General features: G+C 45.1%; 107 protein-coding genes, 2 tRNA genes and 3 other annotated features (2 of these 112 cut by a window edge). Of the genes, 9 read left to right on the top strand and 100 right to left on the bottom strand.

The genetic code is table 11. The features are described from left to right. From spoVID to ilvD, 21 genes are all read right to left on the bottom strand, one after another. Nucleotides 1-527, bottom strand: the beginning of a protein-coding gene (spoVID, locus tag N6H06_RS17035) for a stage VI sporulation protein D (RefSeq protein WP_263707576.1). The gene continues 598 nt to the left of window position 1, outside the view; the window shows 527 of its 1,125 coding nt (coding positions 1-527); its start codon is at nucleotides 525-527; its stop codon lies beyond the left edge, outside the window. Between the two features lie 218 nt (nucleotides 528-745). Continuing rightward, a complete protein-coding gene (gene hemL, locus N6H06_RS17040) occupies nucleotides 746-2,038 on the bottom strand; it encodes a glutamate-1-semialdehyde 2,1-aminomutase (RefSeq protein ID WP_212954008.1) in 1,293 nt (430 codons plus the stop codon). A gap of 4 nt (nucleotides 2,039-2,042) precedes the next feature. Further along, nucleotides 2,043-3,020, bottom strand: a complete 978-nt coding sequence (gene hemB, locus N6H06_RS17045; protein WP_062749610.1) for a porphobilinogen synthase — start codon at nucleotides 3,018-3,020, stop codon at nucleotides 2,043-2,045. Beyond that, nucleotides 3,017-3,775, bottom strand: coding sequence for a uroporphyrinogen-III synthase (locus N6H06_RS17050; RefSeq protein WP_062749612.1), 759 nt, complete (start codon nucleotides 3,773-3,775; stop codon nucleotides 3,017-3,019). The genes hemB and N6H06_RS17050 overlap by 4 nt, the downstream gene beginning before the upstream one ends. Further along, on the bottom strand, nucleotides 3,772-4,707 hold the full coding sequence (gene hemC, locus N6H06_RS17055) for a hydroxymethylbilane synthase (RefSeq protein ID WP_263707577.1): 936 nt from the start codon (nucleotides 4,705-4,707) through the stop codon (nucleotides 3,772-3,774). Before hemC ends, N6H06_RS17050 begins: the two co-directional genes overlap by 4 nt. A gap of 11 nt (nucleotides 4,708-4,718) precedes the next feature. Continuing rightward, entirely contained in the window at nucleotides 4,719-5,534 is an 816-nt protein-coding gene (locus N6H06_RS17060; RefSeq protein ID WP_062749616.1) for a cytochrome C assembly family protein, read from the bottom strand. 14 nt (nucleotides 5,535-5,548) lie between these two features. Then, the gene (gene hemA, locus N6H06_RS17065; protein WP_062749618.1) at nucleotides 5,549-6,913 is read right to left on the bottom strand and encodes a glutamyl-tRNA reductase; all 1,365 of its coding nucleotides are present in this window, start codon (nucleotides 6,911-6,913) and stop codon (nucleotides 5,549-5,551) included. Between the two features lie 204 nt (nucleotides 6,914-7,117). After that, on the bottom strand, nucleotides 7,118-7,711 hold the full coding sequence (yihA, locus tag N6H06_RS17070; RefSeq protein WP_062749620.1) for a ribosome biogenesis GTP-binding protein YihA/YsxC: 594 nt from the start codon (nucleotides 7,709-7,711) through the stop codon (nucleotides 7,118-7,120). Next, complete coding sequence (gene lon, locus N6H06_RS17075; RefSeq protein ID WP_062749622.1) at nucleotides 7,708-10,035, bottom strand: endopeptidase La; 2,328 nt, start codon at nucleotides 10,033-10,035, stop codon at nucleotides 7,708-7,710. Before lon ends, yihA begins: the two co-directional genes overlap by 4 nt. A 208-nt stretch (nucleotides 10,036-10,243) precedes the next feature. Further along, nucleotides 10,244-11,911: an ATP-dependent protease LonB gene (gene lonB, locus N6H06_RS17080; RefSeq protein ID WP_263707578.1), complete on the bottom strand. Its 1,668-nt coding sequence runs from the start codon at nucleotides 11,909-11,911 to the stop codon at nucleotides 10,244-10,246. Nucleotides 11,912-12,068: 157 nt separating this feature from the next. After that, nucleotides 12,069-13,340: an ATP-dependent protease ATP-binding subunit ClpX gene (clpX, locus tag N6H06_RS17085; protein WP_011247479.1), complete on the bottom strand. Its 1,272-nt coding sequence runs from the start codon at nucleotides 13,338-13,340 to the stop codon at nucleotides 12,069-12,071. A 345-nt stretch (nucleotides 13,341-13,685) separates the two neighbouring features. Beyond that, nucleotides 13,686-14,990 (bottom strand): trigger factor, encoded by a 1,305-nt coding sequence (tig, locus tag N6H06_RS17090; protein ID WP_062749626.1) that lies wholly within the window; start codon nucleotides 14,988-14,990, stop codon nucleotides 13,686-13,688. A 111-nt stretch (nucleotides 14,991-15,101) separates the two neighbouring features. Continuing rightward, entirely contained in the window at nucleotides 15,102-16,229 is a 1,128-nt protein-coding gene (locus N6H06_RS17095) for a hypothetical protein (protein ID WP_062749628.1), read from the bottom strand. A 222-nt stretch (nucleotides 16,230-16,451) separates the two neighbouring features. After that, entirely contained in the window at nucleotides 16,452-17,045 is a 594-nt protein-coding gene (leuD, locus tag N6H06_RS17100) for a 3-isopropylmalate dehydratase small subunit (protein ID WP_062749630.1), read from the bottom strand. Then, complete coding sequence (gene leuC / locus N6H06_RS17105) at nucleotides 17,045-18,457, bottom strand: 3-isopropylmalate dehydratase large subunit (RefSeq protein WP_062749632.1); 1,413 nt, start codon at nucleotides 18,455-18,457, stop codon at nucleotides 17,045-17,047. Before leuC ends, leuD begins: the two co-directional genes overlap by 1 nt. A gap of 16 nt (nucleotides 18,458-18,473) precedes the next feature. Continuing rightward, on the bottom strand, nucleotides 18,474-19,568 hold the full coding sequence (leuB, locus tag N6H06_RS17110) for a 3-isopropylmalate dehydrogenase (protein ID WP_263707579.1): 1,095 nt from the start codon (nucleotides 19,566-19,568) through the stop codon (nucleotides 18,474-18,476). Between the two features lie 10 nt (nucleotides 19,569-19,578). Further along, nucleotides 19,579-21,123 carry a 2-isopropylmalate synthase gene (locus N6H06_RS17115; RefSeq protein ID WP_062749636.1) on the bottom strand — a complete coding sequence of 515 codons (1,545 nt, stop codon included), beginning with the start codon at nucleotides 21,121-21,123 and terminating at the stop codon, nucleotides 19,579-19,581. Continuing rightward, a complete protein-coding gene (gene ilvC / locus N6H06_RS17120) occupies nucleotides 21,110-22,135 on the bottom strand; it encodes a ketol-acid reductoisomerase (RefSeq protein WP_263707580.1) in 1,026 nt (341 codons plus the stop codon). The genes N6H06_RS17115 and ilvC overlap by 14 nt, the downstream gene beginning before the upstream one ends. Nucleotides 22,136-22,173: 38 nt before the next feature. Then, on the bottom strand, nucleotides 22,174-22,692 hold the full coding sequence (gene ilvN / locus N6H06_RS17125; protein WP_062749640.1) for an acetolactate synthase small subunit: 519 nt from the start codon (nucleotides 22,690-22,692) through the stop codon (nucleotides 22,174-22,176). Beyond that, a complete protein-coding gene (gene ilvB / locus N6H06_RS17130; RefSeq protein ID WP_062749642.1) occupies nucleotides 22,689-24,419 on the bottom strand; it encodes a biosynthetic-type acetolactate synthase large subunit in 1,731 nt (576 codons plus the stop codon). Before ilvB ends, ilvN begins: the two co-directional genes overlap by 4 nt. Nucleotides 24,420-24,506: 87 nt before the next feature. Then, nucleotides 24,507-24,749, bottom strand: a binding site (T-box leader). A 4-nt stretch (nucleotides 24,750-24,753) separates the two neighbouring features. After that, the gene (gene ilvD / locus N6H06_RS17135; protein WP_062749644.1) at nucleotides 24,754-26,418 is read right to left on the bottom strand and encodes a dihydroxy-acid dehydratase; all 1,665 of its coding nucleotides are present in this window, start codon (nucleotides 26,416-26,418) and stop codon (nucleotides 24,754-24,756) included. Nucleotides 26,419-26,712: 294 nt separating this feature from the next. On the opposite strand from ilvD, the gene N6H06_RS17140 reads away from it, so the two are divergent. After that, nucleotides 26,713-27,123: a hypothetical protein gene (locus N6H06_RS17140; protein WP_062749646.1), complete on the top strand. Its 411-nt coding sequence runs from the start codon at nucleotides 26,713-26,715 to the stop codon at nucleotides 27,121-27,123. A 187-nt stretch (nucleotides 27,124-27,310) separates the two neighbouring features. Beyond that, the gene (locus N6H06_RS17145) at nucleotides 27,311-28,840 is read left to right on the top strand and encodes a multicopper oxidase family protein (RefSeq protein ID WP_212954015.1); all 1,530 of its coding nucleotides are present in this window, start codon (nucleotides 27,311-27,313) and stop codon (nucleotides 28,838-28,840) included. 744 nt (nucleotides 28,841-29,584) lie between these two features. Here the strand turns inward: N6H06_RS17145 and N6H06_RS17150 are convergent. From N6H06_RS17150 to N6H06_RS17185, 8 genes are all read right to left on the bottom strand, one after another. Further along, nucleotides 29,585-30,445, bottom strand: coding sequence for a phosphogluconate dehydrogenase C-terminal domain-containing protein (locus tag N6H06_RS17150; RefSeq protein ID WP_212954016.1), 861 nt, complete (start codon nucleotides 30,443-30,445; stop codon nucleotides 29,585-29,587). Further along, nucleotides 30,438-31,241 (bottom strand): sugar phosphate isomerase/epimerase family protein, encoded by an 804-nt coding sequence (locus N6H06_RS17155; protein ID WP_062749652.1) that lies wholly within the window; start codon nucleotides 31,239-31,241, stop codon nucleotides 30,438-30,440. The genes N6H06_RS17150 and N6H06_RS17155 overlap by 8 nt, the downstream gene beginning before the upstream one ends. A gap of 266 nt (nucleotides 31,242-31,507) precedes the next feature. Continuing rightward, entirely contained in the window at nucleotides 31,508-32,872 is a 1,365-nt protein-coding gene (locus tag N6H06_RS17160) for a GntP family permease (protein WP_062749654.1), read from the bottom strand. 124 nt (nucleotides 32,873-32,996) lie between these two features. Beyond that, nucleotides 32,997-33,938 (bottom strand): class II fructose-bisphosphatase, encoded by a 942-nt coding sequence (glpX, locus tag N6H06_RS17165; RefSeq protein ID WP_263707581.1) that lies wholly within the window; start codon nucleotides 33,936-33,938, stop codon nucleotides 32,997-32,999. A gap of 34 nt (nucleotides 33,939-33,972) precedes the next feature. Beyond that, nucleotides 33,973-34,431, bottom strand: a complete 459-nt coding sequence (rpiB, locus tag N6H06_RS17170; RefSeq protein ID WP_062749658.1) for a ribose 5-phosphate isomerase B — start codon at nucleotides 34,429-34,431, stop codon at nucleotides 33,973-33,975. A 94-nt stretch (nucleotides 34,432-34,525) separates the two neighbouring features. Continuing rightward, nucleotides 34,526-35,284 (bottom strand): triose-phosphate isomerase, encoded by a 759-nt coding sequence (locus tag N6H06_RS17175; protein WP_062749660.1) that lies wholly within the window; start codon nucleotides 35,282-35,284, stop codon nucleotides 34,526-34,528. A gap of 1 nt (nucleotide 35,285) precedes the next feature. After that, the gene (gene dhaL / locus N6H06_RS17180) at nucleotides 35,286-35,942 is read right to left on the bottom strand and encodes a dihydroxyacetone kinase subunit DhaL (RefSeq protein ID WP_404830360.1); all 657 of its coding nucleotides are present in this window, start codon (nucleotides 35,940-35,942) and stop codon (nucleotides 35,286-35,288) included. A gap of 7 nt (nucleotides 35,943-35,949) precedes the next feature. After that, complete coding sequence (locus N6H06_RS17185; RefSeq protein WP_062749661.1) at nucleotides 35,950-36,951, bottom strand: dihydroxyacetone kinase subunit DhaK; 1,002 nt, start codon at nucleotides 36,949-36,951, stop codon at nucleotides 35,950-35,952. A 238-nt stretch (nucleotides 36,952-37,189) separates the two neighbouring features. Here N6H06_RS17185 and N6H06_RS17190 point away from each other — a divergent pair, with 238 nt between their 5' ends. After that, the gene (locus tag N6H06_RS17190) at nucleotides 37,190-37,975 is read left to right on the top strand and encodes a DeoR/GlpR family DNA-binding transcription regulator (RefSeq protein WP_062749663.1); all 786 of its coding nucleotides are present in this window, start codon (nucleotides 37,190-37,192) and stop codon (nucleotides 37,973-37,975) included. Between the two features lie 149 nt (nucleotides 37,976-38,124). Then, the gene (gene tkt / locus N6H06_RS17195; protein WP_263707582.1) at nucleotides 38,125-40,131 is read left to right on the top strand and encodes a transketolase; all 2,007 of its coding nucleotides are present in this window, start codon (nucleotides 38,125-38,127) and stop codon (nucleotides 40,129-40,131) included. Between the two features lie 377 nt (nucleotides 40,132-40,508). Here the strand turns inward: tkt and N6H06_RS17200 are convergent. From N6H06_RS17200 to N6H06_RS17255, 12 genes are all read right to left on the bottom strand, one after another. Beyond that, nucleotides 40,509-40,585 (bottom strand) — tRNA-Arg (locus N6H06_RS17200). Between the two features lie 5 nt (nucleotides 40,586-40,590). Then, nucleotides 40,591-40,664, bottom strand: a tRNA-Gly gene (locus N6H06_RS17205). 289 nt (nucleotides 40,665-40,953) lie between these two features. Beyond that, entirely contained in the window at nucleotides 40,954-41,463 is a 510-nt protein-coding gene (locus N6H06_RS17210; protein WP_062749667.1) for a metallophosphoesterase family protein, read from the bottom strand. Beyond that, on the bottom strand, nucleotides 41,460-42,056 hold the full coding sequence (locus tag N6H06_RS17215; protein WP_263707583.1) for an XTP/dITP diphosphatase: 597 nt from the start codon (nucleotides 42,054-42,056) through the stop codon (nucleotides 41,460-41,462). The genes N6H06_RS17210 and N6H06_RS17215 overlap by 4 nt, the downstream gene beginning before the upstream one ends. A gap of 3 nt (nucleotides 42,057-42,059) precedes the next feature. After that, on the bottom strand, nucleotides 42,060-42,812 hold the full coding sequence (gene rph / locus N6H06_RS17220) for a ribonuclease PH (RefSeq protein ID WP_263707584.1): 753 nt from the start codon (nucleotides 42,810-42,812) through the stop codon (nucleotides 42,060-42,062). A gap of 101 nt (nucleotides 42,813-42,913) precedes the next feature. Next, complete coding sequence (locus tag N6H06_RS17225) at nucleotides 42,914-44,032, bottom strand: GerMN domain-containing protein (RefSeq protein WP_062749672.1); 1,119 nt, start codon at nucleotides 44,030-44,032, stop codon at nucleotides 42,914-42,916. 295 nt (nucleotides 44,033-44,327) lie between these two features. Next, nucleotides 44,328-45,296 (bottom strand): oxygen-dependent tRNA uridine(34) hydroxylase TrhO, encoded by a 969-nt coding sequence (gene trhO, locus N6H06_RS17230; RefSeq protein ID WP_062749674.1) that lies wholly within the window; start codon nucleotides 45,294-45,296, stop codon nucleotides 44,328-44,330. Nucleotides 45,297-45,540: 244 nt separating this feature from the next. After that, nucleotides 45,541-45,780 carry a DUF362 domain-containing protein gene (locus tag N6H06_RS17235; RefSeq protein ID WP_011247498.1) on the bottom strand — a complete coding sequence of 80 codons (240 nt, stop codon included), beginning with the start codon at nucleotides 45,778-45,780 and terminating at the stop codon, nucleotides 45,541-45,543. 133 nt (nucleotides 45,781-45,913) lie between these two features. Then, nucleotides 45,914-46,744, bottom strand: coding sequence for a glutamate racemase (racE, locus tag N6H06_RS17240; RefSeq protein WP_062749676.1), 831 nt, complete (start codon nucleotides 46,742-46,744; stop codon nucleotides 45,914-45,916). Between the two features lie 17 nt (nucleotides 46,745-46,761). Continuing rightward, nucleotides 46,762-47,241 carry a MarR family winged helix-turn-helix transcriptional regulator gene (locus tag N6H06_RS17245; RefSeq protein WP_062749927.1) on the bottom strand — a complete coding sequence of 160 codons (480 nt, stop codon included), beginning with the start codon at nucleotides 47,239-47,241 and terminating at the stop codon, nucleotides 46,762-46,764. A 129-nt stretch (nucleotides 47,242-47,370) separates the two neighbouring features. Continuing rightward, nucleotides 47,371-49,092 carry a phosphoenolpyruvate--protein phosphotransferase gene (gene ptsP, locus N6H06_RS17250; protein ID WP_263707585.1) on the bottom strand — a complete coding sequence of 574 codons (1,722 nt, stop codon included), beginning with the start codon at nucleotides 49,090-49,092 and terminating at the stop codon, nucleotides 47,371-47,373. Further along, nucleotides 49,092-49,355, bottom strand: coding sequence for a phosphocarrier protein HPr (locus N6H06_RS17255; protein ID WP_011247502.1), 264 nt, complete (start codon nucleotides 49,353-49,355; stop codon nucleotides 49,092-49,094). Before N6H06_RS17255 ends, ptsP begins: the two co-directional genes overlap by 1 nt. Nucleotides 49,356-49,757: 402 nt before the next feature. On the opposite strand from N6H06_RS17255, the gene N6H06_RS17260 reads away from it, so the two are divergent. Beyond that, nucleotides 49,758-49,982, top strand: a complete 225-nt coding sequence (locus tag N6H06_RS17260; protein ID WP_011247503.1) for a helix-turn-helix domain-containing protein — start codon at nucleotides 49,758-49,760, stop codon at nucleotides 49,980-49,982. Between the two features lie 27 nt (nucleotides 49,983-50,009). Here the strand turns inward: N6H06_RS17260 and N6H06_RS17265 are convergent, their stop codons facing one another. The 5 genes from N6H06_RS17265 to N6H06_RS17285 form a co-directional block, all read right to left on the bottom strand. Next, nucleotides 50,010-50,468, bottom strand: a complete 459-nt coding sequence (locus N6H06_RS17265) for an acyl-CoA thioesterase (protein WP_062749680.1) — start codon at nucleotides 50,466-50,468, stop codon at nucleotides 50,010-50,012. A gap of 151 nt (nucleotides 50,469-50,619) precedes the next feature. Further along, complete coding sequence (gene sdhB, locus N6H06_RS17270) at nucleotides 50,620-51,372, bottom strand: succinate dehydrogenase iron-sulfur subunit (RefSeq protein WP_062749682.1); 753 nt, start codon at nucleotides 51,370-51,372, stop codon at nucleotides 50,620-50,622. Continuing rightward, entirely contained in the window at nucleotides 51,369-53,138 is a 1,770-nt protein-coding gene (gene sdhA, locus N6H06_RS17275) for a succinate dehydrogenase flavoprotein subunit (protein ID WP_062749684.1), read from the bottom strand. The genes sdhB and sdhA overlap by 4 nt, the downstream gene beginning before the upstream one ends. A gap of 38 nt (nucleotides 53,139-53,176) precedes the next feature. Continuing rightward, complete coding sequence (locus tag N6H06_RS17280; protein ID WP_062749686.1) at nucleotides 53,177-53,785, bottom strand: succinate dehydrogenase cytochrome b558 subunit; 609 nt, start codon at nucleotides 53,783-53,785, stop codon at nucleotides 53,177-53,179. Nucleotides 53,786-54,041: 256 nt separating this feature from the next. Then, complete coding sequence (locus N6H06_RS17285; RefSeq protein ID WP_062749688.1) at nucleotides 54,042-55,397, bottom strand: TrkH family potassium uptake protein; 1,356 nt, start codon at nucleotides 55,395-55,397, stop codon at nucleotides 54,042-54,044. A 170-nt stretch (nucleotides 55,398-55,567) separates the two neighbouring features. Between N6H06_RS17285 and N6H06_RS17290 the strand changes: the two genes are divergently transcribed. Further along, nucleotides 55,568-55,990 (top strand): YslB family protein, encoded by a 423-nt coding sequence (locus N6H06_RS17290; protein ID WP_263707586.1) that lies wholly within the window; start codon nucleotides 55,568-55,570, stop codon nucleotides 55,988-55,990. A 26-nt stretch (nucleotides 55,991-56,016) separates the two neighbouring features. On the opposite strand, the gene uvrC is transcribed toward N6H06_RS17290, so the two are convergent. The 15 genes from uvrC to N6H06_RS17365 all read right to left on the bottom strand — a co-directional run bounded on the left by uvrC (nucleotide 56,017) and on the right by N6H06_RS17365 (nucleotide 73,925). After that, entirely contained in the window at nucleotides 56,017-57,801 is a 1,785-nt protein-coding gene (gene uvrC / locus N6H06_RS17295; RefSeq protein ID WP_062749691.1) for an excinuclease ABC subunit UvrC, read from the bottom strand. 55 nt (nucleotides 57,802-57,856) lie between these two features. After that, a complete protein-coding gene (gene trxA, locus N6H06_RS17300) occupies nucleotides 57,857-58,171 on the bottom strand; it encodes a thioredoxin (RefSeq protein WP_062749692.1) in 315 nt (104 codons plus the stop codon). A gap of 228 nt (nucleotides 58,172-58,399) precedes the next feature. After that, on the bottom strand, nucleotides 58,400-59,377 hold the full coding sequence (locus N6H06_RS17305; RefSeq protein WP_263707587.1) for an electron transfer flavoprotein subunit alpha/FixB family protein: 978 nt from the start codon (nucleotides 59,375-59,377) through the stop codon (nucleotides 58,400-58,402). A gap of 13 nt (nucleotides 59,378-59,390) precedes the next feature. Beyond that, the gene (locus N6H06_RS17310; RefSeq protein WP_263707588.1) at nucleotides 59,391-60,161 is read right to left on the bottom strand and encodes an electron transfer flavoprotein subunit beta/FixA family protein; all 771 of its coding nucleotides are present in this window, start codon (nucleotides 60,159-60,161) and stop codon (nucleotides 59,391-59,393) included. 27 nt (nucleotides 60,162-60,188) lie between these two features. Further along, a complete protein-coding gene (locus tag N6H06_RS17315; protein ID WP_263707589.1) occupies nucleotides 60,189-60,959 on the bottom strand; it encodes an enoyl-CoA hydratase in 771 nt (256 codons plus the stop codon). 113 nt (nucleotides 60,960-61,072) lie between these two features. After that, nucleotides 61,073-61,660 (bottom strand): TetR/AcrR family transcriptional regulator, encoded by a 588-nt coding sequence (locus N6H06_RS17320; protein ID WP_263707590.1) that lies wholly within the window; start codon nucleotides 61,658-61,660, stop codon nucleotides 61,073-61,075. 141 nt (nucleotides 61,661-61,801) lie between these two features. After that, nucleotides 61,802-63,502, bottom strand: coding sequence for a long-chain-fatty-acid--CoA ligase (locus tag N6H06_RS17325; protein WP_263707591.1), 1,701 nt, complete (start codon nucleotides 63,500-63,502; stop codon nucleotides 61,802-61,804). A gap of 277 nt (nucleotides 63,503-63,779) precedes the next feature. After that, a complete protein-coding gene (locus N6H06_RS17330; RefSeq protein WP_062749698.1) occupies nucleotides 63,780-64,190 on the bottom strand; it encodes a DUF350 domain-containing protein in 411 nt (136 codons plus the stop codon). 13 nt (nucleotides 64,191-64,203) lie between these two features. Then, nucleotides 64,204-66,567, bottom strand: coding sequence for an endonuclease MutS2 (locus N6H06_RS17335; RefSeq protein WP_212954025.1), 2,364 nt, complete (start codon nucleotides 66,565-66,567; stop codon nucleotides 64,204-64,206). A 23-nt stretch (nucleotides 66,568-66,590) separates the two neighbouring features. Then, nucleotides 66,591-68,306 (bottom strand): DNA polymerase/3'-5' exonuclease PolX, encoded by a 1,716-nt coding sequence (polX, locus tag N6H06_RS17340; RefSeq protein ID WP_263707592.1) that lies wholly within the window; start codon nucleotides 68,304-68,306, stop codon nucleotides 66,591-66,593. A 151-nt stretch (nucleotides 68,307-68,457) separates the two neighbouring features. Continuing rightward, on the bottom strand, nucleotides 68,458-68,997 hold the full coding sequence (locus tag N6H06_RS17345) for a CvpA family protein (protein WP_011247520.1): 540 nt from the start codon (nucleotides 68,995-68,997) through the stop codon (nucleotides 68,458-68,460). A gap of 1 nt (nucleotide 68,998) precedes the next feature. Next, nucleotides 68,999-69,235: a cell division protein ZapA gene (gene zapA / locus N6H06_RS17350; RefSeq protein WP_062749701.1), complete on the bottom strand. Its 237-nt coding sequence runs from the start codon at nucleotides 69,233-69,235 to the stop codon at nucleotides 68,999-69,001. 141 nt (nucleotides 69,236-69,376) lie between these two features. After that, a complete protein-coding gene (pheT, locus tag N6H06_RS17355) occupies nucleotides 69,377-71,803 on the bottom strand; it encodes a phenylalanine--tRNA ligase subunit beta (protein ID WP_212954027.1) in 2,427 nt (808 codons plus the stop codon). 13 nt (nucleotides 71,804-71,816) lie between these two features. Continuing rightward, the gene (pheS, locus tag N6H06_RS17360; RefSeq protein WP_212954028.1) at nucleotides 71,817-72,851 is read right to left on the bottom strand and encodes a phenylalanine--tRNA ligase subunit alpha; all 1,035 of its coding nucleotides are present in this window, start codon (nucleotides 72,849-72,851) and stop codon (nucleotides 71,817-71,819) included. A gap of 62 nt (nucleotides 72,852-72,913) precedes the next feature. Beyond that, nucleotides 72,914-73,128 (bottom strand) — a binding site (T-box leader). A gap of 56 nt (nucleotides 73,129-73,184) precedes the next feature. After that, the gene (locus tag N6H06_RS17365; RefSeq protein ID WP_062749704.1) at nucleotides 73,185-73,925 is read right to left on the bottom strand and encodes a TrmH family RNA methyltransferase; all 741 of its coding nucleotides are present in this window, start codon (nucleotides 73,923-73,925) and stop codon (nucleotides 73,185-73,187) included. A gap of 125 nt (nucleotides 73,926-74,050) precedes the next feature. Between N6H06_RS17365 and sspI the strand changes: the two genes are divergently transcribed. Both sspI and N6H06_RS17375 read left to right on the top strand, forming a co-directional pair. After that, nucleotides 74,051-74,260 carry a small acid-soluble spore protein SspI gene (sspI, locus tag N6H06_RS17370; protein WP_011247525.1) on the top strand — a complete coding sequence of 70 codons (210 nt, stop codon included), beginning with the start codon at nucleotides 74,051-74,053 and terminating at the stop codon, nucleotides 74,258-74,260. Nucleotides 74,261-74,378: 118 nt separating this feature from the next. Then, the gene (locus tag N6H06_RS17375) at nucleotides 74,379-74,567 is read left to right on the top strand and encodes a hypothetical protein (protein ID WP_062749705.1); all 189 of its coding nucleotides are present in this window, start codon (nucleotides 74,379-74,381) and stop codon (nucleotides 74,565-74,567) included. 20 nt (nucleotides 74,568-74,587) lie between these two features. On the opposite strand, the gene N6H06_RS17380 is transcribed toward N6H06_RS17375, so the two are convergent. Together N6H06_RS17380 and N6H06_RS17385 are read right to left on the bottom strand one after the other, a co-directional pair. Then, nucleotides 74,588-74,875 (bottom strand): hypothetical protein, encoded by a 288-nt coding sequence (locus N6H06_RS17380; RefSeq protein ID WP_263707593.1) that lies wholly within the window; start codon nucleotides 74,873-74,875, stop codon nucleotides 74,588-74,590. 16 nt (nucleotides 74,876-74,891) lie between these two features. Then, complete coding sequence (locus N6H06_RS17385) at nucleotides 74,892-75,941, bottom strand: M42 family metallopeptidase (RefSeq protein ID WP_062749928.1); 1,050 nt, start codon at nucleotides 75,939-75,941, stop codon at nucleotides 74,892-74,894. A 182-nt stretch (nucleotides 75,942-76,123) separates the two neighbouring features. Between N6H06_RS17385 and N6H06_RS17390 the strand changes: the two genes are divergently transcribed. Next, nucleotides 76,124-76,525: a hypothetical protein gene (locus tag N6H06_RS17390; protein WP_062749707.1), complete on the top strand. Its 402-nt coding sequence runs from the start codon at nucleotides 76,124-76,126 to the stop codon at nucleotides 76,523-76,525. 183 nt (nucleotides 76,526-76,708) lie between these two features. On the opposite strand, the gene N6H06_RS17395 is transcribed toward N6H06_RS17390, so the two are convergent. The 37 genes from N6H06_RS17395 to accD form a co-directional block, all read right to left on the bottom strand. After that, the gene (locus tag N6H06_RS17395; protein WP_062749708.1) at nucleotides 76,709-78,235 is read right to left on the bottom strand and encodes a solute symporter family protein; all 1,527 of its coding nucleotides are present in this window, start codon (nucleotides 78,233-78,235) and stop codon (nucleotides 76,709-76,711) included. Continuing rightward, nucleotides 78,232-78,567: a DUF485 domain-containing protein gene (locus N6H06_RS17400; RefSeq protein ID WP_062749709.1), complete on the bottom strand. Its 336-nt coding sequence runs from the start codon at nucleotides 78,565-78,567 to the stop codon at nucleotides 78,232-78,234. The genes N6H06_RS17395 and N6H06_RS17400 overlap by 4 nt, the downstream gene beginning before the upstream one ends. Nucleotides 78,568-78,759: 192 nt before the next feature. Beyond that, nucleotides 78,760-79,119, bottom strand: a complete 360-nt coding sequence (gene rplT / locus N6H06_RS17405) for a 50S ribosomal protein L20 (protein ID WP_011247530.1) — start codon at nucleotides 79,117-79,119, stop codon at nucleotides 78,760-78,762. Nucleotides 79,120-79,149: 30 nt separating this feature from the next. After that, entirely contained in the window at nucleotides 79,150-79,353 is a 204-nt protein-coding gene (gene rpmI, locus N6H06_RS17410; RefSeq protein WP_062749710.1) for a 50S ribosomal protein L35, read from the bottom strand. A gap of 31 nt (nucleotides 79,354-79,384) precedes the next feature. Continuing rightward, nucleotides 79,385-79,888 (bottom strand): translation initiation factor IF-3, encoded by a 504-nt coding sequence (gene infC / locus N6H06_RS17415; protein ID WP_062749711.1) that lies wholly within the window; start codon nucleotides 79,886-79,888, stop codon nucleotides 79,385-79,387. A 66-nt stretch (nucleotides 79,889-79,954) separates the two neighbouring features. Beyond that, nucleotides 79,955-80,074 (bottom strand) — a sequence feature (ribosomal protein L20 leader region). 73 nt (nucleotides 80,075-80,147) lie between these two features. After that, the gene (locus tag N6H06_RS17420; protein WP_062749712.1) at nucleotides 80,148-81,341 is read right to left on the bottom strand and encodes an ABC transporter permease; all 1,194 of its coding nucleotides are present in this window, start codon (nucleotides 81,339-81,341) and stop codon (nucleotides 80,148-80,150) included. A gap of 34 nt (nucleotides 81,342-81,375) precedes the next feature. Continuing rightward, a complete protein-coding gene (locus tag N6H06_RS17425) occupies nucleotides 81,376-82,050 on the bottom strand; it encodes an ABC transporter ATP-binding protein (protein WP_062749713.1) in 675 nt (224 codons plus the stop codon). Beyond that, nucleotides 82,047-83,378 carry an efflux RND transporter periplasmic adaptor subunit gene (locus N6H06_RS17430; protein ID WP_062749714.1) on the bottom strand — a complete coding sequence of 444 codons (1,332 nt, stop codon included), beginning with the start codon at nucleotides 83,376-83,378 and terminating at the stop codon, nucleotides 82,047-82,049. Before N6H06_RS17430 ends, N6H06_RS17425 begins: the two co-directional genes overlap by 4 nt. A gap of 2 nt (nucleotides 83,379-83,380) precedes the next feature. Beyond that, a complete protein-coding gene (locus N6H06_RS17435; RefSeq protein ID WP_212954032.1) occupies nucleotides 83,381-84,133 on the bottom strand; it encodes a YIP1 family protein in 753 nt (250 codons plus the stop codon). 230 nt (nucleotides 84,134-84,363) lie between these two features. Continuing rightward, nucleotides 84,364-85,833, bottom strand: a complete 1,470-nt coding sequence (dacB, locus tag N6H06_RS17440) for a D-alanyl-D-alanine carboxypeptidase/D-alanyl-D-alanine endopeptidase (RefSeq protein ID WP_212954033.1) — start codon at nucleotides 85,831-85,833, stop codon at nucleotides 84,364-84,366. 110 nt (nucleotides 85,834-85,943) lie between these two features. After that, nucleotides 85,944-86,870, bottom strand: a complete 927-nt coding sequence (locus N6H06_RS17445; protein ID WP_263707594.1) for an aldo/keto reductase — start codon at nucleotides 86,868-86,870, stop codon at nucleotides 85,944-85,946. A gap of 2 nt (nucleotides 86,871-86,872) precedes the next feature. Beyond that, on the bottom strand, nucleotides 86,873-87,871 hold the full coding sequence (locus N6H06_RS17450; protein ID WP_212954035.1) for a Gfo/Idh/MocA family protein: 999 nt from the start codon (nucleotides 87,869-87,871) through the stop codon (nucleotides 86,873-86,875). Nucleotides 87,872-88,020: 149 nt separating this feature from the next. Further along, entirely contained in the window at nucleotides 88,021-89,952 is a 1,932-nt protein-coding gene (thrS, locus tag N6H06_RS17455; RefSeq protein WP_263707595.1) for a threonine--tRNA ligase, read from the bottom strand. Between the two features lie 308 nt (nucleotides 89,953-90,260). After that, nucleotides 90,261-91,109 (bottom strand): putative sporulation protein YtxC, encoded by an 849-nt coding sequence (ytxC, locus tag N6H06_RS17460; RefSeq protein WP_263707596.1) that lies wholly within the window; start codon nucleotides 91,107-91,109, stop codon nucleotides 90,261-90,263. Nucleotides 91,110-91,249: 140 nt separating this feature from the next. After that, a complete protein-coding gene (gene mqnC, locus N6H06_RS17465) occupies nucleotides 91,250-92,362 on the bottom strand; it encodes a cyclic dehypoxanthinyl futalosine synthase (RefSeq protein ID WP_062749721.1) in 1,113 nt (370 codons plus the stop codon). A 217-nt stretch (nucleotides 92,363-92,579) separates the two neighbouring features. Beyond that, a complete protein-coding gene (gene dnaI, locus N6H06_RS17470) occupies nucleotides 92,580-93,509 on the bottom strand; it encodes a primosomal protein DnaI (protein WP_263707597.1) in 930 nt (309 codons plus the stop codon). After that, nucleotides 93,497-94,939, bottom strand: coding sequence for a replication initiation and membrane attachment family protein (locus N6H06_RS17475; protein ID WP_263707598.1), 1,443 nt, complete (start codon nucleotides 94,937-94,939; stop codon nucleotides 93,497-93,499). Before N6H06_RS17475 ends, dnaI begins: the two co-directional genes overlap by 13 nt. A 59-nt stretch (nucleotides 94,940-94,998) precedes the next feature. Further along, complete coding sequence (gene nrdR, locus N6H06_RS17480; protein WP_062749724.1) at nucleotides 94,999-95,454, bottom strand: transcriptional regulator NrdR; 456 nt, start codon at nucleotides 95,452-95,454, stop codon at nucleotides 94,999-95,001. A gap of 94 nt (nucleotides 95,455-95,548) precedes the next feature. Next, nucleotides 95,549-95,950 carry a hypothetical protein gene (locus N6H06_RS17485; RefSeq protein WP_062749725.1) on the bottom strand — a complete coding sequence of 134 codons (402 nt, stop codon included), beginning with the start codon at nucleotides 95,948-95,950 and terminating at the stop codon, nucleotides 95,549-95,551. 112 nt (nucleotides 95,951-96,062) lie between these two features. Next, nucleotides 96,063-96,452: an adenosylmethionine decarboxylase gene (gene speD / locus N6H06_RS17490; protein ID WP_062749726.1), complete on the bottom strand. Its 390-nt coding sequence runs from the start codon at nucleotides 96,450-96,452 to the stop codon at nucleotides 96,063-96,065. Between the two features lie 206 nt (nucleotides 96,453-96,658). After that, nucleotides 96,659-97,693: a glyceraldehyde-3-phosphate dehydrogenase gene (locus N6H06_RS17495; RefSeq protein ID WP_212954037.1), complete on the bottom strand. Its 1,035-nt coding sequence runs from the start codon at nucleotides 97,691-97,693 to the stop codon at nucleotides 96,659-96,661. Nucleotides 97,694-97,985: 292 nt separating this feature from the next. Next, entirely contained in the window at nucleotides 97,986-98,579 is a 594-nt protein-coding gene (gene coaE / locus N6H06_RS17500) for a dephospho-CoA kinase (protein WP_062749728.1), read from the bottom strand. A 15-nt stretch (nucleotides 98,580-98,594) separates the two neighbouring features. Next, complete coding sequence (ytaF, locus tag N6H06_RS17505; protein WP_082808390.1) at nucleotides 98,595-99,218, bottom strand: sporulation membrane protein YtaF; 624 nt, start codon at nucleotides 99,216-99,218, stop codon at nucleotides 98,595-98,597. 61 nt (nucleotides 99,219-99,279) lie between these two features. Continuing rightward, entirely contained in the window at nucleotides 99,280-100,110 is an 831-nt protein-coding gene (gene mutM / locus N6H06_RS17510) for a DNA-formamidopyrimidine glycosylase (protein WP_062749730.1), read from the bottom strand. An 11-nt stretch (nucleotides 100,111-100,121) separates the two neighbouring features. Beyond that, complete coding sequence (polA, locus tag N6H06_RS17515; protein ID WP_263707599.1) at nucleotides 100,122-102,785, bottom strand: DNA polymerase I; 2,664 nt, start codon at nucleotides 102,783-102,785, stop codon at nucleotides 100,122-100,124. A gap of 271 nt (nucleotides 102,786-103,056) precedes the next feature. After that, the gene (gene pnpS, locus N6H06_RS17520; RefSeq protein WP_062749732.1) at nucleotides 103,057-104,829 is read right to left on the bottom strand and encodes a two-component system histidine kinase PnpS; all 1,773 of its coding nucleotides are present in this window, start codon (nucleotides 104,827-104,829) and stop codon (nucleotides 103,057-103,059) included. Next, nucleotides 104,822-105,544: a response regulator transcription factor gene (locus N6H06_RS17525; RefSeq protein WP_062749733.1), complete on the bottom strand. Its 723-nt coding sequence runs from the start codon at nucleotides 105,542-105,544 to the stop codon at nucleotides 104,822-104,824. Before N6H06_RS17525 ends, pnpS begins: the two co-directional genes overlap by 8 nt. A gap of 72 nt (nucleotides 105,545-105,616) precedes the next feature. Continuing rightward, a complete protein-coding gene (locus tag N6H06_RS17530) occupies nucleotides 105,617-106,066 on the bottom strand; it encodes an Lrp/AsnC family transcriptional regulator (protein ID WP_062749734.1) in 450 nt (149 codons plus the stop codon). 540 nt (nucleotides 106,067-106,606) lie between these two features. Then, on the bottom strand, nucleotides 106,607-107,551 hold the full coding sequence (mdh, locus tag N6H06_RS17535; RefSeq protein WP_062749735.1) for a malate dehydrogenase: 945 nt from the start codon (nucleotides 107,549-107,551) through the stop codon (nucleotides 106,607-106,609). A 50-nt stretch (nucleotides 107,552-107,601) separates the two neighbouring features. Continuing rightward, nucleotides 107,602-108,867 carry an NADP-dependent isocitrate dehydrogenase gene (gene icd / locus N6H06_RS17540; protein ID WP_094426637.1) on the bottom strand — a complete coding sequence of 422 codons (1,266 nt, stop codon included), beginning with the start codon at nucleotides 108,865-108,867 and terminating at the stop codon, nucleotides 107,602-107,604. A 52-nt stretch (nucleotides 108,868-108,919) separates the two neighbouring features. Next, nucleotides 108,920-110,035 (bottom strand): citrate synthase, encoded by a 1,116-nt coding sequence (citZ, locus tag N6H06_RS17545; protein WP_263707600.1) that lies wholly within the window; start codon nucleotides 110,033-110,035, stop codon nucleotides 108,920-108,922. A gap of 97 nt (nucleotides 110,036-110,132) precedes the next feature. Continuing rightward, nucleotides 110,133-110,606, bottom strand: coding sequence for a DUF441 domain-containing protein (locus N6H06_RS17550; RefSeq protein ID WP_011247559.1), 474 nt, complete (start codon nucleotides 110,604-110,606; stop codon nucleotides 110,133-110,135). Nucleotides 110,607-110,691: 85 nt separating this feature from the next. Beyond that, nucleotides 110,692-111,087: an FxsA family protein gene (locus N6H06_RS17555; protein WP_062749738.1), complete on the bottom strand. Its 396-nt coding sequence runs from the start codon at nucleotides 111,085-111,087 to the stop codon at nucleotides 110,692-110,694. A gap of 125 nt (nucleotides 111,088-111,212) precedes the next feature. Continuing rightward, nucleotides 111,213-112,967: a pyruvate kinase gene (gene pyk, locus N6H06_RS17560; RefSeq protein WP_062749739.1), complete on the bottom strand. Its 1,755-nt coding sequence runs from the start codon at nucleotides 112,965-112,967 to the stop codon at nucleotides 111,213-111,215. Between the two features lie 27 nt (nucleotides 112,968-112,994). Further along, nucleotides 112,995-113,954 carry a 6-phosphofructokinase gene (gene pfkA, locus N6H06_RS17565; protein ID WP_062749929.1) on the bottom strand — a complete coding sequence of 320 codons (960 nt, stop codon included), beginning with the start codon at nucleotides 113,952-113,954 and terminating at the stop codon, nucleotides 112,995-112,997. A gap of 148 nt (nucleotides 113,955-114,102) precedes the next feature. Continuing rightward, entirely contained in the window at nucleotides 114,103-115,077 is a 975-nt protein-coding gene (accA, locus tag N6H06_RS17570) for an acetyl-CoA carboxylase carboxyl transferase subunit alpha (protein ID WP_062749740.1), read from the bottom strand. Between the two features lie 19 nt (nucleotides 115,078-115,096). Continuing rightward, nucleotides 115,097-115,343, bottom strand: partial view of an acetyl-CoA carboxylase, carboxyltransferase subunit beta gene (gene accD, locus N6H06_RS17575; RefSeq protein WP_062749741.1) — the 3' portion only. The gene runs 596 nt beyond the window's last position; only the last 247 of its 843 coding nucleotides appear in the window; the start codon falls outside the window, past its right edge — the gene reads right to left on this strand; its stop codon occupies nucleotides 115,097-115,099.

Raw genomic sequence — 115,343 nt, forward strand, 5'->3', positions numbered from 1 at the left:
GCCGTTTCCTCCGCTTCTTCAGCTTCTTCTTCCTGTTCCAGCTCACGGTCATCTGTATCGACTTCCAGCTCCTGCTTTTCCGATTTCATGCCGCTAATGCTGACGTCAGCAGTCAATTGGATGCATCCTTTTTCTGGCAGGTCATAGTCAAAGCTGGCAATTTCCACGAAAATATCATCAATATGTTGAATTCTAGCCATCGGGATTGTGATATCAATTGGAAACAAATGTTCAATTTCGCCAATTTCCCCTTCATGCTCAACCAATTGCCCAGATTGGCGGAAATCGCTCAAGTCAGCAAACGATTCTCCATCATCAATGCGCTTTTCTTCTTCTACACCACGGTCAATTTTGTACTCACCAACAAAACGTAGTCCACCCTTAATTGTTACATGTTCGCCGTCTTGATCGACAAAGATCTCTGGCGTTAATGTCATGCCGAGAATTTCGTCAATTTGTTGCCCTTGGTTCAGCCATACGGAATCTTCTATGGAAAAGGTTAACGTCGATGATTGCTCCTGCGCCACTCTAATTCCCCCTTCTCAAATGTCCTAAAAAACGTTGTACACTATAACGTTTATGACATAGTTTACGTGAATATGCGTGGCCTCGGTCTAATTTAAATCGTTAATGGAGCACTAGCGTCAGCTCCCCATCGCCCAAGCTTGACGAAGCAACGGTTGGCGCCCATACAAAAAACCAGTTGGCATGTATGCTCAACTGGTTTTTGCAAATGAACGCTAGTTTATTTCGTGGCGATTGTTTGAAAGACTCGCTCTGCTGCTGCAATGGTCGCCTCAATATCTTCGCTTGAGTGGGCCGTCGATAAAAACAACCCTTCAAACTGCGATGGGGCTAGGGATATGCCTTCTGCCAACATTCCACGGAAATAAGCAGCAAACAAATCCAAGTCGGACGTCTGCGCTTTTTCAAAGTTATACACGCGCTCGTCTGTAAAGAATAAGCCAATCATCGAGCCAGCACGGTTAATCGAGTGGGGAATGCCGTGCTGTTTCGCTGCCGCTGAAAGGCCAGCTTCCAAACGCTCTGCTTTACGAGCAAACTCATTGTAATCTGCTCTTGTAAGCTGTGAAAGTGTGTAGTAACCTGCCGTCATTGCAAGGGGATTTCCAGAAAGTGTTCCTGCTTGGTAAATCGGCCCGCTTGGTGCGATTTGCTCCATAATTTCCCGTTTGCCGCCAAAGGCGCCGACAGGGAGACCCCCACCGATTACTTTCCCAAGGCATGTTAGGTCAGGCGTTACGCCAAATTCCCCTTGTGCACACGTATAGCCAACGCGGAAGCCAGTCATGACTTCATCAAAAATAAGGAGCGTACCGTTTTCTTCCGTCCACGTTCGCAAAGTTTCTAAGAAGCCTGTTTCTGGAGGGACAACCCCCATATTCCCTGCGACTGGCTCGACAATGACGGCTGCCAAGTCATCTCCAAACGTCTCAAATACATAGCGAACGCTCTCCAAATCATTGTAATGAACCGTCAATGTATTTTGGGCTACACTTTCTGGAACACCTGGACTATCAGGGAGGCCGAGTGTCGCCACACCAGAACCTGCTTTAATCAACAGCGAGTCGCCATGTCCATGGTAACAGCCAACAAATTTTAAAATTTTGTTTCGCCCCGTATAGCCCCGTGCTAGGCGCAATGCGCTCATTGTCGCCTCTGTCCCTGAATTGACCATCCGGACAACATCAATTGAGGGCACACGCTCGATGACAAGTTTGGCAAGCCTCGTTTCATATTCATGGGGAGCGCCAAAACTTGTCCCCAGTTCCGTTGCTTTTTTTAACTCTTCGACGACAACGTCATTGGCATGTCCTAAAATGAGCGGTCCCCAAGACAGGACATAATCAATGTACTCATTCCCGTCAATGTCTTTTATCTTTGCGCCTTTCCCCTCTTTCATGTAAACCGGGTTCATGCCTACTGATTTAAATGCCCGCACCGGGCTGTTCACTCCGCCTGGCATGAGCGGCTGTGCTTCTTTAAACGCTTCAATCGACTTGGTCCAATTTTCCATGCTTTCAGCTCCCTTTTAGCCAGTTGGCTACATCTTTGGCATGATAAGTCAAAATCAAGTCCGCCCCTGCCCGCTTCATGCTGATTAATGTTTCCATTACCATTGCTTTTTCATCAATCCAGCCATTTTGGGCGGCCGCTTTTACCATTGCATATTCGCCGCTAACGTTATAAGCGACAAGCGGCATGCCTGTTTCATTTTTGACTTCGCGGACAATATCCAAGTAGGAGAGTGCAGGCTTAACAATTAAAAAGTCGGCTCCTTGCTCTACATCTGAACGGGCTTCTCGCAAAGCTTCTTCACGGTTGGCAGCATCCATTTGGTACGTTTTGCGGTCGCCAAAAGCAGGAGCGCTATTAGCAGCATCACGGAACGGCCCGTAAAAAGCAGAAGCATATTTTACGGCATAGGACATAATCGGAATATCAGCAAAACCTGACTCATCCAATCCGTTGCGGATCGCATAAACAAAGCCGTCCATCATGTTGGATGGCGCGATGATATCAGCCCCTGCTTCCGCTTGGGAAATAGCCGTTTTCGTAAGCAATGCTAAACTTTCATCGTTTAGGACATCGCCCTCTTTCACCAGTCCACAATGGCCGTGGTCCGTAAACTCGCATAAACATGTATCGGCAATCACGACCATATTTGGAAACGCACGCTTTACTTGCCGGATCGCGCGCTGGATGATGCCTTCTTCCGCATACGCTTGTGAACCGCAAGCATCTTTTTCTGACGGAATGCCAAATAGAATAATAGCCGGGATGCCTAGGCTTTCCACTTCGCCAACCTCTTCATTTAAGCAATCAAGTGAAAACTGATAGACCCCTGGCATGGACGGTACTTCCGTCTTCTTGTTTTTTTCTTCTGTCACAAAAAGGGGGTAAATCAAATCATCTGCTTGTAGTGTCGTTTCTCGAACCATGCGGCGAATCGCGTCACTTTGGCGTAAACGGCGGTGGCGTGTAAATGGTTGGTTCATCGTTTCATTCCCCCGATATCGTTTAAAATCGTATCAATTAGGCCTTTAACAGTATATTCGCTAGCAGTTACTAGAGGAGATAGTCCGCATTGCTTTGCTGCTCGGGCTGTGACTGGGCCAATGCAGGCAAACGTTTGGGCGAGAATCCCAGCTGCCGGTGCGACGTTGGCATAATGCACTGCCGCTGAAGTGCTTGTCAGCGTAACGTAATCAAATGTCTTTTGTTCTAAACGTTTCGCCTGTTCCCCAGCACCAGCAGGGCATATTGTATCGTATACGATCATTTCTGTAACAGTGGCCTGTCTGTCTGATGATGAAAGGATGTCGCAGACCGTTCTTTTAGCCAGTTGTCCCTTTACAACCAATACATCCGAATGTGGAGCAAGCAATGGGACCAACTCTTTTGCGAGCGCTTCACCTGTATATTCACTCGGAATAAAATCACAGTGTAGCCCCTGGTCTTCAAGAAGTTGTGCTGTTTTCGGGCCAACCGCCGCTACTTTTGCCGTAAATGGCTGCCCTTTATACAGTTCCAAAAAAGCACGCACGCCATTTGCGCTCGTAAAGACAACCCAAGCAAACTGGTGTAAATGAGCAAATGTTTCCCTAAGTGCCGGTGTCAAATTCCTTGTCACGCATTGAATGAGCGGCAAAGAATGAGGTATAGCGCCTAAAGCAGCTAGCTCGGCTGCCCACCTTTCGTTTTGCCGCTCTTCTCTCGTCATGAGAATATGTTTCCCCTTTAGCGGTTTCATGACCCTTCCAGTTCGCTCCTGACCTTTTCAAGAATTGCTCCAGCCCCTTGTGCAGTCAACAGGCTTGACACCTTTTTCCCTAGCTCTTCCGCAACCATTCCACTTTTTGCTTCTTTTAGTATCGTTTTGCCGTCAGGAGAACCGACAAGCCCTGTCAGGAATACTGTGCCATCCTCAAGCACCGTTGCATATCCGCCAATCGGCACTTGGCAACCGCCGTTCATTTCCTTTAAAAAAGCACGTTCTGCCAAAACGGCTTTTCCTGTTTCATCATGGTGCAGCTTTGCTAACAGTTCCGTTGTTTCCACGTCGTCCACACGGCATTCAAGCCCTAGCGCCCCTTGGCCAATCGCAGGTAAGCATACGTCTTTGCTCAAGTATTCGGTAATGATCTCCTCGTCATAGCCAAGCCGCTTTAACCCAGCTGCAGCCAAGACGATCGCCGAAAAATCTTCCTCTTTTAATTTGCGCAAACGGGTCTCCACATTGCCCCGTATCCATTTTACTTGCACATCTGGGCGCCTATGTAAAATTTGCGCAGAACGCCGTAAGCTGCTCGTGCCGACAATTGCACCTGCTGGGAGCTCGTCCAGCGTTTGTCCTCCTTCGCTCACAAGCACATCCCGTGGATCCTCTCGCTCTGTAATTGCAGCAAGGGTGAACTCTTCCAACAGTTCGGACGGCACGTCTTTCATCGAGTGGACAGCGACGTCAATTTCTCCAGAGCGGAGCGCCGCTTCAATTTCTTTAACAAACAACCCTTTCCCGCCTACTTTTGATAACGTCACATCGAGAATGCGGTCGCCCTTCGTCACAATTTCTTTCACTTCAAACTCATAGGGAACGCCAAGCTGTTTAAGCTGCTCAATGACCCAATGCGTTTGCGTTAACGCCAATTTGCTTCGGCGTGTGCCAATCACAATCTTTCGCATGTGCTCCTCCTTTATAACCACGTGTGAAAATCAGTATAACGACCGCTAACAATATAATTAACGAGCAAAACGGCGAAGGCGCCTATATTAAGCCAAATCGACCGATAGCCTTTTCCGACAATTGCAAGCCGCAAATAAAAATATAGCCCGTAAGCGGCAAGAACGCACAACGACAAAATCGTTTTTGCATCCGTCCACCAAACATGGTCATATTGGCTAATCGACCAAACCACGCCCCAGATGACGCCGACTAAGTAAAACGGAAAACTTGCCACAGATGCGAAGTACGAGAATTTTTCAGTTTGTGGCAGCGAACCAAGGCGAATGAGCCGCTTACCCCATAGCCGTCGCTTCAAAAGCTGGTGCGCTAGCAAATAGAGTACGGCAGCAGCGGCCGCAACGGTAAAGCCTGTATAGGAAAGCAAGATAAAAACAACATGCATGACAAGCAGCTCTGAAGCAAGCAAATCCATCGTTGCTTGTGTCACGTCACCAGAAGGGACAAATAGGCTGCCTGACATAACGGCGAAACCGAGGACATTAAGGACGAAGACTAAAAAGGCCATTTTCACTTTCCAATTAATGAAGAGCGAAACGGTCACAATCGACCATGCATAAAAAAACAGCCCTTCAAACGGAGTGATTAAAGGGAGCCGATCCAATTCAAACATCCGCATAACAAAGTAAACAGTTTGTAGCCCCCAAACAAACAAAAGCAACCAAAAGGCAATTCGATTGGCTTTTTGGTTGTTAGTCAAAAAGTCGATAAAATATCCAATTAAGCTCAAACTATAGAGCAAGACGGTGATTGGATAAACGAAATCCATTGGCACTCCACGTCCTATGTCCGCAGCGCTATGCCTTGATTTAAGGAAGGGCGCTGCCCTTCTTTCCAAGATTGTTCCGCATAATCAGCTTCTGCCTTTTCGGCAAGTTCTATTTGTGCTTCGAGGGCGAAAATCGTCTTAAACAACTCAAGGGAATGCTTGGCATCCGGTTCAGCTGCAAGCTCTTTCACTCTCGTCAACGGATCGCGGAGCAATTGATTGACAATGCTTTTCGTATGTTTGTTCAACACTTTTATGTCACGTTCTGATAAGTGAGGAAGCTTCCGTTCAATGCTTTCCATTGTATCGCCTTGGATTTGCAATGCTTTCTCACGCAAGGCTGTAATAAGGGGCACAACGCCTAGTGTATTTAGCCATGCTTTAAAGTCATCGATCTCTTCCTCAATCATAACACCGATTTTTTCAGCTTCTTTTTTGCGCTCTTTTTTATTGGCTTCAACAATGTTCTGTAAGTCATCAATGTCGTATAAGTAAACGTCGCTAATCGTTGCAATTTCCGGGTCGATATCCCGTGGCACCGCTATATCAATCGCAAACAGCGGCCTGCCCTTCCGTTTTTTAAGAGCGTCTGTGGCATTTTCCTTTGTGACAACAAAGTTGCGGGCCCCCGTGGAGCTAATCACGACATCTGCTTCTTTTAAAGCATCATTCAATTCAGCAAAAGAGCGTGCCGTTCCTGAAAACTGGCTTGCCAGTTCTACCGCTTTTTCTTTTGTCCGGTTCATGACGCTAATGGAAGCTGCACCATTCGCATAAAGATGTTTGGCCGTCAATTCGCTCATTTTTCCAGCGCCTAAAATAAGCACATGTTTTCCTGAAAACGTGCCGAAAATTTTCTTTCCAAGTTCTACGCCTGCATAGCTAACGGAAACGGCTTGTGAAGAAATTTCGGTTGACGAGTGCACACGTTTGCCGAGCGTAACCGCTTGTTTAAATAGCTGGTTAAACACAGTGCCTGTGACTTTCTCTTCTTGGGCAAGCAAAAATGCCTGCTTCACTTGTCCAAGAATTTGCGTTTCGCCGATCACCATTGAGTCTAAACCACAAGCAACGCGGAAAAGGTGTTCAATGGCATGGTCATTTTCACGGATAACCAAATACGGCGTTACGTCTTCCATATCGACAGAAAACCACTCTGCCAAAAATGCTTTTGCAAAATAGCGCCCAGTATGAAGCTGATCTGCGACTACATACAGTTCAGTCCGGTTGCAAGTAGAAAGGATAACGCATTCCATCATGCTTTTTGATGAGCGAAGCTTCTTGAGTGCTTCTGGAAGCTGGTGTTCGCTAAATACTAGTTTTTCCCGTATTTCTACTGGGGCTGTTTTATAATTTAATCCTATTGCGATCGTATGCATGTCATAGCCCCCTAAAGGTCGATCCAATTCTAGTTTCTCTACTTTACTTTGCCCAAAATCGATTATAACATGTCTTAATTATAACATGTCTAAATAAGGACTCAAAAACATTTTGTGAACAAACAAAGAAAACGCTCTTATTTTGAATGAATGTAATCTAGCTCGATCACTTGCAAAAAAAGCAGTGGAAGTTTACTCCACCGCTCATTCTGTTACTTTTAAATGGTTCAAAATCGTTCGCCAAGCCTCATCCTTGCCGAGTCCAGTGGCAGAAGAAAAGATTAGCAACGGGTCACTTGCCTCTTTGTCCAACGTTTTGGCAATGGCCGTTAACTGCTTCTGCCATTTTCCTTTCGGGATTTTATCAGCCTTTGTGGCAACCAAAATGACAGGAATGCCGTAATGCTTCATCCAGTTGTACATGAGTTGGTCGTCTTCAGATGGGCGATGCCGAATATCAACTAGCTGCAACACAGCTTTTAGTTCTTCTCGTTCGGACAAATACGTTTCAATCATTTTACCCCATACGGCTCGTTCCGTTTTTGAGACTTTGGCGTATCCATAGCCTGGAACATCAACAAAGTAAAGGCGTTCGTTAATTTCATAGAAATTAAGCGTTTGTGTTTTTCCCGGTTGGCCTGATGTACGGGCAAGCCCTTTCCGATTTAGCATTTTGTTGATGAAAGAAGACTTGCCGACGTTGGAACGGCCGGCAAGGGCAAGTTCAGGAAGCTGGTTTTTCGGGTATTGCTCTGCTTTCACAGCGACATGCGCTAATTCTGCCTTTGTCACTTTCATTGGGTTTCCTCTTTCAACGCAACTTTCAATACTTCATCCAAATGGGAGACAGAAACAATGTTTAATTCCTTTCTGACGCTTTCTGGAATATCATCGACATCCCGTTCATTGTCTTTCGGAATAATGATCGTCCTAATGCCAGCCCGATGAGCACTCATTGCTTTTTCTTTTAAGCCGCCAATCGGCAACACTCGGCCACGCAACGTAATTTCGCCAGTCATGCCGACTTCGCGGTCGACCTTTCTTCCAGTCAGTGCAGATATAAGTGCTGTCGCCATTGTAATCCCCGCTGACGGGCCATCTTTCGGAGTCGCCCCTTCAGGTACGTGGATGTGTATGTCTGTTTTTTCATTAAACCCAGGATCAATCTCAAGCTCTTCAGACCGGGAACGGATATAGCTGAAGGCTGCCTGGGCTGATTCCTTCATGACATCACCAAGTTTGCCCGTTAGTGTCAGCTTGCCTTTTCCAGGAACTGCGGAAACCTCAATTGCTAGCGTTGTCCCTCCAGCAGATGTATAAGCAAGGCCAGTCGCCGCGCCAACTTGGTCTTCCACTTCCGCCATCCCATAGCGAAAACGTGGTTTGCCTAGCATCGTTTCCACCATTTTTTCTGTAAGGACGACCCGCTTTCTCTCATTCATCACAATCATTTTCGCCGCTTTACGGCATAGCGTTGCCAGCTGCCGTTCAAGACCGCGCACGCCTGCTTCTCGAGTGTAATAGCGGATTACCTTTTTAAGGGCTTCAGGTCTTGCTTGAAACGTGCTCTTTTTTAACCCATGCTCGCTCACTTGTTTCGGCAGCAAGTAGCTTTGGGCAATCTCTAACTTTTCCAGCTCGGTATAGCCTGGGATTGAGATGATTTCCATTCGGTCAAGCAGGGGTCCAGGAATTGTGCCGATATTATTTGCCGTTGTCACAAACATCACCTTCGAAAGGTCATAAGCTTCTTCAAGGTAATGGTCGCTAAATGTACTGTTTTGTTCAGGGTCTAACACTTCAAGCAAAGCAGATGCTGGATCACCCCTAAAATCTTGGGCCATCTTATCAATTTCATCGAGGAGAAATACTGGATTGATGGTCCCCGCTCGTTTCATTCCTTGAATGAGACGGCCTGGCATCGCCCCAACGTATGTGCGGCGATGACCGCGAATTTCTGCTTCGTCACGTACGCCGCCTAGTGACATACGTACAAACTTCCGGTTTAATGAGCGAGCAATGGAACGGGCCAATGACGTTTTACCGACTCCAGGCGGTCCAGCTAAGCACAGAATCGGTCCTTTCATGCTTTTTGTCAGTTGGCGCACGGCCAAATACTCAAGGACGCGCTCTTTCACTTTATCAAGTCCGTAATGGTCTTCATTCAAAATGGTTTCAGCACGACCGACATTAAGCTCATCTTCTGTTTCGGTTTTCCATGGAAGTTGGATAAGCCAATCCAAATACGTTCTTAAAATCGAGCTTTCTCCCGCATTGGCTGGCATTTTTTCATATCGACCTAGTTCTTTGATCGCTTTTTCATACACATGTTCAGGCATACCAGCTGCATCAATTTTTTCACGGAGCTCGGCAATCTCGCCCGTTCGCCCTTCACGGTCGCCTAATTCCTTCTGAATCGCCTTCATTTGCTCACGCAAGTAATATTCTTTTTGCGTTTTCTCCATAGCCTTTTTGACGCGCTGGCCAATTTTCCGTTCAAGCCCAAGCACTTCTTGTTCATTGCCTAATCGTTCAATCAGTTTATGGAGCCTTTTGTTGACATCAATCAACTCAAGCAATTCTTGCTTTTGCGTTAGTTTTAACGTTAAGTTCGCAGCCACGATATCAGAAAACAATTCAGGATCTGTTGTTTCTCTAAGGGAATTAACCGTTTCTTGTGAAGCTCGTTTCGATTGTTTGGCAAATTGTTCATACATTGATAAAAGCGTGCGCATCAATGCTTCTGATTCAATATCGCCTTCCCGTTTTACTTCAAATAAGGACACATCGACAACTAAGACATCGCCATAATCTTTAAAAGAAGTGATTTCTCCTCGTTGGATGCCTTCCACTTGTATTCTGACAGTGCCGTTTGACAATTTTGACGCTTGGTTTATTTTTGCAAATGTCCCTATTTTATACAAATCCTCCTGTTGAGGATCATCTAACGTCGTTTCTTTTTGGGTGGCCAAAAATAAGTGATGGCCATTGCTTTTCGCTTCCTCTAACGCTTTGACAGATTTTTCGCGTCCAACGTCTAAGTGCATGATCGTGCCTGGAAAAATAAGCACACCACGCAAAGGAAGGAGCGGAACACGTCGTTCCGAACGAATTTCACCCATCCGTCATACACCTCCGCACATTCTTCTCTAGAAGCCTTAATCCTTTTTGTTTTACCAGTGTATCCGAATGCAAGGAAAGATAATACTCTTTTCTTGCTTTCAAGCACACAACGCTTAGAGCGCCACTCAAATGATTGACGCTCTGTCATTTACATCATTCTACTCATTCAACTTATTTTAGCTTACTTACGCGCCCTTTGTCTAATACTTAGATTGGAGAGGGATCGTATCCTATCGCAGACGCTGGAATCGCCTCTGTTTCAATTTTTTCTTCTACGAGCGCAAGCTCAAGGACTTCATCAAATGTTTTCACAGGATGAATGGTAATGCCCTCTATTGTGTTCAAGAGCGCTTGTTCATTTTCTTTCGGGATAATGATCCGTTTGGCTCCAGCTTGCTTAGCCGCTTTCACTTTTGCGATAACGCCGCCAATCGGTCGAACTTTGCCATGAACACTTAATTCTCCTGTCATCGCTACTTCGTTTGAAACGGCAGTTTGTTTAATACCCGAATAAATACCAGTAGCAATGGCAATCCCTGCAGACGGGCCATCAACAGGCGTACCCCCTGGAAAATTGACATGAATATCGTAATCGCCAGTTGGCAGCCCTTTCCGCTTCAGAACAGTAATGACATTTTCAACGGATGACCGGGCCATGCTTTTTCTTTTAATTGAACGCATTTGCGAACCCGACTGTTCTTCTTCGGCAATTCCTGTAATCGTCAGCGTGCCATTCCCTGCTCGTTCTTGTACAAGCACTTCAATTTCTAGAAGCGCGCCGCTATTTGGCCCTGTTACAGCCAAGCCATTGACAAGGCCAACAGCAGGCTGTTCGTGAATGCGCCGTTCTGGCCGTGGCGACATTTGGCTCGAATGGAGCACCCATTCAATATCGTGTTTTTCGATGGAAGTGCGTTTATCTGCCCGGGCTGCTCCAACGGCAATTTGGACGACATTGACCGTTTCCCGTCCATTGGTAGCATAGTCAGCAATCTTTTTGGCTGCATCATCTGTTAAAGCCATGCCCGCTTTATCAGCGGCTCTTTTCGCAATTTCCACAATCTCATCAGGATCAAGAGCCCGGAAAAATACTTCCAGACAGCGAGAACGAATGGCAGGAGGCATTTCTTCTGGCTGTCGCGTCGTCGCAGCGACTAGGCGAAAATCAGCAGGGAGCCCCCTTTTAAAAATATCGTGGATGTGAGAAGGGATTTGCTCGTTTTCCGAGCTGTAATAAGCGCTCTCTAAAAACACTTTTCGATCCTCAAGCACCTTTAACAGCTTATTCTGCTGGATTGTATGAAGTTCTCCAATTTCATCAATAAATAAAATGCCGCCGTGTGCTTTTGTAACTGCCCCTGGCTTTGGTTGGGGGATGCCAGCTTGTCCCATCGACCCCGCGCCTTGGTAAATCGGATCGTGTACAGAACCAATAAGGGGATCAGCAATGCCCCGTTCATCGAAACGGGACGTCGCACCATCCAACTCGACAAAAGCAGCAGTTGAGCGAAACGGCGAATCTGCTTGGCGTTTTGCCTCGTCAAGAACTAAACGCGCTGCGGCTGTTTTCCCGACCCCTGGCGGACCGTAAATGATCACATGTTGAGGATTTGGCCCACATAGCGCCATACGCAACGTTTTTAACCCATCTTCCTGACCAACAACTTCCGACAAATGCTTAGGTCTCACTTTTTCAGCGAGGGGCTCTGATAAGCGAATATCACGGAGCCTTTTCATTTTCTCCAATTCCACTTTCGATTCTTTATCAAGATATGTTTTTTGGCTACGCTGGCTTTTTAACAAATTCCAAAAGTAAACACCAATGATGATTCCAAAAAACAGTTGTACAAACAAGGCAATGGTTGCAAAGCCCATAATTTCCTTCCTCCCTAATAGATGAATGATGCTGTTAGTATTTCCTAGAGCGTTTTCGTTAATCGAAAAACAACACGCTCATTTTTTCCAATTTCGATTGCACCTTTGGAGGAAGGAAGCGTAAAAACCCTCCGGCAAACTGCCGGAGGGGGGCTTGCTATGCGCTTTCTTTCGGTTTATCCAACGTTAGTTCAGTACCGTCTGCTGATTTTAAAATCGGCGGTGCGTCATCCGTCACACATGCACCATGAATGATGCATTTGACCGCATCCTCTCGTGACGGCAAATCAAACATGACGTCGAGCATGATGCCTTCAATAATGGAGCGAAGCCCGCGAGCGCCTGTTTTACGTTCAATTGCTTTATTGGCAATTTCTCGCAACGCGTCTTCGGTAAATTCAAGCTCCACGTCATCAAGCTCTAGAAGTTTTTGATACTGTTTGACAAGCGCATTTTTTGGCTTTGTCAAAATTTCAACGAGCGCATCTGTGTCAAGCGGCGACAAACTTGAAATGATTGGCAAACGACCGATAAACTCTGGGATTAAGCCAAAGCGCAGCAAATCTTCTGGAAGCACTTTTGATAAATATTCACCTGGCTTCAGATCATCTTGTTTTGCATCGTCGGTACCAAAACCAATCACTTTCTTTCCAAGGCGCCGTTTAATGATTTGTTCGATCCCATCAAACGCCCCTCCACAAATAAAGAGGACATTGGTTGTATCGATTTGGATAAATTCTTGATGCGGATGCTTGCGGCCCCCTTGAGGAGGGACGCTTGCTGTTGTTCCCTCTAGAATTTTAAGCAATGCTTGTTGGACCCCTTCACCAGAAACATCCCGTGTAATCGATGGGTTTTCTGACTTGCGTGCAACTTTGTCAATTTCGTCAATGTAAATAATGCCTTTTTCAGCCTTTTCCACATCATAATCGGCCGCTTGTATCAGCTTTAGCAAAATGTTCTCTACGTCTTCCCCGACATAACCAGCCTCGGTAAGCGAGGTGGCGTCCGCAATCGCGAACGGAACATTCAAAATGCGCGCTAGCGTTTGTGCGAGCAACGTTTTCCCGCTTCCTGTTGGCCCGATTAAAGTGATATTGCTTTTTGAAAGCTCTACGTCTTCAGACCTAGACATGGAATTAATCCGTTTGTAATGGTTATAGACCGCTACAGAAAGGGATTTTTTTGCCTCTCTTTGTCCAATGACATAGTCATCCAAAATAGAGCAAATTTCATTAGGCTTAGGGATTTCTTCAATTTCTACTTCTTCATCCGTGCCTAATTCCTCTTCTACAATCTCTGTGCACAGTTCAATGCACTCATCACATATATACACACCAGGGCCAGCTACGAGCTTTCGAACTTGATCCTGAGTTTTTCCACAAAACGAACATTTTAATTGGCCTTTTTCTTCGTTAAATTTAAACATGCCCTCACCCCTTACAGGATATTGTTTTCTGTTGCTTGAGAAGCTCAAACAAAGAAAATCATTAACGTCAAATCATTGTAGCATATCCGCCGTTAACACTCTAGAAAAATGCTTTTTATGTACGTATTTTGCCATTTGCCTTAATTGTGGACTTAAAAAAGGAATTGGTCCCTCCCTTTGCCACATTATAATACTATTCAAGCAAACGATGCAAAAACCCTTTAAAATTTGCCTAGTTCCAGCATGTTCAATATCGGAACAGAACATACTAAAAATATGGAGAAAGGCATGGAACAATTCCATGCCAAGTTCACATACAAAGGCAGTATGAGGCTCGTGCCGCCCTTATGATTCTGTTGTTACTTCTTTGCTGTTATCGACAAGCACGTCAATCGCTTTGCGCAGTTTCAGATCGCCTTTTACATTGTCTGTGCCGCCTTGGGCAGCGAGCAATGCTTTGATTTCCTCCACTGAACGCTGGTACATATCAGCCATTTTTTGGAATTCTTCTTCAATCTCTTCTTCGCTTACTTCGACATTTTCCGCTTCTGCAATTGCTTCGAGTGTCAAGTTTACACGAACGCGCTTTTCAGCATCCTCTTTAAATTGATTGCGCATGTCTTCTTCAGTTTGCCCAGAGAACTGGAAGTACATATCCAAGTTCATTCCTTGCGCTTGCAGGCGCTGACCAAATTCTTGCAACATACGGTCTGTTTCCGTTTCGATCATCGCTTCTGGCACATTGATGTCTGCTTGTTCTGCTGCTTTTTCAAGCAGTGAATCACGGACGGCATTTTCAGAAGCCGTTTTCTTTTGCTCTTCCAATGTAGAACGCAATTCGTTCTTCAGTTCGTCCAATGTTTCTACTTTCTCATTCACATCTTTTGCAAACTCATCATCAAGTTCAGGCAACTCTTTGCGCTTAATGTCATGCACTTTCACTTTGAATGTCGCAGGCTTCCCTGCAAGTTCTTCCGCGTGGTATTCTTCTGGGAATGTGACTTCGACATCTTTTTCTTCCCCTGATTTCAAGCCAACAAGCTGTTCTTCAAATCCAGGGATAAACGAATTTGAGCCGATTTCCAATGAATAATTCTCAGCCGTGCCGCCTTCAAACGCTTCTCCATCTACATAGCCAGCGAAATCAATAACAGCTGTATCGCCATTGGCGATTTCACCATCTTCAAGAACAATGAGTTCTGCATGTTGTTCTTGTAGCTTTTTAAGCTCAGCTTCTACATCCTCATCGGTTACATCTGTGCTCGGCACTTCCACTTCAAGGCCTTTGTAATCACCAAGCTTGACTTCAGGCTTTACTGTAACGGTAGCTTTAACGATAAGCGGTTCGTTTTTGCCAATGCTTTCTACATCGATTTCAGGACGATCTACAGGATAGATGCCTGTTTCTTCGACAGCGTTTGCGTAAGCTTCTGGCAACAGAATGTCAATCGCGTCTTGGTAAAGCGATTCAACGCCAAACTGTTTTTCAAATAGGCCACGAGGCACTTTTCCTTTACGAAAACCAGGGACATTCACTTTCTTTACCACTTTTTTAAACGCTTTATCTAAAGCATCATTGACTTTATCTGCTTCGACTTCAATCGTTAAGACGCCTGTGTTATCTTCTGTTTTTTCCCATTTTGCAGACATGTTCTTATTCCCTCCAGCACTAAAATAGCAAAATCATTTCTCACGTTTTTGACAACCATTCCATTATAACATAAAGGCGCCATCTTTCAATCAGTTGCTTACTAAAATCTCTTATGTATGGAACCATTGGTTTTGATCTTGCGACTCAAGAAGAATATCCTTTTCCAACGCTTCGATTTCATTTGAAGCACATAGCACATCAAACCGTTTGCAGCCATAGCAATCAACCATGTCCTCTTCATCTGTTTCTAAGCCAAGCTGTTCAGCAGCAACTAAATGGAAAGCACATGCCCATGCTTTTGGATTCGGCGGATCTGGTAAGAAAGGATACGTGATTAATAAGTATGTATGGTGCAGTTGTCTTGCCATTTGCAAGAGCACCGGGTCTTCCTGTTCAAGTTGTTCTTCCAAAGCTTGACGAATCGCTTTGTCTATGTCCCGTTCTCCTGGTATCGGCAATTCCGCTGGTTGTACTTCCATGCTCCGCTGTTCCTTTTTAATGATGATCGGTAGCCGATCATTCCAATCATGCAAGAGTACAAGGGCATACGTGCGCATAAGTGCCTTGGCGTTTTCATCGGCTGCCAACTCGCGCACGTCTTTGAGTAATGCCTTCACATTGAGCTGCTTAACCGTTTGCAATGCTTTCCATTTTGCAGGCTCATTAGCGGCATGAAGGCCAGCACGCAACTCCAGCACTGTTTCTTTTTTATGTTCTTCATCCAAGAGAGAAGCGTCATATGCTTGTGAGCTCGACATTTGCCTACTGAAATGGAGAAGCTCATAAAAGGTTTCTGCATGTTCAGATGGCAGCCGGTTTTCGCTGAGAACCGTTTCCAACAAGTGGACGACTTCCTCATAACGCGACAGCTGTACAAGCAAAGACACATGGACTTGCAGCGTTTCGTAGTAATCGCCAATGCCTTCGTTTAATAGCGCTTTTGTTTTTTCAGCCGCTTCCTCTTGACGGTTTAGCTCAATCAAACTTAGGACTACGCCAAAACGTGCTTGGGCGCTCGTCGGCTCATACGTTTCCGCTTGTGAGAAAAGCTGAAGCGCTTTTTGGCCATTTTTTCTTTTTAATTCATCCATGCCTTCCTCTACAAGCCGTTTCACGACTCCTGGAAACAGGATGATGTTTTGTTCTTCATGGTGATGTTCATTCGTCAATGCAATCGCCCGCTTTCTGCCCGATTCCTTTAATGTATCACGGCTCCTCTGTCTTATACAAATCCCCATGTACTCCTATTCGCTATTCCTTCCCCATTCCCTTTTAAATCAAACTTAATCAAAGAAAGCCCCCAAAAGGGGACTTTCACAGACTGTAGACAAACGCTCGCATTGAAGTAACGATCAAAACTGATGAGAAGGACCTAGAGAATGCACTCTGTATGGAAAACATCTCCGTTCTCCGAGCTTCTCTCGACTTTACTCCTCGTTTAACAAACGTTTTGTTTGCTCTTATTTATTGACTGCTGACTGGCGTTGCTCGTATTTAGCAATTGCTTCTTCATATTGGAGGGTAAGGCTAATTTCATCCCATCCGTTGTAGAGCATTTGCTTCCAATACGGATCCATGTCAAACTTTGTTTCTAGCCCATTTTGCTTAATGAGCTGTTCACCTAAATCGACTATAATCTCTTCTTGGCTTTCTTTCGCCCGTTCCATCCACAAATCAGTTTCCTCAGGCGAAAGACGGATCGGCAACAAGCCGTTTTTTACGCAATTATTATAGAAGATATCGGCAAAACTTGGGGCTATAATGACGCGGAAACCGTAATCATACAAAGCCCACGGTGCATGTTCTCGCGAAGAGCCACAGCCAAAATTATGGCCAGTAATCAAAATGCTTGCCCCTTGTGCTTCTGGTTGATTAAGCTCAAATGCCGGGTTATCTACACCATCTGCTTGAAAGCGCCAATCGTAAAACAAATATTGACCGAAGCCCGTGCGCTCTACACGCTTTAAAAATTGTTTCGGAATAATTTGGTCTGTATCAATATTGACGCGGTCTAAAACGACTGCTTTGCCTTTATGAACTTGAATCGGTTCCATTAATACTCACCTGCTTTTACCATTTTGCGGACGTCTACAAACCGACCAGTGATCGCTGCTGCTGCTGCCATTGCCGGGCTAACCAAATGGGTGCGCGCTCCCTTTCCTTGCCTGCCTTCAAAGTTTCGGTTGGAAGTCGATGCGCAACGTTCCCCTTCAGGAACCACATCTGGATTCATACTCAAACACATGCTGCAACCTGAATCACGCCATTCAAATCCAGCTTCTTTAAACACTTGATCCAATCCTTCTTCCTCAGCACGTTTTTTGACACGCTGGGAGCCAGGGACAATAAGGGCGCGGACTCCAGGCGCTACTTTGCGACCCTTAATAACGGCTGCCGCTGCCCTTAAATCGCTCAAGCGTGAATTGGTGCATGACCCAATAAACACATGTTGGATTTCAATCTCGCTCAAAGGCGTGCCTGGTTCGATATCCATATAGTCAAGCGCTTGGCTGATTGCGCGCCGTTCTACTTCCGTTTTCGCATCCTCTAGCCGTGGCACAGCTTTTGATATGCCCGCCCCTTGGCCTGGATTGGTTCCCCATGTCACCATCGGTTCAATTTCTGCTGCATCAATCGTCACTGAGCGATCATAGGTTGCTCCTGGATCGGTTGCCAATCGGGCCCACTTCTCGACGATCTCATCGTACTCCTTGCCTTTTGGAACGTTTGCTCTGCCTTGCAAATAATCAAACGTTACTTGGTCAGGGGAAATCAAACCTGCTTTCGCCCCTGCCTCAATCGACATGTTGCAAATCGTCATCCGTTCTTCCATTGTCATACCGCGAATGGCTTCTCCAGTAAATTCAATGATGCTGCCTGTGCCAATATCGACGCCGAACTTTGCAATGATGGCCAAAATCACATCTTTGGCAGTTATGCCTTCGTTAAGACGCCCAGAAATATGGACCTCGAGCGTTTTCGGCTTTGATTGCCAAATCGTTTGTGTGGCCAATACATGCTCGACCTCGCTTGTGCCGATTCCAAACGCAATAGCGCCAAATGCCCCATGGGTCGATGTATGGCTGTCGCCACAGACAATCACATGCCCTGGCTGAGTCAAGCCTAGTTCTGGGCCAATGACATGGACAATTCCGTTTTCTGGGTGGTCTAAATCAGCCATCTCAATGCCAAATTGCTTACAGTTAGCAGCAAGTGTCTCCATTTGCGTGCGCGCGATTTGATCACGGATGTCATAGCGGTTCACTGTCGGGACATTGTGGTCCATTGTTGCAAATGTTTTATCTGGCCGCCTCACTGTTCTTCCTGCAAGTCGCAACCCTTCAAATGCTTGGGGGGATGTGACTTCATGCACCATATGCAAATCAACATAAAGCAAATTCGGTTTACCTACTTCTTCCACAACCGTATGCGATTCCCATATTTTTTCGATAATTGTTTTTGCCATAACGCTCCCTCTTTTTTTAACGGCTTGAGGCACTTTTAAGAGCAAGCGCCTCAATCACCGCATTTGTTATTGCCGTTGTCGAAACAGCGTTTTCGCTTGCTTTTGCGATGTCTTTTGTCCGTACTCCTTGAGCTAGCACACGATCAACGGCGACTTCGATTGCTTTTGCCTCGTCCGCTAACCCAAAACTATATTGCAGCATCATTGCTGCTGATAAAATGGTCGCTAGCGGATTGGCCGCCCCTGTCCCTGCTATGTCAGGAGCAGAGCCGTGCACAGGTTCAAATAAGCCGACTTTTGACGTATTCATGCTCGCCGATGGCAATAAGCCGAGGGATCCGGTAATCATCGAAGCTTCATCACTCAAAATGTCGCCAAACAAATTTTCCGTTACGATGACGTCAAACTGCCTTGGATCACGAATAAGCTGCATCGCCGCATTATCGACAAGCATGTGCGAAAGCGTGACGTCTGGATACTCGCTGGCTACGTCATCAGCAATTTCCCGCCATAACCTGCTCGACTCCAAGACATTCGCCTTGTCAACAGAGACCACATGTTTCTTGCGCGTTCTAGCAAATTGAAACGCTTGGTGCAAAATCCGCTCGATTTCCCCCCTTGTATAAAGGAGCGTATCCACTGCCCCGTCTTCTCCATTGATTTGTCGCCGTTCACGTGGCTCGCCAAAATAAAGCCCGCCTGTTAACTCCCGTACAATCAACAAATCAACGTCGGCCAACACTTCCTCCTTTAAGGTGGATGCATCCATTAACGGTTCCAGTACACGGACAGGGCGAAGGTTGGCGTAAAGGCCCAGTGCTTTGCGGATTTGCAGCAGCCCTTTTTCTGGCCGTTTTTCAGGGGCATTGCCGTCCCACTTTGGTCCGCCGACTGCGCCAAGCAAAATCGCGTCGCTATCTTTGGCGAGATCCAGCGTCTCCTCAGGAAGGGGGCTGCCAGTTGCGTCAATGGCATCCCCGCCAATCCGCCCTTCAATAAACCGAAATGTATGGCGATACATCCGGGCAATTTCTTCTAACACCCGTTTCGTTTCGGCAATAATTTCGGGGCCAATGCCGTCCCCAGGTAAAAGCAATATTTGTTTTTCCATTGTCTCCTCCTTAGCTTTCCACCTTCGCCATTTCCCGTTTTGCATAATGCTTCCGAGCTATCACGCGGTTCACAGCGTGCAAATACGCTTTTGCCGATGCCTCTAACACATCATGTGCCACACCCCGTCCGCTTTGTTCAAAATCGTCTGCTTTGATGCGCACATGAACTTCCGCTAACGCATCTTCTCCACCATTTACGGACTGGATTCGGTAATCAGCTAGGCTGTAATTGCCACCAGTCATTTTTGCCAATGTATTGTAGATTGCTTCGACGCTTCCAGAACCAGTCCCTGCTTCTTCGATTTCGCTGTCATCCTGTTTCTTAAGGCGAATCGTGGCAGTTGGTACGTGGTTCATTCCATACGTGACTTGCAGCGCAGTCAGTTCATAGGCTGTGCTGTCTCGATCATCGGTCGCATCGGCAATCAATGCATACAAATCGTCTTCAGTCACTTCTTTTTTCTTGTCGCAAAGTTGCTTAAACGCGCTGAAAATCGTTTGTAGCTTTTCGTCCGAGCCAGAAAAACCTAATTCATTCAACTTTGTTTTAAATGCATGGCGGCCAGAATGTTTCCCTAAAGGCAATGTAGAAGTGGCGCCGACAAGTTCAGGCGTAATGATTTCATAGGTTTCTTTATTTTTAAGCATCCCGTCTTGGTGGATCCCTGACTCATGAGCAAACGCGTTCGCTCCTACAACCGCTTTATTTCCAGGAACATTCATCGACGTGAGCCTGCTGACAAGGGCGCTTGTGCGCTTTAGTTCTGATAGTTTTAGCCCTGTTTTCGCCTGGTAATAATCAGAACGAATTTGCAAAGCAACGGCGATTTCTTCTAGCGCTGCGTTTCCAGCACGTTCGCCAATGCCATTGATTGTACACTCTACTTGGCCCGCCCCCGCAGAAATAGCGGCAAGTGAATTGGCTACACCCATGCCTAGATCGTCATGGTTATGAGTTGATAAAATCGCACGGTCGACGTTTTTAACATTTTCGGTTACAAATTCAAACAATTTCGATATTTCTTCTGGGGTTCTATACCCAACTGTATCAGGAAGATTAATGACAGAAGCACCTGCATCAATCACCGCTTCAATAATCCGTTTTAAGAACGGCCATTCTGAACGGTTTGCGTCCTCTGCCGAAAACTGGACGTGGGGAAACTTTTTCGCTGCGTAACGAACGCTTTCTACTGCCCGCTCCACTACTTGATCTGGAGTCAGTTTAAGTTTATGCTCCATATGAATCGGCGATGTCGCCAGAAAGACGTGGACTCTTGGCTCAGCGCTTGATTTTAACGCCTCCCAAGCAGAGTCAATATCGCTTTTCTTGGCCCGAGCAAGACCGGTAATCGATGATCCTTTTACCGTTTCAGCAATTTCCTTTACTGCTTGAAAATCGCCAGGTGAGGAGGCTGGAAAACCAGCCTCAATAATGTCCACACCTAGACGTTCCAATTGCCGGGCAATTTCTAACTTCTCTTTCACGGTCAAAGCGATGCCAGGCATTTGTTCTCCATCGCGCAGCGACGTATCAAACACGTTAATTTTTCGCATTCGCAACCACTCCCTTGGATTTGGATGCTTTCACAAATGGCATCATTTCCCGTAATTCGCGGCCAACTACTTCAAGAGGGTGATTTTTCTCCGCTTTGTTAATGGCGTTATACTCAGGACGGTTCAGTTTGTTTTCCAAAATCCAACCTTTCGCAAACTTGCCTTTTTGGATGTCGCTTAAAATCTCTTTCATTGCTGCTTTTGTTTCCTCTGTCACGATGCGCGGTCCAGCTTGGAAATCGCCCCACTGCGCTGTATCAGAAATCGAATAACGCATGTATTCAAGGCCGCCTTCATACATAAGGTCAACGATCAGCTTTAGTTCATGCAAACATTCAAAATAAGCGATTTCCGGCTGATAACCTGCTTCAACAAGCGTCTCAAACCCTGCTTTGACCAATGCGGAAGTTCCGCCACATAGTACCGCTTGCTCACCAAACAAGTCTGTTTCTGTTTCTTCTTTAAACGTTGTTTCAAGCACCCCTGCACGGGCAGCGCCAATTTGTTTTGCATAAGCAAGTGCAATGTCCTTCGCTTGCCCTGTCGCGTCTTGGTAGACAGCAATTAGTGCTGGAACACCAGCGCCTTCTGTATACGTACGGCGGACAAGGTGACCAGGCCCTTTTGGCGCCGCTAGAAAGACGTCAACATGTTCAGGCGGTACGATTTGGTTAAAGTGAATATTAAAGCCGTGTGCGAATACAAGCGCTTTGCCAGCCGTCAATTCTGGTTCAATCGATTCTTTGTAGATCGCTGGCTGATGTTCGTCTGGTGAAAGAATCATGATGATGTCTGCTTTCGCAGAAGCCTCGCGGACAGAGTAGACAGAAAACCCATCTTCCGTTGCTTTATCCCATGATTTTCCTGGACGCAATCCGATAATGACGTCCACTCCTGATTCGCGCAAATTTTGTGCGTGTGCATGGCCTTGGGAGCCATAACCAACAATGGCAACCGTTTTTCCTTCTAGTACTTGTTCATTTACATCTCCGTTATAATATACTTTTGCCATGATTCAATCTCCCCTTCAATTGTTTTTATATGGACTCGCTAATTAATCAGCGTTAGTCTTGACGTATCGGTGCTAATTTTAGAGCTGCGATTGACAGCTGTCACGCCAGTACGGGCCAGTTCTTGGATGCCATATGGTTTGACTAATTCAATAAATGCTTCAATTTTTTCGTTATTCCCAGTAATTTGCAATGTCATCGACTCTTTGCCGATATCGACTGCTTGCGCCCGGAATGTTTCAGCAAGGGAGGCGATTTCGCCCCGTTGTTGGGGCGTGGCTCCTATGCGGACAAGGGCAAGTTCACGCTCGACAATCGCTTCATCGGTAATGTCTTTAATCTTTAACACATCAACTTGTTTATGAAGTTGCTTTATCATTTGCTCGACGTTTTCCATCGAGTCGACAATAACCACAAATGTCATTCGCGAAATCGTTGGATTTTCTGTTACACCGACTGTGATGCTGTCAATGTTGTACTGCCTTCTTGCAAACAAGCCTGTCATGCGGTTTAGCACGCCTGATTTGTTGTTAACTAGAACGGTGATCGTCCGTTTCATGATGGCTCTACTCCTTCCATACAGTGGTGACCTGTGCCTGGGCAAACCATCGGGTAGACGTTTTCTTCTTTTGCGACACACACTTCCAACAATACAGGGCCTGGATGAGCCAATGTTTCAGCGATCGCTTCGTCCAGCATTGACAGTTTGTCGACCTTTACCGCTTTAATGTTATAAGCTTCAGCGAGCTTAGCAAAGTTAGGCTGGATTGGGAAAAGCGAATGGGAATAGCGCTCGCCATGAAAACGTTGTTGCCATTGCCGTACCATTCCAAGGGAAGCATTGTTGACAATCACAATTTTGACTGGCAAATCTAGTTCCTGCAAAATCGACATTTCTTGAAGCGTCATCTGAAAGCCTGCGTCACCAGTAATCGCCAATACCGGCAATTCCGGTTCAGCAATTTGTGCTCCGATTGCCGCCGGAAATCCAAATCCCATTGTGCCAAGGCCACCTGATGTAATCCACCGATTTGGTTTGTTAAACTTAAAGTGTTGCGCCGTCCACATTTGATGCTGGCCGACGTCCGTCGTAACAATGGCCTCACCCTTTGTATGTTCATACAGTTTTTGGATCAGCTCCTGTGGCTTAATGACCTCCCCGTCGCGATGAAACCACAGCGGATAATCTCGTTTCCAGTCGCTAACTTGCTTGCGCCACTCGTCGTGCTCGGCTATAGCCCCGCTTCCTTTCAATAGCATCGCTAACGCCTCTTTCGCATCCCCTACTACCGGAATTTCGACATGAACATTTTTGCCAATTTCAGCTGGATCAATGTCGATATGGGCAATGCATGCCTCTGGAGCAAAATGTTCAAGGGCGCCAGTTAATCTGTCATCAAAACGAGAGCCAATGTTGATCAAAAAGTCTGATTTGTGGAGCGCCATGTTTGCAGCATATGTTCCATGCATGCCAGCCATCCCGAGATGCAATTCCTCTTCGCCAGGAAAAGCGCCTAGTCCAAGCAATGTCTGAGCGACAGGAATTTGGAACTTCCGCGCAAATGCGGTTAATTCCTCACTTGCTTGTGCGTGAAGGACACCGGCGCCGACAAGCAGTACTGGCCGCTTCGCTTCTTTAAACTTATCCAGAAGCTTGCGAATTTGCTGCTTATTCGGTTTAACGGTTGGTTGGTAGCCAGGCAAGTGGACAGGTTCCTCATAATCAAAGATTCCCAGTTTTTCTGAAATATCTTTCGGCAAATCAATCAATACTGGCCCCGGCCGCCCGCTAACCGCAATATGAAACGCTTCTTTTACTTTTTGTGCTAGTTCTTCTATGGAACGGATTTGAAAATTGTGTTTCGTGATCGGCATTGTAATACCAAGCATATCGGCTTCCTGAAAAGCATCGGTACCAATCACCTTTGTAGCCACTTGGCCGGTGATGACGACCATCGGCAGCGAATCCATCATCGCATCCGCAATGCCTGTAACGACATTTGTCGCTCCTGGCCCCGAAGTGACGATGCAGACACCTGGCTTTTGGGTAATGCGCGCATACCCTTCAGCCGCATGAATCGCGCCTTGCTCGTGGCGAGCTAGAATATGGTTCATTCCTAATTTATAAATCTCATCGTATGTTGGTAAAATCGCTCCGCCTGGATAGCCAAAAATGACTTCGACTCCTTCGCTGGCAAGTGCTTTTAATAAAATCTCAGAACCTGTGCAAACAGCCTGCTTGTTTTCAGCGGCTTGTGGCGTTGCCGCTTCATTGGAATGGATCATGTCTCTCGCGCCTCCCTTAGTTTTCATTTTCTATTTATTGTTTTCCGCCAACAAAAAAGACTTTCTGCGCGCCCATGCTGGGATCCAGCAAGGGGCGAGAAAGTCTTCACGCGGTACCACCCTTTTTCGCTAACAATCGTTAGCCTCAAGCAAGCCGTAATCTGGCTCGCAGTTTTTATAACGAATGCTTTAACAGCATCCGGCGCTCTTACTACAATGTTCAGAGACGCACTCAGAGGTGAGTTTCATTTAAGCTTTAACACCGTTTTCCAGCAACCAACGGCTCTCTGTAGATAAAGCAAAAATTACTTTCCTCTTCATCGTGTTATCGTTATTAGATTTTCATAACGCCGCCTGTATTGGCTGAAGTAACAAGTTTTGAGTAACGGGCCAAATAGCCTTTTTTGACTTTTGGTTCCGGCTCCGTCCATCCTTCACGGCGTTTTGCTAACTCTTCATCGCTTATTTCCCATTCAATGGTGCGTTCGATTAAATCGATTTTGATGATGTCGCCATTTTCCACGAAGGCGATTGGTCCGCCTTCTGCTGCTTCCGGCGATATATGGCCGATTGAAATGCCTCGTGAAGCGCCGGAAAAACGCCCGTCCGTAATGAGTGCGACTTTGGTGCCAAGCCCTCTGCCTTGAATGGCTGAAGTCGGTGCCAGCATTTCTGGCATTCCAGGACCGCCTTTAGGACCTTCATAGCGGATAACAACAACTTGCCCTTCTTTCACAGCACCGTTATTGATTTGCTCTTGCGCCTCTTCTTGGGAATTAAACACGATCGCTTCCCCAGTAAATGTTTTAATCGAAGGGTCAACTGCACCTACTTTGATGACAGCGCCGTTCGGGGCCAAGTTTCCGTAAAGGATTGATAGACCGCCGACTGGACTATACGCAGTCTCTTTTGTGCGAATGACATCCGTATTTGTTATTTGTGCATGGGCGACATTTTCATAGAGTGATTTTCCTGTAATGGTGATCCGGTCACCTTTGACCGCCCCCATTTCAATTAGCTCTTTCATAATCGCGGCTACACCGCCTGCCTTATGGACGTCGTCCATCGAGTAATCAGAAGCAGGACTGATTTTGCAAAGGTAAGGCACCCGCTCAGCCACTTTGTTGATACGTGTCAAATCGTAGTCAATTTCGGCTTCATTGGCAATAGCCAATGTATGGAGAACGGTATTGGTAGATCCACCCATTGCCATATCAAGAGCAAAGGCGTCATCAATCGTTTCTTCGGTAATGATGTCGCGTGGGCGAATATCTTTTTCAATCAAATTGATTAAATGCTTCGCTGCATCTTTAATCAAGTTATGACGTTCCGTAGATGTAGCGACAAGCGTTCCGTTTCCTGGAAGAGCTAGACCAAGCATTTCCATAAGCGAATTCATTGAATTGGCTGTAAACATTCCAGAACAAGATCCGCAAGTTGGGCAAGCTAACTGTTCAATCTCAAGCAGCTCTTCCCTTGTCATTTTTCCTGACGAAAATGCACCTACTCCTTCAAATACGGATACGAGTGAAAGGCTTTTTCCATCTTTTGTACGGCCTGCTTCCATTGGACCACCGGAGACAAATACCGCAGGCACGTTCGTGCGTACAGCCGCCATCAGCATTCCTGGCGTAATTTTGTCGCAATTCGGTATATAGAAAACACCGTCAAACCAGTGGGCATTGATGACCGTTTCCGCTGCGTCACAAATAATTTCTCTGCTTGGCAACGAGTAGCGCATGCCGATGTGGCCCATCGCAATCCCGTCATCTACGCCGATTGTATTGAATTCGAAAGGAATGCCTCCGGCTTCAATAATGGCTTGTTTCGCCACTTCTGCAAATTTATTTAAATGCATATGCCCTGGGATGATGTCAATATAGGAGTTGCAGACGCCGATAAACGGCTTATCCATATCCTCTTCTTTTACGCCGGCAGCCCGCAAAAGGCTTCGGTGAGGCGCTCGATCGATCCCTTTTTTAATCATGTTGCTTCTCATCGAATCGCTCCCCAGTTCACTCAGTCTCTCTACTCTTGTAAATTCCCGTTTTCTCTCACTTCTCAAAAGAGGTTCCTTTCGAGAAGGACATCTGTTTTTATTAAACTATTATTGCAATTTACTATACGCTTCTTCTGTTTTTCGGTCAACCGTTTTTTATGATAAAAAGATCGAAAATTTCGGTGAATGCGCTTCCAATGTGAACAGGACGCGATTTTTGTTTTTTTATTTTTTTTGCTGAAAAAGGCTATAAAAATCGGAAAACCGGGGATAGTAAAAAAAGGGGGTGTTTACATGAATTTCTTTTATAAGCGAGTAAAGAAAACGCTTGTCAAACTGCCATTCCTGGCAAAATTTTTAACAGACCGGCACAGACCATCCCTTGTGCTTGTCACGAACCATTGGGAGCAATGCCCAAATGAGCCGGAACGCCAACTTTGTAGAGCCCTTCAGCAGAGAGGATATTATGCTTCCCCAGAATACACAATCGATCATCTGTCGATTGATGTTGCCCTCGTTCCTTACCGCGTAGCGCTGATGCGCAACACCACTCTCACACAAGAGCGGAAAATCGCTAAGTACCTTGAAAGAAAAGGCTGGACGCTCATTTTTTATGATGATAATCAGATTGATGGAAATATCGATCGGCTCTTATATCAAGTGGACACGCTTGTTCACCCGCCAAAAAACGCCTCATTTACATAAGGCGTTTTTTTCGTTCATTATCATGAGTCAACCTTAATAATGATTATACGTCAGCCATTGGCATACCGCTTATTTTTTGCCAAAAATGATGGCAAAAAACGCTTTTCCTATTTAGTGAAAGCGCCCAAGCAAAACCGTCAATTTGAACATTCCATATACCACTACCTACTGACAGGAGCGGATTTTTATGGAATTAGAAAAATTTGTCGACCCTATGCCTATTATGAAAACAGCAATCCCTAAAAAAGCAAGCAGGGATGGAGATTATTACGAAATTGAAATGAAGGAGTTTTCACAAAAACTGCATCGGGATTTAAACCCGACTCGCTTATGGGGGTATGATGGCCAATTCCCTGGCCCCACGATTGAAGTGATGCGGGGAAAACCAGCTCGGATCAAATGGATGAACAACCTCCCTGATACCCACTTTCTTCCGATTGACCGATCGATTCACCACGTTGCCCATGAACCAGAAGTTCGCACCGTCGTCCATTTGCATGGGAGCGAAACGACACCAGCAAGCGATGGCTACCCTGAAGCTTGGTTTACAAAGGATTTTGCAGAAGTTGGGTCTTTTTTTGAACAAGAAACTTATGAGTACCCAAACGACCAAAGAGCTGCCACCCTCTGGTACCATGACCATGCAATGGGAATTACGCGCCTTAATGTGTATGCAGGGTTGAGCGGTCTATACATTATTCGTGACCCACGAGAAGAACGATTAAATTTGCCAAAGGGAGAATTTGACATTCCATTGCTGATTCAAGATCGATCTTTTAACGACGATGGCTCGCTCTTCTACCCAGCCCAGCCAGCCAATCCCGCGCCGAACTTGCCGAATCCGTCGGTTTTGCCGTTTTTTGTCGGCAATACGATTTTAGTAAACGGAAAAGTTTGGCCTTACTTGCAAGTTGAACCACGCAAGTACCGATTTCGCATTTTAAATGGATCCAATTCACGTTCCTACCAGCTAGCCCTTGATTCAGAAGCACCCTTTTATCAAATCGCTTCAGACGGCGGTTTGTTAAGAAGGACCGTTTCTTTGCAGGCATTCGATATCCGTCCAGCCGAACGGATTGAAGTCATCATTGATTTTAGCAAATTCGAAGGTCAAACGATTACACTGAAAAACAATGCAAGCACTGACGCCACAGCGGATGTGATGCAGTTTCAAGTCGTTCTTCCCTTATCTGGAGAAGACACAAGTATCATTCCTCAAAACCTATCCTATATCCCGTCGCTCCAGCAAAACGAAGTCAAACGGATACGAAACTTAAAGCTTTCTGGGACTACGGACGAGTACGGCAGGCCTCTCCTTTTGCTCAATAACAAACTGTGGAGTGACCCTGTTGAGGAAAAACCTTGTTTAGGAACGACGGAAATATGGTCATTCGTTAATGTCACCAACGTCCCCCATCCCATGCATATCCACTTAGTCCAATTTCAACTCTTGGACCACCGGGCGTTTAACGTTGAGCTGTACAATGAAAATGGCCAAATCGAGTTGGTTGGGCCGACCATTCCGCCTAAAATCAATGAGCGAGGCTGGAAAGACACAATCACTGCGCCTGCAGGGCAAATCACTCGCGTTATTGCCCGATTTGCTCCTTTTTCCGGGCACTATGTATGGCACTGCCACATTCTCGAGCACGAAGACTATGATATGATGCGCCCTTTCGTTGTTATTGACTCGAAAACGGAGAAGGAAGGACGATGAGGGGGTGGAAATGAGGTTGCCCCTGGCAATCGGAAGGGCGCCAGGGGTTACGCTTGTTAAAACTTCCAGCCAGTGGCTTAGAACGCTGAGCTCTATTCTGCTTTAAGCCTTATTGTATCATTATTTACTGTATGGAAAAGAGATGAGAAAGGTTTACCTTCTCATCTTCCATGTAAATATAGTTTAAAGTTTTTCTTGGAGTACTTCTTTTAATAACTTGATTGAACTTTCTTCTATTGGGGAAGTAGACTTTCTTTTAATGTATTTACATAAAAAGCAGTTGAAGCAACCAAATCTTCATTATTATTTTGTACCTATGCGATATTTTTTAGGTATGGTCTAACTAGTGATACAATAACATCCAACAGATCTTTTGGCCCTACTAGGTGCTTCACTTTTATTTGCTTTTCATCAATTTATTAGGAGGAATATATGCTTCAAGTTCAGCCTTTTGACAAGCAATTCATTAATGGACTGTGGGTAAACGGAACAGGAGAAAAATAATACTCATTAAAACCTATAGCTGGACAGAAGGGCAATCCGTACTTTCGTTTTTCCCAAATAACAACTTACGTGCAATTCAATAGTAATAAAAGCCAATCTAGGGGTTCCTAGCTTGGCTTCTTAAGTAAGTCCTATCCAATCCAGTTTGGCAATGTATTCAGGTTCACGCCGGTGCTCACCACAAAACGAGTAGGATAAAGTATTTAACTTCACCTTACTCGTTTCCATTTCTTTATTCTATTACCTATTAACCGGTTGCTCAAGTTTCAACATTTTGCCGACCACTTTATCTAATTCTTCGTCATTAAATACGCGTTTCCAATCTGATTTTATGATCGCTTCTTTTCCATAATCAATAGCGATCATTGCAGCATCAGAGAATGGATTGGTTCCTTTTAAAGCAACGGATAGTGCGATTTGAATATGTCCGTAAAGCATTGCTTTTGCAGCCTTCTCAGGTACACCTTTTTTCACTGTTTCTTCCAAACTTTCCTTGAATACTGTACCAATCATACAAGTAATAACCTCTGCTAAAGTAGGTTCTAGAATGGCCATATCTTTCACGGTTATGCGATGAATCTCACCTACTGGCGCATACATGTTTCTTACTACTTCTTGGCCGACATTAAATTTATCCTCGTCGCCTGAGTATTTTGCGATCACTACATCCTGTTCTGCTGCTATTCCGCCAAAGAAGTCTGCATGCTCTTCCTCTGTTAAATATTTTCCAAATACAGATGGATGACAAGGATGCGCTACAATGGAAGTAATATCTTCACGCGTATGCAAAAGTCCGGCATAGGCTGCTGCTGGATCTAAAGTTAATAGAACAGCCCCAGCTTTCATATTTGGAACAATTTGTTTCGAAACATTCCCAATTGCCGTATCAGGTACAGCTAAAATAACAACATCACTGCTTTTGACTGTTTCGTTCATCTCTGAAATTTGCAGTCCTTTAGCTTCAATCTCCTCTATCTTGCGTGGTGACGTTTCACATAGTTTTAACTCATACTCGTTACACTTTACAAGGTTATTCGTGATTCTTGTGCCCATTTTACCGCCAGCACCTATTACCGCAACGATAGCATTTTTATCACTCATTTAAATTCCCCCTTAAATAGTCAAAACTTTTTCTCATCCACTCTTTTTCCAACCTTATAGTCTCTTCCATACTATTTGTAAAAGGTAACCATAGTTCAATGATTGCGTTCACATCTCTGTTTTCTCTTTTCAAAGCCTTTAACATCGTATCTAAATCAAGCAAACCTTCTCCCAAAGGACAACCTACTAAGGAAAATCCAACCCAACCACTTTTTCTTGTAAAAACAAAGTCTTTCACATGTAAATTTGTAACGTACGGCGCTGACAGTTCCACAACATCCTTTGGGAGCTCTAAAGCAGCGATCGTATTTCCCGGGTCTAAACAAATGCCAACATAGGGACTGTCGATTCGCTCAACAACACTTATGATATCTTTTGTTTTCACCTGCTCATACGTCTCAATAGCTAGTTTTACTTCCGCTTTTTCGTATTTCGGGAGAACTGCGAGTAATCGTTCATAAGCTTGCTCAGTAGTAGGAGTATCCCCTACCGTGTTAAACATCGTTCTTATTAATTTCACTCCGAGAAGGTTAGCGATTCTCAAATAGTTCAATAAATGATCGGGCTTAACGCCTCGTGTGCCTAACTCTAGCTCAATGTTTAGTTCACTTGCTTTTTTGGCAATGGAGAACAGCTCACCCTCCTGCATCTTTTCTATTAAAGGATAATCACATATTTGAAAAACTTCCCCACCTAATTCTTTGGTAACCTCAAGCATTTCATCTACCGTTATTGGGGAATCATTCTTTTCATTCAGCTGCCAAAAAAATGCATACGTACTGATTCCAACTTTCATTATGGGCCTCCATTACTAGAAGTTTATAGTCATATCTAGCCACTAAGGTTGGCTGTCACTTGTTCTTCAAAAAGTTGGAGATTTATTGATAAAATCCATTGTCTTTCGGGCAATCTTATCCATGTTTCATTCCTTTTATAGTGATGCCCACCTGTCTTGTCCATTATAAAGGACTATTTCTTTGCACCGAACAAAAAATGAACATTTTTAGTTTTTCTAATAGTGAGTTTATATTTCATGCAATTCTAGTGGTATCTAGCAACTTACTAAAATATCATATTGGCAATGAGAAGCATTACTAATGAAACGCCCCAAATTAATGTCATCGGGATTGACCAAACCATGATTTGCTCTTTTACATTCCTAACCCCCATTAATCTGGTTATGACATGAAAACCACTATCATTAAAGTAAGAAAAGACCAAGGCACCTAAAGTAGCTGCTTGAGCTGCAAGAAGCATATTCACATCCATATTAGCTAATATGGGTGCTGTAATTGAAGCTGAAGTTATCATCGCTACAGTCCCGCTACCTTGAATCAAGCGAACTATACTAGCGACAAAGAACGGTATGAGAATGGCTGGGAGCGGCAAGGAGGCAACAAGTTCTGCAAGATAGTCACCTGTCCCACTATTTCTGAGAATCGTCCCTAACGCTCCACCCGCACCTGTCACTAATAAGATAATACCAGCTGAACTGATCCCTTCTTCCATACGATCTAGCGCATCAGATCGCTTCAGATGATTAAATAGCGTGTAAATAGCAACTACAAGCCCAATTCCCACCGCTATTACAGGTGAGCCAATAAACTGCAAGTACTCATAAACACCATCATTTAATCCCCCAGCACTTAATCCAGTATTCATAAAAATTAATACAATCGGTAACAGAATAGGTGTTATAGACTTAAACAGAGACGGAAGATCTTTACTTTCTTCCATGTTTACATACTCTGCAAAACTCTCTGGCTTTTCTGGACGTTTCCAGCCTAGACCCGTTTCATCTGGTAGCTGATATATTTTTTTTCCAATCCATTTAGCGTAATAAACACCGACGATAATCAATGGAATACCAAAAATTAAACCAGATAAAATCATTTGCCCGATGTCAACACCAAAGATTCCGGCTACACCTAAAGGACCAGGGGTAGGTGGCACGGCATGGTGAGTAACAATTAATCCCACCCCTAAAGCAACACCTAGACTAACGATTGATTTACCAGTCTTAGTCGATAATGCCTTAATAAGTGGTGCAAGAATAACAAATGCCGAATCTACAAAGATAGGAATAGACACGATGTACCCTGTGATGGCCATTGCCCACTCTTCTTTTCGCTTCCCTAACCACTTTAACAAGGTAAAGGCTAAGCGCTCAGCTGCCCCAGAAACCTCCAAAACCCTTCCGAGCATCACTCCAAAGCCAATAACTATACCAATGGAACCAATCGTTGATCCAAACCCCGACGTGATAGAATCAACAACATCAATTGCAGGCATTCCGCCAATTATACCTGTTAGTGCCGATGCTATAATTAATGCAGGAAATACGTGAACTTTAGTTTTTAAAACTAAAAGAATTAGGGCAAAGATCCCAACTACTAACCCTAATATCATTTGGCCTTCGGTTGTCATAATTTCCCCTCCTGATTTAGCCCTTAGTAATATATCACTTAATGTTTAAACTTCACCGTATCCAAATATCTCCAGATGCGATATTCTATGAAGAAACCAACATACCAATTTAAGACTAAACCACTTAAACCAGCGGATGACAACTCTCAACCACCTGCATTTTCTGTGTTTCTCCATTTAACAGGAGCGAATGAGTGGTTAAAGCTCCCTGTATGTCACTCTTAATTCCATCAATCAAGTGAGTATTCGTAACTGCCGTTGCAGAAAAGAGACAGTTAGAGGATGCAACAATATCTTGGAGCAGCAGTGGGGTTTCTGGATTTTTCAGCCCCATCGCTTCACACCTCGCCCGCTCCTGCGTTGTTTGTGGAACAAGTTTGGCTTGAAAATCCCCTCCAAGACATTTTAGGGCTACGGCAGAGATTACACCTTCCGGGGCGCCCCCTGTACCTAAAAATAAATCAATAGGGTCGCTTGCAATGGCGGTCGCAAGAGAATAGCAGATATCTCCGTCGCCGAATAGCAGAACCTTTGCACCGAGCTCTCGCAATTCTCGGATCGTCTCTGAGTGTCTAGACCTATCTTGAATGGCAACCGTTACGTCCTCTATTCTTTTATCCTTTGCACGGGAAATTATTTCAAGATTCTTACTAATCGGATAATCAATATGCACTTCGCCAGCTGCTTCTCTACCGACAGCTAGCTTTTGCATATACATATCCGGGGCGTGCAAAAGCGTCCCTTTCGGCGAAGCAGCAATAACAGTCATTGCATCTCTCGTCCCCTTCGCTGTCATGCTCGTTCCGTCTAGTGGGTCTACAGCGATATCAATTTCGATGCCTTCCCCTAGCCCAAGTTCTTCACCAATATACAACATGGGCGCTTCATCCATCTCGCCCTCGCCTATCACCACATTTGCTTTCATGCTCATCTGATTTAAATGCATTCTCATCGCCTTTGTTGCGACCGCATCTGCATTCATTTTGTCGCCTCTTCCGATAAGCGGATAAGCAGCAATTGCAGCGGCTTCTGTAACGCTTACAAAATCAAGCATCAGCTGTTTCATCGCACCCTCCTTCGCCACATGCGCACCGGTGATTTTAATTACTTGTGCTAAATTGTTCTTTTTCTTTGTCTGTAATCAACTGCACTTTCTTACCTGAACGAGATTCATCGAAGAAAGACTCTAAATAAGCCCCAGCAATCTTTTTGCCAAGTTCAGGACCGATTACTTGGGCGCCCATTGTCAGAATTTGCGCGTTGTTACTTTTTTGCGCACGTTCCGCGGAGTAAATATCGTGGCAAGTCGCTGCACGGATCCCCGGGCATTTGTTTGCGGCAATGGCTACACCAAGACCTGTACCACAAATCAAAATTCCTCGCTCAACCTCTCCTTTATTAATTGCATCGGCCACTTCAAAGGAAACGTTAGGGTAATCCACTGCCTCACAAGAATGACAACCATAATCAATCACTTCGTGCCCTGCCTCTTCTACAAAAACTTTAATTGTCTCTTTAAAATCGAACCCGTTGTGATCACTGCCAATGGCAACTTTCATGTTGATACCTCCCGATAGTTATCTTTTTTCACTATCGATTGTATTCCTTTTTTATCATTTAATCAAGTTTAATTTTGTTTTATTTTATTTTTTGTTATTTCATTCCGTTTAACAGTTGTGTGAAGCTTTCAATATCCCAAGCCGTACGACCAATAAACAGACCATCGACATTATCGAGCTCTTTATAAGCTTGGTAATTGTCTAGATTAATACTGCCCCCATAAAGAAGCGCGACCTCTTCTCCCCCGTCCTCAAATAACTCTTTTAATACAGTTCGAATATGCGTATGGATCTCATCTACATAGCTTGGTTCGGCTGGTCGTCCATTTTCCCCAATCGCCCAGACGGGTTCATACGCAATAAGAACCTCTTTAGCTGCTTCTTTTGTAATTCCTTTTAGACACACTTTAAGTTGCATGGTTAAGTGTTCTTTGGACGTACCATTTTCTTTTGTTTTCCAGTCTTCTCCAATGCACACAAGTGGCTGAATCCCAAAACGAAGTGCGCTTAGTACTTTCTTATTTATGGCTTCATCTGTTTCATTGTAGAATTGCCGTCTTTCTGAGTGCCCAAGCTCAATCAAATCCACTCCAACTTCTTGTAACATAAGTGGGGAAACTTCTCCCGTAAACGCCCCTCTCTCCTCCCAGTGCATATTTTGGGCACCGAGCTTGAGAGTGGAACCTTCAAGCTCGACCTTTATCGATGGTAAAGAAGGAAAGGAAGGAATAATAAACAATTGGTAGTGAGAGGGAATCGTTTTGCTTAATTGCTTTAATTTGGCCGTATACGCGAGTCCTTCCGCTGTTGTTTTTGTCATCTTCCAGTTGGTCCCGATCCAAAACGCCTTCATATTATGCCTCCAGCTCCATCCACTCTCTCATTGATCTAAAAATGATCCATACAGAAGTTGCACCGGCATCTTGGTGTCCAACTGCACGCTCACCTAGCGATTTGGCACGCCCAAAATTTGCTTGATACTCTTTGGTTTTCTCGACCCCTTCAAGGGCCTTTTCTTCAGCCTTTTGCAGCCCTTTTAAAAGAGGAGCATCTTCATTTTGTTTCAAGGCTTCAACCGCTGGCTGCAAGGCGTCAATCATTGTCTTATCTCCAATTTCCGCTTTGCCTCTCGTTTTAACTCCTTGTAATGCATCGGCCATAAGACCTGCCAGAACTTTCGTGCTTAGGTTTTCGGTAGGCTCCAAGTTCTTGAGGCCACCTACAAACATCGTGCCAAAAATAACACCCGATGCGCCGCCCATTGAGGAAATCATCGACATACCAATCGTTTTAAACACATCATTGATCGTTGCCGGATCCTTTATTTCTAAATTTTCGAGTGCTTTTTTAAATCCAGTTTCCATACCAATGCCGTGATCACCGTCGCCAATTGCACTATCAATCTCTGTTAGCAGAGGCTTAGCATTAATCATTTGTTTTCCTACATATTGAAACATCAATTTCGTTTGTTCAACTGTAATCGCTTGCATTTGTGTTTGCAAATTCTCCACTCCTTTTCTAGTTATGCTTACCCCTCTTTGCGTAATAAGGAGAGTATGCTGGTTGATCAAAATAGTTCTTTAGCTCCTCATCCAATTTCATCATGGAGATAGAGGCGCCGCCCATTTCCTGAGTTGTGCAATAATTATTCACATCCGCATCATGAATAACGATGCCTTTATCCTTCAAAACTTCTTGAACTCGCCGATTCATAACGAAAAGTTCCAGTAACGTCGTGGAACCGAGCCCGTTTAATAATAAACAAACTTCATCACCTGCTTGGATGTCCGATTCACGCAACAATATTTCAAGCATTTTGTCTACAAGCGCGTCAGCTTCCATTAATTTCGTACGTTCTACACCAGGCTCGCCATGAATGCCCATGCCAAATTCAATTTCATCATCCGGAATGGTGAATGTCGGCTTATCTAATCCAGGAATGGTTCCAGGCGAAAGCGCTACACCAATAGAAAACGTCGAATCACTCGCTTTTTGCGCTACGCGCGCTGTTTCATCTAAAGATAACCCTTCTCGCGAAGCTGCTCCCGCAATTTTTATAACAAAAACATCCCCAGCAATTCCTCTACGCTCTTCTTTCTTTTCGCTAGGAGCTGAAGCCACATCATCCCGTACAAGCACAGTTCTTGTCTCTATCCCGGCTAAATCCGCGAGTTCCGCTGCCATATCAAAATTCAGAATGTCGCCAGAGTAATTGCCATACACATAGAGAACACCTTGGCCTTTATCAAGCGCTTGCGTGACATCTAAAACCGTATCAGGCGTAGGAGCAGCGAATACATTCCCAATAGCAACACCATCTGCTAACCCATCGCCGACAAAGCCAAGAAATAAAGGCTCGTGCCCACTCCCTCCTCCAGTAAGAACAGAGACTTTATCTTTTAAATCGCTTACAATAATGCCATTTGCTTCTGTTTTCTTGTAATCAGTGCCATATGAAGCCAAAAACCCTTCGATGACTTGCGGAATAAGTTCTGTAGTTTGATTTAGAATTTTTTTCATTTCTTGTTCTCACCTCACTAATTATCATCGCGAAAATTTCGAATACAATCAAATGATTTTGTTTCACTTTTCACTTCACAGTATAAAACCGTTTTATTTTATTGTCAATTACACGTTTCACGAAATATCTTGTTTTTTCTTTTCATTTGTTTTTGAAATAAAGTCTTCCCATTGAATAAATTGCTAAATTCACATACTATAGAGACAGCAAATTAATTTTTATTAAGGGAGTTTTAAGATGGCAAAGTTATTTGTTGCTGAAAGGCGCAATAAAATCATGGAGATCCTTCATAAAGAACAGAGAATTACAGTAAAAGAATTGTCCGAGAAAATGTCTGTTTCTGAGGCCACTCTCCGTATTGATCTAAACAAAATGGAGCAGGAAGGCCTGTTAAAACGCACGCACGGCGGCGCAGTTCTAAACGACTTAGTCGAAAACGAGACAACCTTCTCCGTTCGAGAAAAGCGCAACCGCGATGCAAAATCATTGATCGCTCAAGAAGCACTGTCATTCATTCAAGATGGCTCTTGCATTTTACTTGATGCAAGCTCAACAGCACTTGAACTCGCCCGTTTACTTAAGGATGAGTCCATTAAAGTAACGGTGGTAACAAGTGGAATTTACACAGCACTTGAACTGCGTGACAATCCTGGCATTACCGTTATATTGACGGGGGGCGTACTAAGCCGAGAGTCCAGTTCTTTAGAGGGAATGTTCGGGGCAACCGTTCTTGATCAAATTAACGTTGATTACATGTTCACGTCTGCAAACGGCTTCTCTTTCGATACAGGGCTAACTGATTTTAATGTTTATGAAATTGATTTGAAAAAGCGTATGGTTGAGAAATCAAGGTCGGTCATTGCTTTAATTGATAAATCGAAAATTAATAAAATCTCTATCGCTTCATTTGCCAATGTAGACGAGATCCATGCTTTTATTACAGACCATAAGCCAGATGAGGAGCTTCTTCATCAATTCGAGAAACATAACATCACCTTGATAACCACTTCAAAGGGTGATTAACACAAGAAACCAAAAGAAAATGAAATAAAACGATAAAAAATGATTGACTGCCGTGTTTGTTTCTGTGTACATTAGAACCAAACGTACAGAAAGGCGGTGAACACTACGTAACAGTTCGTGCCGTTAGCGGACTGTACACGTAGCGATTTATGATTGAACAATTAGCTATTAATACCATTCGTACATTATCCATTGACAGCATTGAAAATGCACAGTCCGGACACCCTGGACTTCCAATGGGGGCTGCTCCAATTGGCTATCAATTGTTCGCCAAGACAATGAATCATAATCCAGGGAACCCCAATTGGTTCAATCGCGATCGCTTTATTTTGTCAGCCGGACATGGCTCAGCTCTTCTTTATAGCCTTCTGCATCTATGCGGATATGATGTATCTATCGAAGATTTAAAGCACTTTCGTAAACTAGATAGCAATACACCTGGTCATCCCGAGTATGGCCACACGCCTGGAGTAGAAGCCACAACCGGACCACTTGGTCAAGGGATTGCCATGGCTGTTGGAATGGCCATGGCAGAAAGGCAGCTAGCAGAGACTTACAACAAGGAGAATTTCCCTCTAATTGACCATTACACCTATTCCCTTTGTGGGGACGGGGACCTCATGGAAGGAATCTCTTCAGAAGCCGCTTCATTAGCTGGTCATTTGAAACTTGGCAAATTGATCGTTCTTTACGACTCCAACGATATCTCCTTGGATGGTGAATTAAGTCATTCCTTCTCTGAAGATGTGGGATCCAAATTTATCGCCCAAGGATGGCATGTGGAATATGTAAAAGACGGCAATGATTTGAAAGCGATTTCCGAGGCGATTGATCGTGCGCAAAAAGATGATCGTCCATCTCTTATAGAGGTAAAAACCATCATTGGATTTGGGTCTCCCAATAAATCAGGCTCCTCTGCCTCGCATGGAGCGCCACTTGGATCTGAAGAAGTACTTTTGACAAAAGAAGCCTATAAGTGGACATTTGACGAAGACTTCTATGTTCCTAAAGAAGTACAAGTACACTTTTCTAGAAAGAAAAACGAAGGTGCATTACTAGAAAAGAAGTGGAATGATTTATTTGCTAACTATGAAGCGGAATACCCTGAACTTGCAGCACAATTAAAACAAGCGATTCAAGGAAAACTACCGGCAAACTGGTATAAGTCCCTGCCAACTTATGAAATTCATTGTTCCGAAGCCACTCGTGCTTCCTCTGGAACAGCTTTAAACGCCGCCGCCTCTCAAATACCGCAATTAGTCGGAGGATCAGCTGACCTCGCTTCTTCTAATAAAACGAATTTAAAGGGCCAAGATATCTTTAATCACTTAAACTATGGAGGTCGCAACATTTGGTTTGGTGTTCGTGAGTTTGCGATGGGTGCTGCCTTAAATGGAATGGCCCTCCATGGTGGATTGAAAGTATTTGGTGGTACGTTCTTTGTTTTCTCTGATTATTTACGCCCAGCCGTACGTCTGTCGGCCTTGATGAAATTACCTGTCATTTATGTACTTACACACGACAGCATTGCCGTTGGAGAAGACGGACCTACGCATCAACCGGTTGAGCATCTTGCTTCGCTACGCGCTATGCCAGGATTGTCTGTCATACGCCCAGGAGATGGAAATGAGACGGTTGCTGCTTGGAGACTCGCTCTTGAAAGTGAGGACACGCCAACTGCCCTTGTCTTATCACGCCAGAATGTACCTGTTCTATCAAACACTGCAGAACTTGCTTATGAAGGCGTAAAAAAAGGCGGTTACATTGTTTCCGAAGCTTCTAAGGAAGCAGAGCTTATTTTAATCGCCACTGGTTCAGAACTACCACTTGCGCTTCAGGCACAGACTCAATTAGAAGCTGCTGGTGTTTCTACTCAAGTCGTAAGCATGCCATCCTGGGACCGTTTCGAACAGCAGCCAAAAGCTTACAGACAGTCTGTTCTGCCCCCAACTATCAAAAGTCGCCTTGCCATTGAAATGGGATCTTCCCTAGGGTGGGCTAAATACATTGGAGACGAAGGAGAGGTTCTTAGCATTGATACGTTCGGCGCCTCGGGAAATGGCGACCTTATTATGAAAACGTATGGATTCACTGTTGAGAATGTCGTGAATAAAGCGAAGGCACTTTTGAAAGAGACAGAAACTCTTTCTTCATAATTAAAGTAAGTCCATAGAGAAGTCGGGGGTGACTAACCCCCGACTTCTCATACCATCGTACTTACCGTTCGGTATACGGCGGTTCAATTAAGTATTACGAAAAATCATACCGGGGGTTTTATTTAAGATTAGACTGTTAGAGATTCTCGTATTTCTCCATTTGTTAAGGAGCTTAGAGTGGAGGATGGAAAAAGCAACGGTTGAAACGTTTGAACAAATGGTCGGGTAAACCTGCGTGTGTAAAAAATGTGTAAAACAAAATCAATTTCTAATGTCTTCAATCGTCACCCTTCAAAAATAAAAAAACTCGAAAACGTTGATACACAAGCGTTTACGAGACTTCATTGACAGTATAAACTTTTCCTAAAAAGATGTAATGGCGTCCCAGGAGAGATTCGAACTCCCGACCGACGGCTTAGAAGGCCGTTGCTCTATCCTGCTGAGCTACTGGGACATGATTGGAGCGGGTGAAGGGAATCGAACCCTCATCATCAGCTTGGAAGGCTGAGGTTTTACCACTAAACTACACCCGCATTTTAAATTAAGCTAAATTTCTTTATTTCGAGCACCGTACTTTATGCCTCTTCCTCTACTCGTCTATTCGATGATGCTTATGCGTCGAGGCAACTCGATGTCTATTCACGGATGTTTCGCTCGTGGCTGAGGTTTTACCACTAAACTACACCCGCATTTTTATTACAAGCGATTCCTATTGTTTGATGACCCCATTATGTACATGCAAAGCGCCGCTTACAGCAGCGACGCTTATAACTATACAGGACATTGAAAAGATTGTCAACCATTGTTTATAAAAACAAGGCTTTAAAAAGTGAAGTGCTTGTCCAAGTCTGTTGCTTTTTTGCCCTCCGTTGTCCAATAGTTGATGTCGACATGTTCGTTTCCGATTGTTAGGCAGCAATATGTGCCTACAGGGTACTGTTTCGGTAGGCGAACACTACCAGGATTAATGAGGATGACACCATCCTGCTCTTCTGCCCGGGCAATATGACTATGGCCGTATATAGCGATGCGTGCTCCTTTTTCTTTTGCACGGTCAATTAGTTTCGCAAGCGTCTGTTTAACGCCATGATGATGGCCATGGGCGATATAAGCGGTTGTTCCTTCCCATTGGCATTCTAGTTCGTTTGGAAAAGAAGAGAACACATCACAATTGCCAGCAACCACTTTTACCCCGACAAGTTCTGGCGCGTGTTCAGGAAGTTCTGAATCACCAACATGGATGACTTGATCAACCTCATTTTCGTGGCGGACCATAATCGCCTTTAGCTGATCGGTCCAGCCATGGCTGTCGCTGATGATAAGAATATTCATTTCGGCCACACTCCCTCGATTGTTTCTTTTAAGGCTGTGAGGGCACGTGCGCGGTGGCTGAGCTGGTTTTTTGTTTCTGCTGACAGCTCTGCCATTGTTTGTTCGTGGCTAGGCACAAAAAAGATCGGATCATAACCAAAACCATTCGATCCTATTGGCTTTTCGGTAATGAGGCCTTCGCAAGCTCCTTCGGCAAAAATTGTTTCTTTTCCTGGTTCGGCCAAAGCAATGACACAAAAGAAGCGGGCGGTACGCTTCTTTGTCGGAACACCGTCAAGCTCTGAAAGGACTTTAGCGATATTGGCTTGGTCGTTCTTTGGTTCGCCAGAATAGCGAGCAGAGTATACTCCTGGCTTGCCGCCAAGGGCATCGATCAGCAGCCCTGAATCATCGGCAATGACCGGTTTTTGCAAATGGGCGGCCAGCGTTTCTGCTTTTTTGGCGGCATTCTCATGGAATGTGTCGCCGTCTTCAATAATCTCAGGGACTTCCGGGTAATCGTAAAGTGATTTTACTATGTAACGATCAGTAAACAATGTTTGAAAATCGGCAAGTTTGCCTTTGTTTTTTGTTGCCACAACCAATTCGTTCAATGTTCATGTCCCCTTTTTTTCTTCAATCCAACTAGCCGCCTCACCAAGAAACGGGCGTTGGATGTGAATCAATTGGCCAATGCCCTCTGCAGCGAGGTCAAGGAGCTCATTCAATTCACTGCGTGTATAAACGGCTTCTTCTCCACTGCCTTGCACTTCAACAAAATCGCCGGAACCCGTTTGGACGATATTCATATCGACCTTTGCCTGTGAATCCTCGCTATAACACAAGTCACACACGGCCCCTTCCCCAGGCAAAATGCCAACGGATATAGCTGCTAAAAAATCAGTAATCAGCCAAGCGCTAATTGTTTTTTCGGCGAGTGCTTTTTTAACCGCGAGCACAAGCGCCACATAGGCACCTGTAATCGATGCTGTCCGAGTACCGCCATCTGCTTGGATTACGTCGCAGTCAATCCAAATCGTCTTTTCGCCGAGCTTTTCTAAATCGACAACTGCCCGGAGTGCCCGGCCGATAAGGCGTTGGATTTCCATTGTTCGCCCGCTCAATTTCCCTTTTGCGGCTTCGCGAATCGTGCGCTGGCCTGTCGCTCGTGGCAGCATCGAATATTCCGCAGCTAGCCACCCTTTATTTTGCCCACGTAAAAATGGGGGGACGCGGTTTTCAATGCTTGCTGTACATATCACTTTTGTATCGCCAACAGAAATCAGTACAGACCCTTCGGCATGCTTTGTAAAATGAGGAATGATCTCAACCTCTCTTAGTTGATTTTGTTTTCGGCCGTCTTGGCGCATTTGTTTTCCTCCTTAGCAATGGAAAGCCCTCCAAATTGTATCGGCTCTAGTATAACATACCTAAACAGGCGCCTGCATATGCAAGCGCCTTGTCTGTTTCACTATAGAGGCTTAGCATTCACGAGCTCAGGGCGGGTGACTTCTTCCACTTCAATGCCTGCCTCATTTACGCCTGCCTCTCCGTTCACTTGGATTGACACTTTTTCAATGCCGCTTTGCTCTGTTAATGTTAACGCTAAGCTTTCCAATACACTAGTCGGGATGGCGCTGCCTTCGTTGGCCGACTGAATGGCTTCGTTAAAGTCTAAGACGACTTCGCCATTTTGCAGTTTAGGTTCATTAAGAAGTTCCACATCGCCTGACATTTCCGTTAGCAAATTTGTCATAAGCGATGGCCCTTCGATCAATTCATTGATTGCCGTCTCGAGCTCATTGTTGACATTTTCGACCCGTTTCGTTACCGGTACGTAGTACGTGTCTTCGTCATTTGTCCCGAGGAAGTAGAGCGTGATGTCTGTGCTGTTTGTAAAGTCAACCACTTCACTCGTGTCGACATTTATGCCGTCTGCGCGACTAAGGTTTCCGACAAGTGGCTTCTCACTTTGTGGCATTTTATCGAGTTCATACCCGTTTACTTCGACTTTCACTTCTTCAACCTCAGGAAATTGCGTCAATGTCCAGGTGACAGCTTCAAAAATGCGCTTTTCATCTGCGAGGTTGTAATCATTAAACTCGCTAGAAAAATTGACAATCGCCAACTTTTCTTCTTTTAAGTGGTCGATATCTACTTCCGTTCCTGCTGGCAAGACGGCTCGGAAGCCGTTAGGGAGAATATCATTGATTGGTCCCCCTTCTACTAAATACTCAAGCGCCTGTTTCATCACACTGTCTGTTTTTGGAAGCGTCAACGTTTGCGGGACGACCAGGCCATTGCTATCAATTAAATAAAGCTCTCGCTGATTTAACGATTCAGCAGCTTCATCTGGTGTTGTTTCATCTGTTGGTCCTGTTTCCTCCCCTGCTTCGCTTTCATCAGCTTGTTCTTCCGTTACATCCTCTTCCGATTCATTCTCTTCGTTTCCAAAATCCTCATCCGCATCCGTGTATGTGACTGGCGGTTCATCTAGTGTGTCCACAGCATCATTGGCTCCAAGTGAACAGCCCGTAGTAAGTGCAAGTACAACAACAAAAGGCGCGCTAACTCCAGCTAATTTACGCATACGTTTCCCTCCCCAGAATGGTTGTACTTCCATATATACGAGCTTTCTCTCAGATTAGACCAGCTTGTTTATACCTTGAATAAAAAAAACGCCTCCCAAAAAAGGAGGCGTCAGACTGTAGACAAACGCTCGCATACTTCGTCGTTTGCCTCGGTCATTTGCTCATGAACCCTCGTTCTATTCGCATCTTCCCTCGGCTGCACTCCTCGTCTGACAAGCGTTTCCTATCAGTCTGATTGTTTGTCGACTTTGTCGACAACCTCACGCCTCCCAAAAAAGGAGGCGTGTAAACGATTTATAATCTAGCAGGTAGCTTCTCTCCAAGAACGTCAAGCCGCGCTTGGTGCTCTTCGGGAGAAAGCTGATGCTCTTTTACATAGAGATTGCGAGGGTGGACGCGGCATTCAGGTGTACAGCCGCGCAAATATTTATGCTCATTTTCCTCTGAACATAAAATTTGCTTGTTGCACTCTGGATTGGCGCAATTGACATACCGCTCACACGGTTTTCCGTCAAAGTAATCTTTTCCGACTACTGTTGGCGATACGTGGTTAATCGGCACCGTTAGACGCTCATCAAATACATAGCATTTGCCATCCCACAATTCCCCTTTTACTTCTGGGTCTTTTCCGTAGGTGACAATGCCGCCATCGAGTTGAGCCACATCTTCAAACCCTTCTTTTTTAAGCCAGCCTGAAAATTTCTCGCAGCGGATTCCTCCTGTGCAGTAAGTAAGAATTCGTTTATTTTCAAATTGCTCTTTGTTTTGTCGAATCCAATCAGGCAACTCCCTAAAGGCCTTAATGTCTGGGCGTATGGCCCCACGAAAATGGCCGACATCATACTCATAATCATTGCGGGCGTCAATGACAACCGTGTCTTCTTTCAGCATTGCTTCACGCCATTCTTTTGGCGATAGATGCTTGCCTGTCAGTTCATTTGGATTAACATCGTCTTCATTCAAGCGAAGCGTTACCAGCTCTGGACGAGGACGTACATGCATTTTTTTAAATACGTGCCGCTCTTCTTCGTCGACTTTAAATACAATGCCTTCAAACAACGGGTTGGCTTTCATCGCCTCCATATAGGCATCGGTATTTTCCTTCAGCCCAGATACGGTTCCATTAATGCCTTCTTTTGCTACAAGCACTCGTCCTTTTAACTGCAAGCTTTTGCAAAAAGCGAGATGCTCTTTAGCAAATCCTTCTGGATCTTCAATCGTAGTGTAATAATAATACAGTAGTACACGGTAATCTTTAGACATATACTCTTCCACCTATCTCCTTATATTTGCAAGATACAATGTGTAGGTGTCTTACCTAGTCAGCCACATCTGTGTCTCATGTTTTGCCAACCTATATTATACAAAAATTCGCCTCTTTGTCCAGTTCCTTGCTGTTTTAACATTGCAAGTGAAATGACCAAAACAAAAGCTCCCTCCAATCCCAAGGAGATGAGCTTTCTATCGTGGGCTACTTTGATAAATGTTGTTAGCGCGTTTCCAACTGTTATTCAATCCCAAAAAATTCTTCCGCTTTTTTCAAGAACTTTTGATCTTCCGGGGCCATCTCATATTCTTCAACAATTGCATCAACTGGACATACACCTTGGCAAGCGCCGCAATCAATGCAAATATCCGGATTAATGAAGTATTGATCTTCTCCTTCTTCAATGCAGTCGACTGGGCATACATCGACACATTCCCCAGCTTTCTCCCCGATGCAAGGGCTTAAAATGACAAATGCCATGTTTTACACTCCTTTAAAAAGTCTCCTCTTTTAAGGGAACAGCAAAAAGCCGCTCTCTCCTTTTCAATCATTCTTACTGCCTGTCTCTAGCATACACCTCTGCCACATAAACATAAAGGGTTTTGCCTGAATTTCACTTACTTTTCATCGTTGCTTGAACGGGTAATGGCCCTTCAAGATCAATCGACGCGACTGAGTCCGTGTGGATGTTTAGCCAACTAGCCGCTAACTGCTTAAATTGATTCGCTTCTCCAGTCGTATAAAAACGATGTGCCGCCTTTACCGGATGTTTTTCGTTCATTGAATGGTAAAATAGCAAACTGCTTACTTCCCTTGCCGTCTCCTCGCCTGATGAAATCACGGTAACGCCAGGCAAACACGCTTCAATAACAGGCTTTAACAATGGGTAATGGGTACAGCCTAAAATCAACGTATCGAAGCCAGCGCCTTGAAGAGGAGCGAGCGATTCGCGTACCACCGCTTCTGCTTCAGGTCCTTTAATCGTCCCCTGTTCAACAAGCGGCACAAATAATGGACATGCCAAGCTTTCAACTGTTACGTTTTCATCAATCGAATGGAGCGCCATCGTGTAGGCATTGCTTGCAATTGTGCCTATTGTTCCAATGACAGCAACATGTCGATTTTCGCTCACTTGTATCGCGCTGATCGCCCCTGGACGGATCACGCCAACAACTGGGATGTCTAACTGGGCTCTCGCTTCTTCCAGCACAACGGCAGTTGCAGTATTGCAGGCAATCACAATCATTTTCACATCTTCATTTAAGAGTCGCCCAATCATTTGCCACGTAAATGCCCGTACTTCTTCGACAGGGCGGGGGCCATATGGGCAACGGGCGGAATCTCCTATATATACAATCGGTTCTTTTGGCAATTGACGCATAATTTCCGAGGCGACAGTCAATCCCCCTATGCCTGAATCAATAATGCCAATCGGTCTGTTCACGCGTCTTTTCTCTCCCTTTATGAACGCACTTCACGCTTTTCCTTCATCGTTTTCAAAAGGAAATTTAAATTTTCTTCTAAATCGTTCACTTGTTCACTTGTAAAATGCTCAAGCATTTCCGCTAAATAATGTTGCCGCTTGGCGATCACTTCACGAATGATCGTTTGGCCTCTATCCAACAAATGAATTCGTACGACGCGCCGGTCTTGTTTGTCTTTGACGCGCATCACCAATCCATTTTTCTCCATTCGGTCTACTAAGTCCGTCGTTGTGCTGCATGCCAGGTGCATATGATTAGAAAGTTCCCCTATGGTCATATCACCATATTCATTTAACCACTGCAGTGCAACAAATTGCGGAGTCGTTATCGGAAAATGTGCTAAAATTTCTCTGCCCTTTTGTTTCACTAAGTCAGCAATTTTACGGAGAGAGCGCTCAATCTCCTCGAATTGGTGACGATTTTTGTCATAAGGTTTTTCCAATCGTTGCACCTCCATTTCCAATCCAATCGTTTTCTTTATAAGACTATTGTACTAACGTCAACGCCTCTTATCAACTAGATTGTTTAAATTGTCGACTAAACACATGGGAATAAGGACAAACGATTTCCGCTTGCCCTTATTTCCTTATGATTGGCTGTATTTGCTGCGAACTAATTGTTCGACTCCATCCGCCGTATCCTTTGTCAATGCTTCTTGCGCAAATGATTCCAGTTCAGCTTTAGACAATTTGCTAATCTGGCTTCTAGCAGGAAGAATCGACGTTGCGCTCATGCTGAACTCGTCTAAGCCAAGGCCAAGCAAAAGGGGAATCGCAATTTCATCACCGGCCATTTCGCCGCACATGCCGACCCATTTTCCTTCTGCGTGAGCAGCTTGGATGACCATGTCAATTAGACGAAGTACAGCTGGGTGGTACGGCTGGTATAAATAAGAAACTCGTTCATTCATACGGTCAGCAGCCATTGTATATTGAATCAAATCATTCGTACCGATGCTGAAGAAGTCAACTTCTTTGGCAAACTGTGGAGCCGCCACCGCAGTCGATGGAATTTCCACCATAATGCCGACTTCCATCTCATCACTGACGTCAACATTGCCCGCTTGAAGCTTGTCTTTTTCTTCATGCAAGATTTGTTTGGCTTGACGCAATTCTTCCAACGTCGCAATCATTGGAAACATGATCTTTAAATTGCCATGTGCACTAGCGCGAAGCAAAGCGCGGAGCTGAGCGCGGAACATGTCCTGTTTTTCAAGGCAAAGGCGAATGGCCCGATGCCCTAAAAACGGGTTTAATTCGTGTGGCAAATCCAAATAAGGAAGCTCTTTGTCGCCACCGATATCGAGCGTACGGATAACGACTGGCTTTCCATCCATCCGTTCCACCACTTCTTTGTAAGCTTTGTATTGTTCTTCCTCACTCGGAAGCTCTGTCCGCCCCATATAAAGGAACTCTGTTCGATATAAGCCAATTCCTTCAGCGCCATTATTAATCACGCCGTCTAAATCTTTTGGCGTACCGATATTAGCCGCTAGCTCAACATGGTGAGTGTCTTGCGTTGTCGTCTTTTTGTTGACAAGTTTTGCCCACTCTGCTTTTTGTGCCTCATAGTCAGCTTGCTTTTGCTCATAAGCAGCCAACTCTTCTTCGGTAGGGCTGACAATGACGTGGCCGTCAATGCCGTCAACAATCACAAGTGCACCGTTTTCAATTTTGGCAGTAGCTTCTTTCGTCCCGACCACCGCAGGAATTTCCAAAGATCTAGACATGATCGCAGAGTGAGACGTACGACCGCCAATGTTTGTCGCAAAACCTTTAATAACGTCAGGATTTAATTGTGCCGTATCAGATGGTGTCAAATCATGGGCAATGATAATGGTGTCTTCTTCTATAGCGGCAAGGGAGACGACTTCGATTCCCATAAGGTGGCCTAAGACACGACGAGAAACATCACGTATATCTGCAGCCCGCTCTTTCATATATTCATTGTCCATGTTTTCAAACATAGCAATAAACATATTGGCGACTTCGTTTAACGCATACTCCGCTGTTACTGAATCTTCATTCACTTTTGTTTTAACAGCGTCGATCAACTCAGGATCGCTTAACACAAGCAAATGGGCAGCAAAAATTTCAGCCTTGTCCTCGCCTAATTCATTAAGCGCCTTTTCCTTAATAGCCGTCAATTCTTCACGGGAAATAGCCAGTGCTTCGTCCAGACGCTTGATCTCATCACTGGGGTTTTTGGCCTCTTTTTGTTTGATTGTAAAATCAGGCTCTTCATGCACAAAGGCTTTGGCAATTGCTACACCCGCAGATGCAGCAATGCCTTTAAGGGAATGAAGCATTATTCGCCAAGTCCCTCTTTAATTACTTCTTCAATCGCTGAAAGCGCTTCATCTGCGTCTGAACCTTCTGCTTTGATTGTTACTTCTGCGCCTTGTCCAACACCAAGAGACATGACACCCATGATGGATTTAAGATTGACTGATTTCCCTTTGTATTCCAAAGTGATATCAGACGAGAATTGGCCAGCTTTATTAACAAGCTGCGTAGCTGGACGAGCGTGAATGCCCGTTTCTGCAGTAATTTTAAATGTTTTTTCAGCCATAGTAATTCCTCTTTTCTATTAGTATTTACTCATTGGTAAAGCCCTTGTACAGCGGGTCGCCTTTGCACAAATCACGACTGATTCTTACTAAGTATAGTACCCTGCAATGACCTGCTCTAGCCAATTTATTTTTCTTTTTTGCTAAGCAATGCACTTTATTCAGCTGCAAAACCCTCATATAAAAGAGCTTTATAAACATCGTCATTATAGCATGGGGGGTAATCCCTTTCAACAAAAAAACAATAACCCTACCAAAAAAACGACTAAATTCGACAATAATGAAAACGTCCTATTCGTAAATGAACGCTCACACCTTTTTCGTAAGCAACATATACTGTCTTGACTAAAGCCTTTCAGGTCAGCGTTGACCTGCTCTTAGCCCGGCATGAAGGAGTGAACATATTGAAGGGAGCAGACTTCGGACCAAAACCTTTGCTTACGAAAAGGGAACGCGAAGTATTCGAACTACTCGTCCAAGACCAAACAACAAAAGAAATTGCTAATCACCTTTTTATTAGTGAAAAGACCGTACGCAACCATATTTCGAACACAATGCAGAAGCTGGGAGTAAAGGGGCGCTCTCAAGCCGTTATCGAACTTATACGTCTAGGTGAATTGACCATTTGAAAAAAGCCTGCTATGCAGGCTTTTTTGCTATGTAGTTTTTTTGCATGATGTTAGTTTAGCAAGCATCCCCTCAGAAAAAGGGAGCGCTTCGCCTGTCTGTTTGTCAACTTGCACCATTGTTCCTCTCCCTGTCAAACAAATATCGGTGTTTCTTTTTGCGACATAATGAATGTCCAATGAAGAACGCCCGATTTTATCTACTTTTACCCCTACATGTAACGTATCCCCGTATTTGATTTGGGCAACATAGTTACATTGCAAATCAGCAGCAACGACAATGGCATTACTGCTACTTGCGGCCCAATCTTCCATTAAGCCGCAAGACTCAAAAAATTCAAGCCTTGCGTGTTCAAAATAAATAAAGGCAGACGTATTATTCACATGGCCAAATGCATCTGTTTCCGAAAAGCGGACTTTGATTGGAACAAAAAATGTAAATGAGTTTTCCCATGCGCTTCTTTCATTGATATAAGCAGGCACTTTCATCGTTATTCGCTCCTTTTTAATAAATCTCAGCTTAATAGAAAATGTTTGGCAGACGGGAATAATGGAGAGGAAGAGGCAAAATAGAATGGGGTCCACGTGAGCAGCGTTTGCCTATAGTTTAACGAGGCTGCTTCGCAGCCTCGTTGTATCATTAAATGCTTCCAAAGAAGTTTTTAAAGGACTGCAATGCCGTCGCGCGGTTTAATGCAGCAATTGATGTTGTAAGCGGGATGCCTTTCGGGCAAGCTTGCACGCAGTTTTGTGAGTTTCCGCAGTTGGCAAGACCGCCGTCTGTCATAATGGTAGCCAATCGTTCTTCTTTATTCATTTCACCAGTTGGGTGGGCATTAAAGAGGCGAACTTGAGATAGTGCCGCTGGACCAATAAATTCAGATTTTGAATTGACGTTCGGGCAAGATTCTAAGCAAACGCCGCAAGTCATACATTTAGACAGCTCATAAGCCCATTGGCGTCTTTTTTCCGGCATGCGCGGTCCAGGACCTAAATCATACGTACCGTCAATTGGAATCCAGGCTTTTACTTTTTTCAGAGAATCAAACATTCTGCTGCGGTCGACGACAAGATCACGAACGACTGGGAATGTTCTCATTGGCTCAAGGCGAATAGGCTGTTCCAACTTATCAACGAGCGCGGTGCACGACTGTTGTGGTTTGCCATTAATAACCATTGAACAGGCGCCACACACTTCTTCCAGACAGTTCATATCCCAAGTGACAGGCGTTGTCTTTTCGCCCTTGGCATTAACAGGGTTGCGGCGAATTTCCATTAAGCAAGAAATAACATTCAAGTTTTGCCGATAAGGAATAGCAAACTCTTCTTCATAGGAGCCGCTGTCTGGTCCATCTTGCCTTGTCACGATAAGGCGAATTGTTTTTTCACTCATTTGCTTCCAGCTCCTTGCTTTTTCTGTGAGTAGTCGCGTTTGCGTGGTTTAATCAACGATGTATCGACTTCCTCATATTCAAAGTCCGGCGCGCCGGTGCTCGGATTATACCAAGCTTTTGTTGTTTTCAAGAACTCTTCGTCGTTTCGTTCTGGAAACTCTGGCTTGTAATGGGCGCCACGGCTTTCATTGCGATGGTAAGCGCCGAGCGTAATCACACGTGCTAGATTGAGCATTCCTCCAAGCTGGCGCGTAAATGCCGCTCCTTGGTTCGACCATTTAGCCGTATCATTGATGTTAATGTTTTGGTAACGCTCCATTAATTCTTGGATCTTTTCATCTGTTTTTAACAGCTTGTCATTGTAACGCACAACTGTGACGTTGTCCGTCATCCACTCGCCAAGCTCTTTATGAAGGATATACGCGTTTTCCGTTCCATCCATGCGCAAAATCGCATCGAATTCGTCTTGTTCTTTTTTCACTTGTGCTTCAAATAGCGAAGATGACAAATCCTCTGTGGCAGTGTTCAATCCGCCGATGTACTCCACTGCCTTCGGCCCGGCGACCATACCGCCATAAATCGCTGATAACAATGAGTTTGCGCCTAAGCGGTTTGCACCATGCTGAGAATAATCGCATTCTCCGGCGGCAAATAAACCAGGAATATTTGTCATTTGATCATAGTCTACCCACATGCCGCCCATAGAGTAATGAACAGCTGGGAAGATTTTCATCGGCACTTTCCGCGGATCATCACCTGTAAACTTTTCATAGATTTCAATAATGCCGCCAAGCTTGATATCTAATTCCTTCGGATCCTTATGGGATAAATCCAAATAGACCATGTTTTCGCCATTAATGCCAAGCTTTTCGTCTACACAAACATGGAAAATTTCCCTTGTAGCAATGTCACGAGGGACAAGGTTTCCATAAGCCGGGTATTTCTCCTCAAGGAAATACCACGGTTTCCCATCTTTGTATGTCCATACGCGTCCGCCCTCTCCACGGGCAGACTCGCTCATGAGGCGAAGCTTGTCGTCGCCTGGAATCGCAGTCGGGTGGATTTGGATAAACTCGCCGTTCGCATAGGCAACGCCTTGTTCGTACAATTTTGCTGCGGCAAAGCCAGTATTGATCATTGAGTTCGTCGATTTACCGAAAATGATTCCTGGTCCACCAGTTGCCATAATGACGGCATCAGCTGAGAAACTGCGTATTTCAGCGGAATTCAGCTCTTGAGCTGTAATGCCACGGCACGCACCCTCATCATCGATAACGGCTGACAAAAACTCCCAACCTTCGTATTTTGTTACAAGGCCTTGCACTTCATAACGGCGTACTTGTTCATCAAGTGCATATAAAAGCTGCTGTCCAGTCGTTGCCCCAGCAAAAGCGGTGCGATGGTGTTGTGTACCGCCAAAACGACGGAAATCAAGGAGCCCTTCAGGCGTACGGTTAAACATTACGCCCATGCGATCCATTAAATGAATAATCGCCGGAGCTGCTTCTGTCATTGCTTTAACAGGTGGCTGGTTCGCCAAAAAGTCGCCACCGTACACGGTATCATCAAAATGTTCGTAAGGGGAATCCCCTTCTCCTTTTGTGTTGACAGCGCCGTTTATGCCGCCTTGCGCGCATACGGAGTGGGAACGTTTTACCGGTACAATCGAAAACAAATCGACCGGTACCCCTTTTTCTGCCGCTTTAATCGTTGCCATTAGCCCGGCTAACCCGCCGCCTACTACAACAATTTTCCCTTTACTCATAAAGTCCACTCCCTAAAAAATTCGCTAGTTGCTGATTTTTATACGAAAGCAAATGCAGCGGAAACACCTACATAGGTAAGTGCTGCAAAAACGATAATCGATACATATGTCATAATTTGTTGCGAACGAGGTGTTACAGTAATGCCCCATGATACGGCAAACGACCATAGCCCATTGGCAAAGTGGAACGTCGCAGACACGATGCCGACTATGTAAAATGCCATCATCCACGGGTTTTGCAAAATATTTGCCATCATATCGTAGTTGACTTCATGACCAAACAGCACTTGGATCCGCGTGTCCCAAACATGCCAAGAAATGAAGATTAAGAGAAAAACCCCTGTCCACCGTTGGATGCGGAACATCCAATTTCGGAATGTGCCAAAGCGGCTTGTATTGTTTTTTGCTTGCATAGCAATGTAAATGCCATAAATCGCGTGATAAAGAATCGGAATAAAAATGATGAGCAGTTCTAACGCATAACGAAAGGGCAGACTCTCCATAAAGTGGGCTGCCTGATTAAATGCCTCTGGTCCTCTTGTTGCAAAGTGGTTGACTATTAAATGCTGAATTAGAAAAATTCCAATTGGTATAACTCCTAGCAATGAATGAAGCCTACGATTAAAGTACTCTCGATTCTCAGCCATACACGTTCCCTCCACGATATTTTTCCTCATCAAGACCCCTTATACAAATTCATCGTTTTTCTCTCTCTTATAACTGTACCCCCTGATATGGATTATGAATACACTCATTGAAAACCTGAAACTGTGAAATCTATTTGACAGTTTCATTTTACTCCTAGGGAAAATCCGCGTCAAGAAAACGGATTCAATTCATCCTGATTTTAAAGGGTTTTGAATGTTCTTTCTACATAATCCGACAGAAATCGGCTGCTTGGCGCTAGCCGATAATGACTGATTCTGTCGGATAGTGATAATGGCTTTTCGTTTGTTTCTTTTTAAACGAAAACAGCATAGCGACAATCCCTACCCTGCCAATAAACATTAAGCACATTAAAACGATTTGGCTTGGATAAGAAAGAGCGGCAGTCTCCCCCATCGACAGTCCGCATGTTCCAAATGCAGAAGCAACTTCTACAATTAAAACAAGCAAACCTATACCGCTGTTTCGCTCAAAAAAAGCGATGCTGATTAAGGAAACAGCAATGAGCAGTGCTGCAACAGACAAAACGATAAAGACCTTTTCTTGGTCGTCTTTATGGATTTGCCGCCCAAATGCATTGACACGGTTACGGCCTAAAGCGTAACCTCTGATTGTCAAAACCATCACCGCAAGCGTAGTCGTCCGTATCCCTCCGCCAACACTCGAAGGGCTCGCTCCAATAATCATTAGCCCTGACATAAAAAGCAACGTTGATTCCTCAAATTGACTAATATCTAATGTTGATAGCCCAGCACTTCGTGTTGTAGCCGATTGGAACAGAGCATGGCCAAACTGTTCAAACCAAGGCAAGCCAGCAAAAACGCCAAACGACTCAAACAGCCAAATGCCAAGCGTGCCAATGACAAAAACAAGAAAATAAGTGGAGACGGTTAATTTTGTAAACAAACTAAAACGAAATCCTGAATGTCGGTTTAGCCAAAATTCTCTGCACTCTACAAGAACAGGAAAACCAATCGAGCCAGCAATAATTAATAGGATCATTATGAATTGGACGACTGGGTCGCCAGCAAACGGTTGAAGAGATTGTCCCGTTATATCAAAGCCGGCATTAGTGAACGCGCTCAAGGCAGCAAAAAACCCTTGCACATAAGCTTCGGTCCATGTATCGAAGTAGCGCAAGTAATAAGTACCGAGTACAAGCCCGCCAATACATTCAATTGCAAGGGCAAGCAGCAAAAGCCTCCTCATGAGCAAAACAAGGCCACTCATATGATTTTGGACACGATTTTGGTCAGCGATAATAAGCATGCGCTGAGCCAAGTTTACTTTCTTCCCTAATACGATCCAAGTAAACGTTCCAAGTGTCATAATCCCGATCCCACCTAGTTGAATCGCAATCGATAGCACGAATATGCCAGCTCCATTAAAGGTCTCAGCTACAGAAATTGTCGTTAGCCCCGTTACACTTACGGCGCTGACTGCGGTAAACAAGGAATCTCGGTACGGAAGAGTTACCCCGTCTTGATGGAACCAAGGATTCATTAAGATCAGGCTAAACACAAAAATCGTCAGCAAATAAGCAACAATTATGATTTGAAATGAATTGCTTAAACGTGCATGCTTATTTTCCATGGTACACCTCTCATTTGTCACCAGTTAGTATATCACTGTCTGACCTCCTTTACTATATCGCATAGGTTTGAAAATTTGCGTGAAAAATTGGCCAGAAGAACTACTGACAAAATCGCTAATCACAGGTAGTATAGGAACATGGAAAGCTATCGAAAGGTTGAGGTGTGACAATGAGTGGGGAAGGCAACAAGGAGCAAACAGCAGCGCAACATGGCTATGATTTAATCCGTAACGATATCCTACGCACGATTCTCGGGGACGAGCACGACAGATTGCTTTATTGGGTTGGCAAAAAAGTCGCGCGCGACAATCCACTTGAATCAGTCGAAGAATTAATTTCTTTTTTCCAACGTGCAGAATGGGGGCAACTCCAGCGTCTAAAAGAAAAACGGAGCGAATATATTTTTGAGCTGACAGGAGAATGGATGGGGCGAAAAGATAGGCGCTGTTACCAGCTTGAGGCTGGCTTTTTAGCGGAAACTTTTGAAGTGTGGCATGAGGTAACGACCGCCGTTACATACACGCAAAAACGGAACAGCACGATTTTCACGGTTCACTTTGACAGAAATGATACCGTCTATGTAGAGGATTAAACATTATCACAATAAAAAACAAGCCGTTAAACATTCGGCTTGTTTTTGTTTAATGTGTGATGAATGGTTTCGGCCAGTTTGGCTGGCACGTGTTTGCTCAATTCCTCAACGGATGCTTCCTTGATTTTCTTTACTGAACCGAACGCTTTTAGAAGCGCTTTTCTCCGCTTCTCTCCTACACCAGGAATATCATCAAGTGCCGATTGCAAAAACGACTTCGCCCGTGTTTGACGATGGAACGTGATCGCAAAACGATGGACTTCATCTTGGATACGTTGCAACAAATAGAATTCATGGCTGTCACGCTGTAGAGGCACGACCACAGGAGGAGAGCCCATTAATAATTGTGACGTCCGGTGTTTATCATCTTTAGCCAAGCCGCAGACAGGGATATTTTGGCCAAGCTCATCTTCAATCACTTCTTTAGCCGCAGCAATCTGTCCGGCGCCACCATCAATGACAATCAAATCAGGCAACGGACGTTTTTCTTTTAAAAGGCGGACGTAGCGACGGCGCACCACTTCACGCATCGATCCATAATCATCGGGACCTTCCACCGTTTTGATTTTATATTTACGGTACTCTTTCCGCTGCGGCACACCGTTTACAAAGACAACCATAGCAGACACTGGGTCAACACCTTGAATGTTCGAATTGTCAAATGCCTCAATCCGGTAAGGCGCATTAATTCCAATTGCCTCCCCGAGACGTTCAACTGCTTTCACCGTTCTCTCTTCATCCCGTTCAATGAGCGAAAATTTCTCTTTTAAAGCAAGAGCAGCGTTTTCTTCAGCTAAATCGAGCAGCGCTTTTTTTTGGCCTCGTTTTGGTTGTGTGACACGCGTCTCAAGCAACTCTTCCAGCAATTGTTTATCGACGCTTTCAGCAACAAAAATTTCTTTTGGCTTGATATGGTTTTTTTCTAAATAAAACCGAGCTATAAATGTTAGCAGCTCTTCGCTTGCCTCCTGGTAAAAGGGGAAAATCGACACGTCCCGTTCCATGAGGCGGCCTTGACGAATAAAGAATACTTGGACGCACATCCATCCTTTATCATATGAAAAGCCAAATACGTCCCTGTCTGTTTTGTCAGCAAACGCCATTTTTTGCTTTTCCATTACTTTTTCCATTTGTGCAATCGTATCCCTTAGTTCTTTAGCCCGTTCAAAATCTAGGTCTTCGGCTGCTTGCTCCATTCGTTCGCGAAGTTGGGCTTTTATGTCGCTATGACCCTTTTTCAAAAACTTAGTGATCTCATTCACCATATTTTGGTTGGTTTCTTCACTCACTTCATATACGCAAGGAGCTAGACATTGGCCGATGTGGTAATACAAACAAACGGAGTCCGGCATTTTCCGGCATTTTCGCAATGGATACAGGCGGTCTAACAGTTTTTTCGTCTCCGTCGCAGCGCCTGCATTTGGATAAGGGCCAAAATACTTTGCCCCGTCTTTTTTCACTTTCCGCGTAATTAACAAACGGGGGTGACGCTCATTCGTGATTTTAATATACGGATACGTTTTGTCGTCTTTTAACAACACATTGTATTTTGGGTCATGCCTTTTAATAAGTGTAAGCTCTAAAATCAATGCTTCGATGTTACTGGAGGTGACGATGTATTCAAAATCGCATATTTCTCCAACAAGGCGTTGTGTTTTGCTATCATGGCTTCCAGTAAAGTAGGAGCGAACTCTGTTTTTTAACACTTTTGCCTTACCGACATAAATAATCGTCCCTTGGCGGTCTTTCATCAAATAGCAACCAGGCTTGTCAGGCAATAGAGCCAACTTATTGGTAATGGTTTCGTTCAATCGTTCCTCCTCCTGTAAAAAGTCCGCCTTTTTTAAAAAAGGCGGACTGCTTGGATTACAGTTGTTTATTCAACAGCTCTTCCAAAGCTTCTTTCGGTTGGAAGCCGACCGCTTTGTCAACCACTTCGCCGTCTTTTAGGACAAGCAGCGTTGGAATGCTCATAACTCCAAATTTTCCAGCGGTTTCTTGGTTTTCGTCGACATCCACTTTCACGATTTTCGCCTTATCACCAAGATCGCCGTCAAGCTCTTCTAATACTGGAGCGATCATTTTGCATGGTCCACACCAAGGAGCCCAAAAATCTACAAGAACGAGGCCTTCCTTTGTTTCCTCCGTGAAGTTTTGGTCAGTCGCATTGACAATTGCCATTTGCCAAATCCCCTTTCATTGATAACATATTTACAGTATACCATTCCGTAAGCCTGTAAGAAAATCTGCTGCTTCTCTGGAATAGATTACCCACTGTCGACTAATCATAAACGATTTTTTCCAAAATAGAAAGCCACTTGCTCACGCAAGCAGCATAAGGCGAAAGACTAGCTTTCTAGTCGACTTTTTGCCGCCATTGTTGCCACACACTGGCGCAAGTAGCTATTGTTATTTAGAGACAAGCGCGGCTTTTAATTCTTCTGTAAGGAGTGGCACAATTTCAAACAAATCGCCGACAATACCGTAATCAGCAACTTCAAAAATAGGGGCTTCTGGGTCTTTGTTAATGGCAACAATCACTTTCGAGTTGGACATCCCTGCTAAATGCTGGATCGCTCCCGAAAGGCCAACGGCAATGTATAAATCCGGTGTAACGACTTTGCCTGTCTGGCCGATTTGCAAGGAGTAATCACAATACTCGGCGTCACATGCCCCACGGGAAGCACCAACTGCCCCGCCAAGAAGGTCAGCAAGCTCTTGTAGTGGCTTAAAGCCATCTGCACTTTTCACACCCCTGCCGCCAGCTACAATAATATTGGCCTCAGACAAATCGACGCCGCCTGTCGCTTTTTTGACCACATCCTTCACAATTGTGCGCAAATCATGGATGTCGACGGATTGTGTTTCAACTTCACCAGAAGCGCTTTCCTCTTTAGCTAAAGCAGCGATGTTATTCGGCCGGATTGTCACGATGTAAGGCCTTTCGTCAGCAGCTTTGCGCTTTTCAAATGCCTTCCCCGAGTAAATCGGACGTGTAAACACTGGTGTACCGTCTGCCTCGATAGCAACAACATCAGAAAAGAGCGCTGCATCCAGTTTAACAGCCAGGCGCGGTGACAGGTCTTTACCGACTGAAGTGTGGCCAAGAACGACCACGTCTGGATTTTCTTTGTCAAACACTTGCAAATACGCTTGCTTGTATGCGTCTGTTGTGTAATTCGCTAACTCAGGATGTTCCACGACAATCACTCGGTCTGCTCCGTATTGAAATAACTGTTCGCCAAGACCTGCGATCACTTCCCCAGCAAGAATGGCTGTCACTTCGCCGCCATCAGCAAGCTCCTTTGCAGCAGCAATGGCTTCAAATGACACATTCCGTAATTCATTGTTTTTCGCTTCTGCCAAGACGATTGTTTTTTTAGCCATATTCCTCTCCCCCTTAAAGCACTTTTGCTTCTGTTTTCAACAGCGATACGAGCTCTTTCACTTGCTGCGATGGCTCCCCTTCTAGCTTTTTGCCTGCTTGCTTTTCAGGCGGCAAATAGACATCGACTACCGTTGTTTTTGCCGCTACCTCTTCCTCGTCTACATCTAAATCGTCTAAATCAAGCACTTCAAGTGGCTTTTTCTTCGCTTTCATAATTCCTGGAAGCGACGGGTACCGAGGGTCGTTTAAGCCTTGTTGGGCAGTGACAAGCAGCGGCAGCTCCACTTCAAGCTTTTCTTCGTCCCCTTCGACATCGCGAACAATATGAGCGGTTTGCCCTTCAATAGAAATCCCGGTAATCGTTGTCACTTGGGCGATGCCAAGCAATTCCGCAAGCCGTGGTCCAACCTGTCCTGAACCGCCGTCAACGGCTACATTGCCAGCCAGTATAATATCGACTTCTTTGTCCTTAAAGTAGGCATACAATAGTGCTGCAGTTGTTGCGGGATCGCTCTCTTCCAGCTCTTCTCTATCAATCAAAACAGCTTTGTCTGCTCCCATTGCCAGCGCTGTCCGAAGTTGCTTTTCTGCATCTTCTTCTCCAACTGTGACGACTGTGACCTCTCCGCCATGCGCTTCTTTAAGCACAAGTGCTTCTTCGACAGCATACTCATCATACGGGTTAATAATAAACTCGGCGCCATCTTCTTGGACTTTGCCGTTTTGAATGGTAATGGCTTCCTCTGTATCAAATGTTCTTTTCAACACAACGAAAATATTCATGGGAATTCCTCCTATAACTCGTAGTGACTATTTGCCGCGAAAAACAGGTTTGCGCTTTTCAATAAAAGCATTGACGCCTTCTATGCGATCCTCTTTCTGATAGACTTCGGAAAAATATGCGATCTCCTTTTCTAAGCCTTCGTCCAGAGCGCCTTCGCTCGTTTTAGTTAGCTCTAGTACGCACTTGACCGTTAACGGGCTCTTAGCAGCAATCGTCCTTGCCATCGCCCTTGCTTCTTCCAACAGACGATCTTCATCGCATACTTTATTCACAAGTCCAACGTTAAGCGCCTCTTCGGCCGTAATAGGAGCGCTTGTCAGCATCATTTCCAACGCTTTCGGCTGGCCAACAAGCCGCGGCAATCTTTGTGTCCCACCGAAGCCTGGAATCAACCCGAGGTTGAGTTCTGGCAAGCCGAGCTTTGTTCCTGCTGCCGCCAGACGAATATGGCAAGCCATTGCTAGTTCAAGGCCGCCGCCGAGCGCGGCGCCATGGATAGCAGCGATAACGGGCTTTGGAGATGCCTCAATTTTGTTGAACGTATCTTGCCCTTTTTTGCCTAGTTGGGCAAACTCCTCGCTGTCGCTCACCTCTGTAAATTCTTTGATATCCGCCCCTGCCGCAAAAAAACGGCCTTCCCCGTAAATGATTGCCACTTTAATCGCATCATCTTTGTATACGTTTTCAAAAACCTCGCTCAGCTCTTCTATTACAGACCGTGCAAGCGCATTGGCAGGGGGCCGCCTTAGCGCGATCTCCGCGATGCCGTCTGTGACGTTCCATGTGATGTTTTCCACTGGTAGTCCTCCTTTACTGTAAACCTATGAAAAGGGCAGATACCCTTTTTAAAGCAATCAAATCAATCCGTTCTCACTATCGGGTCGTCGCTGTCACTATAGTGATCAAACGTTCACTTCCCTTGCAGCCCATGGAACAGTAGGCGATGGACGTTTTCAGCTTGTTTCTTCAGCGGAAACTTGCCTTCTGCCATGACCCAATTGGAGACGACTTCATCCATAACGCCAAATACCATTTGTCTTGCTAAAAGCGGATCCAGTTCAGAATGAAGGCAGCCTTCTGTTTTTCCTTCTGCTATTAATTCATCTAAAAGCGTCAAATATCCTTTTAAAACTTGATTGATTCGTTGGCGTAATTCCGACTTTGATTGGCGCAATTCAAGCTGTGTCACCACAGCAAGATCGTAATTGTCTTCTAGCTGTGAGAAGTGAGACTCAACTAAAATGCGGAACTTTGCTTCTGTTGAGTGTTCCTTCGCCAATCTTCTCCTGCTTTTTTCGACAAAAGCGCCTAGCTTCTTTTCAAATAATGAAACGAGCAAGTCTTCCTTGTTTTTAAAATACAAATAGATCGTTCCATCGGCAACGCCCGCTTCTTTCGCTATTTTTGATACTTGCGCTTGATGGAAACCGTGCTTGGCGATCACTATAACCGCTGCATCAATGATTTGGTCATACTTTTGACCTCTCTTTTTACTCAAAAACCATCTCTCCTTAACTCCATAACATGAATGAATATTCATTCATGTTATCTAGTATAGTACGGGAAAGGGCAATTGTCAAACGATAACGGCGGCTTAAAAAGGTTTCTCTACATGGCAGCATGTAAAGAAACCTTCCCTTTATGCTTCTTGCTGCGCTTGTTCTTCCTTGCGTGCTTGTTCTTCACTAATGAGCACCCGTTTTAAAATTTTCCCTGTCAGCGTTGTCGGCAGTTCATCCCTAAATTCATACAGCCGTGGAATTTTATAAGCGGCCAGTTTTTGGCGACAGTATGCTTCCATCTCTTTTTCTGATACCGTTTCTCCTTCTCTTAACACAATAAATGCTTTCACCGTCTCCCCTCGATACTCGTCAGGAACACCGATTACTGCTGCCTGGACAACAGCTTCATGTTCAAACAACACTTCCTCTACTTCACGGGGATAAATGTTAAAGCCGCCAGCAATAATGATTTCTTTTTTCCGATCAACGATATACACATACCCCTCTTCATCCATACGAGCCATATCCCCTGTTTTTAGCCACTCGTCATGAAACGTTTGCGCCGTTTCTTCAGGCCGCATCCAGTACCCTTTCATGACTTGTGGGCCGCGGACAAACAGTTCACCAACCTCGCCGATTTCTGCTTCCCCGTCTTTTTCAAGTGAATACACCATCACATCTGTGTCAGGCCAAGGAATGCCGACACTGCCTGTTTTCCGCTTTTCCCAGATCGGGTTGGCACAGACAACTGGTGACGTTTCTGTTAATCCATATCCTTCTACAATTCTGCCCTTCGTTTGCGCTTCGAACTTTTGTTGTACTTCAAGGGGTAATGCGGAAGCACCGCTTATGCACGCTTTGATCGAAGTCAAATCGTATTGATGAATATGTTCATTGTTTACAAGGGCTACATACATCGTCGGCGCTCCAGGGAAAAGTGTAATTTGCTGCTTTTCAATCGTTCTTAATACTTCTTCTGGTTTGAACTTCGGCAAAAGCACCATCGTAGCTGCCGTTTTAACTGCTAAATTCATCACTGTCGTCATCCCATACACATGGAAAAACGGCATGACGCCAAGCACCCGTTCACTTCCCTCTTCTGTTTTGTAAAGCCAAGCGTCACATTGCTCCGCGTTGACAACCAAATTCCGATGTGTGAGCATCACGCCTTTGGCAAGCCCTGTTGTCCCTCCAGTATATTGGAGCAACGCCAAATCTTCTGCGTTTATCTCAACTTCAGGCTCCAACGCTTCCCCCTCTTTTACCAGCCGAGCAAACGGCAATATCCGCTCCGAATACGTCACTTTCACTTTTGGAATGCCTTGCCTCTTTTGCACAAGGGGAAAGAGCATGTTTTTTGGGAAAGGCAGGTATTCGGCGATGCTCGTGACAATCACCAATTCAAGTGACGTACGCTCAATTACCTTTTCGACTTTAGGCAGGACCGAGTCCAGGCACAAAATGACTTTTGCCCTAGCGTCAGCTAGCTGGTGCTCCAATTCCCTTTCGACATAGAGTGGGTTCGTTTGGACGACGACGCCCCCTACCATGAGCACCGCATAGTAACCAATCACCGATTGCGGACTATTGGCGAGCATAATCGCCACACGGTCGCCTTTTTTCACGCCCAGTTTTTGCAGTCTATTCGCAAACCGGAGCGTTTGGTCATACAATTCCTCGTAGCTTAGTGTTTTTCCTAAGAAGTGGATTGCCTCGTGTTGCGGAAACCTGTTAGCTGATTGCTTGAAAAAATGCTGCAACGGCACATCCCCGTAGTCCAAAAAGGGGCGGACTTGTTTCGGATAATGCTGAAACCACCTTTTTTCATCGCTCGCCATGGTTCTCCTCCTTATAAGGCCCCTTTCGCAAGAAATTCTCCTCATCTATCATTGTATTGTAATCGCTTACATCATTTCAAATGTTTTTTTCTTTTTTTGTACATTTATTGCAAGCCAGCATTGCTCTCGAATGGCAAAAGCGCCTCCCCCGGCAAGAGGGAAACGCTCCTTATTACTATGCGTATAAAATTAAGAACACAATTCCAGCAATGGCAAATAACCCACAACTAATGTATAAAATTCGTATCAACCGTTCCATGCACTCACAACCTATTCTCTAAGCGGTTATACTTGCACTAATGACAAATGAAAGGCCAACAGACAGCAGCAGCGACAGCAGACCAACTGCGCGGTTGTCGTTTTTGATTTCCTCGTCGACTTTAAAACCTGGTGTCAGAAATTCAAAAATAAAGTAGCTAAATAACAATAACGCAAACCCAAAAATTCCCCACATCAGCATGACCAATAACCCATCGGAATGCTGGATCGTCGCGGCAAAAATGTTCGCTGTCCCGACAATTTTTCCGCCCGTAGCCATTGCAACGGCAACATTGCCTCCCTTGATTTCTTCCCAGTTATTATAGCTAGTCACTGTTTCAAAAATGGCAAGAAAGACGACAAGCATTAAGATCGTTACACTGTAATTTGCTACGGTTTGAACCCATTCATTTTGAAGGAGTACGTCCATGTCTAGCTCCTTTCTATTTAAGCTCGATTACTGTATTGCCAAGCCCGCCTTCATTCATGCCGCCGTCACGGGCAGATTTAACACGGGGATGGTTGGCAACGAACTGTTTAACACCTTTGCGCAAGGCGCCAGTCCCTTTTCCATGAATGATCGAGACTTGATGGTAACCAGCAAGCAATGCATCATCAATGTATTTTTCAACTCGGCGCATCGCGTCTTCATACCGTTCCCCACGTAGGTCGAGCTCCGCTTTGACATGTGCATCATTTCCACGAATCGTCGTAATTGCCTTTTCTGGCTGGCGCCGCTCCTGCTCAAGCAATTGGATATCATCAATAGGGACGGCCATTTTCATAATGCCGAGCTGTACTTGGTACTCATTATCGCCTATTTTTTTCACGACTGTGCCTTTCTGGTTAAAACTTAACACTTTGACTTCGTCGCCTGGCTCTGGCAAACGTTTCGCCTTTTCTGCTTGTTTTTTTACTTGCTTGCGCTTTTTGGAGACAAGTTTTGGCGCTGCTTCCTCCAGTTGTTTTCGCGCTTCAATGAGTTGGTGCTCTTTTACAGCTACACCTTGCTTTTGCAAATCGCGCAACTCGGAAATGATCAATTCCGCTTTTTCTTGTGCGGCTGCGACCACTTTTTCCGCCTTCTGTTCGGCTTTCTGCAAAGCAGCCTCTTTCATTTCTTCAAAAGAAGCCATCTGTTTTTCCAAGTCTCGTTTTAATGCTTCCGCTTCACGGCGGACAGCCTCCGCTCGACTCCATTCGCTTTGTGCTGATTTTTGACTATCCTCCAGGGAGGCGATCATTTTTTCTACTTGAGACGCATCGCTGTCAATTTGCAGTTTAGCCTGGTCGATAATACGCTCGTCTAGCCCGAGGCGCCTTGAAATCGCAAACGCATTGCTGCGTCCAGGAACGCCGACAAGCAAGCGATACGTTGGCCGCAGCGTCTCGACATTGAATTCAACACTCGCATTTAATGCGCCTTCGCGGTTATAGGCATAGCCTTTCAACTCGCTATAGTGGGTAGTCGCCACAGCAAGCGCTCCCCGTTTGTAGACATGGTCTAATATTGAAATCGCTAATGCCGCCCCTTCGGTTGGGTCTGTGCCTGCTCCTAGCTCATCAAACAAAATAAGGCTATTTTCATTCATTTCATTTAAAATCGAGACAATGTTTTTCATATGAGACGAAAAGGTGCTCAAGCTTTGTTCTATTGACTGCTCGTCGCCAATGTCTGCAAAAATATGTTCAAAAACGGCAAGCTCCGTTTCTTCAGCAGCAGGGACAAATAGACCAGATTGGGCCATTAAGGTCAGCAATCCAATCGTTTTCAGCGTGACCGTCTTACCACCTGTATTTGGTCCAGTGATCACTAGTGAACGAATCTGGTCGCCGATCGCCACATCGCTCGGGACGACTTCGCCTGGAGGCAAAAGCGGGTGACGCGCTTGCCGCAAATCCAAATACCCACGATCATTTAACGTTGGCTTAACTGCCTTAACGGCTTTGGCATAATAAGCTTTTGCACAGATAAAATCAAGTTGTGCCAGCTTATCTACATTAAGAAGCAGCTGCTCGCTTTCCTCCGCCACTTTTGCCGACAGTTCTCTTAAAATCCGTTCCATTTCCCGCTTTTCTTTTGCTTTTGCTTCTGTTAATTGGTTATTTAACGTCACAATCGCTGCCGGTTCGATAAACAGCGTCGCCCCAGAGGATGACTGGTCATGGACGATGCCGCCAAATGTCCCCCTGTATTCTTGTTTAACAGGGAGCACATAACGGTCACTACGGATGGTCACAATGGCATCAGACAACATTTTCCGTGTATTGGACGAACGCGTTAACTGGTCAAGCTTGGACTTGATCCCTGATTCATAGCTGCGGATTTGATGGCGCACTGTCCGTAAACTCGTGCTGGCTGAGTCAAGGACGTAGCCGTTATCATCAATGCATTGTTTAATGGCTTTTTCAATTGGTGAAAGGGGCTCAATTTGCTCCACATGCCCTGCTAAAATTGGCACTTCGATATGACCGTCTTCGATGATCGTTTCGATAAACTGCTTCACCCTTTTTCCACCATATAATGTCGAAGCAATTTCAATCAATTCAGTTGCTGACAACACCCCGCCAATCGCTGCACGCTTAATATGGGGGCGGATATCTGAAATGCCTCCGAGAGGGACATGTCCCTTTAACCGCAGAACATTTGCTGCTTCAGCTGTTTCATCTTGGAGATGGCGCACTTCTTCTAAAGACGTAGAAGGTACAAGCTCGTTGACTTTCTGCCTACCAAGGGAAGAAGCAACATGTTCAAGCAGTTGCTGTTTCATTTTGTTGTATTCTAAAACGCGCTGCACACGTTCCATTGTGCAACCTCCTTTATTGAAAGCTAATGCCTGCGTTTAAGCCATTGCTGCAATTTTTCCAACGGCCAAGTATTCAATACTTGGTCAGGACACAACATCGCTTTTCTTGCATGAGCATAGCCATATTCAACATTTGCAAGTGTACCGATTCGATGTGCGTCTGAATTGATGGCAATCGGCACGCCTGTTTCTGCTGCTAACTTTAACCATGTCACTTCCAAATCAAGACGCCTCGGACTTGCATTCAATTCGAGTGCGCAACCAGCTTCACTCGCCCATTGAATAAGTGTTGGCACATGTACGGCATAGCCTTTGCGCTTGCCAATAAGGCGACCTGTTGGATGAGCAACTAGGTCAACATGGGGGTTGAAAATCGCTGTTTGCAATCGTTCCATCAGTTTCTCCTCACTTTGCGAAAATGCAGAATGGATCGAGGCGATTACAAAGTCGATTTCACTTAACAGCTCGTCTGGATAATCAAGCTCCCCATTAGGGAGAATATCCATCTCAATTCCTGTTAATATCGTCATTCCGTTATTTTGTTGATTGTACTCCCTGATGTACTCATGTTGTTGTTTTAAGCGTTCAATCGATAAGCCGTTGGCTACTTTTAGAAAGCGGGAATGATCGGTAATGGCAATATGGGTATAACCACGCTTCTTTGCTGCTTCTGCCATTTCTTCAAGCGAATGGGCGCCATCACTCCACGTCGTATGCATATGCAAATCCGCTTTCGCATCGATTAGAGAAACCTCTTCTGCCGTCTCGCGATAGCGTTCTAGTTCGCTGCCATCTTCTCTGGCCTCCGGTGAAATATAAGGCAAGCCAAAGTGGGAAAAAAAGGCTCGCTCATCGGGAAATGTTTTAATTGCGCCTGTCTCCACCGTTTCAATTCCATATTCATTGATTTTTTCGCCACGTTTCTTGGCGAGTTGCCGCATACGGACGTTGTGGTCTTTGGAGCCAGTAAAATGGTGCAGTGCTGTTGCAAAAGCTTCATCGGGAACAAGGCGAAAATCAACCGAAATCGTATGTTCTTCAAGGTCAAGTTCAACAGATACTTTGCCATTTCCTTTCGCAATAATGTTGGCAATCCCTTCTAGCCGCAAAATTTGTTCTTTAACCGAAGAAGGGTTATCAGTCGCAATGATATAGTCCAAGTCTTTGACCGTTTCCCTCATTCTACGTAAACTGCCTGCTCGAGAAAAACGTAACACATCGCGAAAGCCAGCAATCTGTTGTTCAAGTTGCTCGGAAAACGGCAGCACGTCGGCAACAGGAAGCCGTTCTGGTCGTACGTTCCAAACGGCAAGCGCTTCAATAATGTTGTCTTCTGATTTTTTGCCAAACCCTGCAAGCCCGCGAATTTGACCAGCTTTAGCTGCCTGAAGCAAGCTTTCTCCATCAGTAATGCCAAGTTCTCGGTAAAGCTTGCCGACCTTTTTGCCACCAAGTCCAGGAATCGTAAGAAGCGGCAATAACCCAGCCGGCAATTGTTGTGCCAATTCATTCAGCAACGATGACGCTCCTGTTTCCTTAAATTCCTGGATGACATCGGCCGTTGCTTGGCCGATTCCATTGATCGCTTTTAGGTCATCCATTTCCGCTAACGTGCGGCCGTCTTGTTCCAATGCCTGGGCTGCTCTCCGGTAAGCAGCTATTTTAAAAGGGTTTTCCCCTTTTATTTCCATGTAAGTCGCGATAGTTTCTAACACTTGGATCGCTTGTTTTTTGTCCATTAGCGTCCTCTCCTTCTTACTCCTTCCCTATCATACCGACTTTTGCTATTCAAACGCAAACAGCAACCGCAAAAAATCGAGTGGTTCCCGCGGAAAACGCACCCCTAAACTAGGTGGAGCCAAAAAGCAGCCCGCTGTAGCGAGCTGCCAATTAAAACGTTGGCCTTACCCATAAGTCATTTAACCAATCAGACAGATAAGGCGTATGGTTAATCATAAATTCTGCGACAACGGACGATTGCAATGCCGATTGCACTTCGTTTATTGGCAATGCCGTTGCTACAAAAAGCAATACAAACAGCAACAAATAAAACTCAACGAAGCCGAGCACGCCGCCAAGCAAGCGGTTGAGTGTATGCAATATCGGCAAATGGGAAACAAAATCAAGCATTGATCCAATAATGTGAAGCAAGATTTTTGTCCCAAAAAATAAAATCGCAAACGCAATCGCTGAATAATAGACACTTTCTGCATCAAAGGCTTGGATAATCATGCCGAATGCCCCATCAGCCGAAAATTCCGGATATGGAATATAGAGGCGGATGGTACGGGCAAGGGGCTCATAGTAGTTCCAAGCAACAAATATCGCTACAAAAAAGCTAACCAGGTGGATAAACTGTAAAATAAAACCTCTACGCCGGCCAATTAAAAAGCCAACTAGAAGCAACAGCATAATAACGGCACTAACCATGTTATTCTCCTTCGTATTGGCGTTTCAATTTTAAGTATTCATCAGCAATGTTTAAAGCAGTGAGAACAGCTAGCTTTGTTGAATCCAAATAAGGATTGCGCTTCTTTAGCTCCTCCATTTTTTCATTCATGTAGGATGCTACAGCTTTTACATGAGCTGGTTCCTCACTGCTCACCACTTTGTAAGTTTGTCCTTGTATACGGACGGTTGTCCTTTTTTTATTATTGTTCTTCTCCACGAAAGAACCTCCTAGCGCACATTGATTGTGCCCTACCCTAAAACTAATGTTCATCATACCATGCGAGAGCAAAATTGGAAACTGCTAAAAAGCGATTGCTAAATGCAATCGCTCCATTGTTCTATTGCTTCCCATTCCACACTATGCCCGCAATACGGCACCCGTTTGCTTTTTCACTTCTGCTACTATCCCTTCATGGGCCGAAGACGCTTCTTCGTCCGTTAACGTCCGTTCTGCATGGCGGTAAGTCAGAGAAAAGGCGATTGACTTTTTCCCGCTTTCCAAATGCTCGCCTTCGTACACATCAAAAACAGAAACATTTTCCAATAATTCGCCGCCAGCTTCGCGGATAATTGCCATCAATTCAGCTGACGTCGTTTCTTTTGAAACAACCAGAGCCATATCGCGGGTAATCGCTGGATAGCGAGGGATCCCTTTGTAAATGAGCGTCTCTGCCTCCGCGGCAAAAAGCGCATCTACGTTTAGTTCCAACACGTATGTTTCATTTAGATCAAGCGTTTTTTGCGTACTCGGATGGACTTGGGCTAGAAAACCAATAGACTCGCCCCTGAGCAGCACGTTGGCGGTACGACCTGGATGGAAACCTGAGCGCACATCCGGCTTATATTCAATTTGTTCACTTAAGCCAAGCGCCTCCATTAAGCCTTCGGCAATCCCTTTTAGCACATAAAAGTCGACTGCTTTTTTCTCGCCTTGCCATGGGTGGCTCATATAAGTCCCACTCAACAGGACAGCAAGGCGTTCCTGTTCTTTAGGCAGTTCCGTCAACGTTTCTTGCTCACTCAAAAACACTGAGCCCCGTTCATACAGGAGGACGTCATTGTTTTTCCGATTCAAATTGTACGCGCAAATATCGTATAAATGAGGAAGCAAACTTGTACGCATTGTGCTCCGTTCTTCGCTCATTGGCATGGCCACTTGGATCGGCTGAATCGTTTCCTCAGCAAACAACGCTGCTTTCTCCGAACTGGTTAATGCATACGAAATGGCTTCAGAAAGGCCCGCACTTCTTAAATATGCCTCCATTTTCCGACGTTTTGCCTGTTCAGCGCTCCGCTTCCCTTGTGTAGTGGTACCAACAGGTAATGTAGAAGGAAGCTGGTCGTATCCGTAAAGGCGTGCCACTTCTTCGTACAAATCCTCTGGAATCGTAATATCGCCACGGCGATGTGGAACCGTTACATGTAGATCTGAGCCGACTTTTTCACACGGAAACTGGAGACGTCCCATTAATGCAGCAACTTCCATAATGGATAAATCTGTCCCAATGCGTTCATTCATTTTGCTCAAATCAAGGGCAATCACTTTCTCTGAACTGACACGAGCATCAGAAATGGCGGCTCCGCTTAACACGATCCCTCCAGCTATTTCTTGGATTAAGTAAGCAGCTCGGCGTGCTGCCTCTGAAACCCGTTCCTGATTAATGCCTTTTTCAAACCTCGCGCTAGAGTCACTGCGTAAACCGGCAAGGCGAGCTGAGCGTCTGACAACTGTCGGATGGAAGGCTGCAGCCTCTAATACTATGGTCGTTGTTGCTGCTTTTACTTCTGAATGAAGGCCGCCCATTACACCAGCAAGCGCCACTGGTTCGCGCCCATTTGTGACTACTAACTGTTCAGGCGATAGCGTCCGCTTCTCGCCATCTAGTGTCGTAAACGGCTCTTCAGCTTTTGCGCGACGCACATGGATTGATTTCGAGCCAAGGGCATGGTAGTCAAACGCATGCAATGGTTGCCCATATTCGAGAAGCACGTAGTTGGTAACATCAACGACGTTGTTGATAGGACGGATGCCTGCTGCCATTAGACGGTTTTGCAGCCATGAAGGCGATGGTCCGATTTTGACATCTTTTATCACAAGCGCTTGATAAAACGGTGTATCTTCTCCATTTTCGACGCTGACATCGATATAACCGTCAGCAGATTCGATGACTTCCTTCACTTTGGTTTTCGGCATTTTTATTGGCCGATCATAAAGGGCAGCCAACTCATAAGCAACGCCAAGCATATGCATGCAATCAGAGCGATTCGGTGTTAAATCAAGTTCCAGCACACTATCATTTAACTCGAAAAGTGCTAACGCATCTTGTCCAGGTTCAACGCTTTGTGTTTCCGGAAATACATAAATCCCGTCAACATAGCCCTTAGGTACTAGTTTGCTGTCAATGCCGAGCTCTTGCAAAGAGCAAATCATTCCTTCGGAGTGCTGTCCACGCAATTTCGCTTTTTTAATTTTGATGCCACCAGGCAAGCGCGCCCCTACTTTGGCAACGGCGACATACTGGCCAGAGCTAACATTTGGCGCCCCGCAAACAATTTGTACATGTTCTTCCTCGCCAATATCGACTTGGCATACATTTAGCTTGTCCGCATCAGGATGAGGTGCTACTTCAGCCACATAACCGACAACCACATTGGTTGCCCCTTTGTTCCGTTCATGAATAAAGTCAATTTCTATACCGCTCCGCGTCATTTTCTCGGCAATCTCTTGCGGGCTAATATCACCAATCTCTATATATTCTTGTAGCCATTTATATGAAACGAGCAATGTGTCGCCCTCCTTAAACGTCTTTAAATTGCATTAGAAACCGAAGATCATTTGCATAAAATTGGCGGATGTCGTCTATATCATATTTCAACATTGCCAAACGCTCCACGCCCATGCCGAAGGCAAAGCCGCTATACTCATTGGCATCAAAGCCGCTCATCTCAAGGACACGGGGGTGAACCATTCCTGCCCCAAGCACTTCAATCCAACCAGATTGTTTGCATACTCGGCAACCTTTTCCGCTACATATTCCACAAGATACATCGACTTCCACTGATGGTTCGGTAAATGGAAAGAAACTTGGGCGCAGGCGAATGGAACGGTCTTGACCAAAAAATTGTTTCGCGAACGTTTCAAGTACACCTTTCAAATCGCTCATACGCACTTTTTTATCAACATAAAGCCCTTCCACTTGCATGAATTGATGCGAGTGGGTTGCATCGTCATCATCGCGGCGAAACACTTTCCCAGGGACAACGACTTTAACTGGGCCTTTTCCTGCAAATTTTTCCATTGTCCTCGCCTGGACTGGCGATGTTTGCGTCCGCAACAGCAAGTCCTCTGTCACATAAAACGAATCCTGCATATCTCTTGCCGGGTGGTCTTTTGGCAAATTCATTGCTTCAAAGTTGTAATAATCGGTTTCGATTTCTGGCCCTTCCCCAATCGAAAAACCAAGCCCTAAAAAGATTTCTTCGATTTCCGTGATAACCGCAGTCAATGGGTGAATCGCGCCTTGAAGCGCTGGGCGACCTGGTAACGTCACGTCGATTGATTCTTGTTCGAGCTGCTGTTTAATCGCAACTTCTTGAAGTTTTTTACTTTTTTCATCTAATTTGTTCTTAATTTCATCACGGACTTCATTGGCGAGGGCACCAATAATTGGGCGCTCTTCCGCTGACAATTTCCCCATGCCGCGAAGGACTTCGGTAATCGGCCCCTTTTTTCCTAAATAGGCAACGCGAATCGCTTGAATATCTTGTTCTGATTTCGCTTCCTCGGCTTTGTCCAACGCCTCATGCTTTAATGCCGTTAGCTGTTCTCGCATGGCAATGCCTCCTTGTATCCTTTCTTTCCTTTTAAACAATAAAAAAAGCCTTCTACTCCCTAAAAAGGGACGAAAGCTCCGTGGTACCACCCTTCGTTTGCACTTGCTAAAAAAGTGCAACTTCATTATCCATAACGGCTCTAAACCGGGAACATCCTTTGGAGATGCCAGCTCAAGAGTGAATTCGGCCCATCCTACCATAGAAACGCTTCCAGTCTTTGGCATTCCCTCCCTGAAAGGCGGTTTTGAGCTTACTACTCTCTATCAACGCTTTTTATCCTATACAATTGCAATTGCTTTTTATTATAATCAATTGCCACACAAGCTGCAAGCTTAACTTTTCAAGGCAAATAGCAAAATCCCAGCAGCTACAGAAACGTTTAATGATTCTGCTTTTCGATTTTGGCGGATATATAGTTTCTCAGTAGCGGCGTCCAACAAATGGCTTTGCACGCCTTCCCCTTCATTTCCCAGCAAAAGCGCAAACTGTTCTTGTGGCGGAAAGTGTTCATGGGGTGTGGCATCATGTAAAGACGTCCCGTAAACCGGAATGCCGCTTTCTTTCAGCGCCTTTATCCAGGTAGTCAAATCGCCAATATAAACGGGCAAATGAAACAACGCCCCTTGTGTTGCCCGGATCACTTTTGCATTGAATAAATCAGCACAACCACTGCCTAAAACCACTCCTGCTGCATCAGCAGCCAATGCCGTGCGGATAATCGTGCCGACATTGCCTGGGTCCTGAACCCGGTCAAGAAGAACAAAACGCCCATTTAACCGTTCAGGGGCATTCCACTGTTTTTTTTGACATACAGCAATTATGCCTTGGGGGCTTTTTGTCTCCGATAATTCCTTCATGACGGCTTCAGAAACGCCTATGCATTCCCCGGGAAATAAGTCTACATCGTCGGCAGTCGTTAGCACCGTTTCCACTTTCCAATCTGATTTCCACGCTTCTTCAATTAAGTGTTCCCCTTCTATTAAAAACCGCCCTGTCTGGTCACGTCCTTTTTTGCTATGTAATTTTTTCCATGCTTTAACTCGTTCATTTTTGACTGATTCAATCCGTTTCATGACCAATGGCCCCTTTTTATGCTGTTGTCGACGTTTACTTACAGAATAGCTTGTTTTTCATTTATAATCCACCCTGGTTCGGGAATACTACTAGTCGATTCACCATTTTAAAGGGGGTTATTTCAATGAGCTTTAATTTGCGCAACGCGATTATGGCGAATATACAAGGCAGTTCCCAACAAGAAGTGGAAGCAACAATTGTCGATGCCATGGAAAGTGGCGAAGAAAAAATGTTGCCGGGACTTGGCGTGCTTTTTGAAGTCTACTGGAAACATGCAGATGAATCCCAAAAAGACGAGCTTTGTGCTGAAATTAGCAAAGGGCTTAATGAATAAGCGAGCAGGATTTTCCTGTTCGCTTTTTTCGTAATTACTTTAGCCAAGGACAGCAGCTTGTATAATAAACGGGCGTGCTGTCCCATACACTAGACTATGACAGTGGAAGGAGCGGCCAATGGCAATGATTTTACGTTGGGGATTTTCTCTCATTGCACTCTGCTTAATCGTCTATGGACTCTTGTTTATGTTTGCTCACCCGATTGACCAATTTGGGTTGAAAGGATTCCGCCACTTTTTGTTTTTACTCCATGTTAGCATTTTCTTATATGGGGTAGATATCGTCCGCAATGAGCTCACAAGATAATATTTTCGAATATTCTTCATTCAAGCGCTCATCCACACTACATTAAGCAAGATAACGAGTACGAGCACACTTGCGCCGATTAAGAGCCACGGTGCAAGCTTCCACTTGCCAGTTTCCCCTTTTGCAAGAGACACCAAACTAACAATCGCGCTTGCCACTAGAGCAACAACGGCAACGGTACCGACCGCGCTTGTCGTGCTAGGCGAAAGTTGCAACGCATAGCCTGTAGTTAGCAAGAGTGAAAAGGCAATAAACAACACAAGCGAAATAATGGCGAGAAAGAATGACCATTTCCCGAACTTATTCATTCTGTTCCTCCCGTTTTTAAGCAAATGTGATGTTTTTGACCATTTCCCCATCCAGCCGTTTAATCAACTCAACAAGCAGTTTCACTGTGTTGTTGTAATCATCTCGGTGAAGTAAACCTGCGTGGGTATGAATGTAGCGAGTTGCAATCGTAATCGACAAGGCCGGAACGCCATTGGCAGTTAAATGGATGGCGCCTCCATCTGTCCCTCCTCCTGAAATGGTGTCATATTGGAAAGGAATGTTGTTTTCCTCTGCTGTTTTGACGACAAAATCCCTTAGGTTTTTATGACCAATCATCGAACCGTCGTATAAAATAATTTGCGGGCCAGCTCCAAGCGTGCCTTCGCCCTTCGTGTTCGGCGTATCTGCCCCAATGCCAACATCAATTGCGAAGCCGATGTCTGGCTGTATTGCATGTGCACTCGTTTTCGCCCCACGCAAACCGACTTCCTCTTGTATCGTTCCAACTCCGTAGACAACATTGGGGTGTTCGACGTCGTGTAATGATTTGAGTACCTCAATGGCGATGGCACAGCCGATACGATTATCCCATGCTTTTGCCATCAACAATTTCTCATTTTTCATCACTGTAAATTCGCACAAAGGCGCAATTGGGTTTCCAGGCTTGACGCCAAACTCCTGTGCTTCCTCTTTTGATGTGGCGCCGATGTCGATAAACATGTCCTCAATCTCGACTGGTTTTTTCCGTGCTTCTGGCGACAGCACGTGGGGCGGCTTAGAGCCGATAACGCCAGGAATCGGCCCGTTGTCTGTAATGACTGTTACACGGCTGGCTAGCAAAACTTGGCCCCACCAGCCGCCGATGGTTTGGAAACGCAAAAATCCTTTTTCATCAATGCTTTTCACCATAAACCCAATTTCATCTAAGTGGCCAGCGACCATAATTTTCGGACCATCTGCATTGCCCGTTTTTTTTGCAATCAAACTGCCCAAATGGTCCGTTTCCACAGAATCGGCAAAAGGAGCAATATATGACTTCATGACATCCCGTGCTTCTTTTTCAAAACCGGAAACCCCGTTTGCATCAGTTAGCGCTTTTAGCATTTGCAATTGTTGATCCAAATTGTTCCACTCCTTTTATGAATTCCTTCCCAGTATAGCGAAAACAGCAGCAGCCAACAAATTTTTAAAAGCCAAATAGAAACTTTTATTAATAAAAGTGAAACCTTTTTTGTTGTAGAGACGTATACATTGAAAACAATTATGCAAAAAAGGGGGGTTAGCCCGTGCTCGTCCTAATCTTTCGGCTACTGATTGTAGCTACCATTGTTGTCATTTCCTATAGTTTAATAAAATATACATTGCAGCCCGAACGAAAGCTAAAAAAAGCCCAGAACGCGCATCAGTTTTATTTTTTGGACGATAGCACGAATGTGCGCAAAAATTTCCAACTCACGTTTAAAGGAATTATGTTTGAAGGAGAAAAGTATTTAGAGGCGACAAAGGAATCATTTGAAGTCGTCCGCGTTTATATAAAAGCAGATACAGATAGACTCCGCGGCTTAACCTTTTCTGACTTTCATTTTATTGAAGAAGAAGTCCTCTTACGTTATCCAGAGTCGACAATTGAATGGGCATCGCCGATTAAAGAATTCATGAAACAAGCCAAACAACCTGAGGAGCGCTAGGATTAGCGCTCCCTTACACTGTCGACACATGCTTACATACGTTGTGTTTGCGCAGTTCTTTGTGCCGAAACAAGCGTCCGTGAGCAAGAAAATCACTGCTTATGGAACGGCCGTTCTATTCACCACTTCCCTTTCCTCGTCTAGCATGTGTGATTGATGTTGCCGACAAATTGAAGTCTGCGTTTATTCCGCTTTTCGATAGCCAATATTGGCCCGCACTTTCACTTCTGCGTATTTGGCATCATCCCGCTTTTTAGACAACAACGTCCCTACCACGCCGCCGATAAAGCCAATTGGAACAGAAATAATTGCCGGATTCGTTAATGAAATAAGCGGTTCTGCTGTAATAAATGCATCGCCTGTCGGCGATAGGACATTTGGACTGATCGCAACGAGTATCAAAGCAGAGAACAAGCCTGACAACATCGCTGTTACGGCCCCAGCAGTGTTGAATCTCTTCCAGTAAATGGTATAAACAATGACAGGCAAGTTGGCGCTTGCCGCCACACAGAAAGCAAGGGCAACAAGAAAGGCAACATTCATATTTTGTGCAAATAGCGCCAGCACAATCGATAGCCCTGCCACTGTAACCGAGGCAATTCGCGCGGCTACCACTTGTTGCTTCTCCGTAATTTTTCCTTTTTTAATGATTTGCCCATAAACATCATGGGCAAACGCCGAAGCGCCTGAAAGCACGAGCCCTGCTACAACCGCTAGAATCGTGGCAAAAGCGACAGCAGCGACAAAGGACATAAACAAATCACCGCCAAGACGTTCTGCTAATAATGGAGCCGCCATATTTCCAGCTGGATTGGCAGCAATAATATCGGCAGAACCGACAAATGCAGCAGCACCGAATCCAAGGAAAATCGTTAGAATATAAAAGATTCCGACAATCCAAGTTGCAGTAACAACGGAACTACGTGCTGTCTTTGCATCCTTTACGGTAAAAAAGCGCATCAGAATATGTGGCAAGCCTGCCGTTCCTAAAACGAGAGCGAGCATGAGCGAAATGGAGTCAAGTGGAGCTCTCCCTTGCATTCCAGGATGCAAAAACCCTTCTTCTTGGGAAGCGCCAACAGAGGCAAACATGTCCAAAATGTTAAAGTTAAACCGGACCAACACCATGATCGAAATCGCCGCAGTCGCGACCATTAGCAATGTAGCTTTGACAATTTGCACCCAACTTGTCGCTGTCATTCCGCCAAACAACACATAAATGGTCATCATAACGCCTACTAACAGCACAGCGTATGTATATGGAATTTGAAACAACAATTGAATGAGCGCTCCAGCTCCAACCAACTGGGCGATCATGTAGAAGATCACAATTGTAATCGTGCTCCCAGCAGCAACACCCCGGACTTTCCTCGCATCAAAACGAGAATGGATCATGTCGGCAAGCGTATATTTCCCTAAGTTCCGGAGTGGTTCTGCAACAACAAACATCACGACCAAGTAGGCAACTAAGTAGCCAATACTGTAAAAGAACCCGTCAAAGCCAAACAAAGCAATGGCACCGGCTATCCCTAAAAACGAGGCTGCTGACAAGTAATCGCCTGCAATCGCAAGCCCGTTTTGCCAGCCAGTCAAACCGCCTCCAGCTGTATAAAATTCGCTTGCTGTCTTTGTCCGTTTCGCCGCATAGTAAGTGATAACAAGCGTCAACAGAACGATCGCCAGAAATAGAGAAATGACCGTAATGTTCATAAACCTGTCCCTTCTTTCCTCTCAGTATCTTGCTCGCTTACTACCTTTTCAGCAAGCTGATCAAACCGCGCTGATTTTTTTACATACAAAATGCAAAACGTCCATGTCATAATAAATTGCGCGATCGCAAGCACCCATGCCCATGTGATTTCGCCAATTACCGGCGCTTCCAAGACAGTGGTATAAACGGCGAGCACTGGCAAGGAAAAGTAAAAGACCATAAAAAATAGAATACTAGGCACTAAAAACGCTTTTTTCTTTTTCATCAGCTCCGCAAAGGAAGCGCTTTTCGTTATGCGCTCATACTCCGTTTCGCCTTTTTTTCGTTGCATACTGTTTCCCCTCCTACGATTATCAGTATGTCATTATCATATGAAAACGCTACCATATTGTCAATTACAAACTTTCTGCAAATAGACTTTACTCATAAAACAAAGTTGTTTCTAGTCAAGTTTCTAAAATAGCGAGAGCAGAGTGGCGAAACACAAAAAAGCAGCCAATGTAATGGTTGGCTGCGTGTGTTTTTAGCTATTTAAGCTTTCTTTTGCTTTATCAGCAAGTTGAGCAAATGCTTTTTCATCGTTAACTGCTAGATCAGCAAGCATTTTGCGGTTAACGTTAATTTCAGCTAGCTTTAGGCCATGCATTAAACGGCTATAGGAAAGGCCATTTAAGCGCGCGGCTGCATTAATACGCGTAATCCAAAGTTTGCGGAAATCGCGTTTCTTCTGACGGCGATCACGGTATGCATATTGCAAGGATTTCATGACCTGGCCTTGTGCTGATTTAAAAAGCGTATGCTTCGAACCGTAGTATCCTTTTGCTAGTTTTAATACTTTTTTACGACGACGACGAGCGACATAACCGCCTTTTACTCTTGGCATCGCAAATCCCTCCTTAATCTATCCGAACAGTTATTTTTTCTTGTATGTGAGCATTTGATGAATGCGTTTAAAATCTCCAGTATGCACAATTGCCGCTTTGCGGAGTTTGCGCTTTTGTTTCTGTGATTTATTGCGGAACATATGGCTTGTGTAAGCATGTGAGCGCTTAAGCTTGCCAGTTCCTGTTTTCTTAAAACGCTTAGCAGCGCCGCGGTGTGTTTTCATTTTAGGCATAACGACGTCCTCCTTTAACTAATTCCTGCCCTTATTTCTCGGTTTTAGGTGCCATAACGAGAAACATGCTGCGGCCTTCCATTTTTGGGCGGGCCTCAATCGTTGCGATGTCCTCGCATTCTTTCGCGAGACGTTCAAGTACGTCACGCCCGATTTGTGAGTGCGTAATTGCACGACCACGGAAACGAATGGATGCTTTCACCTTATCGCCTTTTTCTAGGAATTTACGGGCATTGCGAAGCTTTGTATTAAAGTCATTGTCTTCAATCGTCGGGCTTAAACGTACTTCTTTGATTGTAATAACTTTTTGATTTTTGCGCGCTTCTTTTTCTTTCTTTTGCTGTTCGTAGCGGTATTTCCCGTAATCCATAATCCGGCAAACAGGCGGTTTTGCATTTGGCGCCACACAGACAAGGTCAAGATTTACTCTTTGTGCCATTTCCAGTGCTTCATGCTTTGACTTGACGCCAATTTGGTCGCCGTTGGCGCCAACCAGACGTACCTCACGAGCCCGAATCCCTTCATTGACCAACATGTCCTTGCTAATAATGAGCCACCTCCAGTGGATTTTGTGATGCAGCTAAAGCAATTTACGCGTCTAAACGCGAAAAAAGTGTGGACGCACGGCACCCACACTTAATCAGCATTTTAACAAACTGACGGTTTCTAACCTGGCAACCAATGTCGTACAGGTGAGAAGCGGGCGCTTCTTCTTGCTTTATTAACTAACACAAGACGTATCTTACCATGGTGAATTGTCCCTGTCAATGCACGTTGCTAAATTTCGCCTGCCTTTATTCATATCGTAGTGATTCAACTGGATCTAACTTCGCCGCTTTATTGGCTGGCAATATGCCAAACAGCATGCCGACCCCAAGGGAGAAAGCAGTCGCAATTAAGACAACCGTTCCAGACAAAACGACGTCCATATCAAATGCGTTGCCGATTAGCTGTACGAGCAGCGCCCCGAACAAAATGCCTGCTGCCCCACCAAGCACGGTCAACACAATCGATTCAATTAAAAATTGGAACAGGATTTGTCCTCTGGTGGCCCCCATTGACTTGCGGATGCCGATTTCTCTCGTTCGTTCTGTCACTGAAACAAGCATAATATTCATGACGCCAATTCCCCCGACAAGAAGCGAAATGCCAGCGATGCCACCGATGATTACCGTCATGACACGGGTAATTGTTGAGTCTGTTTCCAAAAATTCGCTCATATCATAGCTTTTGTAGGCGTCAAATGTGCTATGGTTTTCATTTAAAATCGCAGCTGCATCCGCTACAGCCATTTCAACGTCTTCTACTGTTTCCGCCTTAATATGGATGGAGTCAAACCCATCACGGAAGAAAATTTGTTTCCACGTTTCATAGGAAAGCAACAATTGTTCCCTTTCAAAGTTAATAATGCTGTCAGACGGTGCTAATACGCCGACAATTTCAATCGGATAAGCGCCAACTTTTACCGTTTGCCCGACAGCAGACTCGTAAGGAAACAGTTGTTCAGCCAGCACAGATGTAATGACGGCTTTCCTCGTCCCCGTTAAATAGTCAACTGGATGAAGTAGATTCCCTTCTAAGGCTTCATAGTCGTAAAGATCCATATAGTGCATGTTGATTCCGTTAACTTCCGTTTCAACCTGTTCATCGCCCGCCAAAATCGTCGTGTGTTCGGCACTAGAAGCGACAACTGACTGAACAGAAGGCAACGCTTGAATGTCTGCTACGTCTTGTTCCGAGTACTGCCAAAAGGCGTAAATGTTCGGATTTTCCTGTTCATCGATTTCCGATGGCTCGAAATAAATCTCCCGAATGTTTTCCACGCCTACGATTTGTGCTTTCAACTTTTGTTCAGCACCTTGCCCAATGGCCACAACCATGATGACAGCAGCAACACCGATAATAATGCCAAGCGTTGTTAAAAGCGCCCTCAATTTTTGCGCAGCAATCGAATGAAACGCCATTTTGATGTTTTCAATGATGTTCACAGGCCTCGTTCCTTTCCGGAAAACAAGCAGCTTGTCAGGAAGCTGTTGCCTCCTGGATTTTCCCATCCTTTACAAAAACAGTCCGGTCTGTTTTTTCCGCAATTTCCGTTTCATGAGTAATAATTGAAATGGTTACCCCTTCTTCATTTAAACCACGGAGCAATTCCATAATCGATTCGCTCGTTTTCGAATCGAGAGCGCCAGTCGGCTCGTCCGCCAATATAATCGACGGATTGTTGACTAGCGCCCGGGCGATGGCGACTCGTTGTTTCTGACCGCCTGAAAGGGAAGCAGGCTTGTATGTAGCACGGTCACCAAGGCCAACTTTTTTCAATGCCTCATATGCCCGCTCTTTTCGCTCATTTTTTTTGATGCCGGCATACACCATTGGCAATTCGACGTTTTTCCATGCCGAAAGCCGGGGCAATAAATGAAATTGCTGGAACACAAACCCGATTTTTTCGTTGCGGATCTTGGCAAGTTCTTTTTCGCTTAGTGTGCCAATCATCTGGCCATCAAGCAAATACTCGCCTGTTGTCGGCTTGTCAAGACATCCAATGATATTCATTAGCGTCGATTTCCCAGAACCAGATGGGCCCATGATTGACATAAAACTTTCTTGTTCAATCGTTAAATCGATGGGAGCTAGCACTTGCGACCAAGCTTGCCCAACGCGGAACGATTTAGTCACCTGTTTGAGCACAATCATACATCATCGTCCTCTTCAATAATCTCGACGCCTTCAATCACTTCGCCTTCTTCCCCGTCAGCTGGCGCTTCTAACGGTTCTTCTCCTTCTTCAAACTGTTCGTCGACCCCGTCAAGCCCTTCTTCAAAGTCGCCATCTTCGTAAACGGCAGGCGTGACAGCCATGCCATCATGCACTTCTCCCATGTAATCGAGAATGACCTCATCTGCTTCTGTCACGCCCTCTAAAATCTCGATTGAATATTCAGTTGCAATTCCAATTTCCACATCCCTACGTACAGCGTTACCGTCTTCATAAACGTAAACAAACGAGGAAAACTCATCGTATTGGATCGCTTCCATAGGCAAAGCGAGCCCTTCATGTTCCATTGTTATAATTTCAGCATAAACTTGGTAACCTGGCCGGAGCTTGTCCGTATCACCTTCGGTCATTTTAATCGTAACGGGGTATTGGGAGCTCGACGAATCTCCGTACCATTCATCGCTTTCAGTCGGGAAATAAGAGACATCGACTACTTCTCCTTCCCAAAAACCATCTTCTACTGTATCAGATGTAATCATAACAGGATGGCCAGGCTCGACTTCTAGGGATTGCTGCTCGGAAATGTTGCCTGTAATCGTAAATTGGCTCGTGTCGGCCACTTCAAGCAACGCATTTGTCGTACTTTCACCGAGGCCTTCATTGCTTTCCTCTGCCGTATCGTTTCTCTTAATGACCGTTCCTGCAATTTTGCTTTTCACGGTCAATTGTTCTTTTTGCTCTTTAATGCTTTCTAATTGGTTCTGTAGCCGCGTCAATCCGAACGCTTCTTCTTTTTTCTGTGCGGCAAGCTCGGCCAACTCAGCGTCAAGCTCAGCAACCGTCACGACCGGTTCAATTTCCGTTTTTTCACCTGTCTCCTCGTCCGTCACATAGGTCGGTTTGACATCAGGCCCATTTTTACGCTTCTTCACATCCTCTTCTTGCTTCGCAAGTTCCGCAATCATCGCATTGGCTTTTTCAATTTGCAGCTCAACGTCCTGTTGCTCAAAATCAAGCTCAGATGTGTCATATTGGACGAGCGGCGTCCCTTCTTCAACTTCATCGCCGACATCGACCAATATTTCAAACCCGCTATGCTCAGCCATTTCTGTCACTAACTGGCGATCGACTAACTCTAACTTCCCTGGAACCATCACGGTGGAGTCCATTACTTCATTCATCGGTGTAACCAAATCGACCGTGTATCCTGTCATTCCGCCCCCTGTTTCACGGGCATTAGAAAGTCCAAAATAAGTAAACGTGGCAATAGATACAACAACCACTCCACCAATGATTGCTTTTTTCATACTCAACGCAGAAGCCCCCCTATTAAATTGACAATAAACACCAATGCAAATATGCCCACCCCAATCGCAATTGCTGGGAATTTTTTAAAGTTGGCTGTCTTCATAAGCCCCAGCGAAATAAAAGCAATAAATGCAAGCGTAGAGATTTCCAAGCTTTGTAACAGAGGATAGAATGGGTGTGTTTCATTAACAAACACCGATGGCGCGGTATAAATATAGCCGTACGTTCCGTTTGCTGCATTGACAATCATCAAATACAGAAAGCCGATGGCGCTTACGAGCGTGGCAAAAACAGTCATTGAATAGATTGCCTTATAGGGCGTCTGGTTGTTTTGCATTTTCGAAATCGCAAACAAGATAAGCGCAAGCAAAGGCGGTCCGGCCGCATAAGCAACTAGCATAATCATTCCAATTATAATGCCTGAAACGAGGCCATCTATGTTAAAGCTAGCAAACAACGGCGCCTCTTCTTCATACATGGCATCCTCCATGTAGATTTCTTCCATCATCATCCCATCCATGTCGCCGTCATAGGCAACCGCATCTAAGTCAATTAGCCCTCCTTGTCCAGTAAAAACGGGAAAAAGCAGGCCAAGCAAGACGAGGCAGAGGATGATAAACATCGGAAAGCCGACGGACGGTTCCACTTTCATGCGCACAAACTGTTTACTTGGGTTAAAAAGAAAGGCGAAAATATTGGGCTTTTTTGAAAAAGCGAACTCTTCAGGCTGGTGTGTCTCCTTGAATTGTTCCATCTCTCGTTCTCCTTCGATAACTAGAAATTCGGTACATATCTATTTTTCTATTATACTGCTAAATACTAGAAAAACCAGGCACTTTATAAAAACTTTAGAATTTTTTGTTGGCTCGCCTCACCGTTCTCAGAACACGTTTGATCGCTATTTTCGAGAGCGTGTGCTCTAAAACGAACAACTCACGGTCAAAAGACGCCCGGCTCTCTTTAGCCGCGCGCCCTTCGTATCCATTAGGGTGATTCGCCAAGAATCGCCAACACGATCTCATCTTCAATATGTCGAATCGTTTGGCTCTCGCCAATGAAATTATTCATTATAATCGTAAACAAATAGCTATTGCCATCATTTGTCCTTGCATAGCCAGTTAAGCTTGATACCCCTGTAAGAGAGCCTGTTTTTGCTCTCACTTCCCCTTCTATCCCACCTAAACGATTCCGCATCGTTCCGCCAACAAGCCGGTCTTTTTCTCCAGCAACTGGTAGACCATTGTAAAAATCAGCAAACCAATGCTGCTGCTGAGCGTGATAGAGCACGCTCGTTAAATCATTTGCCGCAACGAGGGTCTTATGGGACATGCCCGAGCCATCGCGCAGCAAAAAAGGCCCGCTTGCTCCAAGCTGCTCGGTGCTTTCTGCGACAAGAGGCAACCCCGCATCCCAGCTCCCCTCTCCTTCTTTTACATAACCGATTTCTTTTACAAGCACTTCTCCATGTCCATTATTGCTAAGCTTTAAAAAGGGCACAAGCAGTTCACGCAAAGGCATCGACTCTCGTTCAGCTTGTTTCACTGCGTTTTTAGGCACGTACCCTATTGTCTCCTCCGCCTTTTTTATATCGATCCCCGCATTGTTAAGAGCCTGCTTAAATACAGCAGTTGTATATTGAGCCGGCTCCCATACGGCTACCCAACTTCTTGTCGCGTTTGCACCAATGGGCACATTGCCGGTGATGCGGATGTCAGCTTTGCCGTGTTCTCTTTCTATGTTTAACGATTTCTGTTCGCCGGCTGCTACTGTCAATGCCTCATTCATAATAGGCACTGCTTTAACGTCAGGCTGCGTCGTGACAATTGCTCTTTGGCCTGCTTTTTTTGCCGGGGTCACTTCAACCAAAATGGTTCCTGCATCATAGTCGTCTGTCGGAGAAAGAGTCAATGCTGACACTTGCGCCCCTGTATAAAACGATTCATCCGACCAATTCAAATCTTGGGATAGCCGTACGTCGTCATAGCGTGATTCATCGGCGATTATATCGCCATTTATTTTTTTGATGCCTTTGTCGCGTAGCTCCTGTGCAAGCTCATTTAATTCTGCTTCCATGAGCGTAGGGTCGCCACCCCCTTTTATGTATACATTTCCATGGAGGATGCGTTTGCTTATTTTGCCGTCTGTAAACACGGTCGTTTTGAACGTATGGTCACTGCCTAGCTCCGTTAAAGCAGCAACAGCAGTTAACACTTTCATCGAAGAGGCTGGATGGAGCAGCATGTTCCCATTGTGTTCAAACAACAGTTCATTGGTAGCGCCGTCCCGGACACTCACGGCAACAGATGCGCCAGCCAAACGTTCATGTTCCAATATCGCAGCGATTTCCTCTGCGAACTGTGGCGTTTTTTCTTTTGCCTGGAATGAGGTTGTAAGAGGAAATACAAGCAAGACCACAACAATCGCCAACAATGCTAAACGCCCATTCTTCTTCACTGGCTTCCCCTCCTTTAGAGATGCTACGTTCAGTTTATTCCACTCTCTACAAAATAAACCTAAAAAAGAAGCTGCCCTCTATAAAAGGAACAACTTCTACATACCAATCGTTATTTTTGTAAATCGAGCCAAGCAACTTCGTCAGCAGTTAATGTCAATGCTGCCCCTTTTGCGCAAGACTGCATTTCTTGTTGATTTTGCGGTCCAATGATCGCAGCGGTAGGGAAAGGCTGGTTTAAGACATAGGCTAAAGCGACTTCAATCGTCGTTGCCCCTTTTTGTTTTCCTAACGCTTCTGCCCGGTCATAGCGCTGCCAATTGTCGTCATTGTAAAACACACGAACCAAATCCTCATTGCTCCGGTCGTCTCGAGAAAAGCGACCGGTAAAAAATCCACGTGCTTGGGAGGACCACGAGAACACAGGCAGCTTCGTTTCCCCGTGCCATTCAATTGCTGTGTGGTCAAGGCTAATACAGCCAGGCCAGTAAGGCTGTTGGGCTTTGGCAAGACTTAAATTGGGGCTGGAGAAAGAAAAACCAACAAGCCCATGTTTTTCAGCATATTCGTTTGCTTCGGCCAGCCGCTCTAACGACCAATTTGAACCACCAAACGCGCCTATCCGCCCTGCTTCTTTATGTTCATTAAGCCATTCTAAAATGGCGCCGACTGGCACTGTTGGATCATCTCGGTGAAGGGCATACAATTCAACTGCATCTGTTTGCAAACGGTCTAAGCTAATTTTTAATTGTTCGGCAATGTCGTGTTTATTAATGGTATGTCCCTTTTCATTCGGGTGGCCCCCTTTGGTTAAAACATTCATTCGCGACCGGTTGCCAGCGTCAAGCCAGTTCCCAATAGCGGCCTCACTTTTGCCGCCATTGTAAATAAATGCTGTATCAATTGTATTGCCACCTATCGAAACATACTGCTCAAGAATGTTGTTAACCGACTCCTGATGATCTGGAGAAAAATAGTCACTGCCCATTATGAGGGCGGATACAGGCTTCGCTATGCCTTCGAAAGGGATTGCTTTCATTGTCACCGCTCCACTTCTATTCGTTTTCGTTCAAGTTGTGACTTCAAGCATGCGTCTAGCACTTTCATGTTTAAAACAGCATCTTCTGCTGAAAAAGGCAACGGCTTTTCGTTGCGGACCGTTGCGGCAAACGCATCTGCCTGCAAAGCATAGTGATCCACTGCATTGCCGCTGAAGTGAGTGTGGCCATCATTCGTATACAAATCATATCCATTTGCTTCATTTGTAAAAGCGGTTGGAATGGTGATCCTGCCTTTTGTGCCAATAATTTCGGCTTCATCACGAAATGCTGCCCACATTCCACAATCAAATGTCAGGTAGCGGCCATTCGAAAATTCGACTAACCCTGCTGCTACCATATCGACTTGGTCATGGGAATCAGGCATAAAGCTATGCACCGTCACTGCTTCCGGTTCCTCGCCAAAGACCAACCGCGCTAATGAGAGTGGATAGACGCCGACGTCATAAAGGCCGCCACCACCATATGCTCGTTTCATACGGAAATTGTCGAAAGCGCTTGCATTATTGAACGTAAATACAGCACGAATGCCGCGAATTTCGCCAATGTCGCCATTATCGATATGGGCTAATATGTGTTTGTACCGTGCTTGATAACGGTACATAAAAGCTTCAGCGAGGACTACACGATGCTGCTTGCATGCCCTGCTCATTTCCTGGGCTTCCTCTGCATGTAAAGCAATCGGCTTTTCGCACAGGACATGCTTTCCGGCTTCGGCAGCTTTTATGACCCACTCCTTATGCAAGTGGTTCGGCAACGGAATGTAAACGGCTTCAATTTCCTCGTCTGCCAATAACTCTTCATAAGAGCCATACGCTGTTTTAATGCCATGCTCAGCCGCAAATGCCTGCGCTTTTTCAAGTGAACGGCTCGCTATTGCTACCACTTCGCCGCTTTCGGATGCAGCGATTCCAGGGATAATTGCTCGTTTTGCAATTGAAGCTGTCCCCAAAATGCCCCATTTCAAAGCTTCTGTATGCAAACTGCCATTCCTCCATTTCGTACAAATCTAAAAATTCTCCACTAGCTTAGCATAAATTCATAAGCATGTGCGCCTTTCAAAGCAATGTAACCAAATTGAAATAAACGTTCCAGCCACGGTTTGACGTAGCTGGAACGTTGATGTAGCCTTTATTTTCTCGCTTCTTTGGCAATCTCGTCGACAAAGGCAGAGAGCGGTTGCGAAGAAGAGGCTTGCTCCCCATACTTGCGGACATTAACCGCTTCAGCAGCCACTTCCTTGTCGCCAAGAACGAGCATATAAGGGATTTTTTGGATTTGTGCTTCACGGATTTTATAGCCAAGCTTTTCGTCGCGGTCGTCGATCTCGACACGGACACCTGCTTGTTGCAGTTGTTCAATGACACGTTTAGCGTAATCCAGGTGGACTTCATTAGATACAGGAATCACTTGCACTTGGACAGGCGCAAGCCATGTTGGCAGCGCGCCTTTATACTCTTCCAACAAGAAAGCAACGAATCGTTCCATCGTTGAGACAACGCCGCGGTGAACGACAACCGGACGGTGCAGCTTTCCATCTTCGCCGACATAGGTTAAATCAAAGCGTTCTGGAAGGAGAAAATCAAGCTGTACAGTCGAAAGCGTCTCTTCTTTGCCAAGGGCCGTCTTCACTTGCACATCCAATTTTGGCCCGTAAAAAGCGGCTTCACCAATTGCTTCATAGTATGGCGATCCTAATGTATCCATTGCTTCTTTTAGCATCGCTTGCGCTTTGTTCCACATGTCATCGTCATCAAAATATTTTTCCTTGTCTTCCGGGTCACGGTACGACAGCCGAAATTTATAGTCGTTCAAGCCAAAATCCTTGTACACTTCTTGGATAAGACGTACAACGCGAACGAATTCATCTTTAATTTGATCAGGGCGGCAGAAAATGTGGGCATCGTTTAACGTCATTCCACGAACGCGCTGGAGCCCAGAAACAGCGCCTGACATTTCGTAACGGTGCATCATGCCGAGTTCAGCAATTCGCAACGGCAATTGCCGGTAACTGCGCATATCTTGCTTATAAACCATCATATGATGGGGACAATTCATCGGCCGCAACACAAGCGTTTCATTATCCATTTCCATCGGCGGGAACATATCGTCTTGGTAATGGTCCCAGTGCCCAGATGTTTTATAGAGCTCAGAGGAACCAAGGATCGGTGTATAAACATGCTGATAGCCGAGGCGCTCCTCTTTATCAACAATGTAGCGCTCAATGATACGGCGGATCGTTGCTCCTTTTGGCAGCCATAAAGGCAACCCTTGTCCTACTTTAGGTGAAAGCGCAAAGATACCAAGTTCCTTGCCAAGCTTGCGGTGATCCCGTTCTTTTGCTTCTTCGAGCAAACGCAAATGTTCGTTTAGTTCATCTTTGTTAAAGAATGCCGTTCCGTAAATACGCTGCAACATTTTGTTTTTCGCGTCGCCGCGCCAGTAAGCTCCTGCGGTGGACAGTAACTTAAACTCCTTGATTTTATTCGTCGATGGCACATGGACGCCACGACACAAATCAAAAAATTCACCTTGTTTGTAAATCGTAACTGTTTCTTCCTCCGGAATGGCTTCGATCAACTCAAGTTTATAAGGGTCATTTATTTCTTTAAAGCGAGCAATCGCTTCCTCACGGCTCACTTCTTCGCGTATGATCTCTAAATTTTCACCAATGATTTTTTTCATTTCCTTTTCGATCCGTGGCAAGTCTTCTGCCGTGATCGATTCGTCGGCATCGATGTCATAGTAAAAGCCGTCCTCAATGACGGGCCCTACACCCAACTTAACACCTGGAAACAATCGCTTGACTGCTTGGGCAAGCACATGGGCTGTACTGTGCCTCATGATGTCTAATCCTTCGTCTGATCCTGTGACGACAATTTCGATGTTTCCATCTTCAGGGAGTGGCGTTTTCAAATCATACAATGTCTCGTTTAGTTTTCCAGCCAATGCTTTTTTCTTTAATCCTGGGCTAATAGAAGCAGCAATCGCTTCAGTCGTCGTTCCAATTGGAAATGATTTTACTGTTCCATCAGGAAACGTAAACGTACGTTTGTCCGTCATACTTGATCTTCCTTTCGCATTAAAATAAAAAACACTCGCCCCTTAGTCGAAGGGACGAGTGTGGTTTCGTGGTTCCACCCTACTTACATGCTCTACATACAGATAACGGCTGCGGGCCGGCGCTGGATACTGTTATTCCCCAGGGCAGTTCAAAGGTGGTCACAATCGAGTCGCGTTTAGGGGTCCCAGCCAATGCCCCATTCTCTAAAAAACGCCTTACTTGAATGCGGTGTCCTTATCATCACTTTTCATACAGCCATTATACAAAAACCAAAGTCCAAAAAGCAAGCTTGTTCGCTGTATTTGTTCTAATGGCGTTCTTGCAAAGGGAAAATCGTCAGCCGCTCTTGGAAGATCGCTTGGATCGTTAAAATGACGCCATGGTCCGGTTCATCTGTAAATACATGGACATGCCCTGGAGCCATGCTGACGAGTGGGCTAATGACCATTTCAGAAAAATCAAGGCCTGTTTCAAATACAAGTTCTTGCTTTAAATAATAGGCCATTTCTTCAGCAGTCAACTCCCGGAAATGTTCATCATAAAACGTAAACATGTCCCCATGGACGAGATAAACCATTGGCAATCGTGCAGGTGTGTTACGGATATAATGGCGCAAATTTTCAACCATGGCCTGGTAATCTTGTTCCATTAAATATTCGTCAATGGCAAGCTCGATACAATCAATTAACATTTCTCCGTATTCTTTTAGCCGGAATGTCAGAAATGGTTCGTAATAAAATGTCGTATCCGGGTTGAGGTGTGAGGCGAAGGCGTCATATAGAAATGCACGTCTATCAAAATGCGGCTTAACAGATGGGATATCATTCCGATCCCCTTGAAGAATGGCTTGGGCAATAGCGACGATTTGCTGCTTTTCCTCCTCGTCGGTAAAATAAAAAAGGTTTTCAGCAATGTCCATTAACCATTCATCTTCCTTTGTTTCTATGACATATTCCGCAAAGATCGAGGCCAAAAAAGGATGGAACGACTCATAAAAATCGACGTCTTTGTTTTCATAACGGACTGTGATCGTCGCTTCACTGTTTTTTTCCACTGCCCCGCCAAAACCATATGGCTCATAGGTTGCCATATAGCCCCTCAATTCATCAAACAGGCGCGAGCAGTTGCCGCGCTCTTCAAAATGAATGGCAATCACGCATGACTCCCCCTAACATATCAAAACCTTACCTAAAGCTCACTAGAAGCCAGACAGGCTTACTATCAATTTATGTTGGTGGCTCAAAAACATGCTAATTGCATAGAAAAAAGCTCCGGAGTCGCTCCGGAGCAAACGGGTCAATTTTGCATGATAAAGTCTTTCTCAACGTTTTCATTTTCTGAAAACGTCCGTAATATCTCATATTTTGTGTTACGTTGGGCTGGTATTTTTCCCGCTTCACGAATCAATTTAAGCGTCAAGTTTGAATTGACTTTGTGTGTCGTATTTGCAGCAGAGACTACATTTTCTTCCATCATTGTGCTACCAAAATCGTTACAGCCAAAATGAAGCGATTTTTTGCCGACTTCAGGCCCCATTGTCACCCAGGAAGATTGGAAATTGGCGATATTATCTAGGAAAATCCTTGAAATCGCTACGTTTTTCAAATAATCTTCTGGCGTCAATTTTTTCAGCCTTCTCAACCCTGTATTTTCCGGTTGTAGCAGCCAGGAAATGAAAGCCGTAAAGCATTGTGTCTCGTCTTGGGCATCACGAACGCGCTGCAAATGCAAGGCCCGTTCTTCAAACGATTCACCAAAGCCAATGACCATTGTTGCCGTACCAAACATGCCGACTTTTTTCGCTGTCTTCATCGCATCAAGCCACTGATCGGCCGTTACTTTTAAGCGGCTGACGCGCATCCGTGTCTCTTCAGTCAAAATTTCAGCGCCTCCGCCTGGCATACTGTCAAGACCCGCTTTATGGAGTTCCCGAAGTACGTCTTCAATCGACATGTCCATTACTTCAGCGATTTTCCAAATTTCCGCAGGGGAAAAGGAGTGCATCCAAATATCTGGAAAGCGTTCTTTAATGCCTTTTAGCAAGTTTGTATAATAATCAAGCTTTAAATTAGGGTTGGTTCCGCCCTGCATTAATATTTCTGTTCCGCCAACATCTTGTGTTTCCTTGATTTTTTGAAAAATGACTTCGTCATCAAGAACGTAGCCATCTTTATGGTTAGGCGGTCTGTAAAAGGCGCAAAACGAACAATATGTATCGCAAAAGTTCGTGTAGTTTACATTGCGACCGATCACAAATGTCGTTATTGGCTCAGGGTGCCATTTTTTCATAATCGTATCAGCTGCTTTGCCAAGTTTATCGAGATCGTCGCTCTCGTAAAGCTTAACGGCATCGGCCATCGAAATGCGCTCGCCGTTTACTGCCCGTTCTAATATGGCATCTATGCTCATTGTTGTACCCCCAAGCACAAGTAATCTAGTATTCTTTATACATCGTACCATAGTTATCCTTAAACATCCAATGAGCAAGCCCTGCTCTCAAACCTCACATACGTCGTCGTTCGCCTAGCTTATGACCCCTGTACTATCCGCATTTCCGCTCGCCTGACAAGCATCCTCTCCCCGCCTGAGCGATGTTGTCGAAAAATCGACAATATAAAAACCGGCGCTACATACCGCGCCGGTTTTCTCCGCCAACTTCTACGAATGTGGTAAAATGCTTGATCCTTTCCATAATCCGTTTTGCTTTTAGCCGTTCGATCCCGCCTTTTTCCGAATAGGCAAGCTGCTCTTCTAACTCATCGTAATCGTAATTTGAAGTAAACAACGTTGGCAGTTTCTCAGCCATTCTGTACTGAAGAATTGGGCCTAAAACTTCGTCACGGGTCCAAGCGGTTGTTGTCTCTGCTCCAATGTCATCTAGCATCAGTACAGGGGCTTTTCGGACAGCTTCCAGCTTTTCTTGAAAGGATCCATCGCCAATGGCTTGCTTCATTTCCCTAAAGAAGTCAGGTGTATAGATCAAATAGGATTGGATGTTTTTTGCTTTTAATTCATTTGCAATAGCCCCTAACAAATACGTCTTTCCTACACCAAATTTTCCGTATAAGTATAGGCCCTTGCCCTTTTCTCCTGGATTAGCTGATAAAGCAAATTCAAGCCCTTCACTTAGCGCCTCTGCCCGTTCCTCATTTTGTTCCATATCGTCAAACGTAGCTTTAAGGATATCTTTAGGAATATAAAGCGACTGGATTAGCTCTAGTTTCGCTTGTTCTGCCTCTTGCTCCCGTTTCAGTTGGCATCGGCTATAAGAAATCTCAATGCTGCCTCTCTCTGTATAAAGCAACGGTTGAAATCCTTTCATCATATTCGGGCAATGGTCTAACCCGGGGCACGTTTGGCAGTTCCCTCGTTCCTTTTTAAACTCGTATAGTTTGCTAAGGGCACGGTCGATCATCGAGCGGGTTACGTCAGGATGCTCTTGCAAAAAGGCTTGTACAATCGCGCTATCTAGCAGCTCCTGCCTTTGGCGCTCAATCCGTTTTTGCAGGCGCCCATCCTGGTCAAAAGCTTTTAGCGCCTGTTCTATTGATTCCATTCGCTCTCATCCTTTTTTTCCCTTAGTCGTTTTCGTTCCTCCATTAATGCAGCAATCCGTTTTTTTGACTCTGTTTGAGTTACGCTTGTTTTTGATTCAGTCGCTTCACCCACAGCGCTAGCTTGTTTGCCTTCTTGACTAATCCCCTTTTCTTGCTCAGCCATTAGCCACTTCGGTAGTTTGTCTTGGCGCGCGTTTCGCTTATACGTTTGCCGCGGCGATGCATTGGCCTGTTTTTGTTTGTCTTCCTTCACAAGCCCCATAGCGCCTGGCACCGTTTTTACTTTTTTTCGCTTCCAATGGCCAGCAATTTTCAACATAAAGGCGCGGGAAAGCTTCATATCATGTTGGAATAGGACATAATCAATCAGTACGTTCGCCACACCTGGATGCAATTTATAATCAACGATGAGTTCTTCAATCAAGCGGGCATCGGCTGGAGAAACCGCTGCCCCTTCTTGGCGCATTTCCAAGAGTGTCATTGGCGGTGTTTGCTCGTAAAATTGGATGGACCGTTCCTCTTCTGTTTGCGGCTCTTTCGTCATCGTTCGCGCCGTCTGCGGCTGTGTTTTTAAACCAAGCGCAGGCGGTTTTGTGCCATTTTCAAGGCGGTACCACTCTTTGATCGTTTTTCGTAAATCGTCTTCATCCAACATGTCGCCTCGAGAAGCTTGCTCAACTAAATTCGCCATTGTTAACGGCTCAACTTGGTAAACAAAAGCGAGTTTTTTGATCAAGTCAATCAATCGATCAGTCAACACTTCTGGCGGGACAATAAAGCTAGACAACGCTTGTTTCATTAATTCAATGTCAAAATCATCAAAGTGAAGACCGTTGCTGTCCTTGCCGATCAGCGCCTCCCCATTTGCTCCTTTCAATGCGCCGTCTTGTTCGTTCATTAACGCCGGCTGCATCTCCGAGTGAGTTAAAGAGGTAAACACACTGGAAAAGGATTCGGTCACTTCTTCAAACTCGCTACTGTCCAACACGGGCAGTGCAAAGCGTTCCCTTACCGCCCGGTATCCTTGTTTGCCTAGCCTGTTATACAAAAAAACGCTAAGAACATCGTCTCGAAAAAAACGATGTGGTTTCATTGGCGGCTGTAATTCATACATAAAAAAGCGGACGTCGTCTGTTTTTTTTCGGTATGTCCTGAGCAAATCAATCGCTTCTAGTTTTTTCCGCGCTTCAAGCAGCTTAGGCAAACTCAAGTCAAGGAGGACGCTAAGTTGATGGTGAGTATGGATATCGCCTTGGTACTTTCCCGAAGGAAGCTGCGATTTCAAACTATTGTACAGGCCAACTGCTTCTGTGCCAATCAAAGGCTGATACAAAAGGGTAAGTACATGGCTGTCCATGTCTGTGATAAAATCGGCCAGCCGCACTGTGTACTGGTCTACAGGAAGAACTTCTTTCCAATGCCAAGGCATGGCCCTTATCCCCTTTCGCTAAAAAAGAGCTTAAAACGCCCATGCGTTTATAGCTCCTTTTAATTTTTATTCATTAACTCAGTCAATTCTTTTATAAATACATTGATGTCTTTAAACTGTCTGTATACAGAAGCAAAACGAACGTAAGCAACATCGTCGACTTTCGCTAGCCGTTCCATGACGAGTTCGCCCACATCCTGGCTTCGCACTTCTTGTTTCCCTTCATTGCGAAGCGTGCGCTCCACGTCCAATACCATTTCTTCAAGCGTTTCAAGGGGAACGGGGCGTTTCTCACAGGCACGCACAAGGCCGCGTAGCATTTTATCGCTGCTAAATTCCTCCCGCATACCGTCTTTTTTAATAATGAGAAGAGGCCGTTCTTCCACTGTCTCATAAGTGGTAAAACGCTGTAAACATTTTTCGCACTCCCGCCTCCGTTTGATCGAGCGGCTTTCATCACTTGGCCTGGAATCGAGCACTCTTGTTCCGTTATGCTGACATTTGGGACAGCGCATTGCAATCATCTCCATCTGTGCCCAAAGGACGTGAATACCAAAATGAAATTGGTTTCTTCTATCATATAAAAAAAGGGCGCCTGTGGCAAGCCTCTTACAGCAGCTCGTGGCCTAGCGCTGAACCGACATACGTTAATTGCTCGTCAAGTTTCTTGTAAAGAGCTAAAATGAATTTCCGGCTGTAGCCAAAATCGCTTGGAAGCACTGTTTCTGTTGCACATGAAAAATCGACCGCAGTCCGATACGGTTTTACTGTAATAATAGAAACCACTAACAGCAGTTTTTTTCCTGATTTCGTTTGCGCAACAATTTCACCCCTGTCATCTTCGCTCCGCTTAATCGTCAATCCCTGTTGTGTAAGCACCTGTTCAATGGTGCGCATGGCCTTGTCTTTCGTTGTTTTATAATAGCGTGTTTGCAACTCTTTCACTGGGTGCTCTTCCCCGGTTTCAGTGCGTGTGCTGAAAATACGGTTCATTGTTTCACGAAAACCCATCCTGCTCTCTCCCCCTGTGTAAACGTTGCCCTTATCATACCATAAATCGCGAAAGCGCATCCATTTATAGCAAAAAGAAACCGCCAGCAGTATGCTCGGCGGTTTCTCCAATTTATTTAACAGCACTGTGGCTTAATCGTTTTTCAGGCTTAATTGGTCCCATTCCTCGTGGCAATTCAAGCACTTCGCTTGTTGTTGCACCCAATTCTCTTGCAATAAACTCAGCAGCAACATTTGGGTCAATAACTGGACCACATGTATAAACGTCTATGCTCGCATAGCCATGTTCCGGGAAACTGTGAATCGTTAAATGCGACTCAGAAATGATCACGACTCCACTCACCCCTTGTGGGGCAAACTTATGAAACGCTACTTCCCTCACTTCTGCTCCGGCTCTTAAAGCTGCATTTACAAATACTTGTTCAATAAATTCCATGTTGTTTAGCTTGTTTATGTCACAACCCCAAAGCTCAGAAATGACATGACGTCCCATTGTATCCATATGAACTTCCCCCTTTTCGGTAATTCGCCATGCAGCAAAAGCATGCATGTAGGATCGTCTTCGTACAGGGGGGAAAGTTAGTCCTAAGAGGTCCTAACCCATGCTGCAAGAAAAACGAATCCCGTTTTTAAACGAACTCACGGGATTCAGTATACTTGGTTTACACCACGATTGCAACTGGATTTCTAAACAATTTTACATCGTTCTTAGGATGCAGAATGGATTTCTTCTTTCACGGACATCTGCGCTGCGACATGATTCATTAAATCAACCACTCTGCAAGAATAGCCCCATTCATTGTCATACCAAGCAAGGACTTTTGCCTGACGATTGTTTAAAACTATCGTTGATTGACCATCTACAACCGCCGATTGTTCCTCGCCATTAAAGTCGATTGAAACGAGTGGTTCATCTGTAATCCCTAAGATGCCTTTAAGCGTCCCTCGTGAAGCTTCCCAAAAGGCATTGTTAATTGCTTCTGCAGTTGTTTCTGTTTTTAAATTCACAACTAAATCAACTAACGAAACATTTGGCGTTGGCACACGAAGCGCCATTCCTGTTAGTTTGCCTTCCAAATTCGGCAACACTTTCGAGATTGCCTTAGCCGCTCCAGTCGATGTCGGGATGATGGACTGTCCACATGCCCGAGCTCGCCGCAAATCTTTATGAGGGTTGTCAATGTTTTTCTGGTCATTCGTATAAGAATGCACCGTTGTCATCATTCCTGATTCAATTCCAAACCTTTCGTCGAGGACTTTCGCAACTGGGGCTAGGCAATTGGTTGTGCATGAGGCATTCGAGAGAATGTGATCTTCCTGTGGATTGTAGTCGCTTTCATTTACACCGACGACAATCGTTGCATCCTCTCCCTTTGCCGGAGCGGTAATGATCACTTTTTTCGCCCCTGCTTGCAAATGAGCACCAGCCGCTTCTTTTGTTTTAAATTTGCCGGTTGCTTCAATGACAATATCAATCCCCAACTGTTCCCAAGGCAAATGCCGTGGATCCCGTTCAGCAAGCAATTCAATCTTTTTTCCATTTACGAATAACTGCCCATCTTTCGCATAGACATCGGCCATGAATGGCCCATGAATGGAATCGTATTTGATTAAATGAGCTAATGTGTCTGCTGGGTAAGAAGCATTGATCGCAGTAATATCAACTTTCCCTTCTAGAAAAGCTTTTCGAAACACCATTCGACCGATTCGTCCAAACCCGTTGATCGCCATTTTCACATTCATAAAGTCCAGCCCCTTCAGGTTATTATGTTACCCTTTTTATCAATATTATATGAAATAGTATAACATAAATAAACCAAAAACGTGAACCAATTTAAATTTAGGCACAAAAAAGACCGCCTATTCGTAGGCGGTCTTAAGTTGTTGACAGAGTCGACAACTGTGCAGACTGAAAGAAAGCATTTGTCAAACGAGGCGCGAAACCGAGTGAAGATGCGAATAGAACGGGGGTTCATGCGCATATGAACGAGGTGAGCAACGACGTATGCGAGCGCTTGTCTTCAGTCGTGACCGCCTATTCGTGGGCGGTCTTAGCCAACGCATTGTCTACTTGTCGATAGGTGTTTTCCTTCGATCCATTATTGTCTATCAACACGTCGGCCTGTGCTTTTTTAGCTGTTAATGGCATTTGCGCAGCAATTCGTTGTTTTGCCTCTGTTTCTGTTAAGCCGTCTCGCTCAATCAAACGCTGAAGCTGAGTCGCTTCGTCTACATAAACGAGCCAAACTTGGTTGACCATATGAAACAAGTTGCTTTCGTATAACAAGGGAATATCGAGAACAACTCGAGTGTAGCCCCTTTGTTCGTACAGATCGGCCTGTTTTTTCATCAATTGGCGTACAGCTGGATGAACGATTTGATTCAACTGCATCCTTTTTTGTTCATCGCCAAAAATGATCGCCCCTAACTGTTTTCGATCTAACTTGCCGTCAGCCTGGAGGACGTTTTGGCCAAATGTCGCGACGATTTGGGCAAGCGCCGGCTCGCCAGGCTCTACAACCTGACGTGCAAGTTTATCTGCATCAACAACCGGAATGCCTCGTTTCTCCAAATAGGACGCCACAAGCGATTTTCCGCTGGCAATCCCGCCAGTTAACCCAACTCTCATAAATACATGCTCCTCCTACAATTTCATCACGCCGATAATGAGCAGCAAGCAACCTGGAATGAATGCCATTTTCTGTACCCACTTCAACCGTGCTGTCCGGTAGCCAAACGTCATTCCTAGTGTGACAAACAATGCGCTTAAAACAGCCGTACATGTAGCAAGGCCAAGAGGGGAAAGGCCCATTAACGCAGCGCCAATCCCAGCGCCAAAGGCATCAAGTGAAAGAGCGAGGCCAAGTAAAAGGGCTTCTTTTCCCGTCACTGTGCCAGAGCGGTCGATGTCGGCGCTTTCCGGTTCTCGTAAAATATGAATGACAAACCCAAATAAGCGAATCGTAAAATCCATTTTCGTCTGTTTAACACTCGGTTTCCGCTCTTTTTTCGGCCGATAAGCTGCATAAACAGCCCAACAGCCAAGACCTATTAAAATGATGGCTCCGAGCAATTCGGCCACATCAGGCGACAACCACATTGAAAAGGTTGAACCAACTGACATAGCGATTAAAATAGAAACACCTGAACAAGCTGCAATAAATAAAAGCGATATGAGTGGTATTTTGATACGACGAGTGCCATAGGCAAACCCGACACCAAAACTGTCAAGGCTAACTGCCGCGGCTAACATAACCAATGTTGCCAATAGAAGCCCCTCCTGTCTAATGTTCGTTGCCATTAGTATATGGAGAGGACTTTGTCATTGTTCACCGCCGTGGTTGGCAATTTGGGCAATAGTGGGTTCCCCGTCCGCCAACGACTGTCTTTTCAATCGCTGTATCGCAATGATGGCACGGTTGTTGCTTACGGCCATAAACATGGAGCTGTTGTTGGAACATGCCGATTTCCCCTTGGCCGTTTACATACGATTTTATCGAGCTGCCTCCTGCCTCAATCGCTTCTTTGAGCGTTCTTTTAATTTCCTTATGAAGGTTGTGATACTCTTCCTTCGACAGTGACGAGGCCGTCCGTTCAGGATGGATGCCTGCGCGAAAGAGCGCTTCATCAACATAAATATTGCCGAGCCCAACGACTGTTTTCTGGTCAAGCAATGCTGTTTTAATTGCTCTTGTTGTTTTTGCATATGCTTGTTCCAGCAATTCGACTGTAAACTGTTCGGAAAAAGGTTCAACGCCTAACTGGGCAAGGGGCATGGCAACGTGTTCGGCCCCTTTAGCGAACAAATGCATCGTACCAAATTTGCGCACATCCGCATAACGAAGTTCAGACCCATCTGTAAACGAAAACACAACATGCGTATGCTTCGTTTTTTCATCGGTTGGTTGATACAAACCATAGCGTCCTTCCATCCGCAAATGGGAGACAAGCACGTAGTCGTTCAGCACAAACAGCAAAAACTTGCCTCTGCGCCCGATGTCTTCGATGGTTTGTCCCTTTAATAGCTGTATAAAACGTTCTACATCATCTGGTTCCTTAATCATTTTCGGCCAGCCGACGTTCACGTCAGCAATGGTCTTGTTCTTAACCAACTGTAAGAGTGTTCGGCGTACCGTTTCCACTTCCGGTAATTCTGGCATTTCTCTTCTCCTTATTTCGCGTCAAACCATGAATTTCCGCTAGAGACTTCCACTTGTAAAGGCACATCAAGCTCAAGCGCCTGTTCCATTACTTCTGTGACAAGCTTTTTTAACGGTTCCACATCGTCAGGCGCCACTTCGAAGATCAGTTCGTCGTGAACTTGGAGCAACATGTTTGCTTTAAGCCCTGTTTCCTCTAATGCTTCACTCATTTGCACCATCGCCCGTTTAATAATGTCAGCTGCGGTACCTTGGATCGGTGTGTTCATTGCTGTCCGTTCTGCAAAACTACGCTGGTTGAAATTGCGGCTTTTCAGTTCAGGCAAATAACGCCTTCTCGCAAGCAATGTTTGGACATACCCCTTCTGCTTTGCTTCTTTCACAACGTTCTCCATATAAGCTTTTACTTGTGGATAACTTGCTAAATAGCGGTCAATAAAGTCTTTCGCTTCTTTTCGCGTAATTCCTAAGCTTTGTGAGAGCCCATAATCGCTTATGCCGTAGACAATCCCAAAATTGACGGCCTTCGCGCTCCTTCTCATCAAATCTGTTACATCTTCACGTTTTACATGGAAAACATCCATTGCCGTTTTTGTATGGATGTCCATCCCAGTTAAAAACGCCTCCTTCATTCGTTCATCGCCAGAAATATGGGCAAGGACGCGCAGCTCAATTTGCGAGTAGTCAGCTGCAACCATTTTCCAGCCTTCCTTCGAAGCGACGAATGCTTTGCGGATTTTTCTTCCTTCCTCTAGACGGATAGGAATGTTTTGCAAATTCGGGTCTGTCGAAGAAAGGCGTCCCGTTTGCGTTAAGGCCTGGTTAAAACGGGTATGGACTTTCCCTGTTTCCTTGTCGATTACTTTAAGCAACCCTTCGATGTATGTCGAATAAAGTTTGCCAAGTTGCCGGTAAAGGAGGAGATGTTCAATAATTGGATGTGCGCCTGCAAGCTTTTCCAATACATCAGCACTTGTCGAATAGCCTGTTTTTGTTTTTTTCACAGGTGGCAACCCTAATTTTTCAAACAGGATAACGCCAAGCTGTTTCGGTGAATTGATATTAAATGGTTCTCCAGCTTCTTTATGGATAGCGCCTTCTAGAGTGTTTAGGCGGTCCGATAAATCTTTACCCATTTCCTCGAGTTGTTCTCGGTCGACACGGACACCTTCTTTTTCCATACGGCCAAGTACAACAGACAAAGGCATTTCCAACTTCTGGAGCAATTCAAGCTGCTCGTTTTGCGCCAGTTCCTCTTCTAATGTGCTTTTTAACGTAAACATTGCATTCGCTTTACGGCAAAGATGTTCGGCAAGGGCGGTCTCTTCGGGGAGAGAGCGCTTGGCACCTTTGCCGTATACAGCTTCATCTTCAGCCACGCCACCTGTCCCTTTACGGGTAGCAATATCGCTAATTTCATGGGATGAAAGCGATGGATCGAGCAAATAGGAAGCCATTTGTAAATCAAAATCAACGCCATTTAAGTCAACCCCATGCCAGGCTAAAGCGACGACAGCACGCTTTGCGTCAAACAGCCATTTCTTTTTTTCTTGCGAACGGGCAAATGCCCTAAACGCGTCTGACTTCACCGCTTGCTCAGTCGGGAAATAAAAGCAGCCTTTTGCGTTCGCCACCGCAATCCCGGCAATTTCGGCTTGATGGTAGTTTTCCGCTAACACTTCGACGACTAAAGCTGACGGGCTAGAGAAATGTTCAGGTAGCGGTTCTTCAACGATGTCAAAATCCAGTTCCGTCAGTTGCTGCGGAGCACTTTCTTCATCACCGTTGCCGTCAATGCGGCCAAGCAACGAATGAAAGGACAGCTCTTTAAACGCTTCTTTGACTTGTTTATACTCATATCCGCCATACTCGAACGAATCAAGCGTTTCGGCAAGTGGCACGTCAAGGGCAATTGTGGCGAGTTTTTTGCTAAGCAGAGCTTGGTCTTTATTCTCTTGGAGCCGTTCTTTCAGCTTCTTCCCAGAGATCGCATCAATCGAATCAAGCACCGTTTCTACGTCTTGGAATTCGGCAAGCAATTTTAGCGCTGTTTTCTCCCCTACGCCGGGAACACCCGGAATGTTATCAGACGAATCGCCCATTAACCCTTTTAAATCAATAATTTGTTTCGGCTCAAGCCCGTAGCGTTCAGCCACTTTTTCGCGATTATAGCGATCCACTTCAGAAATGCCTTTTCTCGTCAGCACGACTTCAACACGGTCATCAACCAATTGTAGCAAATCTTTATCACCTGTAATGACGACAACGTCAAAGCCTTCTTTTGCTGCATTCGTTGCCGCCGTGCCGATAATGTCGTCTGCTTCGTATTCGTCTACTTCATAGCGCTTAATCGAAAACGCATCTAGCACTTGGTGAATCATTGGAATTTGCCCAGATAACTCGGATGGCGTTTTCTGCCTCGTGCCTTTATAAGCGGCATACGTCTGATGGCGGAACGTCGATTTTCCTGCATCAAAGGCGACGAGCATATGGCTCGGTTTTTCGTCTTCGAGAACCTTCAGCAACATAGTCGTAAAGCCATAGACAGCATTTGTATATTCGCCTTTTTCATTATTTAAAAGCGGCAACGCAAAAAATGCACGGTAAGCAATGCTGTTGCCGTCAATAAGCACTAATTTTTTCAAGCAGAAGAGCCCCTTTCTCGATCTATACATGTAATCACATTGTACCATAGTCACTGGAAAAGAAAAAAGCATATGCGAACGAACGTACGCAGGGAGGCAGGAAGAATTGCTGATGAATCGAGGCTAGTTGCTACAAGAGTTACCAGTACACGTGTTTTGCCAACCAAAAAGAAGGCAAGAGTAAAACTCTTGCCTTTAAAAAGGGCTGATCGGAAGAGGGATACCGATCTCATTACTGACCGTTCTCCCTTAGTGTAAGCGCGCCCCATTAAGCCTTGATGAACATTGTGTAAAGTTTTTGTTAAAGTGTTCTTGGCTGTTTTTTGGGGAATGTCAGGGAAAACTCGGTTCCTTTGCCCTCTTCGCTCTGCACTTCTATTTTTGCATGATGCGCTTCAGCCAAATGCTTGACAATTGCAAGGCCTAATCCCGTCCCTCCCGAATTGCGGCTTCTCGCCCGGTCAACTCGGTAAAAGCGTTCAAAAATGCGCAATGTTTCTTTTGGATCAATGCCAATCCCTGTATCTTGTACTTTCAGAACAACAGAGTCGCTTTGTTCTTCGAGTGCGACCGTTACATGGCCGCCTGATGGTGTATAGGCGATCGCATTGGAGACAAGGTTCAAAACGACTTGCTTCAGCCGCTGCCAATCCCCTTCAATGACGGAGCTACCTTGTTCTTTTATATGCAAGTGCATGCCTTTTTCTTCGGCTTTGCCCCGAACTAGTTCAAACACATCTTCAGTGATGTCTTTCAGCGACATGTCTTCCAAATCGAGCTTAAACTGTGCATTCTCAATTTTCGACAGCTCCAACAAATCGACGATCAGCATTTGCAGTCGGTCGCTTTCTTTCCATATGATTTCCGTAAACTGTTTAGAAAGCACGGGATCGTCTACGGCCCCGTCCAGGAGTGTTTCTGCAAAACCTTTAATCGATGTAACAGGCGTTTTTAACTCATGGGAAACGTTGGCAACAAAGTCTTTCCGAACTTGCTCTAGCTTTTTCTGTTCGGTAATGTCATGCATGACAAGCGTCACACCTCTGAGCCTGCCTGAATCTGCCATCACCGGCGCACCGTATACATCATAAACACGAGTTGAAAAGTGCTTCGTCCATTCTACTAGGCTGCGCTGTTTCTTCTCCGTCATATAAACCAATTGCACAAACTGGATAAGGGGTTGGCTCGGAAATACGTGGTAGTACGGTTTTGAAAGCCAATCACTGCTATCGACTTCAAAAATTTGCTCCGTCGTTTGGTTGAGCAACACCACATCTCCACGAACATTCATAAACAATAGCGCACTCCCCATATGGTCAATGAGCGCAGCCATTCGGTCTTGCTGTGCCTGGTGGCGTCTCGATAGTTGCTCCAAGTTATACGCTAGCGCATTAATGGAACGGCCTAACAGCCCAAGTTCTTTATGGTGATCTTCATACGTCCTAGTCTGATAATCACCCTCGGCTAGGCGAATAGCCGCTTTTGTCGCTTGGTCAATTGGATGGATAATTTGTTTGGTGATGCGAGTAATTAAAAACAAAATAAAAATTAATGCCCCTAAAAAGCTAACACCAATAACTGTCCATACCGTCCGATTCATTTGGTTCAACGGCTCTACAGACACACCGACACGGACATAGCCAAGCATCTCCCTGCCTTCTTCCAAAGGAAGGGCGTAATAAAGCAATTCTTGGCCAATCGTTTCACTAAAGCGCAGTTCCAGTTCATCAGTGAGGCGAGCACGCTGAATTTCTGGGCGATCAAGATGATTTTCCATTTTTTGCGGATCCGCCCATGAATCGCCAATGACGTTCCCTTCAGCATCAATGATTGTTAAGCGTGCATCGATTTCCGCACCAATTTCTTCCGCAATTTGTTGAGCTTGCGCGCCACTTGGATAGCCATCGTGCATGACTGCCCAAACGGCCAATGCTGCTTCATTTTTGATCCGCTCTGAAACAAAGTCAACATAGCGCTCGTTTGACCAGGAACCAAGCGTTAATCCTAATACTAGGAGAACAAGCGTGATGACGAGCATGATGCTGAAAATAAAACGGTTGCGGAGTTTATTCATTCTTTGCCGGTTCCTCTAGCTTATAGCCAAGGCCGCGAATCGTTTTAATATAGACTGGTTTTTTAGAATTAGGCTCAATCTTGTCGCGGAGGTGGCTAATATGCACGTCCACAATTCGCGTATCGCCAACAAATTCATAGTTCCATACAGCGTTCAGAAGCTGGTCTCTTGTAAGCACCCGCCCTTTATGGTCTGCCAAATAAACAAGCAGTTCAAACTCTTTTGGCGTTAATGTGAGCAGTTCTTTTTTGACGTAAACTTCGTAGTTTTGCGGATAAATCGTCAAATCCGCAATTTGAATGCTTTTGCCTTTTCCCTGTTCATTCTTTGCCGCGGCTCCGCCTGTTTGTTCAATTCGACGAAGGATTGCCCGTACGCGCGCGGTCACTTCCCGTGGGGAGAACGGCTTTGTCATGTAATCGTCAGCCCCAAGTTCTAAGCCAAGAACTTTATCAAACTCATCATCTTTGGCGGTAAGCATGAGAATCGGCACAAAAATTTGTTCTTGTCTTAGCTGCCGACATACATCCATGCCATCCATGCCAGGGAGCATGAGGTCCAGGATAATGAGGTCAAAATCTGCTTCTTTTGCTCGGTCAAAACCCGCTTGGCCATCCAATTTGGTTTCGACTTCAAAACCCGCTTGCTCTAAATTGTATTGCAAGAGCGTCGAGATGGACGGTTCGTCATCAACTACGAGTATCCGCTTTGCCATAGGTGCTTCCTACACTCCTAACTTTTTGATTTGAACGGTCTCTCTCTTTATAATGCTAGTATAGCAAACTTTTTACTCATATCCCTCTTCATCAGGCAAAATAATCCGATATGGCACCGGGGAATTTAAAACCGTAGACGTATTGATCGTTCCATACGGAATAAGACGGTCAATTAATTTCCTCATACTGCCTACATCTGATACGGCTGCTTTAATAAAGTAGCTCACTTCACCTGTTACTCGGTGGCATTCAATAATGTCATGCTCCTGTTGTACCATCTCTTCAAATTCCACTACAGGTACTTTTAAACCACTGACTTGGATCAGCAACAGTATATCTTTTCCAATTTTTTTCAGCGAGACGCGTGTGGTGAAATTTTCAATAATGCCTTTCTCTTGAAGCCGCAACAGCCTTTCCGACATGCTGGGACGGCTTAACGACAATTCTTTTGATAATTCACTGATTGTCATTCGCGCATTCTCCTGCAACAGTTTCAGAATATCGCGATCCATTTTATCCATTTCAGTCACCTTTTTCAAATTGAATCAAAATGAATAGTAAACACTTCATTCATTAAACCACAAATCACAACATCCTTCTAGTTGGTAAGCAAAACTCTTTAAATGTCTTATCCAATAATGGCCCGATCGAAGATGATGGGATAACAACGATGCATGACGTGAAAAAGAGCAGCCCACATAAATAAGCATGCTCGATAACGATTTTTATTGGTTTTGGGCGTGGCTACCAACCGACCGTGTTTAGCCTATAGCCGACGTACAGATCGACACGAATACCAGCTAATTTATGGATGGGAATTTTGCATAGGTGCCCGTTTCAAGCAGACTGTACGGAAACGAAAGACTACCCTCCAAGCGGTTCTCCCCGTCTACAAGGAAATCAAAACCAAAGAAAGAGCAAAACGACATAGTGAAAAAGGATCTATACGAGACGATCATCGACGAAAAAACGGTCGATCAAGAAAATGGGAGTAGAGCTTAAGTCAAATCTCTACTCCCATTCTTCAATTTAAAGGCTCTTGGAACAGCCTCTGCTTCCTATTACTCCGCTGGCAATGCTGCCATTACATTGCGAACGGATTGCACGGATTTGTCCAGTTGTGCTTTTTCTTCTTCTGTCAAGTCGAGCTCAATGACTTTCTCAATGCCGTCACCGCCAAGAATGGTCGGTACGCCCAAGTACAGGTCATGTTGACCATACTCGCCCTCGAGGTAGGCAATCGTTGGGATAATGCGTTTTTTGTCTTTTAAAATCGCTTCAACCATTTGTGTAAGCGATGCAGCCGGCGCATAATAGGCGCTGCCATTACCTAGCAAGCTAACGATTTCGCCGCCGCCTTTACGCGTACGTTCGACAATTTCTTCAATCCGTTCTGAGGAGATCAGTTTTGTTAGCGGCACTCCGCCCGCTGCTGAATAACGGATAAGAGGAACCATATCATCTCCATGGCCGCCTAAGACAAAACCAGTAACATCCTCAACGGATACGTTTAGTTCTTGGGCAACAAACGTACGGAAACGTGCTGTGTCAAGAACGCCAGACTGGCCGATGACACGGTTTTTCGGAAAGCCAGATTCTTTATAAACTGTATAAGTCATCGCATCAGCCGGGTTGGTCAAAACGATAATATAGCTGTTAGGCGAATACTTAACAACTTCTTTTGTGACAGACTTCATGATTTTTGCATTTGTGGCTACAAGATCATCACGGCTCATTCCCGGTTTGCGTGCAATACCAGCCGTAATGACAACGACATCCGAATCTTTCGTATCTTCGTAGCTAGAGGTACCGATGACCGTTGAATCGACGCCTTGGACAGGTGTAGACTCAAGCATATCAAGGGCCTTTCCTTTCGTAGGACCTTCCATGTTTGGAATATCCACTAAAACAACATCCCCTAGCTCTTTTTGGGCAACCATAAGCGCAGTGGTAGCTCCTGTAAAGCCACCGCCGATTACAGAAATTTTTCTTCGTTTAATTGCCATGCCAAACACTCCTCAACATGTGTAGTCAATCTGCCTATCACGAAATAGATTTATAGATTTTTGATCAATTCGTCTGCAAATCCTGAGCAAGACACTTCTGTTGCGCCATCCATCAAGCGAGCAAAATCATAGGTGACAACTTTGCTGGCAATCGTTTTGTCCATTGACGCCATAATCAAATCTGCTGCTTCTGTCCAACCAAGGTGACGCAAAAGCAGTTCTCCTGACAACAGGACGGAGGAAGGGTTGACTTTGTCGAGTCCTGCGTATTTTGGCGCTGTGCCATGTGTCGCTTCAAAAATGGCATGACCTGTATCATAGTTGATGTTTGCCCCTGGAGCAATGCCAATTCCGCCTACTTGGGCAGCAAGAGCATCAGAAATGTAATCGCCGTTTAAGTTCATCGTCGCAACCACATCAAACTCTTTCGGGCGAGTCAAAATTTGCTGCAAGAAAATGTCCGCAATGGCATCTTTCACAATGATTTTGCCAGCAGCTTCTGCTTCGCTTTGCGCTTTATCGGCAGCTTCGCGGCCACTTTCTTCAACAATTTTATCGTACTCAGCCCATGTAAATACTTTATCGCCGAACTCACGCTCAGCTAGTTCGTAACCCCAGTTTTTAAACGCGCCTTCGGTAAATTTCATAATGTTGCCTTTATGGACAAGCGTGACGCTCTTGCGTCCTTCATCAAGTGCGTATTGGATGGCCGAACGGACTAGGCGCTCTGTTCCTTCCTTCGATACAGGTTTTACACCGATGCCAGAAGTTTCAGGGAAACGGATATTGGTTGCGCCAAGCTCATCTTGCAAAAAGGCAATAAGCTTTTTCACTTCGTCAGAGCCTTCTTTAAATTCAATCCCTGCATAAATATCTTCTGTATTTTCCCGGAAGATGACCATATCCGTATCCTCAGGACGTTTCACTGGAGATGGCACTCCTGTAAAATAGCGGACTGGACGGAGACACGTGAACAAATCAAGCTCTTGACGGAGTGCCACGTTTAATGAGCGGATACCACCGCCAATTGGCGTTGTTAAAGGTCCTTTAATCGCAATTAAATACTCGCGAACTGCGTCAAGCGTTTCTGCTGGAAGCCATTCCCCCGTTTGATTGTACGCTTTTTCGCCAGCAAGAATTTCTTTCCAGTGGATTTTACGCTCACCGTTGTATGCTTTTTCAACTGCGGCATCGAGAACACGAGAAGCTGCTGCCCAAATGTCTGGGCCTGTGCCGTCGCCTTCAATGAATGGTACGATTGGCTCGTTTGGAACGTTTAAAACACCGTTTTGAGTTTGGATTTTTTCTGCTGCCATGGTAAAACCTCCTAAGGATGTTTATGTAGAACGGAGTTTCCTCCGCCTAGGACTATCGTGTTTCTACTGATTTGTAGCTGCGTTTGTTCGGGCCGACATACTCAGCACGTGGACGGATCAGGCGGTTGTTTGCATACTGTTCGAGGATATGGGCAATCCAGCCAGATGTACGGCTGATCGCAAAAATCGGCGTGAACAAATCATGTTTAATCCCAAGACTATGGTATACAGTCGCTGAATAAAAATCAACGTTTGGCAGCAAGCCTTTTTCGTTGGTGACCAATTCTTCAATCCGCAAAGACATGTCGTACCATTTTGATTCTTTAATAACGTCTGTTAGTTGTTTTGACATTTCCCGCAAATGCTTGGCCCGAGGATCGCCATTTTTGTATACACGATGGCCAAAGCCCATGATTTTCTCTTTATTATCAAGCGCTTTCCGGATATACGGTTCCACCTGGTCAAAATCTTCGATTTCTAGGAGCATTTTCATAACGCCTTCATTTGCACCGCCATGAAGTGGTCCTTTTAATGCGCCAATCGCCGCTGTAATGCCTGAATATATATCAGACAGCGTAGCTACACAAACGCGCGCCGTAAACGTCGAGGCGTTTAGTTCATGATCGGCATGGAGCACAAGCGCTTTATTAAAAGCTTCTACTGATATGGCATCCGGATTTTCGCCTGTTAACATGTATAGGAAATTCGCTGCAAACGACAACTCCTTGTTTGGAGCAATCGGTTCCTTGCCAGAACGAATTCGCTCAAAGCCGGCGACAATCGTAGGAATTTTTGCTTGAAGTTTAATCGCTTTGCGGTAATTTTTTTCTTCCTCGACTGATTCTGCCTCGTCATCAAACAAACCAAGCATCGAAACCGATGTACGCAGGGCAGCCATTGGATGAATGCTATCGATTGGATAGGCTTTCATTTGTGCGAAAATTTCATCGGGGACACTTGCTTGTTCAGCAAGCTCTTTTGAAAACGATTCCAACTCTTCTTTCGTAGGCAATTCACCATTCCACAGCAAATAAACGACCTCTTCAAAGCTGGCATTTTCCGCCAGGTCGTCAATGCCATAACCATGGTACGTTAATTCATCATCAATAATGGAGCTAACGCTCGATTGTGTTGCCACAATACCTTCTAAACCGCGAGTTGTAGTCACCTTTATCTCTCCTTTTCTCTAAATATAATCCCTTCGCGTACAACGCCTGGTAAAGCGGTTACGAAAAACGTCGTAAAGGATGATACGGTCGTGACACTTATCCCCATAGTTGGGCGATGTATTGGATAGCGCGCATCGTCAAATAAGCAATGCCTGCACCAATTAAAGGGCCGACCGCAACGCCGTTTAAAAAAGAAACAGCGACGATGGTGCCAAGTACGAGGGCAGCTGTAATATGCGGATCGTTTTTCAGCAAGTCAATCCCACTTGCAGCTACGAGCGCAACAGCGATGCCGCTGCCAAGCGCAACCCATGCATACAATGATTTTGTTGCTTCTCCCAGCTGTTTGAACCCAATATCCCCTGTAGCAATCGGCACAAGGACAGCTATGGTAATAATGGTGACGCCAAGGTTGATTCCTTTTGCCTGCATGAGAGGAAACACTTTATCTCCAAGCCCTGTCCATTTTATAAGTAACAAAACGGAAATAGCGATGATTAAAGATTGGTTCTTTGCAATAAGGGCGATAGCCATTAATAGCAGCAAAAACAAGGTACTCTGAGATAACAATGATTTCTCCTCCAGCTTAAACTAGGCAATTCATATCATAACACAGTTTTGCAAATTCGGCTATATCCCACAGATTCAGACAAACTTAGCGCCGTTTGATCACGGTCCAGTTCCCTTTTGTCATGCTGCTATGAACGATTTTCAGCAAAAGGGCTTTTACAATCGCGCGCGTCCATGGAATAAGGCAAAATAAACCAATGACGTCGGTTAAAAAACCTGGCATGACAAGTAAAATGCCACCAAACAAAATGCACAAACCATCGAGCAAAGCATGGCTTGGGATTTGGCTGTTTTGCATTTGCAGACGAGCAAGACGGTACACTTGCATCCCTTGCTTTCTGGCAAAAACAAAGCCTAATATGGACGTGGCAAACATAAGAAGCAGCGTTTGCCATATGCCTAGCCAATTGACAAAGGCCGTAATGATAAATAGTTCCAATACAGGAATCGCGATCGCAACGACGACAATCGATTTCTTCATTGTTCGTACCACCTTTGCCGACTGTAAAAAAGGAGAGGCTCACCTCTCCTTTTCAGACTGTAGACAAACGCTCGCATACATCAGTGTTTGCCAAGCATTTTCTATCAGTCAGTTTGATTCTTCTATTATAATACACGGGCTTGGCCGCTGTAAATGTTTCCGCTAATGCAATCCACAGTCACTTCATCGCCGTCTTGGAAACGTTCAAGGGCATTGGCGACACCAACGACAACAGGCGTGCTTAAGTTTAAGCCAACAACGGCAGCATGGGATGTAAGGCCGCCTTCTACAGTAACGACAGCAGCAGCTTTTTCGAACGCTTCGATCATGTCTTTATCTGTTGACTTCGTTACAAGCACAGAACCTTCCGTTACTTTTTCAATCGCTTCTTTTGCGTCACGGGCAACAACGACTTTTCCCGATGCAGAGCGTCGTCCGATGCCTTGTCCTTTTGCTGCTACTTCTCCAAGCATATGGACTTTCATTAAATTCGTTGTACCTGACTCCCCAACTGGAACACCAGCGGTAATGATAACAAGGTCGCCTTGTTTCACCACCCCTGTAGCGACTGCCGCTTCAACCGTACGGTCTAACATTTCGTCTGTTGTATTCGCTTGTTCTCCAAGTATTGGCGTAACACCCCACACAAGCGCCATTCTCCGGTAGGCACGCTCATTGCTCGTCACGGCCAAGATTGGCGATTTCGGCCGGAAACGCGATGTCATCCGTGCCGTATAGCCACTTTCTGTCGCTGTTAAGATCGCAGCAGCATTCAAGTTTGAAGCAGTATATGCAACGGACTGGCCAATTGCACTTGTAATCGATGTTTTCACTTCTTTACTTTTCCGACGCAGCATGTTTTCATAATTGAGGGCTTGTTCTGTTCGTTCGGCAATATTGTGCATCGTTTGCACCGATTCTACAGGGTAATCACCAGCAGCAGTTTCCCCAGAAAGCATAATGGCGTCTGTCCCATCAAAAATGGCGTTGGCAACATCGCTTGCTTCAGCACGGGTAGGACGCGGGTTACGTTGCATGGAATCAAGCATTTGCGTGGCAGTAATGACCGGCTTGGCCAACTCATTGCATTTTTTAATGAGCTGCTTTTGCACAAGCGGTACTTCCTCTGCTGGAATTTCTACACCTAAGTCTCCCCTTGCGACCATAAGGCCATCCGATACTTCAAGAATTTCGTCGATATTGTCAACGCCTTCTTGGTTTTCGATTTTTGGGATGATCGCTGTATCCGCAGCGCCATGCTTTTCAAGGAGCTCGCGGATTTCTAAAACATCGGAAGCGCGGCGCACAAAGGAAGCAGCTATAAAGTCGACTTTTTGCTCAATCCCAAATACAATGTCAGCTGCATCTTTTTCGGTCATCCCTGGGAGGTTGACGCTAACATTTGGGACGTTGACGCCTTTCTTGTTTTTCAGTACGCCACTGTTGCGCACAATCGTAACCAGCTCAGTGTCGCGGATTTCCTTTACCTCAAGCCCAATTAAGCCATCATCGAGTAAGATCGTACTTCCGACTTCTACATCCTCGCAAAGCCCTGGATACGTAATGGAGATCTTTTCTTTCGTCCCTTGGACTTCATTCATTGACACAATGAGCTCTTGCCCTTTCTCAAGTTCAATCGCTCCGCCTTCTACCGTTTGTGTCCGGATTTCTGGCCCTTTTGTGTCAAGTAGAATAGCAACCGTTTTTCCAGTCCGTTTTGCCGCTTCGCGAATGTTTTTAATCCGGGCGCCGTGCTCTTCAAAATCCCCGTGTGAAAAATTCAAACGGGCTACATTCATCCCTGCTTCAATGAGTGCCGTTAGTTTTTCAAGTGATTCACTTGCTGGTCCAATCGTACAAACAATTTTTGTTTTACGCATACGTTCCTCCTTATAAATGTGCTGCTGTTAAATGGATAATTCCTGGGATAGCTTGTACATTTCTTGATCAATCGTGTGGGGCTGGTCTAAAATTTCATCAATTGGGTGGTAGACAAGTTCATTTTTTTGAATGCCAACTGTCATGCCAGCCTTGCCTTCTAACAACAAATCGACTGCCTTTGCGCCAAGTCTGCTCGCCAAGACCCGGTCTGCTCCTGTCGGCGATCCTCCGCGCTGAATGTGGCCGAGCACTGTTACTCTCGTTTCCATATTCATTTCTTTGCTGATCCGATCGCCGAACTCCATACCCGAACCGACGCCTTCAGCGACGACAATAATGCTGTGCTTTTTGCCTCGTTCTTGGCCACGCTTAATCGTTGCTAATATCTGCTCCATATTATGCTCAGCCTCAGGAATCACAATGGTTTCTGCGCCATCGGCAAGGCCTGCCCACAAAGCCAAATCACCTGCATGGCGGCCCATTACTTCAATCACGTATGTACGGTCATGAGAAGTGGCCGTATCACGAATTTTGTCAATCGCGTCAATCACTGTATTTAATGCTGTATCAAAACCAATTGTAAAATCAGTGCCTGGAATATCGTTGTCAATCGTCCCGGGAACGCCGATTGTCGGAAAGCCATGTTTTGTCAATTGTTGAGCGCCACGGTAAGAACCATCTCCCCCAATAACGACTAGCCCTTCAATTCCAAATTTCTTCAGCTGTTCAATGCCTTTTTGTTGGCCTTCTAACGTTTTAAATTCTTCACATCGAGCTGTGTAAAGCATTGTTCCGCCACGATGAATGATATCACCGACAGAACCAAGCTCCATTTTTTTAATGTCGCCATTAATTAAGCCTTGGTACCCGTAGGAAATGCCGTACACTTCCAAACCATGAAAAATCGCTTTCCGGACAACCGCACGAATGGCCGCGTTCATACCGGGAGAATCCCCGCCACTTGTTAATACACCTATCCGTTTCAATGCAAATCCTCCTAACACACTCATATCAAAGCAAAGCAGCTGTGTTTCTCTGCAGTCTCTGCAAGTAAAGATACCACTTTGATTTGTCGAAAACAAGTATCGTTCCACAATAAAAGTGCTTTCAAGCAATGAAAGCACTTCCATCTTCCTATTGTCCTGTAGTTGCCGCTTCCTCAGGGATTTGACCGATTTTCATAAACTTTTCATAACGTTCATCGAGAAGAACGTCTACAGGCTTCTCAGCAAGCCTTGTTAATGCTTTTTCTAAAAGACGGTCGATTTCGTTTGCTTGTAGTTGCAAATTACGCTGGGCACCGCCTCGAGGTTCAGGAATAATCGAATCAATAATGCCTAGCTCATATAAGTCAGGAGCGGTAATGCGCATCGACTCCGCTGCCTTTTTAGCCTTTCCTGCATCTTTCCAAAGAATGGCAGCAGCCCCTTCAGGAGAAATGACTGAGTATGTCGCATTTTCCAGCATGTGAATTTCATCGGCTACACCGAGGGCTAGAGCACCACCACTGCCGCCTTCGCCAATGACAATGCTAATTGTCGGCACTTTCAATCCGGCCATTTCCAATAAATTGCGGGCAATTGCTTCGCTTTGGCCGCGCTCTTCCGCCGCTTTTCCAGGATAGGCACCTTTCGTATCGATGAAGCAAATAATCGGGCGTTTGAATTTTTCCGCTTGTTTCATTAAGCGCAGCGCTTTGCGGTACCCTTCTGGGTGTGGAGAGCCAAAATAGCGGACAATGTTTTCTTTTGTATCTTTTCCCCGCTGGTGGCCAATGACGGTTACCGGCTTGCCTTTATAAGTGGCAATGCCGCCAACAATTGCTTTATCGTCGCCAAACAGCCGATCGCCGTGCATTTCCAAAAAGTCCTCAAATAAAACGTCCACATAATCGAGCGTTGTTGGGCGCTCATGGTCACGGGCGATTTGCACGCGTTCCCACGGCTGCAAATTGGCATACACTTCTTCTTCCAACTCGCTTAAGCGGGCTTCCATTTTTTTTATTTCTGTACTGAGGTCCAAATCCCGCTCCATTGCAAATGCACGGAGGTCGGCAATTTTTTGCCTAAGCTCAATGACCGGTTTTTCAAATTCTTGTTCCGAAGACAATGGTTATATCCTCCCTTTGTTACTGATGCATCGCCAACAGCTTAGTCAGCGTTTCTTTCATTTCTAGCCTTGGAATGACACGATCAAGCTGGCCATGCTCCAAGAGAAATTCTGCTGTCTGAAAGTCTTCAGGAAGTTCCTGACGAATGGTCTGTTCAATAATGCGCCGCCCAGCGAAGCCAATCAGTGCTTTCGGTTCGGCAAAATTGTAATCGCCAAGAGAAGCGAAACTAGCAGATACGCCACCCGTCGTCGGGTTGGTCATA

The sequence above is a fragment of the Shouchella tritolerans genome, from assembly GCF_025770735.1.
Lineage (GTDB): Bacteria > Bacillota > Bacilli > Bacillales > Bacillaceae_D > Shouchella > Shouchella tritolerans.

Excerpts from the sequence above, each read along its gene's own strand:
- N6H06_RS17375 (WP_062749705.1), top strand. The coding sequence starts at position 74,379 with ATGGCAATGATTTTACGTTGGGGATTTTCTCTCATTGCACTCTGCTTA.
- ilvB (WP_062749642.1), bottom strand. The coding sequence starts at position 24,419 with ATGATCCATTCCAATGAAGCGGCAACGCCACAAGCCGCTGAAAACAAG.
- leuC (WP_062749632.1), bottom strand. The coding sequence starts at position 18,457 with ATGGCAAAAACAATTATCGAAAAAATATGGGAATCGCATACGGTTGTG.
- hemA (WP_062749618.1), bottom strand. The coding sequence starts at position 6,913 with ATGCATACGATCGCAATAGGATTAAATTATAAAACAGCCCCAGTAGAA.
- N6H06_RS17430 (WP_062749714.1), bottom strand. The coding sequence starts at position 83,378 with ATGAAAAAAGCAATCATTGGTGGAGTGGTTGTTGTATCTATTGCCACG.
- N6H06_RS17190 (WP_062749663.1), top strand. The coding sequence starts at position 37,190 with ATGGCAAAGTTATTTGTTGCTGAAAGGCGCAATAAAATCATGGAGATC.
- rplT (WP_011247530.1), bottom strand. The coding sequence starts at position 79,119 with ATGCCAAGAGTAAAAGGCGGTTATGTCGCTCGTCGTCGTCGTAAAAAA.
- speD (WP_062749726.1), bottom strand. The coding sequence starts at position 96,452 with ATGGATACAATGGGACGTCATGTCATTTCTGAGCTTTGGGGTTGTGAC.
- mdh (WP_062749735.1), bottom strand. The coding sequence starts at position 107,551 with ATGGCAATTAAACGAAGAAAAATTTCTGTAATCGGCGGTGGCTTTACA.
- sdhB (WP_062749682.1), bottom strand. The coding sequence starts at position 51,372 with ATGAGTGAAAAAACAATTCGCCTTATCGTGACAAGGCAAGATGGACCA.
- sdhA (WP_062749684.1), bottom strand. The coding sequence starts at position 53,138 with ATGAGTAAAGGGAAAATTGTTGTAGTAGGCGGCGGGTTAGCCGGGCTA.
- N6H06_RS17245 (WP_062749927.1), bottom strand. The coding sequence starts at position 47,241 with ATGGAGGTGCAACGATTGGAAAAACCTTATGACAAAAATCGTCACCAA.
- N6H06_RS17395 (WP_062749708.1), bottom strand. The coding sequence starts at position 78,235 with ATGAACATTACGGTCATTTCTCTATTTCTGGCGATCGTTCTGTTGACG.
- N6H06_RS17150 (WP_212954016.1), bottom strand. The coding sequence starts at position 30,445 with ATGAGTGATAAAAATGCTATCGTTGCGGTAATAGGTGCTGGCGGTAAA.
- N6H06_RS17115 (WP_062749636.1), bottom strand. The coding sequence starts at position 21,123 with ATGCGAAAAATTAACGTGTTTGATACGTCGCTGCGCGATGGAGAACAA.
- N6H06_RS17285 (WP_062749688.1), bottom strand. The coding sequence starts at position 55,397 with ATGGAAAATAAGCATGCACGTTTAAGCAATTCATTTCAAATCATAATT.
- polX (WP_263707592.1), bottom strand. The coding sequence starts at position 68,306 with ATGGACAAAAAACAAGCGATCCAAGTGTTAGAAACTATCGCGACTTAC.
- ilvC (WP_263707580.1), bottom strand. The coding sequence starts at position 22,135 with ATGGCAAAAGTATATTATAACGGAGATGTAAATGAACAAGTACTAGAA.
- N6H06_RS17435 (WP_212954032.1), bottom strand. The coding sequence starts at position 84,133 with ATGGAACAATTCAAGGAGACACACCAGCCTGAAGAGTTCGCTTTTTCA.
- N6H06_RS17095 (WP_062749628.1), bottom strand. The coding sequence starts at position 16,229 with ATGGGGATTTGTATAAGACAGAGGAGCCGTGATACATTAAAGGAATCG.
- N6H06_RS17330 (WP_062749698.1), bottom strand. The coding sequence starts at position 64,190 with ATGGACGTACTCCTTCAAAATGAATGGGTTCAAACCGTAGCAAATTAC.
- trhO (WP_062749674.1), bottom strand. The coding sequence starts at position 45,296 with ATGTCTAAAGATTACCGTGTACTACTGTATTATTATTACACTACGATT.
- sspI (WP_011247525.1), top strand. The coding sequence starts at position 74,051 with ATGAGCTTTAATTTGCGCAACGCGATTATGGCGAATATACAAGGCAGT.
- N6H06_RS17525 (WP_062749733.1), bottom strand. The coding sequence starts at position 105,544 with ATGGCAAAGCGGATACTCGTAGTTGATGACGAACCGTCCATCTCGACG.
- hemC (WP_263707577.1), bottom strand. The coding sequence starts at position 4,707 with ATGCGAAAGATTGTGATTGGCACACGCCGAAGCAAATTGGCGTTAACG.
- N6H06_RS17530 (WP_062749734.1), bottom strand. The coding sequence starts at position 106,066 with ATGGATAAAATGGATCGCGATATTCTGAAACTGTTGCAGGAGAATGCG.
- N6H06_RS17380 (WP_263707593.1), bottom strand. The coding sequence starts at position 74,875 with ATGAATAAGTTCGGGAAATGGTCATTCTTTCTCGCCATTATTTCGCTT.
- N6H06_RS17425 (WP_062749713.1), bottom strand. The coding sequence starts at position 82,050 with ATGATTGTGCTCAAACAGGTGACTAAATCGTTCCGCGTTGGGCAAGCT.
- N6H06_RS17365 (WP_062749704.1), bottom strand. The coding sequence starts at position 73,925 with ATGAAACGGATTGAATCAGTCAAAAATGAACGAGTTAAAGCATGGAAA.
- rpmI (WP_062749710.1), bottom strand. The coding sequence starts at position 79,353 with ATGCCTAAAATGAAAACACACCGCGGCGCTGCTAAGCGTTTTAAGAAA.
- thrS (WP_263707595.1), bottom strand. The coding sequence starts at position 89,952 with ATGACGGACAAACGTACGTTTACGTTTCCTGATGGAACAGTAAAATCA.
- N6H06_RS17555 (WP_062749738.1), bottom strand. The coding sequence starts at position 111,087 with ATGAAGAAATCGATTGTCGTCGTTGCGATCGCGATTCCTGTATTGGAA.
- mutM (WP_062749730.1), bottom strand. The coding sequence starts at position 100,110 with ATGCCAGAATTACCGGAAGTGGAAACGGTACGCCGAACACTCTTACAG.
- infC (WP_062749711.1), bottom strand. The coding sequence starts at position 79,888 with ATGTTGGTCAATGAAGGGATTCGGGCTCGTGAGGTACGTCTGGTTGGC.
- N6H06_RS17400 (WP_062749709.1), bottom strand. The coding sequence starts at position 78,567 with ATGCAACGAAAAAAAGGCGAAACGGAGTATGAGCGCATAACGAAAAGC.
- N6H06_RS17475 (WP_263707598.1), bottom strand. The coding sequence starts at position 94,939 with ATGCCTTGGCATTGGAAAGAAGTTCTTCCTGTAGACCAGTACACAGTG.
- dnaI (WP_263707597.1), bottom strand. The coding sequence starts at position 93,509 with ATGGAATCAATAGAACAGGCGCTAAAAGCTTTTGACCAGGATGGGCGC.
- leuD (WP_062749630.1), bottom strand. The coding sequence starts at position 17,045 with ATGGAACCGATTCAAGTTCATAAAGGCAAAGCAGTCGTTTTAGACCGC.
- N6H06_RS17050 (WP_062749612.1), bottom strand. The coding sequence starts at position 3,775 with ATGAAACCGCTAAAGGGGAAACATATTCTCATGACGAGAGAAGAGCGG.
- N6H06_RS17345 (WP_011247520.1), bottom strand. The coding sequence starts at position 68,997 with ATGGTTAGTGCCGTTATTATGCTGTTGCTTCTAGTTGGCTTTTTAATT.
- N6H06_RS17145 (WP_212954015.1), top strand. The coding sequence starts at position 27,311 with ATGGAATTAGAAAAATTTGTCGACCCTATGCCTATTATGAAAACAGCA.
- tkt (WP_263707582.1), top strand. The coding sequence starts at position 38,125 with ATGATTGAACAATTAGCTATTAATACCATTCGTACATTATCCATTGAC.
- N6H06_RS17060 (WP_062749616.1), bottom strand. The coding sequence starts at position 5,534 with ATGGATTTCGTTTATCCAATCACCGTCTTGCTCTATAGTTTGAGCTTA.
- N6H06_RS17160 (WP_062749654.1), bottom strand. The coding sequence starts at position 32,872 with ATGACAACCGAAGGCCAAATGATATTAGGGTTAGTAGTTGGGATCTTT.
- tig (WP_062749626.1), bottom strand. The coding sequence starts at position 14,990 with ATGTCTGCAAAATGGGAAAAAACAGAAGATAACACAGGCGTCTTAACG.
- ptsP (WP_263707585.1), bottom strand. The coding sequence starts at position 49,092 with ATGCTTCATTCCCTTAAAGGCATTGCTGCATCTGCGGGTGTAGCAATT.
- polA (WP_263707599.1), bottom strand. The coding sequence starts at position 102,785 with ATGTATAGATCGAGAAAGGGGCTCTTCTGCTTGAAAAAATTAGTGCTT.
- lonB (WP_263707578.1), bottom strand. The coding sequence starts at position 11,911 with ATGGGCTTTGCAACCATTGCCTTGTTTGTACAACTGTTTTTTGGAATC.
- N6H06_RS17175 (WP_062749660.1), bottom strand. The coding sequence starts at position 35,284 with ATGAAGGCGTTTTGGATCGGGACCAACTGGAAGATGACAAAAACAACA.
- N6H06_RS17445 (WP_263707594.1), bottom strand. The coding sequence starts at position 86,870 with ATGAAAGCAATCCCTTTCGAAGGCATAGCGAAGCCTGTATCCGCCCTC.
- N6H06_RS17225 (WP_062749672.1), bottom strand. The coding sequence starts at position 44,032 with ATGCGTAAATTAGCTGGAGTTAGCGCGCCTTTTGTTGTTGTACTTGCA.
- coaE (WP_062749728.1), bottom strand. The coding sequence starts at position 98,579 with ATGAGAGTTGGGTTAACTGGCGGGATTGCCAGCGGAAAATCGCTTGTG.
- glpX (WP_263707581.1), bottom strand. The coding sequence starts at position 33,938 with ATGAAACAGCTGATGCTTGATTTTGTAAGCGTTACAGAAGCCGCTGCA.
- hemL (WP_212954008.1), bottom strand. The coding sequence starts at position 2,038 with ATGGAAAATTGGACCAAGTCGATTGAAGCGTTTAAAGAAGCACAGCCG.
- pheS (WP_212954028.1), bottom strand. The coding sequence starts at position 72,851 with ATGCGAGAACAGCTAACGGCATTAAAGCATGAGGCGTTGGACAAAGCC.
- N6H06_RS17310 (WP_263707588.1), bottom strand. The coding sequence starts at position 60,161 with ATGAATATTTTCGTTGTGTTGAAAAGAACATTTGATACAGAGGAAGCC.
- yihA (WP_062749620.1), bottom strand. The coding sequence starts at position 7,711 with ATGAAAGTGACAAAGGCAGAATTAGCGCATGTCGCTGTGAAAGCAGAG.
- N6H06_RS17495 (WP_212954037.1), bottom strand. The coding sequence starts at position 97,693 with ATGAATGTGAAAATGGCGATCAACGGGTTTGGACGAATCGGTCGAATG.
- ilvN (WP_062749640.1), bottom strand. The coding sequence starts at position 22,692 with ATGAAACGGACGATCACCGTTCTAGTTAACAACAAATCAGGCGTGCTA.
- pnpS (WP_062749732.1), bottom strand. The coding sequence starts at position 104,829 with ATGAATAAACTCCGCAACCGTTTTATTTTCAGCATCATGCTCGTCATC.
- N6H06_RS17255 (WP_011247502.1), bottom strand. The coding sequence starts at position 49,355 with ATGGCTGAAAAAACATTTAAAATTACTGCAGAAACGGGCATTCACGCT.
- N6H06_RS17210 (WP_062749667.1), bottom strand. The coding sequence starts at position 41,463 with ATGAATATTCTTATCATCAGCGACAGCCATGGCTGGACCGATCAGCTA.
- leuB (WP_263707579.1), bottom strand. The coding sequence starts at position 19,568 with ATGGAAAAACAAATATTGCTTTTACCTGGGGACGGCATTGGCCCCGAA.
- hemB (WP_062749610.1), bottom strand. The coding sequence starts at position 3,020 with ATGAACCAACCATTTACACGCCACCGCCGTTTACGCCAAAGTGACGCG.
- N6H06_RS17325 (WP_263707591.1), bottom strand. The coding sequence starts at position 63,502 with ATGGCGAGCGATGAAAAAAGGTGGTTTCAGCATTATCCGAAACAAGTC.
- N6H06_RS17140 (WP_062749646.1), top strand. The coding sequence starts at position 26,713 with ATGAATTTCTTTTATAAGCGAGTAAAGAAAACGCTTGTCAAACTGCCA.
- trxA (WP_062749692.1), bottom strand. The coding sequence starts at position 58,171 with ATGGCAATTGTCAATGCGACTGACCAAAACTTCACGGAGGAAACAAAG.
- rph (WP_263707584.1), bottom strand. The coding sequence starts at position 42,812 with ATGCGCCAAGACGGCCGAAAACAAAATCAACTAAGAGAGGTTGAGATC.
- N6H06_RS17305 (WP_263707587.1), bottom strand. The coding sequence starts at position 59,377 with ATGGCTAAAAAAACAATCGTCTTGGCAGAAGCGAAAAACAATGAATTA.
- N6H06_RS17485 (WP_062749725.1), bottom strand. The coding sequence starts at position 95,950 with ATGGGTTTTCGTGAAACAATGAACCGTATTTTCAGCACACGCACTGAA.
- icd (WP_094426637.1), bottom strand. The coding sequence starts at position 108,867 with ATGGCAGCAGAAAAAATCCAAACTCAAAACGGTGTTTTAAACGTTCCA.
- rpiB (WP_062749658.1), bottom strand. The coding sequence starts at position 34,431 with ATGAAAGTTGCCATTGGCAGTGATCACAACGGGTTCGATTTTAAAGAG.
- N6H06_RS17335 (WP_212954025.1), bottom strand. The coding sequence starts at position 66,567 with ATGGAACGTGTGCAGCGCGTTTTAGAATACAACAAAATGAAACAGCAA.
- ilvD (WP_062749644.1), bottom strand. The coding sequence starts at position 26,418 with ATGAGAAGCAACATGATTAAAAAAGGGATCGATCGAGCGCCTCACCGA.
- clpX (WP_011247479.1), bottom strand. The coding sequence starts at position 13,340 with ATGTTTAAATTTAACGAAGAAAAAGGCCAATTAAAATGTTCGTTTTGT.
- nrdR (WP_062749724.1), bottom strand. The coding sequence starts at position 95,454 with ATGCGCTGTCCCAAATGTCAGCATAACGGAACAAGAGTGCTCGATTCC.
- mqnC (WP_062749721.1), bottom strand. The coding sequence starts at position 92,362 with ATGAGCATAGATGCCATATTAGAACGGGCAGTAAACGGCGAGCGCATT.
- N6H06_RS17155 (WP_062749652.1), bottom strand. The coding sequence starts at position 31,241 with ATGAAAGTTGGAATCAGTACGTATGCATTTTTTTGGCAGCTGAATGAA.
- pyk (WP_062749739.1), bottom strand. The coding sequence starts at position 112,967 with ATGCGTAAAACAAAAATTGTTTGTACGATTGGACCAGCAAGTGAATCA.
- N6H06_RS17385 (WP_062749928.1), bottom strand. The coding sequence starts at position 75,941 with ATGCTAAAAGCGCTAACTGATGCAAACGGGGTTTCCGGTTTTGAAAAA.
- N6H06_RS17265 (WP_062749680.1), bottom strand. The coding sequence starts at position 50,468 with ATGAAAGTGCCTGCTTATATCAATGAAAGAAGCGCATGGGAAAACTCA.
- N6H06_RS17280 (WP_062749686.1), bottom strand. The coding sequence starts at position 53,785 with ATGGCTGAGAATCGAGAGTACTTTAATCGTAGGCTTCATTCATTGCTA.
- lon (WP_062749622.1), bottom strand. The coding sequence starts at position 10,035 with ATGGGTGAAATTCGTTCGGAACGACGTGTTCCGCTCCTTCCTTTGCGT.
- N6H06_RS17185 (WP_062749661.1), bottom strand. The coding sequence starts at position 36,951 with ATGAAAAAAATTCTAAATCAAACTACAGAACTTATTCCGCAAGTCATC.
- N6H06_RS17235 (WP_011247498.1), bottom strand. The coding sequence starts at position 45,780 with ATGGCATTTGTCATTTTAAGCCCTTGCATCGGGGAGAAAGCTGGGGAA.
- N6H06_RS17290 (WP_263707586.1), top strand. The coding sequence starts at position 55,568 with ATGAGTGGGGAAGGCAACAAGGAGCAAACAGCAGCGCAACATGGCTAT.